Here is a 111163-nt window from a genome sequence, read left to right as displayed (position 1 = left end):
GATCTTCCCGGAAAACGCCTTGGGCGCAGAAACCACGGCCAGCGTGTTTGGGCGCGAGCTGCATTCGTATGTGATTACCGATGCCATTCGTGACGAAAAGGTGCTGAAGTTCAAGGTGGATTACAACGATGTGCGCCCGCAGTTCAAGGCCATCGAAACCGAACAAGACGAGAAGAAGCTGAGCGCGGCAGAAAACAAGCAAGCCCTGCTGCACCCCGACCGCATCCGCGAGATCACCCAATACATCCTGAACAACTTCCGGCAGAAAACCCACCGCCTGCACGCGGGCAACAAGGGCTTCAACGCGATGTTTGCAGTCAGCAGCGTGGATGCTGCCAAGTTGTATTACGAGTCTTTTAAGGCATTGCAGAAGGACAGCGACAAGCCCCTGAAAGTGGCCACCATTTTCTCGTTTGCTGCCAACGAGGAGCAGGATGCCATCGGCGATATTCAGGACGAAAGTTTTGATGTGTCTGCCATGAACAGCAGCGCCAAGGAGTTCTTGAGCGCGGCCATTGCGGATTACAACGCGCTGTTCAAAACCAATTTCAGCGTGGACAGCAATGGCTTTCAGAACTACTACCGTGATCTGGCCAAGCAGGTCAAAGCCCAGCACATCGACCTGCTGATCGTGGTGGGCATGTTTCTGACGGGCTTTGATGCGCCCACGCTGAACACGCTGTTTGTGGACAAGAACCTGCGCTACCACGGTCTGATGCAGGCCTACTCGCGCACCAACCGCATTTTTGACGCCACCAAAACCTTCGGCAACATCGTCACCTTCCGCGATCTGGAGCAGGCAACCATAGCCGCCATCACTCTGTTCGGTGACAAGAACACCAAGAATGTGGTGCTGGAGAAAAGCTACAAGGAGTACATGGAAGGCTTTACCGATGCGGCCACCGGTGAGGCGCGGCGGGGTTTTGTGGAGGTGGTGAAGGAACTGGAAGCACGCTTCCCTAACCCCGCCGCCATTGAAAAGGAGGCAGACAAAAAGGCCTTTGCCAAACTGTTTGGCGAGTATTTGCGCATCGAGAACGTGCTGCAAAACTATGACGAGTTCGCCAGCCTGAAAGAATTGCAAGGCGTGGACGTGAACGACCCGGCGGCGATGGATGCTTTCAAGGCCAAGCACTATCTGACCGATGAGGACGTGACCGCACTGCAAGCCATCACGCTCCCCGCGGAGCGAAAAATCCAGGATTACCGCTCCACCTACAACGATGTGCGCGACTGGCTGCGCCAGGAAAAATCATCCGCCCAGAAGGACAAGTCCACCATCGACTGGGACGACGTGGTGTTTGAGGTGGATCTGCTCAAGTCACAGGAAATCAATCTGGATTACATCCTGGAGCTGCTCTTCGAGCGCCACAGGAAGATCAAGAGCAAGTCAGACCTTGTGAATGAGGTGCGCCGCGTGATTCGCGCCAGCCTGGGCAACCGCGCCAAAGAGAGCTTGCTGGTGGACTTCATCCATCAGACCGATCTGGACCCGCTGGGCGACAAGGCCAGTGTGATCGAGGCCTTTTTTACCTTTGCCCAGGCAGAACAACAGCGCGAAGCGCAAGCGTTGATCACCGCCGAGAACCTGAATGCAGAGGCCGCCAGGCGCTACATCAGCACCTCGCTCAAGCGGGAATTTGCCAGTGACAGTGGCACCGAGCTCAATGCCGTTCTGCCCAAGATGAGTCCGCTGCATCCGCAATACCTGACCAAAAAGCAAAGCGTGTTCCAGAAAATCGCGGCTTTTGTGGAGAAGTTCAAAGGTGTGGGCGGGCAGGTTTGAGAGGCTTGAACCCAGCCTATCTCCTACTCGCCGCCCGCTCAATGCCCGCCCAGCGCCCCGCTGCGCAGCGCCTCCAGGTCGAGCACGCGCACGCCGCCGTATTCGACGCGGATCACGCCCTGCGCCTGCAGCGTGGCGAGCGCCTCGTTGACGCGCTGGCGCGACAGGCCGACGAGGTAGGCGAGCTCCTGCTGCGTGGTGCGCAGCACCTCGCCCACGCCGGGGTAGAGCACGGGGTTGAACAAAATGGCGAGGCTGCGCGCCAGGCGCAGTTCGGGGTTGCTGATGCGGTCGATCTCGCGCGCGGCGATGAACTGGCCCAGGCGCTCGTTGAGCTGGTTCATGACGAAGCGGTTGAAGCCTATCGAATGGTCGAGCAGCCAGTGGAAGGTATCGACCGGCAGGCCCGCGACCAGGCTGGTGCGCAGCGCCTGCACGTTGTAGCGGTAGGGCTCGCGCTTGATCGCCGTGCCCTCGCCGAACCAGCCGCCCGGCGGCAGGCCGGTGAAGGTCATGGTCTGGCCCTGCGGCGTGTCGCTGCTCATCTTGAGCAGGCCCGAGAGCACGCCGAACCAGTAGGTCGCAGGCCGGCCGACGCGGCACACGTGGTCGCCCGCGCGCGCCTGCACCACGCGCAGCGCCGCGGCGGCACGCGCGCGCTCGCCGGGCTCGATCCGGGCGAGCCAGGGGATGGTGTGCAGCTCCGCCTCGGTGAGCGGGCGGCGGCGCTGGTGCAGGGAAGGATCGGGGGGCATGGTGGACTGAAACGGGTTTTCCAGGAGCTCCAGGAGCGCTAGCAGCCTGTCGGACTTTGGAATCGTCGGCTGCGAATGCGCCGCAGCGGCCCATTTTTTACCGTCTTCTTGCCCCATAGCACCACTATGGGGCGGCGAATCCGGCAAAAACTGGCCTCGCTGGGGCCCATTCTCGCTATCGACGCCCAAAGTCCGACAGGCTGCTAGGGCGCGCAAAGCAGCGCCCCTCTCAGTGATTTCCCTTAGATTGTCGTCACAAAGACAATATGACGTCAAAGCTTGCCCTAGCATGCGCACACCGTTACAAGGCGGGTCTGCCATGCGCCGGCCCGACTTCTGGAATTTTCAGGAAGCTGCATGCTCACCACCTTTCCCCAACTGCTGCTGCGCCACGCGGCCGAGCGCCCCCAGGCCGCGGCCATGCGCGAGAAGGAATACGGCATCTGGCAGACCACCAGCTGGGCCGAGTTCGCGCAGCAGGTCGAACACCTCGCCGCAGGGCTGCACCAGGCCGGGCTGCAGCGCCACGAGCATCTGGTCGTGATCGGCGACAACCGCCCGCGCCTGTATGCGGCGATGCTCGCGGCGCAGGCGCTGGGGGCGATTCCGGTGCCGCTGTACCAGGACGCGGTCGCGGCCGAATGCGTGTTTCCGCTCAACAACGCCGAAGTGCGCTTTTGCGTGCTCGAAAACCAGGAGCAAGTGGACAAGCTGCTCGAAATCCGCGCGCAGTGCCCCACGATCGCGCAGCTTTACTACGACGACCCGCGCGGCCTGCGCAACTACGATGCGCTGGGCCTGCAGCCGCTTGCCGCCCTGATGGCCGCGGGCCAGGCGTTCGTAGCGCAGCAGCCCGAGTGGTTTCGCACCGTGGTGGCGCAAGGCCGGCCCGAGGACGTGGCGGCGATGTTCTTCACCTCGGGCACCACGGGCAACCCCAAAGGCGTGGTGCACACCTACGCCGCGCTGCTCGACCGCGCGCGGGCCGGCGCCGAATTCGACCGCCTGGGCAACGCCGAAGAGGTGCTGGCCTACCTGCCGCCGGCCTGGATCGGGCAAAACATCTTCAGCTACGCGCAGTGGCTCGCGTGCGGCTACGTGGTGAACTGCCCGGAGTCGGCCAGCACCGTGTCCATAGACCTCAAGGAAGTCGGGCCTACGTACTACTTCGCGCCGCCGCGCGTCTTCGAGGGCATGCTCACCAGCGTGATGATCCGCATGGAAGACGCCAGTGCCCTCAAGCGCAAGATGTTCGACGCCTGCATGAACGTGGCGCGCCGCGTGGGCCCCGCGCTCATGGACGGGCAGCCCGTGGGGCTGCTCGCGCGGCTGCAGTACGCGCTCGGCAACCTGCTGGTTTATGGGCCGCTGCGCAACAACCTGGGCTTTTCGCGCGTGCGCGTGGCCTACACCGCGGGCGAGGCCATCGGGCCCGACCTGTTCAACTTTTACCGCGCCATAGGCATCAACCTCAAGCAGCTCTACGGCTCGACCGAAACCGCGGTGTTCGTGTGTCTGCAGCCCGACCACGAAGCGCGCGCCGACACCGTGGGCGTGCCCGTGCACGGCGTGCAGATCCGCGTGGCCGACGATGGCGAAGTCCTCGTCCAGTCGCCCGGCCTGCTCAAGGAATACTACAAAAACCCGCAGGCCACGGCCGAGGTGCTCACACCCGACGGCTGGTATCACACGAGCGACGCGGGCTTCATCGACGCGCACGGCCACCTCAAGATCATCGACCGCGTGAAGGACGTGGGGCGCCTGCGCGGCGGCGCGCACGACGGCGCCATGTTTGCGCCCAAGTACGTGGAGAACAAGCTCAAGTTCTTCCCCTACATCAAGGAGGCCGTGGCGCTGGGCGACGGGCGCGACAAGGTCTGCGCCATGATCAACATCGACTTCGACGCCGTGGGCAACTGGGCCGAGCGCCGCAACCTGCCCTACGCGGGCTACACCGACCTCGCGCAAAAGCCCGAGGTGTATGCGCTGATCCAGGACTGCGTGGAAAAGGTCAACGCCGACCTCGCTGAAGACCAGCTGCTCGCGGGCAGCCAGATCAGCCGCTTTCTGGTGCTGCACAAGGAGCTCGACGCCGACGACGGCGAGCTCACGCGCACGAACAAGGTGCGCCGCGGCTTCATCGCCGACAAATACCGCGTGCTCGTCGATGCGCTGTACGGCGGCCGGGCCGAGCAATTCATCGAGACGCAGGTCAAGTTCGAGGACGGCCGCACGGGCAGCGTCAGCGCCACGCTCAAGATTGTGGACGCCAAGACCTTCGCCCCCGTGCAGGCCGCGGCCTGAGCTTGCCCACATGCCCTGCCCAAGTCCAGGAAGCCCCATGAGCAAAAAGAAGATCGGCGAAGTCATCCTCGACGTGCGCAACATCAGCCTGCGCTTTGGCGGCGTGAACGCGCTCACCGACATCAGTTTCAACGTGCGCGAGCACGAAATCCGCGCCATCATCGGCCCCAACGGCGCGGGCAAGTCGTCGATGCTCAACTGCATCAACGGCGTCTATACGCCCTCCGAAGGCTCGATCACCTTCCGCGGCCAGACTTTCAGCCACATGAACAGCCGCCAGGTGGCCGAGATGGGCGTGGCGCGCACCTTTCAGAACCTGGCGCTGTTCAAGGGCATGAGCGTGATCGACAACCTCATGGCCGGGCGCAACCTCAAAATCAAGAGCAACCTGTTCCTGCAGGCTTTGCGCATAGGCCCGGCGGCGCGCGAAGAAGTGCAGCACCGCGCATTCGTCGAGCGCATCATCGACTTCCTCGAAATCCAGGCGCACCGCAAGACGCCCGTGGGCCAGCTGCCCTACGGCCTGCAAAAGCGCGTGGATTTGGGGCGCGCGCTTGCCATGGAGCCGCAGGTGCTGCTGCTCGACGAGCCCATGGCCGGCATGAACGTCGAGGAAAAGCAGGACATGTGCCGCTTCATCCTCGACGTGAACGACGAATTCGGCACCACCATCGTGCTCATCGAGCACGACATGGGCGTGGTGATGGACATCTCCGACCGCGTGGTGGTGCTCGACTACGGCAAAAAGATCGGCGACGGCACGCCCGACGAGGTGCGCCAGAGCGAAGAAGTGATACGTGCCTACCTTGGCACCGGGCACTGATGGGAGACCAATCACATGGGATTTTTTCTTGAAACCCTGTTCGGCGGCCTCATGGCCGGCATGCTGTATTCGCTCGTGGCGCTGGGCTTCGTGCTGATCTTCAAGGCCAGCGGCGTGTTCAACTTCGCGCAGGGCGCGATGGTGCTGTTCGCCGCGCTCGCGATGGCGCGCTTTTCCGAGTGGGTGCCGCACTGGCTCGGGCTGCAAAGCAAGCTCCTCGCCAACGCCATCGCCTTCGCGCTGGCCGCGGCCTGCATGTTCGTGCTCGCCTGGGCGGTGGAGCGCCTGGTGCTGCGCCACCTCGTGAACCAGGAGGGCGTGACGCTGCTCATGGCCACGCTGGGCATCACCTACTTTCTCGACGGCCTGGGGCAGACGCTGTTTGGCAGCGACATCTACCCAATCGACGTGGGCATGCCCAAAGACCCGCTGCTGCTGTTCGAAAACACCTTCCCTGGCGGCATCATGGTGAACCAGGAAGACCTGATCGCCACCGTGGTCGCGGCACTGCTGGTGTCGCTGCTGTCGCTGTTTTTCCAGAAGACCAGCACCGGCCGCGCGCTGCGCGCCGTGGCCGACGACCACCAGGCCGCGCAGTCGATTGGCATTCCGCTCGCGCGCATCTGGGTCATCGTCTGGTGCGTCGCGGGCATCACGGCGCTGGTGGCCGGGGTGATCTGGGGCAGCAAGCTGGGCGTGCAGTTTTCGCTCGCCACCGTGGCGCTGCGCGCGCTGCCGGTGATCATCCTCGGCGGCCTGACCTCGGTGCCCGGCGCGATCATCGGCGGGCTCATCATCGGCGTGGGCGAAAAGCTCTCCGAGGTCTATCTCGGCCCCTTCGTCGGCGGCGGCATCGAAATCTGGTTTGCCTACGTGCTCGCGCTGGTGTATCTGCTGTTCCGCCCGCAGGGGTTGTTTGGGGAAAAAATCATCGATCGCGTCTGATTTCTCGCTCGCGCCCGATGAACTTCAAATTCAATAGCTGCCAGCGCTTGATACACCTGCACAAACGGCCATTTTGACTCTTATTTCCAAAGGCTGACCCATGTTTTACCGCGAGAACGGCCAGTTCAAGACCAGCTACCAGGCCGACCAGCAGATCCTCCCCGTGGCGCAAGACCGCTGGGCCATCGTGGCGTTGCTGGCGTTTGCCTTCGTGGGCGTGCCGCTGCTGGCCGACGAGTACCTGCTGCGCGCGATCCTGATCCCTTTCCTGATCCTCGCGCTCGCGGCGCTCGGGGTGAACATCCTCGTGGGCTACTGCGGGCAGATTTCCATGGGCTCGGGCGCCTTCATGGCCGTGGGCGCGTACATGGCCTACAACTGCTTCGTGCGCATCGACGGCATGCCGCTGCTCGTGGCGCTGCTCGCGGGCGGTTTTTTTGCCACGCTCGTGGGCATGGTGTTCGGCGTGCCCAGCCTGCGCGTCAAGGGCCTGTACCTGGCCGTGGCGACGCTCGCGGCGCAGTTTTTCTGCGACTGGGCTTTTTTGCGCATCCCATGGTTCACCGGCAACAGCCCCTCGGGCTCGGTGTCGGTGGCCAACCTGCAAATCTTCGGCTGGCCCATCGCCACGCCGCTGCAAAAGTACCTTTTCTGCCTGGCCCTGCTCGCGCTGTTCGCGCTGCTCGCAAAAAACCTGGTGCGCGGCGCGATCGGGCGCGAGTGGATGGCCATCCGCGACATGGATGTGGCCGCTGCGGTGATCGGCATCCGCCCCATGTACGCCAAGCTCAGCGCCTTTGCCGTGAGCAGCTTCATCATCGGCGTGGCGGGTGCGCTCTGGGCCTTCGTGCACCTGGGCTCGTGGGAGCCCGCGGCCTTTTCCGTCGAGCGCTCGTTCCAGCTGCTGTTCATGGTCATCATCGGCGGCCTGGGCTCTATCATGGGGAGCTTCTTCGGCGCGGCCTTCATCGTCGTGCTGCCCATCTTTCTGAGCCGCTTTCTGCCCGTGCTCGGCGCGCTGTTTGGCGCCGAGGTATCGACGGCGCTGCTGGCCCACACCGAATCCATGGTGTTCGGCGTGCTCATCGTGTGGTTCCTGATCGTGGAGCCGCACGGCCTGGCCAAGCTTTGGAGCATTGGCCGGCAAAAAATGCGCCTGTGGCCCTTCCCGCACTGACTTTTACAAACCCTCGTTCGTGCTGACGAATTTTTGCTGACCGATTTTTACCAAGGAGACCTCGTGATGAAGCTGCGCAACCTCGTCCTTTCCGCGTCCGCCCTCGGCGCGGCCCTTTCCGCGGCCCTGCTGGCACCGGCCGCCCTGGCCCAGCAGGCCAAGGAGCAATACCTGCCCGCGCTGGTCTATCGCACCGGCCCCTACGCGCCCAACGGCATCCCCTGGGCCAACGGCTATGCCGACTACATGAAACTGACCAACGCACGCGGCGGCATCAACGGCGTGAAGGTGCTGGTCGAAGAGTGTGAAACCGCCTACGCCACCGACCGCGGCGTGGAGTGCTACGAGCGGCTCAAGGGCAAAAACGGCGGCGCCACGATGATCCAGCCGCTGGCCACGGGCATCACCTTCGCGCTCACCGAAAAGGCCCCCATCGACAAAATCCCGCTGCTCACCGTGGGCTACGGCCGCAGCGAGTCGCAGGACGGCGGCGTGTTCAAGTGGAACTTCCCCATCGGCGGCACCTACTGGGTCGCGGCCGACGTGCTGCTGCAGCAGATCGGCAAGAAGGAAGGCGGCCTCGACAAGCTCAAAGGCAAAAAGATCACGCTCGTCTATCTCGACAGCCCCTACGGCAAGGAGCCCATCCCGCTGCTGACCGAGCGCGCCGCGATGCTGGGCTTTCAGTTCAACGCGCTGCCCGTCACGGCGCCCGGCGTGGAGCAAAAATCCACCTGGCTGCAGATCCGCCAGCAGCGCCCCGACTACGTGCTGCTGTGGGGCTACGGCATCATGAATTCCACCTCGCTCAAAGAGGCGCAGGCCACGGGCTACCCGCGCGAAAAAATGTACGGCGCCTGGTGGTCGGGCGCCGAGCCCGACGTGAAGGACGTAGGCATGGGCGCCAAGGGCTACAACGCCGCTGCAATGCAGCATGGCGCCGAGCCCGGCTCCGCCGTGGTCAAAGAAATCCTCGACAAGGTCCACGCCAAGGGCCAGGGCACGGGGCCCAAGGAAGAAGTCGGGCAGGTGATGTACATGCGCGGCGTGGTCAGCGCCATGTACGCCGTCGAGGCCGTGCGCGCCGCGCAGGAGCGCTTCGGCAAGGGCAAGGTCATCAGCTCCGAGCAGGCACGCTGGGGCCTCGAAAACCTCAACCTCACGCAGGCCAAGCTCGACGCGCTGGGCTTCAAGGGCGTGCTCAAGCCCGTCTCCACGAGCTGCCAGGATCACATGGGCGGCAACTGGGCGCGCATCCACACCTGGGACGGCAGCAAGTGGCAGTTCTCGAGCGACTGGCTGCAGGCCGACGAGCAAATCCTCAAGCCGCTGGTCAAGAGCGTGGCCGACAAGTACGCGGCCGAGAAAAAGATCACGCGCCGCACCGCTGCCGATTGCCAATCCTGACAAGCCCGCGCCAGGGCTGCACAACGCAGCCCTGGCGCCGGGAACCCCTCAAGAGCACACCATGGATCCTCAAAACATCGTCCTCAACGTCAACGGCATCGAGGTCATCTACAACCACGTGATCCTCGTGCTCAAGGGCGTGTCGCTCAGCGTGCCCGAAGGCGGCATCGTCGCGCTGCTGGGTGGCAACGGCGCGGGCAAGACCACCACGCTGCGCGCGATCTCCAACCTGCTGCAGGGCGAGCGCGGCGAGGTCACCAAAGGCGCGATTACGCTGCGCGGCGAGCGCATCGAAAACCTCTCGCCCGCCGAACTCGTGCAGCGCGGCGTGGTGCAGGTCATGGAGGGCCGGCACTGCTTCGCGCACCTCACGATCGAGGAGAACCTGCTCACCGGCGCCTACACGCGCAAAGACAAGGGCGAGATCGCGGCCAACCTCGAAAAGGTCTACACCTACTTCCCGCGCCTCAGGACGCGCCGCCACTCGCAGGCCGCCTACACCTCGGGCGGCGAGCAGCAGATGTGCGCGATCGGCCGAGCCCTCATGACCCAGCCCAGCGTGATGCTGCTCGACGAGCCCTCGATGGGCCTCGCGCCGCAGATCGTCGAAGAGGTGTTCCACATCGTCAAAGATCTCAACGAGAAAGAAAAAGTCACCTTCCTGCTGGCCGAGCAAAACACCCACATGGCGCTGCAGTACGCCGATTACGGCTACATCATGGAGAGCGGGCGCGTGGTCATGGACGGCCCCGCCAGCGACTTGGCGAATAATGAGGACGTCAAGGAGTTCTACCTTGGCATGGGCGGCAGCGAGCGCAAGAGCTTCAAGGACGTCAAGAGCTACCGACGGCGCAAGCGCTGGCTCGCCTGAAGCCTCGTTCAATTCAGAGCATCTTTGGCCACTAGCGCTTGCTGGATCGGCGCAAGCAGCTTTCTTTTAAATAGCAAAAGCCATGACCGAATTCTTCGACGCCCTCGAAACCCGCGACCCCGCCGCACGCGAGGCAGCCCTGCTCGCCGCGCTGCCCGCGCAGATCGCACACGCACGCGCCGCCGCGCCGGCCTTCGCCGATTTCCTCGCGCACGTCGATCCGGCCCAGGTCACCAGCCGCGCCGCACTCGCCAAGCTGCCCGTCACGCGCAAGCACGAGCTGCTCGAACGCCAAAAAGCGCAGCGAGTTCTAGACCCGTTTGGCGGCTTCAGCGCGCTGCGCTTCGGCCCGGACATGCCGCGCGTATTCGCAAGCCCCGGCCCCATCTACGAGTCCGAAGGCACGGCGCGCGACCAGTGGCGCACCGCGCGTGCGCTCTACGCCGCGGGCTTTCGCGCCGGGGAGCTGATCCACAACTGCTTCAGCTACCACTTCGTACCCGCCGGCGCCATGATGGAAAGCGGCGCGCACGCGCTCGGCTGCACCGTGTTCGCGGGCGGCACGGGCCAGACCGAACAGCAGGTGCAGGCCATGGCCGAACTGCGCCCCGCAGGCTACGTAGGCACGCCGAGCTTTCTCAAAATCATCCTCGAAAAAGCCGCCGAAATGCGGGTGCCGCTGCCCAGCATGCGCAAGGCGCTGGTCTCGGGCGAGGCCTTCCCGCCCTCGCTGCGCGACTGGCTCACGGCGCGCGGTATCGCGGCCTACCAGTGTTACGCCACGGCCGACCTGGGCCTGATCGCCTACGAAACCAGCGCCCGCGAGGGGCTGGTGCTCGACGAAGGCGTGCTCGTCGAAATCGTGCGCCCCGGCACGGGCGAGCCGCTGCCCGAGGGCGAAGTCGGCGAGCTCGTGGTCACCACCTTCAACCCCGCGTACCCGCTGATCCGCTTCGGCACCGGCGACCTTTCCGCCATCCTGCCCGGCACCTGTCCCACGGGCCGCACCAACACGCGCATCCGCGGCTGGCTCGGGCGCGCCGATCAGACCACCAAGGTGCGCGGCATGTTCGTGCACCCCGGCCAGGTGGCCGACGTGGTGCGCCGCTTCCCGCAAGTGCTGCGCGCGCGCCTCGTGGTCAGCGGCGAAATGGGCAACGACCAGATGGTGCTCAAGGTGGAAACGCGCGAAACCGCCGCCGGCCTCGCGCAGCTGCTCAGCGAAACCATGCGCGAAGTGACCAAGCTGCGCTGCGAAGTCGAAATGCTGCCGCCGGGCTCGCTGCCCAACGACGGCATCGTCATCGAAGATGCACGCAGTTACCGCTAAATGCATCGCAGAAAACGCTACTTTTCATAGCTGCCTACGCTCTACCCATGGGCGCAAAAGCCCATTTTGATGGAGGAATCATGCGCAAACTGCTGCAACACACCCTGCCGGCCCTCGCCCTCGCGGCTGCCCTCGTCCCCGCTGGCGCACATGCCGAAGACTTCCCGGCCAAGAACAAGACCATCACCATCGTCGTGCCCTACGCCGCCGGCGGCCCCACGGACCGCGTCGCGCGCGACCTCGCCGAAGCCCTGCGCAAACCCCTGGGCGACGTGAGCGTGGTGGTGGACAACACCGCGGGCGCCGGCAGCACCATAGGCACGGCGCGCGTGGCACGCGCCGCGCCCGATGGCTACACCCTGCTGCTCAACCACATCAGCATGGCCACCATGCCGAGCATGTACCGCAAGCTGCCGTTCAGCGTGCCCAGCGATTTCGAGTTCCTCGGCCTGGTCAACGACGTGCCCATGACTCTGATCGGCCGCCCCTCGCTGCCGCCGAACAACTACAAAGAGCTCACCACCTGGATCGCGCAGAACAAAGGCAATATCAACCTCGGCCACGCCGGCCTGGGCTCGGCCTCGCACCTGTGCGGCCTGCTGTACCAGTCCACGATCAAGGTCGAAATGACCCCCGTGCCCTACAAAGGCACGGCCCCGGCCATGACCGACCTGATCGGCGGCCAGATCGACCTGCTGTGCGACCAGACCACCAACACCACGGGCCAGATCGAGGCGAAAAAGGTCAAGGCCTATGCCGTCACCACCCTCAAGCGCCTGCAGACCCCGGCGCTCAAAGACCTGCCGACGCTCGACGAATCGGGCCTGAAAAACTTCCAGGTCACGATCTGGCACGGCCTGTACGCGCCCAAGGGCACGCCCGCAGGCGTGCAGAAAAAGCTCAACGACGCGCTCAAACAGGCGCTCAAAGACCCGGAATTCGTGAAAAAACAGGAAGGCCTGGGCGCCGTCATCGTGACCGACGGCCGCGTCGATCCAGCCGGGCACAAGAAGTTCGTGCTCGCCGAAATCGACAAGTGGGGCGCCATCATCAAGGCCGCGGGCAGCTACGCAGACTGAGAGGATGAGAAGGTAGAAGGCGCGTGAACGCCGGCCGCAGAGCGCGTCGGTCTCAGCGCGCGCTCTTGCCCGCGGCAGACTTGCGCGCTGGCGCCGACGCCTTTTTGCTGGCAGTGCGGCGCGCCGGTGCTGCAGCCGGAGCCGATGCGGCAGCCTTGCGCGCCGCACCCTTCGCTGTCGCGGACTTGCGGCTTGCGGCCGCATTTTCGCCCGCAGCAGGAGGCGACTTTTGCCCCGCTGCGGCCTGCGCCATTTTTTGCGCGGCTTCCTGCATGCCCTGCCAACTTTGCGCCGCCATTTGACCCACCTGGCTCGCAGCACCCGCGGCAGATTGGAGCGCCTCCTGAACTGCGGCCGGCGCTCCTTGGGCTGCGGGCGCGGCCATCTCTTGCAGCGCCTGCGTCGCGATGTGCTGAAACTGCTGGGTCAGCGCCCCCCACCACTGCATGGGGTCGAGCATGCTGGCCGCCTGCGCCGTCTGTGCCTCAGCCCTCGGCGCATCTTGCTTGTCCGCTCCCGACACCGCTTTGGTCGCCTTCGCAGGCTCAGGCTCTTTGGCCGGCGTGGCGGGCGCGCTGGCAGGGGCAGACTTTGTCGGCTGAAAGTTTTGCACCATGTCCGCAAAACCCACGTTCATGCCCTGCAGCGCGCTCAGGGTCATTTTTTGCACCTCGAGCGCCTGGACTGTGGCCGCCAGCGCGCGCCCGTTCTGCTCGAGCCAGAACTGCACCGCCTTGAGATCGTCTATGCGCTTTTGCAACTCCTGCACATCGATGGTCGGCGCCACCCAACTCGCCAGGTGCGGCATTTGCCCCATACCACCCGACGCGCCCTTCACCAGGTTCTGCAAAAAATCGAAACCCGGCACCATGGCGCTGAAGCTCCACTGAGGTGCATTGTTCATGTTCGCTCCTCCATCCGAAGATTGTGCATTGCCGGGCCACAGGCCCTCTCCACGCGCCACTGCGCCGGCCAAACGCCGCGCCTGAAAACCTCCGCGCAAATGTTCCGCGTTCAGTGGCGCATCTTGGCAGCCGGCGGCTGGTCGGTCACAGGCACTTGCAACTGCAGCTCACTCTGCACGCCCTTGGGGTCCTGGAACACCAGGGTCAAGGGAACATTCGTGCCTTTTTCCAGCGGCGCTTTCAAGTCCATCAACATCACATGGTAACTGCCAGGCTTAAGCTCCACAGGCTTGCCCGCAGGAACATCCAGCGCCGGGATGGCACGCATGCGCATCACATTGCCATCCATGGCCATCTCGTGCACTTCGGTCACGCCCGCCACGGGCGAATCAGCGCGCACCAGCCGCTGATCGGTCTTGGCCGTGATGCGCATGAACGCACCGGTCGCTTTTTGCCCCGCCACCGGAGCACGCACCCAGGCGTTTTCCACGCTCACCGGCGCCGCGGCAGTTTGCGCCATGGCCGGTGCGACAAGAAAAGTGCCAGCCAAGGCGAAAGATGCGGCAATACCATGAAATTTCATGAAGGACTCTCCTTTGCGATAACGACCAAATGGTCTGGACTTGACGAGAGATCATTCTAACCAGCGGCTCTGCCCTCCAAACGCCATCAGAAGCAGGGCAAGCCGTTCTGCAAAACGCAAGGACTCCTCCAGGAGTCCAATCCTTGACTTTGGTCAACAGCAAACGAAGACAGAAAGCGCAAGATAGTTGTCAGAATTACATTGCATGTTCTTTTTCAGGAGCCCCCATGGACAGCACCCAAGCCGCCCCTTTCAGGGAAAAATTACTGCAAATGCAGTCCGAATTGTTGGACAGCATCGCCCTTCAACGCGGAGGTTTCGTCAGTCGCGCCGAAGCCACCGCAGAACACTTCGCGCAACTCGAAGATCCCCAGTCCGAGGTCGCTTCCGAGAAAGCAGACGAACTCTCATGGGACGAACATGAAGTCGCGCGCCTTGCCGACATTGCCGCTGCGCTCGAGCGCTTGGCCTCCGGCACTTACGGCCTTTGCATGGATTGCGGCATAGACATTCCGCTCGCACGCCTGCAGGCGGCTCCTGAGGCCCTGCGCTGCATCGCGTGCCAGGAGACCTTCGAAAAGCATCACCCACGCGCCTGACAGTTGTTGCGGCGCAAAGATCTCACCAAAAACACACACATTCTCAAACTGAAAAAAGGAAACTCCATGGCTACATTTCACTCCGTCGTCTGGCTGGACCACTCTGAAGCCCATGTGCTGATGTTCGACCGCGAACATCTCGAAGCACAGCGCGTCAAATCGCGCAGCCACCATAAACCACAGAACAAGGCCGGCGATACCGCCCCATTTTTCGACGACATCGCCAAGGCACTCGAGGGCAGCCATGAGGTACTGCTCACCGGACCGGGTCTGGCGCGCAATCAGTTTCGGGAATGGTGCCAAGCACATCGCCCCAAGACCGCAGCCCTCGTCGTGGATTCCATTTCCACAGACCATCCTACCGATGCACAACTGGTGGCTTTGGCAAAACAATATTTCAAAAAGTACGACCGGCTGGCAGCAGACCCCTCTCAGGTATGAATGGCCGAGCACCGTAGGGCCCAAATCTGCTTGACACACCGTAAGCCGCCAGGAGCAGACAGCGCCTGGGGCGGCGCGTAAACCCGTGTTTTCATTTGCCGAGCAGTGGTAGCCGGCGATTCGAAAGCCCTGCTGGGTGCTAGTGTAGTGTTTGATGCTTGATGCGACAAATAAACCGATGGATTTTTGGTCTGGGCAAGGCGAAAACCGCAGCGATACCGGGTGGTATCGCGAGGATTTGCAACGCAGCCCGGGCCGAAAAGACGCGGTTTGATGTCGCAGATAGCGTCGAACACTACCACTGGTACTTGTGCCCGTCGAAAGCATACAGCGCTGGCTTGGCGACCTCGTGGTGGCCGCCTTTGAGCGGCTGAGGGGCTTGATTCTGGTCGCGATCGCGGTAGAAATGCTTATCCGGGGCTGCAGCGACTCATGCACCAGATGTAGCCGCCTTTGCAGCACCTGCACGCAAAAAAGCCCGGCATGAACCGGGCTTTTCCAATTTTGGTTGCGCGAGAAGGATTTGAACCTCCGACCTTTGGGTTATGAGCCCAACGAGCTACCAGACTGCTCCATCGCGCGGCAAGCTAAAGATTATACACCATTATTCGGCAGATTGGGAAGAAATTTCTTCCTCAGCGCGATCCACGAGCTCCACGTAGGCCATAGGCGCATTGTCACCGACGCGAAAGCCCATTTTCAGAATGCGCGTATAGCCACCGGGACGCGCCTTGAAGCGCGGCCCCAAGTCGTTGAACAGCTTGGTGACGCTGTCACGATTGCGCAGGCGATTGAAAGCCAGGCGCCGATTGGCAACGCTATCTTCCTTGGCCAAAGTGATCATGGGTTCGATCACGCGGCGCAACTCCTTGGCTTTGGGCAGCGTGGTTTTGATGGCCTCATGCTCAATGAGCGAGTTCATCATGTTCTGCAGCATCGCAAGACGGTGCGAGCTGGTGCGATTGAGTTTGCGGAGTCCATGTCCGTGGCGCATAGTGCTTTCCTTCTAGATCAATTATTTAATCAGGCAGCCGGATCAGGTACTGCCTGAGGCACTCTTCCCTTGAATAAAGGGAAAAAAATTACCGTTTCTCAAGACCTGCGGGAGGCCAGTTCTCCAGCCTCATTCCCAAGGTCAAGCCACGGGACGCAAGAACTTCCTTAATCTCATTGAGCGACTTGCGACCGAGGTTGGGGGTCTTGAGCAGTTCGTTCTCAGTGCGCTGAATCAGGTCACCGATGTAGTAGATATTTTCCGCCTTGAGGCAGTTGGCGGAGCGAACAGTGAGTTCCAATTCGTCCACAGGGCGCAGCAGAATCGGATCGAACGCAGCAGCCCCGCGGGCCTCGCCACCGGCGGCACCAAAAGTAGGGACTTCACCACCTTCCAGTTGGGCAAAAACAGCCAGCTGTTCGACCAATATCTTCGCCGACGTGCGCACAGCATCCTCAGCGGCGATCACGCCATTGGTCTCGATTTCGAGCACCAACTTGTCCAAGTCCGTGCGCTGCTCAACGCGAGCGCTTTCCACCGTGTAACTCACGCGCTTGACGGGCGAAAACGAGGCATCCAGAACAATCCGGCCAATCGCCTTGCTCGGCTCATCGCCATAGCGGCGCACCGTACCAGGCACGTATCCACGCCCCTTCTCGATCTTGATCTGCATGTCCAATTTGCCACCCTGTGACAAATGCGCAATCGTATGGCCTGGATTGATTATTTCCACATCGTGCGGCGTTTGGATATCACCCGCCGTCACCGCACCCTCACCCTCTTTGCGCAAGCTCAGAGTTACTTCGTCGCGATTGTGCAGCTTAAACACCACACCCTTGAGATTCAGCAAGAGATTCACCACATCTTCCTGAACACCGTCGATCGAAGAATATTCGTGAAGCACTCCTGCAATGGTCACTTCAGTCGCTGCATACCCCACCATCGACGACAACAAAACGCGTCGCAAAGCATTGCCCAGCGTATGGCCATAGCCCCGCTCGAAAGGCTCGAGCACCACACGGGCACGGTTATTTCCCAATTGCTCCACGGCAATCGTCTTGGGTTTCAGCAAATTGGTTTGCATGCAAACTTCCTCTCAATGCCCCCAGCTCGTTACACCGGTAAGGCTGATAACGCCCCCGCACCACGATATAGCGCGGTGCGAAAGGTTTATGAACTGAACCGTCGCTTCATCAACGCGAATAAAGCTCGACGATCAAGGATTCGTTGATGTCAGCACCGAATTCATCACGATCCGGAGTTTTCTTGAATACGCCCTCGGCCTTATCGGCATTCACCTCGACCCATCCAGGCATCCCCACCTGTGCTGCCAACTGCAAGGCTTCGATCACACGGTTTTGTTTCTTGGATTTTTCGCGCACGGCAACCACGTCGCCGGGCTTGACCAGGTACGAAGGAATATTCACCGACTGGCCATTCACCGTGATGGCCTTGTGCGACACCAACTGACGCGCCTCGGCACGCGTAGAGCCAAACCCCATCCGATAAACCACGTTGTCGAGACGCGACTCAAGCAAGAAAAGCAGGTTCGCGCCGGTATTCCCCTTGCGACTTTCCGCGGCTTCGAAATAACGACGGAATTGCTTCTCGAGCACACCATACATGCGCTTGACTTTCTGCTTCTCACGCAGCTGCAGGCCATAGTCGGACGTGCGCGCGCCGGAGGTGCGTCCATGCTGCCCCGGCTTGGAGTCGAACTTCGCTTTGTCTGCAATAGAGCGGCGTGCGCTCTTGAGAAACAAATCCGTGCCTTCACGGCGTGAGAGTTTGGCCTTGGGGCCGAGATAACGTGCCACTTGAATTTCCTTTATTTCATCTGCCGCAAGTCAATGCGGGAGCCACCTGCGTCGCAAAACGTACACAGGCGGCGGTGGTCTTGAAAGAGTCAGATACGACGGCGCTTTTGGGGGCGGCATCCATTGTGCGGGACAGGGGTCACGTCAGAGATAGACGTGATTCGAATCCCCAACGCACCCAATGCACGCACCGAAGACTCACGGCCCGGCCCGGGGCCCTTGATCTCCACATCGAGATTCTTGATCCCCTGCTCTATGGCCGCACGCCCCGCAACCTCGGAGGCAACCTGCGCAGCAAAAGGCGTGGACTTGCGAGAGCCCTTGAAGCCTTGGCCACCGGACGATGCCCAAGACAACGCATTGCCCTGACGGTCCGTGATCGTGATGATGGTGTTATTGAATGAAGCATGCACATGTGCAATGCCATCTGAAACGTTCTTGCGAACCTTCTTGCGTACTCGCTGAGCTGCGCTATTGGAAGGAGATTTGGCCATACAAGTCTTTCAATTACTTCTTCAATGCCGCTGCGCCCTTGCGCGGACCCTTGCGGGTACGCGCATTGGTACGTGTCCGCTGCCCCCGTACAGGCAAACCACGGCGATGCCGGAAGCCGCGATAGCAGCCAATGTCCATCAGGCGCTTGATGTTCATCGTGGTTTCACGACGCAAATCACCTTCAAGAGTGTATTGTGCAATTTGATCCCGAATTTTTTCGAGATCTGCGTCCGTGAGTTCTTTGATCTTTTTGGAATAAGCAATTCCGCAAGCGTCGCAAATCTGACGTGCGCGCGTACGGCCAATTCCATAGATAGCCGTCAGTCCGACCTCAGCATGTTTATGCGGAGGAATATTGATACCAGCGATACGTGCCATGTGCGTCCTCTATTACTCTTTATCAACCTTGACGCTGCTTATGACGCAGGTCAGTGCAGATCACACGCACCACCCCTTTGCGGCGGATGATCTTGCAGTTGCGGCAGATTTTTTTGACCGAAGCCGAAACTTTCATTTCACTCTCCTAAAACTTGTCCACCCATCCCCTGACACTGCATGTCGAGTACGATGGAATCCGAAAAAACCTCATTGGGCTTTGAAACTAGCCTTCTTGAGCAGGGACTCATATTGCTGCGACATGAGATAGTTCTGCACTTGCGCCATGAAGTCCATCGTCACAACCACGATGATCAGCAATGATGTGCCCCCGAAATAAAAAGGGACGTTGTATTTGATAATCAAGAATTCTGGCAACAGACACACAAAGGTGATGTAAGCGGCACCCGCAAGCGTCAATCGCACCAGAATCTTGTCAATATATCTTGCCGTTTGCTCGCCCGGGCGAATACCCGGGATGAATGCGCCACTTTTCTTCAAATTATCCGCAGTTTCACGACTATTGAAAACCAAGGCCGTGTAGAAAAAGCAAAAGAAAATAATGGCCGCCGCGTACAACAATGTATAAATCGGCTGTCCAGGCGTCAAGGTGCCCGCCATATCGCGCAACCAGCGCATCGAATCGCCGGCACCAAACCAGTTCATGATCGTAGCAGGAAGCAAAATGATGGACGAAGCGAATATTGGCGGGATCACGCCAGCCATATTCAGCTTCAACGGCAAATGCGATGACTGCCCGCCGTACACTTTGTTTCCCACCTGACGCCGCGCATAGTTCACGAGAATCTTACGCTGGCCACGCTCAATGAACACGACGAAGTAAGTGACCACACCTACCACCAGCACAATGAATATGGCCGACAGTATGCTCATAGCGCCAGTACGCACCAACTCGAGCAAACCACCTATGGAACCCGGGAGGCCTGCGGCAATACCGCCAAAAATCAAGATGGAAATCCCGTTGCCCAAACCGCGTTCCGTGATCTGTTCACCGAGCCACATCAAAAACATCGTCCCGGCGGACAGACTCACAACGGCGGTCATGCGAAAAGCAAAGCCAGGACTCAATACCAAACCAGGAGAGCTTTCCAAGGCGACTGCGATTCCCATTGATTGAAACAAGGCCAGAGCCAAAGCACCATACCGCGTATATTGCGTGATCTTGCGGCGCCCGGCCTCTCCTTCCTTTTTCAACTGCTCGAAAGTGGGTACGACGTAAGTCATCAATTGCATGATGATAGACGCCGAAATATACGGCATTATCCCAAGTGCAAAGACCGTAAAGCGCGACAACGCTCCACCCGAGAACATGTTGAACAAGTTCAAAATCCCGCCCTGCTGCCCGCTGAACAATTTCTGCAGCTGCACTGGGTCAATCCCGGGCACGGGAATATGTGCCCCGATGCGATAAACCACCAGCGCCAGCAACAAAAATACCAAGCGGCGGCGCAAATCACCGAACTTACCACTTTTCGCAAGCGAAGCAGCATTAGTAGCCACAGGTGCCTTCTTTCAGCTTAGGGCAGAAGATCACTTCACGCGACGGAACCGCCGACAGCCTCGATAGCCGCCTTGGCGCCAGCCGAAGCCCGAACGCCATTGAGTTTGACCGCTTTCGTGATGTTTCCGGTCTGGATTACCTTGACCGCCTTGATCATTTCACCAACCAGCCCGGCCTGCTTGAGCGCCAGCAAATCAACTTCGCCCAGACCTAGTTGCTCCAGATCCGTCAGAGTCACCTCTGCATTGAATCTCAACTGCTGCGACTTGAAGCCACGCTTGGGCAAACGACGCTGCAGCGGCATCTGCCCGCCCTCGAAGCCCACCTTGTGGTAGCCGCCAGCGCGCGATTTTTGGCCCTTGTGGCCACGCCCCGCAGTTTTCCCGAGTCCAGAGCCAATACCACGGCCAACGCGGCGCTTGGCATGTTTGGCACCATCTGCAGGCTTGATGCTATTGAGTTGCATGATCTATCTCTCAGAGGACTTTGACCAGGTAACTGATCTTGTTAATCATGCCGCGCACTTCAGGGGTATCCTTCAGTTCACGAACACTGTTGAGCTTGCGCAGGCCCAGGCCACGTACCGTGGCGCGATGCGATTCTTTGGTTCCAATCGGGCTGCGCACCAATTGAACCTTGACGGTTTGTTGGGTTGTCATAGCAGACTCCTGTTCAGGCAAAGATGTCTTCCACGGCCTTGCCACGTTTGGCGGCTACTTCCGCCGGTGTGGTGGACTTATTCAGCGCATCGAAAGTGGCGCGTACCATGTTGTACGGATTGGACGACCCGTGGCTTTTGGCAACGATGTCGGTAATGCCCATCACCTCAAACACGGCGCGCATGGGGCCACCAGCGATAATGCCCGTGCCTTTGGGTGCGGGCATCATCATCACAACAGCAGCGCCATGAACACCCATCACGTTGTGGTGAATGGTGCCGTTTTTCAGCGACACCTTCACCATATTGCGACGCGCTTCTTCCATGGCTTTTTGCACTGCAGCGGGGACTTCTTTCGACTTCCCTTTGCCCATGCCCACGCGACCATCTCCATCGCCGACCACCGTCAGGGCTGCGAAACCGAGAATACGGCCGCCCTTAACGACTTTGGTCACGCGGTTCACCGCGATCATTTTCTCGCGCAAACCGTCGTCACGACCTTCGTCTTGTACCTTGGGTTGAAATTTTGCCATTTTGTATCTCGCTTCGCTTAGAACTGCAGACCAGCTTCGCGCGCCGCCTCGGCCAGAGCCTTGACGCGACCGTGGTAGGCAAAACCTGAACGATCAAATGCCACCCTCTCTATCCCCGCAGCTTTAGCCTTTTCGGCAATTCGCTTGCCAATCAATTGGGCCGCGGCTGCATTGCCACCTTTTCCCGCCCCACCGAGCGACTGGCGCACTTCGGCTTCCAGGGTAGAGGCACTGGCGAGCACTTTGCTGCCGTCGCCGGAGATGACACTGGCGTAAATATGAAGATTCGTGCGATTCACGGTCAGGCGCGCAACCCCTTGCTGGGCAATACGAATACGGGTCTGGCGTGCACGACGAAGACGCTGCTCTTTTTTGTTCAGCATGGTGCAGCTCCTTATTTCTTCTTGGTCTCTTTGATCGTGATCTTTTCGTCCGCATAGCGAATACCCTTGCCTTTGTAAGGCTCGGGAGGACGAACGGCACGAATCTCAGCGGCTATTTGACCTACTCGTTGGCGGTCTGCGCCTTTGATGACGACTTCCGTTGGAGAGGGCGTGGCCACGGTAATCCCTGCGGGCATTTCAATATCCACAGGATGCGAAAAACCCACACTCAGGTTCAGCTTTGAACCGCTGGCTTGCGCTTTATAACCCACACCAACGAGACTCAGCTTCTTCTCAAAGCCCTTGCTGACGCCAACCACCATGTTGTTGACCAACTGACGCAAAGTTCCGCTCATGGCATTGGCCTCGCGGGATTCATTGGCCGGCTCGAAGTTTAGTTTGTCATTATTGTGGAGCACCTTGACCAAGATGTTTTGCCCCAGCGACAAGGTGCCGCCGGCGCCTTTCACGCTGATTTGGTCTTCTTTAATGGACACATCCACGCCTGCGGGGATGACCACAGGCAATTTTCCTACGCGGGACATTCAGTTTCTCCTCAATGCCACGTTAAGCCACATAGCAAAGCACTTCGCCGCCGACACCGACAGCACGCGCCTTGCGATCGGTCATCACGCCCTTGGGAGTGGTGACGATGGCGACACCCAAACCATTCATGACCTGCGGAATGGCATCACGCCCCTTGTAGACGCGAAGGCCAGGACGGCTAACACGCTCAATACGCTCAATCACAGGACGACCGGCGTAGTATTTCAGGGCAATTTCAAGTTCAGACTTGCCAGCTTCGGACTTCACCTGGAAGCCGTCGATATACCCCTCATCCTTCAGCACCTGGGCGATGGCCACCTTCACCTTGGAGGCAGGCACCTTCACCGTGGCCTTGGAGACCATTTGGGCATTGCGAATGCGGGTCAGCAAGTCAGCGATAGGATCACTCATGCTCATGTTGAATCTCTCCTGCCTGCTTACCAGCTGGCCTTGGTGATGCCAGGAATTTCACCCGCAAAAGCCATTTCGCGGATCTTTGCACGGCCCAACCCGAATTGACGGAAAGTGCCACGCGGACGGCCCGTGATTTCGCAGCGATTGCGCTGACGCGTCGGATTTGCGTTGCGCGGCAACTTTTGCAGAGCGAGACGCGCCACTTCGCGCTCTTCGTCGCTGCGCTTGGCGTCGCCGGCAATGGCCTTCAGTTCCGCATATTTGCCTGCGTACTTGGCCGCCAATTTTGCGCGCTTTTGCTCGCGCTGAATCAAAGCTACTTTAGCCATGCGCCACCTCAGTTTTTGAAGGGAAAACGGAAACCTGAGAGCAGCGCCTTGGCTTCTGCGTCGGTTTTGGCCGTCGTGGTGATGCTGATATTGAGGCCGCGCAAGGCATCGACCTTGTCGTATTCGATCTCAGGGAAAATGATCTGCTCTTTGACGCCGACGTTGTAATTCCCACGTCCATCAAAAGCGCGTCCGGATATACCACGGAAGTCGCGCACACGCGGCAATGCAACCGTCACGAAACGATCGAGAAACTCATACATCTGGACGCCGCGCAGCGTCACCATACAACCTATGGGCTGGCCTTCGCGGATTTTGAACCCGGCAATGGCCTTTCTGGCCTTGGTCACTATGGGTTTTTGCCCGGCAATTTTGGTCAAGTCAGCCACGGCGTTGTCCATGACCTTTTTATCGGCCACAGCCTCACCCACGCCCATGTTGAGCGTGATTTTGAGCAGTCGAGGAACCTCCATGGGCGAGGTATACCCGAATTGCTTCATCAATTCGGGAGCGATTTGTTCGCGGTAAATTTGCTGGAGTCGTGCCATTTTTTTTCCTTAGGCCGCCTTGATTTCCGCACCGCTGGACTTGTACACGCGAACGCGCACCCCATCGGCCTGCACCTTGATGCCAACGCGATCTGCCTTGCCTGTGACCGGATTAAAAATGGCCACATTGGATTGATGGATAGGCATCGACTTCTCCACGATCCCGCCAGCGTCACCCTTCAGGGGATTCGGCTTGACGTGCTTCTTCACCACATTGATGCCATCGACAACGAGGTGGAATTCATCTTTGCGCAACGCCACGGTGCCACGCTTGCCTTTATCCCGCCCCGTCAACACGATGACTTCATCGCCTTTGCGAATTTTGTTCATGGCGCAACCTCAAAGAACTTCAGGAGCCAAGGAGACGATCTTCATGAAGCGCTCGGTACGCAACTCGCGCGTAACAGGCCCGAAGATGCGCGTGCCAATTGGCTCCAGCTTGCTATTGAGCAACACCGCAGCGTTGCCGTCGAATTTCACAAGAGAGCCATCGCCGCGACGGATACCTTTGGCCGTGCGCACCACCACCGCGTTGTAGATCTCGCCTTTTTTGACGCGACCACGCGGAGCAGCCTCCTTGACACTCACTTTGATGATGTCACCGACACTTGCATAGCGACGCTTAGACCCGCCCAGCACCTTGATGCAAAGAACGGACTTGGCGCCGGTGTTGTCGGCAACCTCTAACCGAGATTCTGTTTGGATCATTGCAATATTCCCAACTTGTACCAGCACACCTCACAACCCCGAACCCGGAGCTGCAAGTCAACCAGTCAGTCTTGGGCCCGCCGTCCGTACCGCAAACCACTTGCAGCACTTCCTGTTGGGCAAGAAACTCGCGCCTAACAACGCGAAGCCTCGTATTATGGCACAAAAAAAATGGCTGTCAACAAGCAGTCTTATCCAACGAGGAATGAGCCTGAAGACAGGTTCGGAAAGAGCAGCGCAAGCGGCTGACAGGCAGCCCTCCGGCCAAACGGGTCGATCATCACACCATGGCGACCGACATGAACGAAACGCAAGTGCGCACCCTCGAACAGGTGCGCCAAGTACTCGAAGGCACCCAGGCGCTACTGCTGAACGCCCGGCAGCCCGAAGAACGCTACGCCTGGATCGCACAAGTGCTGCAGCGCCTTGCCTACCGACGCCTTGGGCGCAACAACCGAGGTGCAGTGCTGGCGTATGTGCAGCGCTTCAGCGGCTACAGCCGCGCCCAAGTCACCAGACTGATTGCGCGCCGGAAGTCCGCCAGCCCTGGGTAAAAAACTACCGTCCCTCGAACACGCCTTTGCGCGCCGCTACAGCAGCGCTGACACAGCGCTGCTGGCGCAAGTAGACCGGACCATGGATACCCTCTCGGAGCCGGCCACCGCACGCGACGCGTCACAATCACCAAACTCTATGGGGTCAAAGCCCCTTCCATAGGCGTGCGCCGCGCGCCCGCGCCCCAGGGGCGCGCGGTCTTCATTCGCATTGACAGCGCGCACCAGGACGGCCAGGACGGCCAGGACGGCACCAAGGGTGCTGTACCACATCACCGCGGTGGACTGTGTCACACAGTGGCAGGTGGTGACCAGAGTGCAAACCATCTGCGAGGTGCACCTGCTGTGGGTGATCGAGCAGATGATGGCGCAGTTTCCCTTCGAGATTCTGGGCTTTCACTCGGACAACGGCAGCGAGTACGTCAATCATCGCATGGCGCAGCTGCTGCAGAAGCTGCACATCGAGTTCACGCGCAGCCGCCCGCGCAGCAGCAACGACAACGCGTTGGTCTAAACCAAGAACGGCGGGGGGCCGCGCACAGAGGGCGCCAACGCATGGGGAGGGCCCGGCAGGGCTGCTGGACACGTGGACGGTGCGCGGGCGCGCCCCGCGGACAGCGCAGGCGTGCCCACCGCCCGCAACGGCGCTGCAATCAGCTTCGACCACCTGATCCAGCTCCATCAAACTGTTGTTGCCGCAAACGCAGATGATGGCGCACTTGGGGTCACCACGAATCCGGCTGTTGTTGGCGCTCTGGCCCGCCTGGAGGCGACCACGGGGCAGTACTTTGGGCGGGGCTTCGGATCGCCGGAAAGCGAGTCCTACGCGCCCGCAAGCGCCGCGCTTGGCGCAACACCGGGAGGAGATTCCGGTTTTTCTGCGCTGGGCTTCAAGCTGCTGGCAACGAACAGCATCCCTTCCGACGGCGTCAAGGGCTCCGGCCTGAGTTCAGTCGTTTTCGGCAACTGGTCAGCCCCGCCCATCGGCGAGTGGGGTGTGCTTGAGCCTGTGCCAAACCCCTACTCGAACCCCTACTATGAGCAAGGCGCTATCCAGCTACGTGCGCTGCAGACCGGCCTTGCGCCGGTTTTTTGTGGGGAAAGGCCTGGCCGCCGTGGGGAATGGCAACCAAGTAAGCGCCAATTGGTGTTGAAATGGCAACCAAAGCCGCGTTTCGCGCGAGAAAAGAAAAAGGGCTTACGCAATATCTCACGTAAGCCCTTGATTTTATTGGTCGGCGTGGCGGGATTCGAACTCGCGACCCCTTGCACCCCATGCAAGTGCGCTACCAGGCTGCGCTACACGCCGAGAAGATCTCCATTGTATACCAAACTGGGCGCCTTCTCACACCTTGTCAACGCAAAGTAGAAATGTCCCCTTTCTACGCCAAATACAAATGTCCCCTGGAACACGGAGCAGGGTCAAGGGCAGACGAAGTCTGGCGCAGCGCACCCTTGACGCTGCGCAGGGGGCCATATGCTGAAACATGGTTGGAAGTGCGGCATGGCCGGGCTTCCAACCATGTGTGCAAGGCACTCTGGTCAGGTCACCTCTTCCTCCAAAAGGGGACATTTCTACTTTGCGTTGACATCGGTGACTCCAATACCGAGCGCCGTGTCATTCTGCGCTGGGCAACCTCTGCCCGGCAGAGTTTGAACGGCGCTGGCAGGTCCAGTCCCACCCTCCGGGGCAAGGCATCGCCGCCAAAGAGCGCCGCGTTACCCACCGACGGCCGGCTCCCGGTTCGTCGCAAGCGACCGAACCGGCCGTCGGTGGGTAACGCTAACGCTCAGCGCGATTCGTGGCGTCCACTGGATGGGGGCCAGTTCAGCCATGCCGCCATCTCCGACCGGCTTTTTATAATCTGCCGCTATTTGTTGCGGCCACCATCTTGACCTCTCCCATCATTTCCGCTCTGCCCTCCCCGCTCGCACTCATTGCCGAAGACATGCATGAAGTGGACCGGGTGATTGCAAGGCGTCTCACCTCTAGCGTGCCCTTGGTGGCACAAATTGCGCACTACATCATTGCCGCCGGTGGCAAGCGCCTGCGTCCTGCGCTCTTGCTGCTCGTCTGCGGCGCGCTAGGGTACCGTGGGCAACACCGCTTCAACCTCGCGGCCGTGGTAGAACTCATCCACACGGCCACGCTACTGCATGATGACGTGGTGGATGCCTCCACCTTGCGCCGAGGCCGCGCCACCGCCAACGAGGTGTTCGGCAATCCTGCGAGCGTTCTGGTAGGAGATTTTCTACACACCCGATCGTTCCAGATGATGGTGGAAACCGGGAACATGCACATTCTGGAAGTCTTGGCCGAGGCAACCAACATCATCGCCGAAGGCGAGGTTCTGCAACTCATGAACATGCACGACGCCTCACTCGACGAAGCCGGTTATCTGCAGGTCATTCGCTCCAAGACCGCCAAGCTGTTCGAGGCCAGCGCACGCCTGGGAGCCATCCTGGCCCAAAGCCCCAGCGCCGTCGAACAAGCCTGCGCAACCTATGGGCAGGCGCTGGGCACCGCATTCCAGATCATCGACGACGTGCTGGACTATGACGGCGACGCGACGGAAATGGGAAAAAACCTCGGCGACGATCTGCGCGAAGGAAAATCCACGCTGCCGCTGATTGCCGCCATGCAGCGTGGCGCGCCAGAGCAGGCCGCTCTGGTGCGCCACGCCATCGAGCAAGGCTCCACCGACCGGTTGGACGACATCGTACATATCGTGCGCAGCACTGGCGCCTTGCACGTGGCGCGCGACGCTGCTCACGCTGAAGCCAGGCGCGCCATCGCTACGCTGGCGCAACTGCCGGAAAATCCCTACACCTCAGGTTTGCTACAATTGGCGGCTCAGCTTCTCGAGCGGCGCGCCTGATGAGACATTTATCCCGCCACATTTTCGAGAGGCATAGCGGGGTGTAGCTTAGCCTGGTAGAGCGCTACGTTCGGGACGTAGAGGCCGGAGGTTCGAATCCTCTCACCCCGACCAGAGTTCCTTTCTTGTCCGCGCCACGGAACATCCGTTCCACGATCCCCTTCGGGGATTTGTTTCACGCGGCTTACATTCAAGCGTGGCCCATGATGATAGGATGGAATCCTTTCCATACCTAACACACCGCTGCTTACATGGCTGCCGTTGATCCTCTGCAAAAAGAAGCATCTTCCATCGCTCTGCCAGGGCTGGTGCGGGCATTGATTGCTGCAGAAAAGCTCTCCCAAAAAACAGCGGAAGAGATTTACAAAAAGTCGCAATCGGGTCGCACCAGTTTCATTGCTGAGCTGACCGGTTCGGGCGCAGTTTCAGCCACGGATCTGGCCCATACCGTTTCGCATGTTTTTGGCACGCCCTTGCTGGACATCAGCGCCATTGATCCGATTCGGCTACCCAAAGGCTTGCTGGATCCGAAAATATGCAGCACCTACCGTGTCGTTCCACTTGCAAAGCGTGGAAGTCGCCTCATCGTCGCCACCGCAGACCCGACGGATCAGGAGGCCAGCGAAAAAATCAAATTCACGACCCAATTGGGCGTGGACTGGGTCATTGCGGAGTATGACAAGCTCAATCGCTTTCTAGATGCCAGTGCCAAAGCGTCGAGTGGCTCCACGGATTATTCGATTCCTGATGGGGCGGACTTCGATTTTGACTTCGGCCTGGAAGAAGTCGCTCCGGAAACCCCGGATGAAAGTGCGGCCGCTGCAAACTCTGACGTTGAAGATGCGCCCATTGTCAAGTTCTTGCACAAGATGCTGCTTGATGCCTTCCACATGCGCGCGTCCGACCTGCACTTCGAACCCTACGAGCATCAATACCGCGTGCGCTTTCGTATCGATGGGGAGTTGCGTGAGATTGCCTCGCCCCCGATTGCCATCAAGGACAAGCTGGCTTCGCGCATCAAGGTGATTTCCCGCCTGGATATTTCGGAAAAAAGGGTGCCCCAGGATGGTCGGATGAAGCTGAAAATCGGGCCGGATCGGGTCATCGATTTTCGTGTCAGCACGCTGCCCACTTTGTTCGGCGAAAAGATCGTCATCCGTATTCTCGACCCGAGCTCGGCAAAGATGGGCATAGAAGCCTTGGGTTACGAACAAGAAGAAAAAGAACGCCTGCTGCAGGCAATCAACCGCCCCTACGGCATGATTCTCGTCACCGGTCCCACGGGCTCCGGGAAGACGGTTTCGCTCTATACCTGTTTGAACCTCCTGAACAAGCCCGGGGTCAACATTGCCACGGCCGAAGACCCCTCTGAAATCAACCTGCCCGGCGTGAATCAGGTCAACGTGAACGAAAAGGCCGGGCTGACCTTTGCCGTCGCCCTGCGGGCGTTTTTGCGCCAGGATCCCGACATCATCATGGTGGGCGAAATCCGCGACCTGGAAACGGCGGACATTGCCGTCAAAGCGGCGCAGACCGGGCACCTCGTGCTTTCCACGCTGCACACCAACGACGCGCCAACGACCCTGACGCGCCTGCGCAACATGGGGGTAGCGCCTTTCAATATTGCTTCCAGCGTCATCCTGATCACGGCACAGCGCCTGGCCCGCAGACTTTGCCCGAGCTGCAAGCAGCCCGCCGACATTCCCATGGAGGCGCTGCTGGATGCCGGCTTCCAGGAACACGAACTCGATGGCTCCTGGATGCCCTATCATGCCGTAGGTTGTTCTGCCTGCAACAACGGCTACAAGGGCCGCGTCGGCATTTACCAGGTGATGCCCATTTCGGAAGAAATTCAGCGCATCATTTTGCGTGATGGAAGTGCACTGGAAATTGCCGAACAATCCCGCCTGGAAGGTGTGCGTTCATTGCGCGAATCCGGCCTGCACAAGGTCAAAATGGGCCTGACCTCGCTCGAGGAAGTGCTGGCCGTCACCAACGATTAAACATACGAGGAAGCAGCATGGCGACCGCAGTATCGAAAAGAGACGTCAAAGACTTCGTCTTTGAGTGGGAAGGCAAAGACCGCAACGGCAAGATAGTCCGTGGGGAAACACGCGCCGTCGGTGAAAACCAGGTGCAAGCCTCCCTGCGCCGTCAGGGCGTGCTGCCCACGAAAATCAAAAAACGCCGCATGCTCACGGGCAGAAAAATCAAGCCCAAGGACATTGCTCTGTTCACGCGCCAGTTGGCCACGATGATGAAGGCGGGCGTGCCGCTGCTGCAAGCCTTCGATATCGTCGGGCGCGGCAACACCAACCCCAGTGTGGGCAAACTGCTCAACGATATCCGCATGGACGTGGAAACGGGCACGGCCTTGAGCAGTGCTTTTCGCAAATATCCCATGTATTTCGACAGCCTGTATTGCAACTTGGTGGAGGCCGGTGAGGCTGCGGGTATTCTGGATTCGTTGCTCGATCGGCTTGCAACCTACATGGAGAAAACCGAGGCCATCAAGTCCAAGATCAAATCGGCCCTGATGTACCCGGTGTCGGTGATCATCGTGGCCTTCGTGGTGGTCACGATCATCATGATTTTCGTGATTCCGGCATTCAAGGAAGTTTTTACCTCTTTCGGCGCCGACCTCCCTGCACCCACGCTGTTCGTCATTAGCATGAGTGACACTTTCGTGCGCTGGTGGTGGCTGATTTTCGGTGTTATTGGGGGCGGCATTTATTTTTTCATGCAGGCCTGGCGACGCAATGAAAAAATGCAGATGTTCATGGATCGCCTGATGCTGCGTTTGCCGATTTTTGGTCCGCTCGTCGACAAGTCCTGCGTCGCCCGCTGGACGCGCACCCTATCGACCATGTTCGCCGCTGGCGTGCCCTTGGTCGAGGCACTGGACTCCGTGGGTGGTGCCGCAGGGAATTCGGTTTACGAAATAGCAACCAAGAAAATTCAGCAGGAGGTTTCCGTAGGCACCAGCCTGACTGCCGCCATGACCGATGCCAATATTTTTCCCTCGATGGTGCTGCAAATGTGCGCGATTGGCGAAGAATCCGGCTCCATAGACCACATGCTGGGCAAGGCCGCTGATTTTTACGAAGCCGAGGTCGATGACATGGTGGCGGGCCTCTCGAGCCTGATGGAGCCCATCATCATCGTGTTTCTGGGGGTCATCATCGGCGGCATCGTGGTGTCGATGTACCTGCCCATCTTCAAGCTCGGACAGGTCGTTTGATGGGCCTGGAGCTTTGGCCGCCGGCGGTGCAAGTCGCGCTGGCAGGTGTTTTGGGTCTGCTGCTCGGCAGTTTTCTCAACGTTGTCATCTACCGCCTGCCCAAGATGATGGAACGGCAGTGGGCGGCGGAATGCGCCGAGTTTGCCGCACAGCAGCAATCCGATGCCGCAAAGCCCACGGCGCATGCCGCGACGATGGCGCCGGCTGCGCCCGCGCAAACCTTCAACCTCTGGACGCCACGCTCACGCTGCCCCGCGTGCGGGCATGGCGTGCGCTGGTGGGAAAACATCCCCGTGCTGAGCTTTGTGTATCTGCGCGGGCGCTGTTCAGCCTGCGGTGCGCGCATAGGCTGGCGCTATCCGCTCGTTGAACTGGCGACCGCTGGCCTCTTTGCCTGGTGCATCGCCCGCTGGGGTTGGACGCCTGCGGGACTTTGCTGGTGCGGCTTTGCGGCGGCCTTGCTCGCGCTGGCCTGCATAGACTGGGACACCACGCTGCTGCCCGACGACATCACCCAGCCTTTGCTGTGGGCGGGCTTGCTGGCTTCTGTGCTGGGCTGGATCGGCGTGCCGCTCACCCAGGCCGTGGTCGGCGCGGCGGCAGGATATTTGTCGCTGTGGCTGGTGTATTGGGGCTTCAAGCTCGCCACGGGCAAGGAGGGTATGGGCTTTGGCGACTTCAAGTTGTTTGCTGCCTTGGGTGCCTGGTTTGGCTGGCAGGCTCTGGTGCCCATCATCCTGCTCGCTTCGGTGATCGGCGCGCTGGTGGGCATCGCCATGAAAGTATTCCACACGCTGCGCCCGGGCGGCTACGTGCCTTTTGGGCCCTTTTTGGCCGGTGCGGGCATAGTCGCCATGGTGTTCGGGCCTGGCGCCATCTTGCAGGCTGTCTGGACGCTGCTGGGATGAAACACATGCAAAAAACCTTGCGCCTCGGTGTGACGGGTGGCATAGGCAGCGGCAAGAGCACGGTCGCGCAGATGTTCCTTGCGCACGGCGCCGCCTTGATCGATGCCGACCAGATCGCACGCGCCGTGACGGGGCCTGGCGGCGCGGCCATGGCGGCGATCGCCGAGGCCTTTGGGTCTGAATATGTCGCGCCCGACGGTGCCATGGACCGCGAGCGCATGCGCCGCCTCGCCTTTTCCGACCCGACGGCGCGCGTCCGGCTCGAAGCCATCGTGCACCCCTGTGTCGCGCAGGAAAACGAGCGGCGCACACGCGAGGCCATCGCGCAAGGCAGCGCCTTGGTCTTGTTTGACGTGCCCCTGCTCGTGGAATCCGGCCACTGGGAACGCCGGCTCGACGCCGTGCTGGTGGTGGACTGCAAGGTCGAAACGCAGGTCCAGCGCGTGATGGCGCGCAACGGCCTGGAGCGCGCCGCCGTGGAGGCCATCATCGCCGCACAGGCAACGCGCGCGGCGCGCCGCGGCGCGGCCGACGTGGTGATCTACAACGACGACGGTGTAAGTTTGGCCGACTTGCAGCAGCAGGTGGCGCAAACGCTGCAATGCTTGGGGCTATGATCCCGCACGGCGCCGATGACGGTGTGCTGCCTGCTTTTGCGCAGCCACCGGCAACGGCCGCGACACCCCGAGCCCCGAGGAAGCCCTCAGCGTGATCCTGTACGAGTACCCCTTCAACGAGCGCGTGCGCACTTATCTGCGGCTGGAGCAACTGCTGCTGCGGCTGGGCGAGCTGATCCCGCGCGCGCAGGCGCTGGACCACCACTTCGCGCTCGCCACCCTGTTCGAGCTCATGGACGTGGCCGCGCGCTCCGACCTCAAGGCCGACCTGTTCAAAGACATCGAGAAGCACAAGCAGCAGCTCGAGAGCTACCGCGGCAACCCTTCGATCTCGGAGCAGGCACTCGACGCCGTGCTGGAGCAGCTCGACCACTGCCATGCCGCGCTCAACGCAGAGCCCGGCAAGATCGGCCAAAGCCTGACCGAAAACGAGTGGCTCATGGGCATACGCAACCGCATCGGCATCCCCGGTGGCACCTGCAGCTTCGACTTGCCCGCCTACTACGCCTGGCAACACCAGAGCCCCGAGGCGCGCCAGCAGGACTTGCAGCACTGGGCGGGAACGCTGGCGCCGCTCGCCGAAACCGTGTATCTGCTGCTCAAATTGCTGCGCAATGCCGGCATACCGCAAAAGGTTGCGGTCGTCGGAGGCCAGTTTCAGCAGAACCTGCCGCAGGGCCGCACCTTCCAGCTTTTGCGCCTGCGCATAGACCCAGCACTCGGTCTGATTCCCGAGATCAGCGGCAACCGCCTGCTCGTTTCGGTGCGGCTTTTGCGCCAGCAGGCCGACGGTCGCTTGCTCGCCAGCGGCGAGGATGCCGCATTCGAAATCGCCTTGTGCGCGTGACGCCATGCCCCACACTCCCGCGCTGCAGCCACCCGCGCCCGAGCGGCACGTCATCTGCCCGGCCTGCGGCGGCGACAGCATCTACGGCCCCAGCAACCCTTATCGGCCGTTTTGCTGCGAGCGCTGCAAGCAGATCGACCTGGGCGCCTGGGCCAGCGAGTCTTTTCGCGTGCCCACCGAGGCGCCGCCCGACGATGCCCCGCATGGCGACCCGCGCCTCGATAAAGCATGAAAATGGCTGCAAGTGCTTATATATAAAGCATAAGCAGCTATTTTTTATGTAGTATTTTCAGACCTCTGGCCCGACCCTCTGTCTGACCCATGAGCCCCGCGCCCGTGCACACCTTGCCTTTTTGGCAACAAGCGCCCGAGGCGCTTTATGCCCAGTTGCAGTGCAGTGCTGCAGGGCTCAGCGCGAGCGAGGCGCAGGCGCGGCTTGCGCGCTACGGGCCCAACAGCGACGCAGCGCCGCCCAGCCGTGGCTTGCTGCGCGCCATGGGGCGGCGCCTTTTGGAGCCGCTGTCGCTGATCCTGCTGGGCGCGGGCGCCATCTCGGCCGCTACGGGCGACAACGTGGGCGGCGGCATCATCGTGGCCATTTTGGGCCTCTCGATCGGCCTGGACACGCTGCAGGAAGGCCGCGCGACGCGCGCCGCCGAGATGCTGCGCCAGTCCGTGGCGCTGCGTGCCGAAGTGCTGCGCGACGGCGTTTTTCGCCAGGTGCCGGTGCAGGACATCGTGCCCGGCGACGTGATCCGCGTGCGCGCGGGCGACATCATCCCCGCCGACGCGCTGGTGCTGCAATCCGACGCCTTCACCGCAGGCGAAGCCGCGCTCACGGGCGAGCCCTACCCCGTCGAAAAGCACCCCGGCGTGGTCAATGCCACCAGCCCGGCCGAGGCGCGCAACGCGCTCTTTCGCGGCGCCGTGGCGCAGACGGGCGAGGCGCTGGCGCTGGTCGTGGGCACGGGGCGCAATACGGTGTTCGGCGCTGCCGCGCTGGTGCTCAGCGAGGCGCAGCAGCCCTCACCGTTCGAGCGCGACATGCACGCCTTCGGCCTCATGACGGCACGCCTGACGCTCGCGCTCGTGCTGCTGGTGCTCACCGCGCACATGCTGTTCGGCCGGCCGGTGCTCGAGTCGTTGCTGTTTGCCGTGGCGCTGGCCGTGGGGCTCACGCCCGAATTGCTGCCCATGATCACCACCGTGACGCTCTCGCGCGGGGCGCTGCGCATGGCGGCGCGCAAGGTCATCGTCAAGCGCCTCGCGAGCATCCACGACCTGGGCGCGATGACGGTGCTGTGCACCGACAAGACCGGCACGCTGACGCGCGCCGAGATCGCGCTCGACCGCAGCCTGGGCGCAGACGGCAACCCCGACCCGCGCGCTGCGCAGCTCGCCGCCATCGCGGCCGATCTGGGCGGCGACCGCGGCGCGCTCGACGCGGCGCTGCAGGCCGCGCACCCCGAGGCAGCGCAGGGCTGGACGCTGCTGCGCCGCCAGGCGTTCGACTTCAGCCGGCGCCTGGGGAGCGTGCTGGCTGAATGCCAACCGGCACGCAACGCGAATAACGAAGAGCATGGGGAGCTATCACAAATAGAGCGTCTGCTGATCGTCAAAGGCGCGCCCGAGGCCGTGCTGCCGCTGTGCACGCAGCGGCGCGCGGGCGACCAGCTGCTGCCGCAGGGCGAAGCCGAGCGCGCGCAGGACGCCGCGCGCCTGCGCCAGCTCGCGCAGCAAGGCCTGCGCGTGCTCGCCGTGGCCTCGCGGCGCTGGGCGCTGCAGGACGCGGTGCCGCAGGAACTCGAGGCGTCGGGGCTCGTCTTCGAGGGCTTGTGCGCCTTTGCCGATCCGCCCAAGCCGAGCGCGCCCGCGGCGATCGCGCGGCTTGCCGCGGCCGGGGTGCGGCTCAAGATTCTTTCGGGCGACGACCCCGTCGTGGTGCAGCGGCTGGCGCAGCAGATGGGGTTGCAGGCCGAGCAGGTGCTCACAGGCGCCGACATCGCGCAGCTCGGCAACGAGGCGCTCGCGGTGCAGGTGCAGGCGGTGGACGTCTATGGCCGCCTCACGCCCGACCAGAAGGCGCGCATCGTGCATGCGCTGCAGGCCCGCGGCACGGTCACGGGCTTTCTGGGCGACGGCATCAACGACGCACCCGCGCTCAAGGTGGCCGACGTCGGCCTGTCGGTCGAGGGCGCGAGCGGCGTGGCGCAGGCCGCAGCGGACATGATCCTGCTGGCCTCGGACCTCGAAGTCGTGGCCGACGGCGTCGAGGAAGGGCGGCGCACCTTCGTCAACATCCTCAAGTACGTGCGCATGGGGGCAAGCTCCAATTTCGGCAACATGCTGTCCATGGCCGCAGCCTCGCTGCTGCTGCCCTTCTTGCCCATGCTGCCCACGCAGGTGCTGCTCAACAACCTGCTGTACGACTTTTCCGAGGTCGGCATCCCCTTCGACACCGTGCGCCCCGAAGCCCTGGCGCGCCCGCAGGTGTGGGACATGCACGGCCTGCTGCGCTTCGCGGGCATCATGGGGCCGCTGTCTTCACTGTTCGACCTGGCGACGTTCGCGGGCCTGCTGTGGCTGTACCGCGCGACGCCCGAGGCCTTTCACACGCTCTGGTTCATGGAATCCATGGCCACGCAGATTCTGGTGATCTTCATCATCCGCACGCGCGCCCTGCCCTGGCAGGACAGGCCGCACCCCGCGCTCACGGCCTCGTCCCTGGCGGCGCTCGCCGTGGCCCTGGTGCTGCCGTTCACGCCGCTCGCCGGCTGGTTCGGCTTCGTGCAGCCGGGCTGGGACATGCTCGGCGGAATGGCGCTGCTGGTGCTTGTCTATCTGCTGTGCGCGCAATGGCTCAAGGGCTTTGCCTTGACCGGGAAATTTGGATAAAAAAAGCGCTTTTCCCAAGGTATATCAAGCGCTTATAGCTATCGTTTCTTATATTCACCCGCAGACTTTGGGGGCGTGAAGCCCAGCGCTTCCAGGTCTTCTGCCGAAAGGTGCAACTCCTCGACCTCGGGCTGGCGCCTTTCGATGCTGCGCCGCCGCTCGTGGCGCGTGGGTGGGCCTTGCTCCTGCTGGCGTCTATCCGTGGCTGTTCTTTTGTCACCCGTCGCTGGCGCGTTGGCTGGGGGTGTCGCGGGTTGATCTTTGCCCATGGAAAGTCCTTTTGCCAGGCTCACTTGCCCCAGCTGTCCTTGAGCCCCACGGCCAGGTTGAACACGGGGTGCTGCGGCGTGTGCTCGACGCGGTCGGCGACGAAGTAGCCGTGGCGCTCGAACTGGAACTTGTCGTCAGGGCGTGCCGTGGCGAGCGAGGGCTCGACGATGGCCTGCACCACGCGCAGGCTCTGCGGGTTGAGCAGCTGCAAAAAGTCCTTGCCGCCCGCGTCGGGCTGCGCGTCGGTAAACAGGCGGTCGTAAAGGCGCACTTCGGCGCTGATGCCGTCGGCCACGCCCACCCAGGTGATGGCCGCCTTGACCTTGACGCTGTCCGCGCCGGGCGTGCCGCTCTTGGTGTCCGGCAGCACGCTGGCGTGCACCTCGGTGACCTGGCCGTTCGCGTCCTTCACGCAGCCTGTGCATTCGATCACGAAGCCGCCTTTGAGGCGCACGCGGTTGCTCGGGAACAGGCGCTTATAGCCCTTGGGCGGCAATTCGGTGAAGTCGTCGCGCTCTATCCAGACCTCTTTGCCCAGCGTGAAGCGGCGCGGCGGCGGCGCGGGCTGGTCTTGCGGCGCATGCGGCAGGGCCGGCAGCTCGCAGGGTTCGAGGTGGCCCGCGCCGAACAGATCGTCCCAGTTCGTGAGCACGAGCTTGAGCGGCTCGAGCACGGCCATCGCGCGCGGCGCCTTGTGCTCGAGGTCGTCGCGCAGCGCGCCTTCGAGGGCGCTGTATTCGATCCAACTGTAATCTTTGGTGACGCCGATGCGCTCGCAAAAAAGCTGGATCGCCTCGGGCGTGTAGCCGCGGCGGCGCAGGCCGACGATGGTGGGCATGCGCGGATCGTCCCAGCCTTGCACGATGCCGGTATCGACCAGGTGCTTGAGCTTGCGCTTGCTCGTGACCACATAGGTCAGATTCAAGCGTGCGAACTCGTACTGGCGCGGCTGCGGCGTGGCAATCAACCCGCCCGCGGCGAGGTGGTCGAGCAGCCAGTCGTAGAACGGGCGCTGGTCTTCGAATTCGAGCGTGCAGATGCTGTGCGTGATGCGCTCGAGCGCGTCCTCGATCGGGTGCGCAAAGGTGTACATCGGGTAGATGCACCAGCGCATGCCGGTGGCGTGGTGCGCGGCATGCTTGATGCGGTAGAGCGCCGGATCGCGCAGGTTGATGTTGGGCGAGGCCATGTCGATCCTGGCACGCAGCACCGCGGCGCCGTCGGGCAGCTCGCCCTCCTTCATCTGGCGAAAGCGCGCGAGGTTCTCGGCCACGCTGCGCGTGCGGTAGGGGCTGTCCACCCCCGGCGTGGCAAAGTCGCCGCGGCGCGCGCGCATCTCTTCGGGCGTTTGCTCATCGACGTAGGCCAAGCCCTGCTCGATCAGGTACTCGGCCGCGCGGTACATGAAGTCGAAATAGCTGCTCGCGTAGTAGAGGTGCTCGGTGCCGAAGGCGTGCCAGTCGAAGCCGAGCCAGCGCACCGCGTCGATGATGCCGTCCACGTACTCCTGGTCTTCTTTTTCGGGATTGGTGTCGTCGAAGCGCAGATGGCACACGCCGCCGTAGTCGCGCGCCAGGCCGAAATTCAGGCAGATGCTCTTGGCGTGGCCGATGTGCAAATAGCCGTTGGGCTCGGGCGGAAAGCGCGTGCGGATGCGCGCCGGGTCGAGCGGCCCTGTGGCATGGTGCGCCGCGTCGCCCGGGCTGCCGCCCCAGCGTGCCTGGGCGAATTTGCCCTCGGCGAGGTCATGCTCGATGATCTGGCGCAGAAAATTGCTGGGCGGGGGCGACGGCGGGCGCGGTGCAGCGGCGTCTTGAGCGCTACCGGGGGCGTTGGCGGGGGAATGCGACGAACTCATGGCGGCGATTGTAGGCACGCTCCACGCGCGACACCGAGGCGCCGCTACACCTCCCGCACCCTGCGCCACGGCGTATCGCGTTTACGTGCAGAAACAAGCTTCACGCTGGCGTGTGACATCCTGGGGCGCAATTGCTGCGTTATATCCACAAGTCCGGCAGCCTTTGCAAGGCCCGGACAGCAAGACTAAAACGGTCTCGAAGGAGATTTCCATGAAAAAAGCTCGTTTTTCTTCCCGCTTTGCCATCGCCAGCCTGGGCTTGGGTGCAGCGTTGTTGTTGGGCGCTGGCGCCGCGCAGGCACGTGACTCGGTGTATTGGTCGGTCGGCGTGGCATCGCCGGGCGTGGCCGTAGGCGTGGGCAATGCCTACCCGGCCGTGGTAGCCCCAGTGATCGCGCCGGCACCGGTTTACTATGCGCCAGCACCCGTGGTTTACGCCCCGCGGCCCGTCTATTACGCTCCGCGCCCCGTCTATTACGGCGCGCCTGTGGTCGTGGCACCGCGCGGCTGGCACCACGGCGGTCACCATCATCGTCATGGGCACGGGTGGGAAGGCCATAGGCGCTGACTTTGCCTCTGCCAGTTGCCAATGCTTCGTTGCCCATGGTTTCTCTGGGCTGCCGCCGCAGCCCTGCCCTGAGCGGCCCGGACGCTTTTCCGCGCACCGCATAATCGGCTCCCATCTTCCTTGCCGCCGCTGCCAGCGGTGGCATCGTCCGGAGCCGATTCCCCGTGAAAACCGTTTTCGTCCTCAATGGCCCCAACCTGAACCTGCTGGGCACGCGCGAGCCCGCCATCTACGGCGCGCAGACCCTGGCCGACGTAGAACAGCTGTGCGCCGCGGCCTGCGCACGCCATGGTTTTGCGCTGCGCTTTCACCAAAGCAACCACGAAGGCGCGCTCGTGGACTGGCTGCACGAGGCCGGGCGCCTGCACGCCACGGGCGCACTCGCGGGCGTGGTGCTCAACGCCGGCGCCTACACGCACACCAGCATCGCGCTGCTCGACGCCATCAAGGGCACGGGCGTGCCGCTCGTCGAGCTGCACATCAGCAACGTGCATGCGCGCGAGCCGTTTCGCCACCATTCCTACATCGCCGCCGCGGCCAAGGCGCAGCTGTGCGGCTTTGGCGTGCAAGGCTATGCCCTCGCTATTGACGGCATCGCAAGTTGGTGATGGTCATGGAACAAGATTTCTCCCTTCCCGAAGAAGCACGCGCCCTCGAAGCGCTGGCCACGCGCCACACCACGCCCTGCGGCACGGGCGCGCTGGTCTGGCATGTCTGGGGCCAGGCGCGGCCCGGCGCGGCGCCGCTCGTGTTGTTTCATGGCGGCGCCGGTAGCTGGACGCACTGGCTGCGCAACATCGAAGTGCTCGTGGCTGCGGGGCACCAGGTCTGGGCGCCCGATCTGCCCGGCTTTGGCGACTCGGCGAGCTCGCCGTTCGGTGGCGACGCCGACGGCGCGGTCGAGCCGCTGCGCGCGGGGCTCGCGCAATTGCTGGACGGGCAGCCCTGCGATCTGGTCGGCTTTTCGTTCGGCGGGCTCACCGCGGGCCTGCTGCTGGCCGCGCACCCGCAGCTCGCGCGCCGCCTCGTGCTCGTGGGCGCGCCCGCGATGGGCGTGGTGCCCAAGCGCCAGTTCGAGCTCAAGGCCTGGCGCCATCTGTCCACGCTTGAGGAGCAGCTTGACATTCACCGCTACAACCTCGGCGCGCTGATGCTCTGGGACAAGGCGTGCATCGACGACTTCGCGCTGCGGCTGCACGTGGCCAACGTGCTGCGTGACCGCGCGCCGCACCGGCGGCTGTCGCACACCGACATCCTCGCGCGCTCGCTGCCGCGCGTGCCCTGCCCCGTGTACGCCATCTACGGCCAGTACGACGCGCTCTACAAGGACTGGATCCACCAGCTCGAAGACGCCTACGCCGCGGCCGCGCCCGACTTCCGCGGCCTGACGCTGATCCCGGACGCGGGCCACTGGGTGCAGTTCGAGCGCGCGCAGGCGTTCGACGCCGCGCTGCTCGCGGCATTGGCCTGAGCGTCTGCTCGGATGGAGCGCTCGCAGGAAAGGGCTCGCTAGAATCTTTGTCTTTCCTGCCTATCAACCCGACGGCATCCGCATGGGGTGCCGTTTTCACGTGCGACCGATGAGCGACACCCCCCAACAGCCCGGCCTGGCCAACCTGTCCAAATCCTTCGACCCCGCCCCGCTCGAGGCCTTCTGGGGCCCCGAGTGGGAGCGCCGCGGCTACGGCGCCGCGGGTTACCGCGGCACGGGCCGCCCGACGGAAGACGCGCCGCCGTTTTGCATCCAGCTGCCGCCGCCCAACGTCACGGGCACGCTACACATGGGGCATGCGTTCAACCAGACCATCATGGACAGCCTCACGCGCTACCACCGCATGCGTGGCTACAACACGGTGTGGGTGCCGGGCACCGACCACGCGGGCATCGCCACGCAGATCGTGGTCGAGCGCCAGTTGCAGGAGCAGGGCCTCTCGCGCCACGACCTCGGCGCCACGCCCGAGGAGGCGCGCCGCAACTTCGTCGCCAAAGTGTGGGAGTGGAAGGAGCGCAGCGGCAGCACCATCACGCAGCAGATGCGCCGCCTGGGCGACAGCGTGGACTGGAGCCGCGAATACTTCACCATGGACGCACGCCTGTCGCAGGTGGTCACCGAAACCTTCGTGCGCCTGCATGAACAGGGCCTGATCTACCGCGGCAAGCGGCTCGTCAACTGGGACCCGAAGCTGCAATCGGCGGTCTCTGACCTCGAGGTCGAAAATGAAGAGCGCGACGGCTTCCTCTGGCACATCGCGTACCCGCTCGCCGACGGCAGCGGCAGCCTCACGGTGGCGACGACGCGGCCCGAAACCATGCTCGGCGACGTGGCCGTGATGGTGCACCCCGAGGACGAGCGCTACCGCCATCTTGTCGGCACGCGCGTGATCCTGCCGCTCGTGGGGCGCGAGATTCCGGTGATCGCCGACAGCTACGTGGACAAGGAATTCGGCACCGGCGTGGTCAAGGTCACGCCCGCGCACGACGCCAACGACTACGCCGTGGGCCAGCGCCACGGCCTGCCGCTTTTGTGCGTGCTCACGCTGCAGGCCACGATCAACGACAACGCGCCCGAAAAATACCGCGGCCTGGACCGCTTCGTGGCGCGCAAGCGCATCGTCGAAGACCTGCAGGCCGCGGGCGCGCTGGTCGAAACCAAAAAACACAAGCTCATGGTGCCGGTCTGCACGCGCACCGGCGAGGTGGTCGAGCCCATGCTGACCGACCAGTGGTTCGTGGCCCTCGAAAAAGTGAGCGAGCAAGACCCCACGGGCAAGAGCATCGCGCAGAAGGCGCGCGACGCGGTGGCGTCGGGCGCGGTGCGCTTCGTGCCCGAGCAATGGGTCAACACCTACAACCAATGGATGCACAACATCCAGGACTGGTGCATCAGCCGCCAGCTCTGGTGGGGGCACCAGATTCCGGCCTGGTACGCCGAAGATGGTACGGTTTTCGTAGCGCGTAACGCAGACGAGGCGGCCGCTAAAGCGCAAAAAGCTGGTTACACCGGCGCGCTGCGGCGTGACCCCGACGTGCTCGACACCTGGTATTCATCGGCGCTCGTGCCCTTCAGCACCATGGGCTGGCCGCACCAGACCGACGCGCCCACCGACGACTACAACCTCTACCTGCCCAGCAGCGTGCTCGTCACGGGCTACGACATCATCTTCTTCTGGGTGGCGCGCATGATCATGATGACCACCCACTTCACGGGGCGCGTGCCGTTTCGCGATGTGTATATCCACGGCCTGGTGCTGGACGCGCACGGCAAGAAGATGAGCAAGAGCGAGGGCAACGTGCTCGACCCGGTGGACTTGATCGACGGCATCGCGCTCGAGCCGCTGATCGCCAAGCGCACCACGGGCCTGCGCCGCCCCGAGACGGCGCCCAAGGTGCGCGAGGCAACGATCAAGGAATTCCCGCAGGGCATCCCGGCTTACGGCGCCGATGCGCTGCGCTTTACCTTTGCGGCGCTCGCGAGCCTGGGGCGCAGCATCAACTTCGACAGCAAGCGCTGCGAGGGCTACCGCAACTTCTGCAACAAGCTCTGGAACGCGAGCCGCTTCGTGCTCATGCACTGCGAGGGGCAGGACTGCGGGCTCGATGTGCACAGCGCTGCGGGCTGTAAAGGCGGCTATCTGGATTTCAGCCAGCCCGACCGCTGGATCGTCTCGCGCCTGCAGCGCACCGAGGCCGAAGTCGCGCAGGGCTTTGCCGAGTACCGCCTGGACCATGTCGCGCACGCGCTCTACGACTTCGTCTGGAACGAGTTCTGCGACTGGTACCTCGAGATCGCCAAGGTGCAGATCCAGTGCGGCAACGTAGCGCAGCAGCGCGCCACGCGGCGCACGCTGATCCGCACGCTCGAGACCGTGTTGCGCCTGGCGCACCCCTTGATTCCGTTCATCACCGAGGCGCTGTGGCAGGCCGTCGCGCCCGTGGCGGGCCGCGCGGGCCCGTCGGTGGGCATCGCCGAATACCCGCAGGCGCAGCCCGAGCGCATCGATACCGCGGCCGAGGCGCACATGGAGCAGCTCAAGGCGCTGGTCGATGCCTGCCGCACGCTGCGTGGCGAGATGAACGTCTCGCCCGCGCAGCGCCTGCCGCTGTACGCCGTGGGCCAGGCGGACTTCGTGCGCGGCGTGGCGCCGCTGTTGCAGGCGCTGGCCAAGCTCAGCGAGGTACAGGTGTTCGACGACGAGGCCGCCTGGGCGCAGGCTGCGCAGGCCGCCCCCGTGGCCGTGGTCAGCGAAGCGCGCCTGTGCCTGCACATGGAGATCGACGTCGCCGCCGAAAAAGCCCGCCTAGGTAAAGAGGTGGCGCGGCTCGAAGCCGAGATCGCCAAGGCCCAGGGCAAGCTGGGCAACGCCGCTTTCGTCGCCAAGGCTCCGCCCGCGGTGATCGCGCAGGAGCAAAAGCGCGTGGCCGACTTCGGCGCCACGCTCGCGCGCCTGCGCGACCAGCTCGCGCGGCTCGGCTGAGCGGGCCCGATCGTCTGTCAACTCCCGAATCTGCAGCACTCTCTGAAAGGCCCACCATGCCCCAAAGTTCCCGCGTCCAAAAAGCCGTGTTTCCCGTCGCCGGCCTGGGCACACGCTTTCTGCCCGCCACCAAGGCATCGCCCAAGGAGATGCTGCCCATCGTGGACAAACCGCTGATCCAGTACGCCGTCGAAGAAGCCTACGCCGCGGGCATACGGCACATGATCTTCGTCACCGGGCGCAGCAAGCGCGCGATCGAGGACCACTTCGACACCGCCTACGAGCTCGAGGCGGAGCTCGAAGCTGCGGGCAAAGACGAACTGCTTGCGCTCGTGCGCTCGGTGCAGCCCAGCGACATGGACTGCGCCTTCGTGCGCCAGCCGCGCTCGCTGGGCCTGGGCCATGCGGTGCTGTGTGCCGAGCCGCTCGTGGGCCGCGAACCCTTCGCCGTGCTGCTCGCCGACGACCTCATGGTCGGCCCGCCGGGTGGCGCGCCCGTGCTCGCGCAGATGATGAGCGCGTTCCGCCAGCAGGGCCGCTCGGTCATCGCCGTGCAGGAGGTGCCCGCCGACCAGGTGCACCGCTACGGCATCGTCGCGGGCGAGAGCGCCGGCGGCCCGCTGATCCGCATTGAGCGCATCGTCGAAAAACCCAAGGCCGCCGACGCGCCCTCGCGCATGGGCGTGGCGGGCCGCTACATCCTCACGCCCGGCGTGTTCGAGGAAATCCGCCAGCAGCCGCGCGGCGTGGGCGGCGAGATCCAGCTCACCGACGGCATCGCCAGACTCCTCGGAAAAGAGGCCGTTTACGCTTACCAATACAGCGGAAAGCGCTACGATTGCGGGAGCAAAGAGGGTTTTTTGGAAGCGACCGTGGAGCTGGCCTTGCAGCATCCGCAAGTGGGCGCATCGTTCCGCGAGTACCTGCGCGGCCTCGAACTCTGAGAATCCGCACGACGGGCGCGGGATGCGCGAGAATCGCTTTTGCTCCCCGGGCCGTTTTTCGCCCCCTTTCCGCTCCTTTCCGCTCTCATTGCGACTTCGAAGGTTGAAACATCCATGCGCTACGAAACCCGCTACTGCACCCACTGCGGCACGCCGCTGATGCTGCTGGCCGTCGCCGAAGACGACGGCATCCACAAAGAACGCCTGCGCTGCCCGGCCTGCGGCTGGACGCATTGGAACAACCCCACGCCCGTGCTCGCCGCGGTGATCGAGCTCGAAGGGCGCGTGCTGCTCGCGCGCAACGCGGCCTGGCCCAACAAGCAGGCTTTTGGGCTCATCACGGGTTTCATGGAGGCGGGCGAGTCGCCGCAGGAAGGGCTGGTGCGCGAGGTCAAGGAAGAAACCAACCTCGACGTGAGCGCGCTCTCGCTGATCGGCGCCTACGACTTCCAGCGCATGAACCAGGTCATCATCGCCTACCACGCCGTCGCGCAGGGCGAGGTGCAGCTCTCGCCCGAGCTCGTCGAATACCGCCTCGAAGCGCCTGAAGAGGTGCGCTGCTGGCGCGCGGGCACGGGCTTTGCACTCGCCGACTGGCTGCGCGCACGCGGGCACGAGCCAGAGTTCGTCGATTTCGCCACGCGCCGCCCCGCCTGAAAAGGTGTGAGAGGCCGAGCGCCCCCGCACCGCACCACCTGGAACACGCCATGCACATCGACAAAGAAATCGACACCCGCGGCCTCAACTGCCCGCTGCCCATCCTCAAGGCCAAAAAAGCCCTGGCCGACATGGCCAGCGGCCAGCTGCTCAAGGTGGTGGCCACCGACGGCGGTTCGCTGCGCGACTTCCAGGCCTTCGCCAAACAAACCGGCAACGAACTGGTCGAGCAGCAAACCGTGGGCGAGGAATACATCCACGTGCTGCGCCGGCGCTGAGCGGCGCGCCGCTCCCAAAAAAAGAGCTACTAGCGCTTGATGGACGAGCACCGTGGCCCATTTTTATGCTTATTTTCTAGTGTAGTGTTTGATGCTTGATGCGACAAATAAAGCCGATGGATTTTTGGTCTGGGCAAGGCGCAAACCGCAGCGATACCGGGTGGTATCGCGAGGATTTGCAACGCGGCCCGGGCCGAAAAGACGCGGTTTTATGTCGCATATAGCGTCGAACACTACACTAGATCAAAGTCCCGGCCCCAGGGCAGACGCGCCGGCATGGCCTGGCGCGTCGAGCGCATCCACCGCGACGTAAAGCTGGCGCCAGGCCTCGAAGGGCAGCGTGTCCGCCGCTTCGATGGCCTTTTGCTCGGCGAGCGTCGCCTGCGCCATGGCGAGGTAGCGCGCCTGTTGCGCGTCCGACCACGGCAGCGCGAGCAAGGCGTCGCGCGCGACCATCGACTGGTGCAGCGCAAAAGCAGGGTAGCTGTTGCCGTGCGCCTGGGCCATGCGTGCGAGCACGCGCGCCGAGGGCGTCTGCTCGGGCGCCCGCACACGTGCCAACGCCTGCTGCAAGGCATCGCTGTAATCGCTGCCGCCCTGCACGGCATCGAGCGCGGCGGCCAGCGGCACGCAGGCGTCGAGCACTTCCTGCGCCCAGGCAGCGAGCGGCACGCTCTGGCCCTGGCGCTGCAGACACAGGCCGGGCTCGCGCCCACGCTCGGCGGTGAGCTGCTGGTTGCGCTGCAGCTCGGCGATTTCTTCAGGCGTGTCGGGCGGGCTGTCGCTGAGCAGGCAGTGCAGCAAAAACACGTCGAGCACGCGCATGGTGGCCGCGCTGATGCCCACGGGCTCGAACGGGTCTATGTCCATCAGGCGCACCTCGACGTATTCGACGCCGCGCTCGTTCAGCGCGTGCAAGGGGCGCTCGCCGCTGCGCGTGGTGCGCTTGGGGCGAATGGTGCTGTAGAACTCGTTTTCGATCTGCAGCAAGCTGGTGGCAAGCTGGTTGTAGTCGCCGCCCGGATTGCGCACGCCCACGGCCTCGTAGGGTGGATAGGGGCGCGTGAGCGCTCCGTGCAGCGAGGCGGCGTAGCCCTCGAGGCTGTTGTAGCTCACCGCAAGGCTGGCTTGCGCGTCGCTCTGGTAGCCGAGGCGCCCCATGCGCAGCGAGGTCGCGTAGGGAAGATACAGCGCGTCCGGCCCCAGCGGCTGCAAACTGTGCGGGCGCCCCCGCACAAAGCACGGGCACAGGGCAGGCGAAGCACCGAACAGGTACAGCAGCACGAACGCATGGCGGCGGAAGTTGCGGATCAGCGCAAAGTAGCCCGCGCTGTCCACGCCCGGCAGCGACCAGTTGTAGTGCACACCCGAAATGGTCTGCATGCGCCGCCCGTAGCGGTGCCCCAGGCCCATGCGGTAAATGCTCTTGGCGCGGCCCACGTTGGACGCGCCAAAGCGCGCGAGCGGAATGGTCTCGTCGGTGGGCAGCGTGCCGGGCATGCTCGCATTCCACAGCAGCTCACCCTGCGCATGCAGCGTGCGCGCGACGTATTGGTGGATTTCGCTGAGCTCGTCCACGCACGCGCCGACACCCGCGCGCGCGCCCGTGACGAGTTCAAGTTGCGATTCGCTGTAGTCGGTGGTGATGTGCGGGTGCGTGAGCGCCGCGCCCAGCGCAAGCGGATGCGGCGTGAGCGCCAGGCCACCACCCGGCAGCACGCGCAGGCCCTCTTTTTCGATGCCGCGGCGCATGCCGGCGATGACCTGGGGCGCGAGGGCTTGGATTTTTTCTTGCAAGGTGCTCATTGTCGGGATCGCATTGAAATTCGGCCCGGAACTTACCACGGCACCCATGACTGTGCTGAACGGGGGATGAAACGCTGCCCCGCAGCGGCGCGAAACCCCGAAAACTCACGCGCCGCGCAACGCACCCACGCCACCCCCGTACAGCCAGGGCTGGTCGAGCAATTGCGCGCCCAGCCAACGCAGCGCCCCGTCGCGCGCCCAGCGCACGGGCCCGCGCGCGTGGAAGATCTGGCCGTTGCGCACCGCGCGCTCCTGTACGCGCGCTGCGCGCTGCCAGCGGTTGAGCGCGTAGCGGCGCAGGCGCAAGGGCACTTCCAGCGCGTCCATGGCCAGTGCGCGCTCGAGTTCGGCCGCGTCCTCGATGGCCATGCCCGCGCCTTGCGCGAGATAGGGGCGCATGGGATGGGCCGCGTCGCCCAGCAGCGCGACCAGCCCGCGCGCCATCTCCTGCGGCCCGCGCAGCGGCGGACGGTCGCACAGCGGCCACAAGCGCCAGCCGCAACCCGCCGCGGCCACGCCGTGCACGACATGCTGCAGCGCGCTGCAGCAGCCGTGCAGCGCGGCGACGAGGCCTGCGGCATTCGCCGCGTGATCCCAGGATTCGAGGTCTTGCGGCGCCGGCCCCTCGACGAGCACCACGAGGTTGTGCAGCTCGCCGCGGCGCACCGGGTAGTGCACCGCGTGTAGGCGCGGGCCGAGCCAGAGCGTGACTTGGTTGACATAGTCGCGCCCTGCAAGGCCCGGCAAGTCCGCCAGCGCCTCGCGCGGCACGAGCGCGCGGTACGCGAGGTGGCCCGAGACGCGCGGCGGCACGTCGCCGAGCAGCTGCGCGCGCGTGCGGCTCCACAGGCCGTCGGCGCCGAGCAGCGCGTCGCCTTCGATCGGCTTGCCGGCGCTGCCGCACCCGGTGACGGTGGCGGTGACGGCGCTGCCGTCGTCGCTGAAACGCTCCAGGCTCTGGCCCAGGTGCAAATCGACGCCTGAATGCGCGCGCGCCGCGCCGAGCAACAGGCCGTGCAGATCGGCGCGGTGGATGGTCACATACGGCGCGCCGTAGCGCTGCTGCATGGTGGCGCCGAGCGGCAGCACTGCGAGTTCGCGCCCCGAGAGCGCGCAGCGCACCTGGATGCGCTGCGGCAGCGCCGCCACGGCCTGCAGCGCCTGCGCAAGCCCCCAGTCGTGCAGGATGCGCACCACGTTCGGGCCGAGCTGCACGCCCGCGCCGACCTCGCTGAAGGCCGCGGCGCGCTCATAGAGGCGCACCTGCCAGCCCGCACGCGCCGCGGCGAGCGCGCCCGCCAGGCCGCCGATGCCGCCGCCCGCGATCAACAATTGTTTTTGCATGCTAAAACCTGTTCACGGTCTTTTTCTGAGGTGCGCTGCCCCGCAAAGGCAGCGTCTGCGGCGTTGCCTCTCCGCTGCTCAGGCGGCCAGCAACTGGCGCAACACGAAGGGCAGGATGCCACCCGCGCGGTAGTAGTCCACCTCGATCGGCGTGTCTATGCGCAGCGTCACGCGCACCTGCTCGCGCGTGCCGTCGGGGCGGTGGATGACCAGGCTGGCGTCGCTTTGCGGCGTGAGCGCAGGGTCGGGCAGCACGTCGATGACCTCGCGCCCCGTGAGCCCCAGCGACTGCCACGAATCGGCCCCTTGAAACTGCAGCGGCAGCACGCCCATGCCGACAAGGTTGGAGCGGTGGATGCGCTCGAAACTGCGCGCCACCACGGCCTTGATGCCCAAGAGCTGCGTGCCCTTGGCCGCCCAGTCGCGGCTCGAGCCCGTGCCATATTCCTCGCCCGCGAACACCACCGTGGGCGTGTGCTCGGCCTGGTAGCGCATGGCGGCGTCGAAGATGAACATTTTTTCGCCCTGCTGCGCGCCGGGGTTTTGGTAGAGCGTGAAGCCGCCCTCCTCGCGCGCGCCGTCGGGCAGCGGCGGCAGCATGAGGTTCTTGATGCGCACGTTCGCAAAAGTGCCGCGCACCATGACCTCGTGGTTGCCGCGGCGCGCGCCGTAGCTGTTGAAGTCCTCTTTTTGGACGCCGTGCGCAAGCAACCATTGCCCTGCGGGCGAATGGACGGGGATCGAGCCCGCGGGCGAGATGTGGTCGGTGGTGATCGAGTCGCCGAACAAGGCCATGATGCGCGCACCGCGCACGGCGATGGAATCTGCATCATTTTGGCCTTTAGCGCCCGTCCCACCTGCGCTGGCAGCTCCTTTATCGAGAGTGAACTGGGCAAAAAACGGCGGCTCGGCGATGTAGGTGCTGGGCGGCCAGGTGTAGGTCGTGCCTTGCACGCCCTGGATGGCTTGCCACAGCGCGCCGGGGTCGGACTGTACCTTGGCGTAATTGGTGCGAAACGCCTCGCCATGGAGCGCAAAGCGCAGCAGCGCGTGGATTTCCTCGCTGCTCGGCCAGATGTCGCGCAGATAGACGGGGCGCCCGTCCTTGCCCTGGCCGAGCGGCTCGCGCGTCAAATCGCGCAGGAGCGATCCGGCGATCGCATAGGCCACGACCAGCGGCGGGCTGGCAAGGTAATTGGCCTTGAGGTTGGGATGGATGCGCGCCTCGAAGTTGCGGTTGCCCGAGAGCACCGCCGCGCACACGAGGTCATTGGCCGTGATGGCCTCGTTGATTTCGGGCGCGAGGTCACCCGCGTTGCCTATGCAGGTGGTGCAGCCGTAGCCCGCGAGCGCAAAGCCGAGCTGCTCCAGGAATGGCAGCAGGCCCGTCTGCGTGAGGTATTCGGTCACCACGCGCGAGCCCGGCGCGAGCGAGGTCTTGATGTGCGGCTGCACCGTGAGCCCGGCCTCCACGGCCTTCTTGGCGAGCAGGCCCGCCGCGAGCATCACGCTCGGGTTGGAGGTGTTGGTGCAGCTCGTGATCGCGGCGATCAGCACGTCGCCATTGCCAAGCGTCACGTCGGCATCGCGCTGCGTCGGAAGTGCCTGCGCGCCCACGTGCACCGGGTAGCGCTCGCGCAACTGCTCGGGCGGGCGGTTGAAGCCGTTTTCGGCCGCGGGTTTGCTGAACAGCTCGGTGAACTGCGCCGCCACCTGGCCGAGCTCGACGCGGTCCTGCGGGCGCTTGGGGCCGGCCAGGCTGGGCGCGATGCTGCCCAGGTCGAGCCGCAGCACCTGCGAGTATTCGACCTCGCCCGCGCGAGGCACGCCGAACAGCCCCTGCGCCTTGAAGTAGGCTTCGAAGGCCTCGATCTCGTCGGCGCTGCGGCCCGTGCCGCGGAAATATTCGATGGTCTTTTCATCGACCGGAAAAAATCCCATGGTCGCGCCGTATTCGGGCGCCATGTTGCCCAGCGTGGCGCGGTCGGGCACCGAGAGAGTGCGCGCGCCCTCGCCAAAGAATTCGACGAACTTGCCCACCACCTTGTGGCGGCGCAGCAGCTCGGTCACGGTGAGCACCAGGTCGGTCGCCGTGACGCCCTCGCGCAGCTGGCCCGTGAGCTCCAGCCCCACCACGTCGGGCGTGAGGAAATACACGGGCTGCCCGAGCATCGCGGCCTCGGCCTCGATGCCGCCCACGCCCCAGCCGACCACGCCGATGCCGTTGATCATGGTCGTGTGGCTGTCCGTGCCCACGAGCGTGTCGGGGTACACCACGCCGTCCGCCCCCTGGTGCACGCCGCGCGCAAGGTATTCGAGGTTGACCTGGTGCACGATGCCAAAGCCGGGCGGCACCACGCCAAAGGTCTTGAAGGCCTGCATGCCCCATTTCATGAACTGGTAGCGCTCGCGGTTGCGCTGGAATTCGAGCTTCATGTTCAGGTCGAGCGCATTGCGTGTGCCGTAGTGGTCCACCATGACCGAGTGGTCCACCACCAGATCGACGGGCACGAGCGGCTCGATTTTTTGTGGCGCCTGGCCCATCCGCGAAGCCGCGCTGCGCATCGCCGCCAGATCGGCGAGCAGCGGCACGCCCGTGAAGTCCTGCAGCACCACGCGCGCGACGACGAACGGAATCTCATCCTTGCGCTCGGCCTGCGGCGCCCAGTTCGCGAGCTGCTGCACATGCTCGGGCAGCACCTTGCGCCCGTCGCAATGGCGCAGCACCGCCTCGAGCACGATGCGCAGCGACACCGGCAGGCGCGCAATACGCGGAAATTGGCGCGCCAGCGCGGGCAGCGAATAAAAGCGCCCGGGCTTGCCTGATGCGGTGCGAAATTCCTCAAGCACCGCCGAATACGGATGTACGAACGTGCGATCAGAAGCAGCCATCACCCATTCTCCCGCCGAAGTCCATGAATCGCGCTATTTTGGCAAACCGGCATTGCGCGCAAGCGCAAGAGCCCACAAAACACCAACCCCGACTCGGGCATGGGGTATCGCGGCAACGCCGGCGGGCTGATTTTGTCACGCACGCGCCGGTGGGTCCTGCCGCATTAAACCCAAATTGTTCATTGGGCGGAATGCCCGGTATGCGCGATGTATGCCCCGTCATTGCGAGGGCCGTCAGGCCCGCGGCAATCCATGCGGCCTTCGATGCAGCGCCTGCGTCCCTTGCAAGGCCGGGGCTGGATTGCCGCGCCCCTGCGGGGCTCGCAATGACGGGTTTCCTTGCCGCGACCAAACTGCCGCGCCACCCGCCTCGCCATCATCCCGCGCTCTAATGAAAAATCTGGGTTAAACCCAGATTGCCAATTAGGCGGTGCTTCGCACCTACGCGGGCGTTGGCGGACGTCTGCCGGTCATTTTGGCCGCGGCTTCGGCGTCCATGGCACCGGCCATGGACTTCTCACCCGCGACCAAACTGCCACGCCAGCCGCCTCGCCATCGTCCCACGTCCTAATGAACAATCTGGGTTAAAGGCAAAAACAGCGAGAATCCACGCAAACACAATGAACGCACCGCCCGCGCGCGCAACCCCATGCAGACAAAAAGCCAGACGCATGGATGCGCCTGGCTTTTACTGCGGAACCAAAATCACAACGGATTCAAGGATTTAGATCAGAAACTGCTCGCGGTTTTCTTTGGGCATCCAGTTTGGCGGCTTGCCACGCCCTGTCCAGGTTTTGCCCGTGGCGGGATCACGGTATTTGGGCGGCACCTTGGAACCCGCCACGGCACCGCGGCCACGCGTGGAAGCACGCCCGGAGGGGAAGACTTCCTGCACCGTCAAACCGAATTCGGCCACCAAAGACCGCGCCTGCGCCAGGGCATCCGCCACTTCACGCTGCCGCGCTTCGTTGATTTGCTGCTCCAGGGCTTCGCGTTGCTTCAAAAGTTCTTTGTAGCTGATCATGGTATCGAATGAAGAGAAATGTGGAAGGAGCGGTCATTATAAACACAGATTTTGCGCATGACCGAAAATTCCCCCTTCTCTGCAGAGAGAAGCCGGGATTATCTCCGGTGTCTGCAGGTCTTGCCAGACTTTGCCTTTCGAATGAATCGCCGCGGTTTTCAAGCCAGAAGCCGTGCCATGGCGTGGGCGCGGCAAAGCATGCGTCAAGATTGCAACAAATAGCGCAAAGGCGCGTTACCCACATCTATCTCCCGCACGGCGGCAATGCGTTGCACGAAGCGATCCGGTTGCGACAAAAAACCATCCTCATACGCAACGATATGCAAACCCGCACAGACTTGCAGCAATTCGCCCGGCTGCAATAAAAACTCCGGCCGCGCTGGGCGCCCCACGGTTTCATTGCCTTGCGCAAAGGTTTCGTAAATCAACACCCCGCCGGGCGCCAGGCTTTGCACGAGGGTAGGAAACAAAGGCCGCCACAGATAATTCGTGACGAGCACCGCACCGAAACTGCGCCCGGCAAAAGGCCAGGGGCCGTTTTCGAGGTCGGCGCACACCAATTCGCCCAGTCCCGCGCAGGCAGACAGGGCCTGCGGCGACGCATCCACGCCGACCACCGCGTACCCCTGGGCGCGCAGCCAGCGCACATGCCGCCCCGCGCCGCACGCCACGTCGAGCACCGTGCTGCCGGGCGGCACCAGATGCGTCCAACGGCGTACCCACTCCGACGGAAGTTGCGTACCATGCACCTGCAATTACTCCTGAAAGATGAGCTGCTTGCGGTGATCCCGTCTTGGCTTGAGGTCAAAATGACCCCAACACCTCAGAAACACCCCCACAACTGGTTCGCGAGCAGCAGCATGAAGTCGGGGTCGGTGTACCCGGCAAACGCCGCGAGCAACGCCAGGCACACAAGGCCCCAAACCAGCCAGCGCCACCGGGAACACCGGCAAAAGCGCCGCCGGTTTTCCACGTCGTCGCGCTGTGACCTTGCCGCGTTCATGGCCGCGCTTCCCCCTCAAACCGGCTGGACCGCCCTGCGGTACGGCGCTTCTCTGACAGGGAGGTTGACCAGGCCCGCAAACACGCCCAGCGCGATCGCAATGACCCACACCAGGTCGTAGCTGCCGGTGCGGTCGTACAAATAGCCGCCGAGCCAGACACCGAAAAAGCTGCCGATCTGGTGGCTGAAAAACACCAGCCCGCCGAGCATCGAAAGATGCTGCACGCCAAAAATCTGCGCCACCGTGGCGTTGGTCAGCGGCACGGTGGAAAGCCACAGCAGCCCGATCACGGCAGAAAACACATACACCGAAAGCGGACTCAGCGGCAGCAGCAGGAACACGCCGATCGCCACGGCGCGGGCCAAGTAAATGGCCGCCAGGATGAAGCGCTTGGGCATGCGCTGCCCCAGCACGCCGGCCGCATAACTGCCCAGCACGTTGAACAGGCCGATCAGCGCGAGCGCCTGGCTGCCCACCTGCGGCGACAAGCCATGGTCCTTGAGGTAGCTGGGCATGTGCACGCCGATGAACACCACCTGGAAGCCGCACACGAAGTACCCGGCCATCAGCAACAGGTAGCTTGGGTAGGCCAGCGCCTCGCGCAGCGCCTGCCCCGCGCTTTGCGCGCGTGGCGCGTGCGCGGCGCTCTGAAACCCCGGCTCGCGCAAGCCCCAGGCCAGCGGCACGATCAAGAGCGCCAGCAGGCCCAGGGCGAGCAGCGCCTGCTGCCAACCCAAGTGCAAAAGCAAGCCGCCTTCCACCGGCACCATGAGAAACTGCCCGAACGAACCCGCCGCCGCCGTCACGCCCATGGCCCAGGAGCGCTTATGCGGCGCAATCTGCCGCCCCAGCACGCCATAGACCACGGCATACGTGGTGCCCGCCTGCGCAGCGCCGATGAGCACGCCCGCGCTCAGGGCAAACAGTGCCGGCGTGCGCGCCCAGGCCATGCCCGCGAGCCCGAGCGCGTACAGCAGCGCCCCGCCGACGAGCACGCGAAAGGCGCCGAAGCGGTCGGCCAGCATGCCCGCGAGCACGCCCAGCAGGCCCCAGGCCAGGTTCTGGATCGCGATCGCGAGCGCAAAGCTCTGGCGCGTCCAGCCCAGGTCCTGCGTGATCGGCTGCAGCCACAGCCCGAAGCCGTGGCGTATGCCCATGGACAGAGTGACGATGGCCGCACCGCAGGCGAGCACCTGGAGCATGGGCAAGCTGCCCGCGAAGGAGGAATGGTTTGCTTGCGTCATGGGAAAAAGCCTTGCATCCACCCGCCCTCACGCCGTGCCCGTGGAGCCATAGCCGCCCGTGCCGCGCGCGCTCGGCGCTGCGAAGTCGGACACCACGTTGAACTCGGCCTGCAGCACCGGCACGATGACGAGTTGCGCAATGCGCTCCAGGGGTTGCAGCGTGTACGCCTGCGCGCTGCGGTTCCAGGCGCTGACCATCAGCTGGCCCTGGTAGTCGCTGTCGATCAAGCCCACGAGATTGCCGAGCACGACGCCGTGCTTGTGCCCCAGCCCCGAGCGCGGCAGGATCAAGGCGGCGTAGCCCGGGTCTTGCAAATGGATCGCGATGCCCGTGGGCACGAGCGCGCAGGCGCCCGCTTCCAGCGTGAGCGGCGCATCCAGGCAGGCGCGCAAGTCCAGGCCCGCACTGCCGGGCGTGGCATACGCGGGCAGCTGCTGCGCCATGCGCGCATCCAAAATCTTCACATCGACCTTCACGGCATCCTCTCGCACGAAGTAAAAAATGGGACGCGCTGCGCCCTGAACAAAGCGACGCACTCTGCGCGCAGCGTCAATGGCGCGGCAGGCGCGCGGCGATTTCGGCGACGAGCTGCTGCGCGAGCACACGCTTGGACGCGCGCGGCAACTCGCGGTGGCCATTGGCATCGACGAGCAGCAAGGCGTTGTCGTCCTGCCCGAAGGTCGCCGGGCCGATGTTGCCCACGAGCAGCGGCACGCCCTTGCGCACGCGCTTGGCGCTGGCCTGGGCGAGCAAGTCCTCGCTCTCGGCGGCGAAACCCACGCAATACAGCGCGCCGCTACGGGCCTGCGGCAGTTGCGCCACGGTTGCCAAAATGTCGGGGTTTTCCACGAAGCGCAGCAGCGGCGGCTCGCCCGTGCCGTCTTTCTTGATCTTGTGCGCGGCCTGCGTGGCCGGGCGCCAGTCGGCCACGGCCGCGGTGGCGATGAAGACCGAGGCGCCCGGCACCTGCTGCAGCACGGCGTCGAGCATTTGCTGCGCCGACTGCACGTTGATGCGCCGCACGCCACGCGGCGTGGGCAGGTGCACCGGCCCGGCGACCAGCGTGACCTCGGCCCCGGCCGCGCGCGCCGCGCGCGCGATGGCAAAGCCCATCTTGCCGCTCGAATGGTTGGTGATGCCGCGCACCGGGTCTATGGCCTCGAAGGTCGGCCCCGCCGTGATGAGCAGCTTGCGCCCGGCGAGCAGCTTGGAGGAGAAGAAAGCCGTCAGCTCCTCGACCAGCTCGTGCGGCTCGAGCATGCGGCCGTCGCCGGTCTCGCCGCAGGCCTGGTCGCCGCAGCCCACGCCCAGCACCGTGGCGCCGTCCTGCGCCACCTGCGCGAGGTTGCGCTGCGTCGCGGGGTGGGCCCACATCTCGCGGTTCATGGCCGGCGCGAGCAGCAGCGGCACACGCTCGCGCGGGCGCGCGAGGCACAGCAGGCTCAGCAACTCGTCGGCGCGGCCCTGCGCGAGGCGCGCGATGAAGTCGGCGCTCGCAGGCGCGATCAGTACCGCGTCGGCATTGCGGCTCAGGTTGATGTGCGGCATGTTGTTGGGCTCGCGCGCATCCCACTGTGAGCCATAGACGGGCCGCCCCGACAGCGCCTGCATGGTCACGGGTGTGATGAACTGCTCCGCCGCCTCGGTCATCACCACCTGCACCGTGGCGCCCGCGCGCTGTAGCTGGCGGCACAGCTCCGCGGCCTTGTAGCAGGCCACGCCGCCGCTCAGGCCCAGCACGATGTGTTTCCCCGCAAGTTCCTCGTCATTCATGGCGGCGAATGTAGCAGAGCAAACTTTGGGCGTCGAAAGCGTAGATGCGCCCCCACCGAGGCAGCGAGACCCGTTTTACCGGCCCTCTTGCACACCGTGAGCAGCACCACCTTGCTATCGGCGAAACCCTTACTCCTGCCAAGCCTGGGCGACCCAGGTGGCCGGCTCGATATGGGCGAAGCGCTTGTTGCGCTTGCCGGCCAGTGCGTCGGGCGGGTTGACTTCGCCATGGAAGATGACGATGCGCGCCCCTTCGGGGATGAAGGGCGCGCGCCAGTGGTTGCTGGGCCAGGGCGGGATGCAGTGGTACTTGAAGCTTGGGCACCATTCGGCAGGCCAGTACGAAAGCTTGCCCTGGCGGTACAGAAAGTCGGAGAGGTAATCCTGCTCGTTGCGAAAGCGCGCCATCACCTCGTCCATGTGCGCGCGAAAATACGCCAGCACGTCGGCATGCGCGCCAAGTTCGAAGCGATAGACCGACGAATTGCCCGTGACGCGCGCGCCAAAGCGCCAAAAGCGCTGGTAGTCGCGGATGATGAGGAACTCGCCCGGTTGCGTGAAAAAGTCGTCGAGGCTGTCGACAACGACCACGTCCAAGTCCAAAAACAGCGCCGTACCGTGGAGGCCATACAGGTCGGCCTCGAAGGTGGTGAGCTTTTTCCAGGCGCCGTCGCGCTGGCCCGGGGCCAGGTGCAGGTTCAGCGGCGGGATCGAAAAGCACTGCACCTCGGGCCGGATGCCGCGCGCGTCGTCGGTCAGACAATTGAACTGAAATTCGCCCGAAAGATGGCGGCGCACCATGCCGTAGAGGCGATTGACGTACTCGGGGCCGTACTTGGTGCCCCATTTCATGCACAGGATGTGGCGCTGCATGGCCGAAGGCACTCAATCTTGCTGCTTTTTGATCGACGTGGGCTTGCGCTTTTTTGCGCGCTTGATCTTGCCGCCCGGAGTCAGGCGCTGGTTGCCCAGCACGCGCAGGCGCTGCACCTCGGGCTTTTGGCCACCGCGCTGGCTGAATTTGAGCACCTTGACTTCGCGCGGGCCGGGCATGCGCTTTTCGTCGCTCTGGCGCTCCTTGGGCGGCACGGGGCGCCACAGCACGAGCAATTTGCCGATATGCTGCACGGGCGCAGCGCTGAGCTCGTCGGCGAGCTGCTGGTATATCAGCTCGCGCGCGCCGCGGTCGTCTTGAAAGACGCGCACCTTGATCAAACCATGGGCCGTCAGCGCGGCATCGATTTCCTTTTTGACGGCGGCAGTGAGGCCGTCGGCACCGACCATGACCACCGGCTCCAGATGGTGGGCCAGTGCGCGTTGTTCCCGGCGCTCGGCCGGAGTCAGTTGAATTTGCGGCATGGGCCGTATTATCGAGGCAGGCACGCAAGCCCCCACGCAAACCGCATGAAAGTCAAAACCCAAAGCAAGAAGGTCAACAAGGCCTGGCTCAACGACCACGTCAATGACCCCTACGTCAAACGCGCGCAGAAAGAGGGCTACCGCGCGCGCGCCGCGTACAAGCTGCAAGAGATCGACGCGCAGTTCGACCTGATCCACCCCGGCCAGACGGTGGTGGACCTGGGCGCCGCACCCGGTGCCTGGAGCCAGTACCTGCGCCGCCGCCTCACGCCAGGCGGCGCAGGGGGTGCACTGGCTGGCTGCATCATCGCGCTAGACATCCTGCCCATGGAGCCGATCGAGGGCGTGACCTTCCTGCAGGGTGACTTTCGCGAGCCCGAGGTCCTGCAGCGGCTGGAGCAGACGCTCGCGGGACGCAAGGTTGACGTGGTGGTCTCGGACATGGCGCCCAACCTCTCGGGCATTGCCGCGGCCGACGCGGCGCGCATCACGCACCTCATCGAACTCGCGCTCGACTTTGCGCGCGCGCACCTGCGGCCCGAGGGCACGCTCGTGGTCAAGCTCTTTCATGGCAGCGGCTACGCCGAACTGGTGCAACAGTTCCGGCAGACCTTCAAAGTCGTCAAGCCCCTCAAACCCAAGGCCTCACGCGACCGCTCGGCCGAAACCTTCCTGATCGGCCGCGGCCTCAAAAATGCGTGAAACTTCACGCCGCCTGCGATACGCTACCGCCTCCTCCCTTTGCCCCTACGAATCCGCAAGCCATGGGTAACCCGCTTCCCGCCATTCCTGCCAAACGCTATTTCACCATTGGCGAGGTTGCCGATCTGTGCGGCGTGAAGCCCCACGTGCTGCGCTATTGGGAGCAAGAATTTACCCAATTGCGCCCCATGAAGCGCCGCGGCAACCGGCGCTACTACCAGCACCACGAAGTGCTCATGATCCGCCGCATCCGCGAGCTGCTGTATGAGCAGGGCTTCACCATCCAGGGGGCGCGCAACCGCCTGCAGGAGCTCGCGCAGCAGGGCCGCGACGCCCTCCAGGCGCGGGGCTCCACAGACTCCGAGGATATGGCCGATGCCATGCTCTTGTCGGGCCAAGCCCAGCCAGTGTGCGCAGACGGCGCTGGATGCGACGTATTCGACGCGCACGCCGTGCGCGCAGAGTTGCTCGCCATTCGCGCCCTGCTCTCGTGAGCGCGGTCATGTGCAAACCCTTTAGCCAAGTCGAAAAGGTGCCTGCGCAATACAGCGCTCAACTACCACAATCCAGGCTCGGCTCAACCAGGGGCTGAAAGTCTGGGCAGGCAAGCCCTGAGAAATCTTTGACGTTGCGCGTGAGCAGCACCAGGTCGTGTTTCAGCGTAGTGGCGGCAAGGAGGTTGTCAAAGTTATCGTAGCGCTCGCCGACTTTCACATGCTCCGCAGCGGTTCGGCCACAAAAGTCGCACTTTTTGCGGGTGCGACTCATTTTCACGATACAGTCCAAGCTTTCTTTTACATTTCGCTTGCACTCGCATCGCAGCTTCCCCCAACCTATTCCCTCTCAGGAGTCCCCATGAAGATCGCTTCGCTGACCCTCATCGCCGCTACTACCGCCATGCTGCTTTCCGGTTGCGAGACGACCGATATGAAGATGGGCAATGCCGATGCCAAGACGGTCGCCACGGGTGCCGCGGCGGGGGGCTCCAGCACCAACACCAACAGCGCGCTGGAAAAATGCGCTACGCCGCTGGGCACGGTGTCTTTGATCGAAAACCAGTCCGCCGGCTGGTACACGATCCTGACGGGCGAATACAAGCTGCCGCCGACGTCCAACCTTTTGCGCTTGCTGATCCAGCAATCGAACTGCTTCATCGTCGTGGAACGCAGTGCCGCGGGCATGAACGCCATGAACCGAGAACGTGCGCTGCAGCAGTCGGGCGAGATTCGCAAGGGCAGCAATTTTGGCAAAGGCCAGGTCGTTTCGTCGGACTACGGTCTGTCGCCTGAAATCGTGTTCAGCCAGAACGATGCGGGCGGCATGGCTGCTGGCGTCGGTGGCTTGTTCGGCAGCGGCGGGCGCGCCCTGGCGGGCCTTGCCGGCAACACCAAAACGCGCGAGGCCAGCGCCATGCTGACCTTGATCGACAACCGCTCGGGCGTGCAGGTTGCAGCCTCCGAAGGCAGTGCCTCCAAGACCGACTGGGGTGGTTTTGGCGCCCTGTTTGGCAGCTCCGCAGGGGGCGGGATAGGCGGCTACAGCAACACGGCCCAAGGCAAGGTGGTTGCCGCAGCCTTCATGGATGCCTACAACCAGATGGTCGTCGCATTGCGCAACTACAAGGCGCAAACCGTGCAGGGCCAGGGCCTCGGGGGCGGCGGGCGCCTGGGGGTCGATGGTGGGGTGGCTCCTTCGCAAACTTCGGCGCCATCTTCTGCCACGAGCAGCAAGAAAAAGAAAAAGCAGCAATAAGCGCGCTCTACTATGCGACAGCGGCCCTGCGTGGGCCGTAATGCCGGGTCGCTGCCAACTTGTCGGATGTGCCACGCCATGGTGAAGCCCTAGGGCAAGGAGTTGGTTTCATCGAACCTTCGCGCCACCGCTCTATCATCAGTGCAGCCATGGCGCGAACGCACCCCTCTTAAGGGGCGTCATTGAATCTGCTCCATGCCTGCGGCACCCGGAATCCGACGGGCGCCGCCATTTTTTTGACGAAAGGATTTTTCATGAGCATCCAAACCATAGGCATCATCGGCGCCGGCACCATGGGCAACGGCATTGCGCAGGCTTGCGCCGTGGCGGGGCTGCGCGCCGTCATGGTCGATATTTCCGAGGCGGCGGTGCAAAAGGGTCTGGCAACCATCGCGGGCAGTCTGGAGCGCCTGGTCAAGAAGGAAAAACTTAGCGCCGCCGACAAGGACGCCGCGCTGGCGCGCGTCCAGACTTCGACGCAGTATGAGGCGCTGCAGCAGGCGCAGCTCGTGGTCGAGGCAGCAACCGAAAACTACGACATCAAGGTCAAAATCCTGCAGCAGGTGGACAAGCTGGTCGGCCCCGAGGTCATCCTGGCGTCGAACACGTCTTCGATTTCGATCACTCAGCTTGCCGCCGTCACGGGCCGCCCCGACAAATTCATCGGCATGCACTTTTTCAACCCCGTGCCCGTGATGGCGCTGGTGGAGATCATCCGCGGGGTGCAGACCAGCGACGCCACGCACGACGCCGTGCAGGCGCTCGCGCGCCAGCTCGGCAAGTCGCCGATCACGGTGAAGAACGCGCCGGGCTTCGTGGTGAACCGCATCCTCGTGCCCATGATCAACGAAGCCTTTTTCGTGCTCGCCGAAGGCCTGGCGACGCCCGAGGACATAGACGCCGGCATGCGCCTGGGCTGCAACCACCCGATCGGGCCGCTCGCACTGGCCGACATGATCGGGCTCGATGTGTGCCTCGCGGTGATGGAAGTTTTTTTGAAAGAGTTTGGCGACAGCAAATACCGCCCCTGCCCGCTGCTCAAGGAACTGGTCGCCGCCGGACACCTGGGCCGCAAGACGGGCCGCGGCGTTTATCACTATTGACCGGAGCGAACTGGACTGCATCGCGCCCGGGCTCCCGGTGCGATGCAGCCATGCGCTACGGCCCACTACTCGCTCAATACCCTATCGTCATACCGGGCACGTCCACGCGCACGATGGGCCGGCCGAGCAAAGCGCAGGTCGCGCGCGCGAAGTTCGTGGCCCATTCGCGGTGCTCGGGTTTGGAGAAGTAGTCTTCCCCCGCAGCCTGGGCCACCGTGAGCACCTTGTCCACGCTCAAGACCTTGCCCACGGAGCGGATGATTTCGCAGTCGAAGGCCTTGAACTGCGCATCGAACCAGGCCCGCGCGTCTTCTATGTCCATGGGCTGCGCGTCGCGCAGCTCGAAACGGTATTTGGCGGCTTCGCCCCAGCTCACATCAACTTCGTTGTGCATTTTTGCTCCTCGTAAATAAATAAAAAATAGAAATGGCGCTGCTTAGCTGATGACGGGTTAGCTGATGGCCGGTTTGTCGGCGCCGATGATGCTGCTGCGCAGCTCGCGCTTGAGCACCTTGCCCGTGGCCGTGCGCGGCAGCGCAGGCACCAGCAGCATCTGCTTGGGGATTTTGAAGTGCGCCAGCTTGCCTTCACAAAAAGCGCGCACTTCTTCGAGCGTGAGCTGCGTGCCTTCGTGCAAGGCCACCACGAGCATGGGCACCTCGCCCCATTTTTCGTCGGGCACGCCGATGACCGCGGCCTCGCGCACGGCGGGGTGGCGGTAGATGACCTGCTCGACCTCGGTCGGATAGACGTTTTCGCCGCCCGAGATCAGCATGTCCTTGATGCGATCGACGATGTAGTAAAAGCCTTCTTCATCCTGGCGCGCGAGGTCGCCGCTGTGGAACCAGCCGTTGCGAAAGGCCTCTGCCGTGGCCTCGGGGCGGTTCCAGTAGCCCACGAAAATGTTCGGCCCGCGCAGCACCAACTCACCCGCCTCGCCCTGGCGCACGTCCTGGTCGCTGGCATCGACGAGGCGCATCTGCATGTGCGTGAGCGGCTTGCCAACCGAGCCGTTTTTGCGCAGGGTGTCGCGGTTGCCAAGGAAGCAGGCGTTGGGCGCGGTTTCGGTCATGCCAAAGCCTTCGAGGAAGCACAGGCCGCGCTTTTGGAAAAACTCGATCACCGTGATCGGGCAAGGCGCCCCGCCCGACATGAGCACGCGCAGCGACGAGAGGTCGTACTGGTCGATGTCGGGCATCTGGCTGATCGCAAGCCACATCGCGGGCACGAGGAACAGCATGGAAACGCGCTCGCGCTGCACCAGGCTCAGCGTTTCGGCGGGGGTGAACTGCGGGTGCACGACCACCTTCGCGCCTTTGTAGATCGCGGGCAGGGTGTGGATGTTGAGCCCGCCAATGTGAAACATCGGCGCCACGGTGAGCACGATGTCGTCACTGCTCAGCCCCGCTTCGCTGAGCAGCAGGTTGAAGGCGTTCCAGGTCGTGTTGCCGTGGCTCAGCAGCGCGCCTTTGGGCCGCCCCGTCGTGCCCGAGGTGTACATCATGAGGTGCGGATCGCTTTGCACGATGGATGTGCGCTGCGCAGGCGGCTGGGCCGCGGCCAGGGCCTGTTCGTAATCCGCGTCGCCGGGCATGGGCGCGCCCGAGCCTGGCACGTAAAAGGCGCAGGCGAGCGGCGTGTTGGGCCGGATGGGCGCCACCAGCGGCGTGAACTGGCAGTGGTACACCAGTACCTGGGCGCCGCAGTCGCCCAAGATGAACTCCACCTCTGCCGGACTCAGGCGAAAGTTGATGGGCACAGCGATGGCGCCCAGGCGTGCGCAGGCAAACAGGGTTTCGAGGAACTCGCTGCCGTTGAGCAGCAGCAGCGCGACGCGGTCGCCCTTGCGCACCCCGCGCCCAGCCAGCACGCCCGCCATGTGCGTTGCGCGGTGGAGTAGCTGTGCGTAGCTGAGCCGCAGCGCGCCCACGACCAACGCCTCCTGGTCGGCGTGGTGCAGCGCGTGGTAGTCGAGCCAGTCGCCGATGCCGCCGACGCGGTGGACTTCGTCGCTGGATGTATCAGCCCCAAGGTTTGTCACAGTCGTCTCCTTTGATGATTTTTTGCATTGAAGAAAATTCGGCACTCCACGCAACAGGCATTCAGTCGCTGCGCCCGGCGAGCAGGCGCGTGGCGGTATAGCTCATGACCTGCGTGCCATGCTGGTTGAACACGTCGATGCGCGAAGTCACCACGGCGCGGCCGCTGCGTGAGGTTGGGCGGATGCCCGTAACCTCGACCACGGCTTCGATGCTGTCGCCCACGCAGACCGGCGCGAGGATTTTTTGCTGCATTTCGAGCAGCGCGAGCCCCGTGCCCTGGATCATGGTCTGCGCGAGAAAACCCTCGATCAACACATAGGTGAGCGCCGCGGGCACGGGCCGGCCCGATATGGCGCCGCCTTCGTAGGTGGTGTCGATGAAGATGACTTCGAGCATGCCGCTGGTGCTGATGAAGTTCACCAGATCGGTTTCGGTGACGGTGCGGCGGAAGGTGCGCAGGCGCTGGCCGACCTGCAGGTCTTGCCAGAAAAAGCCGCGCCCGAGTTGCGGCAGCGCGCGGTCAGGACCGGTGGGCGCGGGGGCTGGGGTTGCTGGGGTTGCTGGGGTTGCTGGGGCTGGGTTCATCATGTCTCCTTTTGCTTTTTTTACATGGAAGCCTGCAGCATAGCGCGGTAGTCGTCGGCGGTGGCAAGGCGCGGGTTGGTCTGGTGGCAGTGGTCGGCGAGCGCGCCGCGGATCACGGCGTCGAACTGCGCGGGCTTCACGCCCAGGGCCGCGAGCCCGGTGGGCAGCCCAAGGCGCGCATTCATGTCACGCAGCGCGGCGGGGATGTCACCCGCGCTCGCCAGGCCCATGGCCTGCGCCATGCGCTCCATGCGCCGCTCCTGCTGCACGCTGGGGCTCGCGGCGTTGAATGCGAGCACGGCGGGCAGGAACAGCGCATTCAGCGTGCCGTGGTGCAGGTGCGGGCTCAGGCCGCCGAGGCTGTGGCTCAGCGAATGCACGCAGCCCAGGCCCTTTTGGAAAGCGAGCGCGCCTTGCATGCTCGCGCTCATCATTTGCAAGCGCGCGGTGCGGTTCTGGCCATCACGTGTGGCGGTTTCGATGTGCGCCCAGCCGCGCGCGAGGCCGTCGAGCGCGATGCCGTCGGCGGGCGGGTTGAAGGCCGCCGACATGAAGGTTTCCATGCAATGCGCGATCGCGTCCATGCCCGTGGCCGCCGTGAGGCCCGGCGGCAGGCCCAGCGTGAGCTCGGGGTCGCAGATCGCCGCACGCGGCACCAGGTGCCACGAGTGGAAACCGAGCTTGCGCTGGTCTTCGACGATGAGGATGGCGCCGCGCGCCACCTCGCTGCCCGTGCCGCTCGTGGTGGGCACGGCGATCACGGGTGCCACCTGGTCGGTGATGCGCGGCGAGCCGCCCTCGATGGTGGCGTAGTGCACCAGCGGCCCCGGGTGCGTGGCGGCGATGGCGATGCCCTTGGCGCAGTCGATCGCCGAGCCGCCGCCCACGGCGATCAGGCCGTCGCACTGGTGCGCGTGGTACAGCTGCACGGCCACGCGCACGGCGGCCTCGGTGGGGTTGGAGGGCGTCTGGTCGAACACCGTGACGGGCAGGCCGCCCTGCGGAGCCTGCAGCGCCGCCAGGGCCTTGTCCAGCACGCCGGCGGCGCGCACGCCAGCGTCCGTGACCACGAGCGGGCGCGTGATGCCCACGCGCGCGCACTCCTGCGGCAGCAGCCGCACGGCGCCGAAGTCGAATTGAATCTGGGTGACGTAGTGGATGAAAGCCATGGTGCCAAGTGCAAAATGCCGATGAACGAAAGTGCGCGCCGGATTGCATCGGCCCGCACGGCTTTTTTTATTCACTTTACAACCAGGAGACACCCATGCGTACCCGACAAACCCTCATTGCCCTCGCCTTGGCCGTCGCCTGCGCGACAGGTGCGCAGGCCGAATGCCTGAGCGACGCGCAGGTGGCAGAGCTCACGGCCCACTACCTCGCCAAGACGCCTGCGCCCAACCCCGAAAAGCTGTCCGAAGCCGATGCCGCCTGCACGCGCGCCAAGTTCAATGCGCAACTCGAAAAGCACCTGGGCAAGGTGATCGGCTACAAAGCCGCCCTCACGAACCCCGCGGTGCAGCAGCGCTTTGGCACCCGGCAGCCGGTCTGGGGCAAGCTCTACGAAGGCATGGTGCTGCCCAACGGTGCTACGGTGGAAACCACCTTCGGCGCGCGGCCGCTGTTCGAGGCCGACATGCTGGTGCGCGTGCGCAGCAGCGCCGTGAACCAGGCCAAAACGCCCATGGAAGTGCTGCAAGCCATAGACCAGGTGATTCCGTTCATCGAGCTGCCGGATCTGCTCGTGCAAGCGCCGCCCCGGCTCGACGGCGCGGGCGTGGCGGCGATCAACGCCGGCGCGCGCATGGGCGTGGCCGGCACAGCTCTGCCCGTGCCCGCCTACCGCGCCGAGCGCTACGCGCTGCTCGACGCCCTGCGCGATATGAAAGTGATAGTGGCTGACGCAGATGGAAAGAGCATTGGCGGCGGAAAAGGCAGTGACATTCTGGGCCATCCGCTGAATGCCGTGGTGTGGCTGGCGCAGGCGCTCGCGCAGGAAGGGCTGGCGCTGCAGCCGGGCGACCTGGTCAGCCTCGGCTCGTTCTCGGCGCTGCAGCCGCCCAAGTCAGGGCTGGCCGTGACGGTGCGCTACGAGGGCCTCAGCGGCGCCGGCCCCGTGCGCGTGCAGTTCAAAGCGCCCCAATAGCCCAAATAGCCAAACTACGACCAGCCTCCACGCCGTCCCGTGAGGCCAAGTCCATGCCAGCCAGCGCCCCCAACACCATGCCCCACCCCGACGCGCACGCCGCCTACCACCTGCACCGCGCGCAACTCACGCCGCAGATGCGCGGCGTGCTCGAGCGCATGGCGCGCGCCGGGCGGCCCGCGCTGCACAGCCTCTCGCCGCAGGCGGCCCGCGCCGCTTACGCTGCCGGCGCCGAGGTGCTCGAAGTGCCGCGCGCACCCCTGCCGCGCGTGCAAGACCTGCACATCCCCGCGCGCGACGGCTGCGCGCTGCCCGCGCGGCTTTATGCGCCCGGCACCCGCGCAGAGGCTCCAGCACTACCGCTGCTGCTGTACCTGCACGGCGGCGGCTTCACCATAGGCAGCATCGCCACGCACGACATCCTGTGCCGCGAGCTGGCGCGGCGCACGCCCTGCATGGTGGTGTCGCTGGACTACCGCCTCGCGCCCGAGCACCCCTTTCCCACCGCCACGCACGACGCCTGGGACGCGCTGGCCTGGCTCGCGCAGCATGCGCACACACTCGGCGCCGACCCCGCGCGCCTGGCCGTGGGCGGCGACAGCGCGGGCGGCACGCTCGCGGCCGTGAACGCCATCCTCGCGCGTGACGCGGGTCTGCCGCTTGCGCTGCAATTGCTGATCTACCCCGGCTGCACGGCGCACCAGGACACGCCCTCGCACCGCCGCTACGCGCAGGGGCTGGTGCTCGAGGCGCCGGCGATCGAATGGTTCTTCGCCCACTACGTGCGCAGCCCCGAGCAGCGCACGGACTGGCGCTTTGCGCCCCTGCTCGCGCCCGACGTGGAGGGCGTGGCGCCGGCCTGGATCGGCCTGGCCGAGTGCGACCCGCTCGTCGATGAAGGCATAGACTACGCGGACAAGCTGCGTGCCGCGGGCGTGCCCGTGGAGCTCGAAATCTACCGCGGCGTGACGCACGAATTCATCAAAATGGGCCGCGTGCTGCCCGAGGCGCGCCAGGCCCACGCGGATGCGGCGCGCGCCCTGCACCGCGCCTTCGAGGGGAACTGAGCATGCACTGCAAAGACTTCCGCTGCCTGCTGCGCCTGCGCGTGCGCTGGGCCGAGGTGGACATGCAAAAAATCGTCTTCAACGGCCACTACCTGACCTACATCGACACGGCCATGTCCGAATACTGGCGCGCCGTCGCGCTGCCCTATGAGGCCGCCATGCGGGTGCTGGGCGGCGAAATGGTGGTGAAAAAAGCCACGCTCGAATACCACGCCCCGGCGCGCGTGGACGATGCGCTGCAAGTCGGCATGCGCTGCGCGCACCTGGGCAATTCCTCGTGCCGCTTCATCGCCGCCATCTTCCGCGACGGCAAGCTGCTGATCTCGGGCGAGATCGTGTACGTGTTTTCGGACCTCCAGACGCAGACTTCGCGCCCCATCCCCACTGCGCTGCGCGACATTTTTGCCGACTACGAGGCCGGCGCCGAAATGGTGGAGGTGCGCACCGGCGACTGGAACACGCTGGGGCGCGACGCCACGCAGCTGCGCATGGCCGTGTTCGTGCGCGAGCAGGGCATCCCTGCCGAGGAAGACGCCGACGCCTTCGACCCCACGGCCTTGCACGCGGTCGCCTACAACCGGCTCGGCATGCCCGTGGCCACGGGCCGGCTCACGCAAGAGTCGCCCGGCGTGGCGCGCATAGGCCGCATGGCCGTGGAGCACTCGGTGCGCGGCCAGCAATGGGGACGCAGGATTCTCGAGGCGCTGCTGGCCGCGGCACGCGCCCGCGGCGACCGCCTGGCGCAGCTGCACGCGCAGTGCAGCGCCGAGGGCTTTTACCGCCGCGCGGGTTTCGAGCCCGTAGGCGCGCCGTATGAAGAAGCAGGCATCGCGCACGTGACCATGCAGCGCGCCTTGTGAATCACACTTCTTCGAGTAACGGGTACGGCAAAGGCAGCAAAGTCAGCGGCATGGGCTGCCCTTCAGGCTGTGGCACGTGCAGCGGCTGCTCGGCCGCAGCGGTTTGCAGGCACACGATCGCGTCCACGCCGCCGCCCGGCGCGGCCGCCACCTGCACCACGGTGCCGCAGGGCTGCTCGGGGTCGGATGCAGCAAAAATTTCTGCGGCAACGGCGATGGGCGCGTCAGCGTGCGCGAGGTAGGCGCGACGCTTGAGCGTGCCGCGGTACTGGCTGCGTGCCACCACCTCCTGGCCCGGGTAGCAGCCTTTGTGGAAGTTCACGCCGCCCACAGATTCGTAGTTGAGCATCTGCGGCACGAACAGATCGACCACGGGCGCGCTCAGCGTGGCAACGCCGCTGCGCACCTCGCTCCATAGCCACAGGCCCGCGTCCAAGGCCGGCCCGGCAGGCGCGGGCGCATCCGCGGGCCCGACCCAGAGCGCGCGCGGCTGCCCCAGCGCGGGGTACAAATGCACCACGCTTTCAGAGCCAAAATCGGCCTTAGCCCAGGCGGGACCTACGCTACCAGCTATGGTTTCCACAGCGCTGCCGGCGAGGCCGTAGAGCGCAAACTCCGCCGTCGCATCGCTCAGGCGCACCTTGGCGCGCAGCACGAACATGGACAGTCGCTTGAGCGTGGGCGCGAGCAGGTCGCGGCTGCACAGCAGCAGCACCTCGGTGGCGCTGCGCTGGAGGCCGATGAAGCTCGCCTGCATGCGCCCCTTGGCGGAGAGGAAGGCCGCCAGGCGCGCGTGCTGCGCATCGAGCTGCACGAAATCCTGCGTGAGCTGGGCATGCAGGAAGGCGGCAGCATCTTCGCCCTGCGCGCGCAACACGCCCAGGTGCGCGATCGGCGCCACGCCGTGCAGCAGCTGGGAGGGATCGGGGGGAGTGGAGTCGGTAGGCATGGCTCCATTATCATCCCCGCTCTTTTTCCTTGCGCAAAGACACACACGATGCTGCGACGCCTGCTGACCCGGCTGTTTGCCGGCGCCTTGCTGGTGCTGCTCGCCTTGGGCGCGGCCAGCGTCTGGTGGCTGCAGCAGCCGCTGAACCCCGGCCCCGAGACGCTCGAGCTCGCGATAGAGCCTGGCACCACGCCGCGCGAGATCGCGCGCCTTGCCGTGGCCGCAGGGGCGCGCAGCGATGCGCGGCTGCTCTATGCCTGGTTTCGCCTCTCGGGGCAGGACCGGCGCATCAAGGCCGGCAACTACGAAGTCCCGCCCGGTACCACGCCGCGCAGCCTGCTACAAAAACTGGTGCGCGGAGAGGAGACGCTGCTTGCCTTTACGCTCGTCGAAGGCTGGAACTTCCGGCAGGTGCGCGCAGCGCTCGCGCGGGCCGAGCAGCTCAAACCCGATGCGGCCCGCCTGGCGGACGAGGCGCTGATGGCGCACCTGGGGCGCCCCGGCGTCGCGCCCGAGGGGCGCTTTTTCCCCGACACCTACACCTACGCCAAAGGCAGCAGCGACCTCGCCATCCTGCGCCGCGCGCTGCACGCCATGGACCGGCAACTGGCCGCGGCCTGGGCGCTGCGCGCGCCCGATCTGCCGTTACGTAGCCCTGACGAGGCCCTGATTCTGGCGAGCCTGGTCGAAAAAGAAACCGGCATCGCCGCCGACCGCGCACGCATCGCGGGCGTGTTCGTCAACCGCCTGCGCGCGGGCATGCTGCTGCAGACCGACCCGAGCGTGATCTACGGCCTGGGCACGGCCTTCGACGGCAACCTGCGCCGGCGCGACCTGCTCGCCGACACCCCCTGGAACACCTACACGCGCCCCGGCCTGCCGCCCACGCCCATCGCCATGCCGGGCAAGGCCGCGCTGCTCGCCGCGGTGCAGCCCGAACGCACGCGCGCGCTGTATTTCGTCGCGCGCGGCGACGGCAGCAGCGAGTTCAGCGAGTCGCTCGACGCGCACGCGCGCGCCGTGCGCCGCTTCCAGCGCGGGCAGTGAACGCGGCAAGGCTGCGGGATTTTGGGATGATCGCGCCCTCCACCCTTCTTCCATGACAAGGATTCCCATGGCACGCCCCGGCTTGTTCATCAGCTTCGAAGGCATAGACGGCGCGGGCAAGTCCTCGCACATCGAGGCGCTTGCGCAGGCCTTGCGCGCGCAGGGGCGCGAGGTGGTGTGCACGCGCGAGCCCGGCGGCACGCCGCTCGCGGAAAAACTGCGCGCCCTGCTGCTCGCCGAGCCCATGGACGCGCTGACCGAGGCGCTGCTGGCCTTTGCCGCGCGCCGCGACCACCTCGTGCAGGTCATAGGCCCGGCGCTCGCGCGCGATGCCGTGGTGCTGTGCGACCGCTTCACCGACGCGACCTTCGCCTACCAGGGCGCGGGGCGTGGCCTCGACCTCGAAATGCTCGCGCAATTGGAGCTGATGGTGCAGACGGGCATTGCACAAATGCCTGGTTTGATGCTGGAACCCGACTTGACGCTCTGGTTCGACCTGCCCCCCGAAACCGCGGCGCAGCGCCTCGCCGGTGTGCGCCTGCCGGACCGCTTCGAAGCGCAGCCCGTGGAGTTTTTCCGCCGCGTGGCGCAGGGCTACGCCGCGCGCGCGACCGCCGCAACGCAACGTTTTGTGCGCCTGGACGCCGCGCAGGAGCGCGCGCAGGTGTGGCAGCAAATCTGCGCGGTGCTCGCCGAGCGCGGCTGGCTGCCCGCGCCGGCGGCCGGATCGCCTGCCACCGGCCCAACCCACATGCCCTCGAACGCCGCATGAGTGCCGTCACCACCGCCCCTGCCGTCCCGCCCTGGATCGCCGCGCAGCGCGCGCAGCTGCTGGCCCAGCGCGGCCACGCCTGGCTGCTGCACGGCCCCTCGGGCCTGGGGCAGTTGGCGCTCGCGCTCGAGCTGGTGCGCACCTGGCTCTGCGACGCGCCGGGCGCGCAAGGCGCGTGCGGCACCTGCGCGAGCTGCCATGCCATCGATGTGCACACGCATGCCGACCTGTGCGTGCTCATGCCCGAAACCACGCTGCTCGCGCTGGGCTGGCCTCTGCCCGAAAAGGCGCAGGCCGACATCGACGAAAAAAAGCGCAAGCCCAGCCGCGAAATCCGCGTCGAAGCCATGCGCGACACGGTCGAATTCAGCCAGCGCACGGCCGCACGTTCGCGCGGCAAGGCCGTGCTCGTCTATCCGGCCGAGCAGATGAACACCGTCACGGCCAACGCCCTGCTCAAGACGCTCGAAGAGCCGCCGGGCGACACGCGCTTCGTGCTCGCGAGCGAGGCCGCGCACCAGCTGCTGCCCACCATCCGCAGCCGCTGCCTGGGCCACGCCATGGCCTGGCCGCAAACGGCCGACGCGCTGCAATGGCTACAGGCGCAAGGCGTGCCCGCCGACACCGCGCAGTCCCTGCTGCGCGCCGCGGGCGAGCGCCCCGAAGATGCGCTGGCGCTCGCGCACGCAGGCCTCAAGCCGCAGGACTGGGCCGCGCTGCCGCGCGCGCTCGCACGCGGCGAGGCCGGTGTGCTCGCGGGCCTGCCCCCCGCGCAGGCCGTCGGCAGCCTGCAAAAGCTCTGCCACGACCTGCTGGCCGTGCGCGTGGGCGCCGCGCCGCGCTACTTCGCGCCGGCCGACCTGCCCCAGCCCGCGCAGGCACCGCCGCTCGCCACGCTCACGCGCTGGGCGCGCACCTTGGCGCAGGAGGCGCGCACGGCAGAACACCCCTTCAACGCCGGGCTCATGCTCGAAGCGCTTGTGGCCGGGGCGCAGGCCGTCCTACACTCACGGCGCTGATTTTTTCAACGTCCCCGCACGTCCCACCATGACCACCTCCACCCCGCGCCCCAGCGTCATGCAGCTGGCCATCAAGGAAAAGGCCGCGCTCTACGCCGCCTACATCCCTTATTTCAAGGAGGGCGGCATCTTCGTGCCCACCGAGCGCGAATACCGCCTGGGCGACGACGTGTACGTGCTGCTCACGCTGCCCGAAGGCACGCAGCGCTACCCCATCGCGGGGCGCGTGGCCTGGATCAACCCGCCCAACGCCAGCGGCAGCCGCAAGCCCGGCGTGGGCATACAGTTCCCCGCGGACGAAAAGTCGCGCCAGCTCAAGTTCAAGATCGAGGAAATCCTCGGCGCGGCACTGAATTCCGACCGCCCCACGCAAACGATTTGAGTGCGGCCGGCGCCTGCCACTGCCCTCTTTGCCTATCCTTTCGCCCGCTCTTTCCCCCGCGCCCTTACCGGCCAGCCGTTTTGCATGTTCACCGATTCCCACTGCCACCTCACTTTCCCCGAACTCGCAAGCCAGCTGCCCGCGATCCGCTCCGCCATGGCCGCCGCGCAGGTCACGCGCGCGCTGTGCATATGCACCACCATCGAGGAATTCGCCGAGGTGCACGCACTCGCCCTGGCCTACGACAACTTCTGGTGCACCGTGGGCGTACACCCCGACAACGAGGGCGTGTACGAGCCCTCGCAGCAGGACTTGCAGCAGCGCGCCACGCTGCCGCGCGTGCTCGCGATTGGCGAGACGGGGCTGGACTACTACGGCATGCAAGAGCGCAAGGGCGGGCGCAGCATCGCCGACCTGGAATGGCAGCGCGCGCGCTTTCGCACCCACATCCGCGCCGCGCGCGCCTGCGGCAAGCCGCTCGTGGTGCACACGCGCAGCGCCGCGGACGACACCCTGGCCATCCTGCGCGAGGAAGGCGAAGGCAACCCAAGCCAGAGCACCGGCCCGGGCGCGGGCGGCGTGTTCCACTGCTTCACCGAGTCGCTGCAGGTGGCGCGCGCCGTGCTCGATATGGGCTACTACCTGTCTTTTTCGGGCATCGTGACCTTCAAGAACGCGCAGGACCTGCGCGACGTGGTGGCCTACGTGCCGCTCGAGAGCATGCTGATCGAAACCGACAGCCCCTATCTCGCGCCCGCGCCGCACCGCGGCAAGACCAACACCCCGGCCTACGTGCCGCTGGTGGCGCAAACCATCGCGCAGGTCAAGGGCCTGGCGATCGAAGCCGTGGCCGAGGCCACGGGCCGCAATTTCGACACGCTGTTTCGCCCCGGCGCGGCTTGAGACGCACCGCCATGAACGCCCGCTTACAAACCATTTTGCGCCGTTTGTCGGCTCTGGTCGTTCCGTTGGCGCTATTTTTTTCGATGCAAACAGGGGCGCAGGCTGGCTCGTACGATGACTTCTTCACGGCCATCATTCGCGACAACGCCACCACCATCAGCGACTTGCTGCGCCGCGGCTTCGACCCCAACACGCCCAACGCGCACGGCGACAAGGGCCTGCTGCTGGCGCTGCAGCTCGAATCCGACCGGGTCTTTTTCGCGCTGCTGCAGTCGCCCCAGGTGGACGTGAATGCGCACAACGCGCGCGGTGAAACGCCGCTCATGCTCGCGGCCATCAAGGGCAACTTGCCGGCCGTGCAGGCCCTGCTCGCACGCGGCGCCGACGTGAACCAGCCCGGCTGGGCGCCGCTGCATTACGCGGTCTCGGGCGGCACACCGCAACACGCGCAGATCGTCGCGCTGCTGCTCGAACACTCCGCCTACATCGATGCCGCCTCGCCCAACGGCAGCACGCCGCTGATGCTGGCCGCACGCTACGGCAGCGACGCGATCGTGCAACTGCTGCTGCAAGAGGGCGCAGACCCCACGCTGAAAAACCAGCAGAGTCTCACGGCGCGCGACTTCGCACTCGGCGCCGAGCGCGAACACACCGCGGCCCTGATAGCCGCCGCCCTGCGTCCACGCCCGCCCGGCCAGACCGCGGCAGAGCGCCGGGGCTGGTGACGATCAAAGAATCCTGCCGTAAGGCCCGTCGTCACCCAGCTGCACCAGGTTGTCGGCCGTGGCGAGGTGCTTGGGGTGGCGCTGCGCCTTTCCCTGGGCCACGCAGTCGGCATAAAAGCGCACGTGGCCGTGGGCGTCGATCTCTTCGACCAGGCCGTGGATGTCGGTCTCGAAGCCAGGGCACAACTTGGCAAATTCGCGCGCAAACTTGAGGTAATCGACGATCTTGCGGTTGAACACCTCGCCCGGGATCAACAGCGGAATGCCCGGCGGATACGGCGTGAGCAGGCCCACGGTGATGCGCCCTTCGAGGTGGTCGATCTCCACGCGCTCGGTCTTGCGCTGCGCGATATGCGCGTAGGCATCGGCCGGGTTCATGGCCGGCTGCAGGTCCGACAGGTACATCTCGGTCGTGAGGCGTGCGATGTCGTATTTGGCGTACATCTCGTGCACGTGCTGGCACAAGTCGCGCAGGCCCATGCGCTCGTAGCGCCGGTGCTGCTGGCAGAACTCGGGCAGGATGCGCCACATGGGCTGGTTTTTCTCGTAGTCGTCCTTGAACTGCTGCAGCGCCGTGAGCAAGGTGTTCCAGCGGCCCTTGGTGATGCCGATGGTGAACATGATGAAAAAGCTGTAGAGCCCGGTTTTTTCGACCACCACGCCATGCTCGGCCAGGTATTTGGTGACGATGGACGCGGGGATGCCCGTGGGGTCGAACTTGCCGTCCAGGTTCAGGCCCGGCGTGACGATGGTGGACTTGATCGGATCGAGCATGTTGAAGCCGTCGGCCAGTTCGCCGAAGCCATGCCATTCGTCATCACCCTCGCCAGCGCTGCGGCCATCGCGGCGAAAGATCCAGTCCTCGGCGCGGCCTATGCCTTCTTCGACGAGCATTTCCGGCCCCCAGACCTTGAACCACCAGTCGTTCTCCCCGAACTCGGCCTCGACCTTGCGCATCGCGCGGCGAAAGTCCAGCGCCTCGAGGATGCTCTCCTCGACCAGCGCCGTGCCGCCGGGCGGCTCCATCATCGCCGCGGCCACGTCGCAGCTCGCGATGATGCTGTATTGCGGGCTGGTGCTGGTGTGCATCAGGTAGGCTTCGTTGAACAGGTGCCGATCGAGCTGGATGGTTTGCGAGTCCTGCACGAGCACATGGCTCGCCTGGCTGATGCCGGCCAGCAGCTTGTGGATCGACTGCGTCGAATACACCACCGAATGCCTGGGGCGCGCGCGCTTTTTACCCATGGCGTGGTAGCTGCCGTAAAACGGGTGAAAGGCCGCGTGCGGCAGCCAGGCCTCGTCGAAGTGCAGGTTGTCCACGTAGCCGTCCACCATGGACTTGATGGTTTCGGTGTTGTAGAGCACGCCGTCGTAGGTGGACTGCGTGAGCGTGAGCACGCGCGGGCGCACTTTTTTCACGTCCACCCCTTGCAGCAGCGGGTTCGCGCGCATCTTGGCCTCTATGGTCGCGGGCTCGAATTCGCTTTGCGGGATCGGCCCGATGATGCCGAAGTGGTTGCGCGTGGGCTTGAGGAACACGGGGATCGCGCCCGTCATGATGATGCTGTGCAGCACCGACTTGTGGCAGTTGCGATCGACCACCACCACGTCGCCCGGCGCCACCGTGTGGTGCCAGACGATCTTGTTCGAGGTGCTGGTGCCGTTGGTCACGAAAAAGCAGTGGTCGGCGTTGAAGATGCGCGCCGCGTTGCGCTCGCTCTCGCCGATGGCGCCGTTGTGATCGAGCAGCTGGCCCAGCTCCTCCACCGCGTTGCACACGTCGGCGCGCAGCATGTTTTCGCCGTAGAACTGGTGGTACATCTGGCCGATAGGGCTTTTGAGGAAGGCCACGCCGCCCGAATGCCCGGGGCAGTGCCACGAATACGAACCGTCCTCGGCGTAGTCGAGCAGCGCCTTGAAAAACGGCGGCTGAATGCCCTCGAGATAACTCCTGGCCTCGCGCACGATGTGCTTGGCGACGAACTCGGGCGTGTCCTCGAACATGTGTATGAAGCCGTGCAGCTCGCGCAGGATGTCGTTGGGCAGGTGGCGGCTGGTCTTGGTCTCGCCGTGCAGATAGATGGGCACGTCGGCGTTCTTGCGCCGCACTTGCTCGATGAAACTGCGCAGGTTCAGCACCGCAGGGTCCAAATCCGGCCCGGGCGTGAACTCCTCATCGTCGATCGACAGGATGAAGGCGCTGGCGCGGCTTTGCTGCTGCGCAAACTGCGACAGGTCGCCATAGCTGGTCACGCCCAGCACCTCGAAGCCTTCGGCCTCTATGGCCTGCGCCAGCGCGCGAATGCCCAGCCCCGAGGTGTTTTCGGAACGGTAGTCTTCGTCGATGATGACGATGGGAAAACGAAACTTCATGCACAGCCTCCGTACCTTGCACCGCCGCGACGCCCGCAGCTGAAGAAAGGCGCGAAGTGTACGGAATCTGCATGACTGCGTCGTGCGCCCTTCGTGAACCCTCGTTACGTCATTGCGCGCCACGGGCAACCCATCCCGCACAATAGCGGCACCTTCATTGCTGAACACCCCATCCCATGGAAACCCCCACCCTCTGGTGGCTGATGGCCGGCGTGGCCGTGCTGGCCGAGTTGCTCACCGGCACTTTTTACCTGCTGATGCTGGCGCTGGGCCTGGCTGCGGGCGCGCTTGCGGCGCACGCGGGCCTGGGCACGCTGGCGCAAACCCTCTGCGCCGCCGCGGTGGGCATGGGCGCAGTGCTGGCCTGCTACCTCGCGCGCAAAAAGCCCGCGGGCGCGCCCTCGGCACGCGCCGACCGCAGCGTGAACCTCGACGTGGGCGAGATCGTCACCATCAGCCAATGGAACCCCGACGGCACCGCCACCGTGCGCTACCGCGGCACGCTCTGGACGGCCCTGCACCGCCCAGGCAGCACCCCGCGCCCCGGAGCGCACCGCGTGGCCGAGCTCGTGGGCAGCCGGCTGCTGGTAGAGCCCCTCGATGCAGCCCATCCTGCCGACCCTGCTGATCCCGCCTGACGGCCTTGCAAGCCCCCTCCTTCGATCTGTTCCTTCACCACCCCGCCACGAGGCCCGCCATGCAAATCGCCATCGTCGTCTTCATCATCGCCGTCATCTTCATCGCGCGCTCGGTACAGGTCGTGCCGCAGCAGCACGCCTGGGTCAAGGAACGCCTGGGCAAGTACGCTGGCACGCTCGCGCCGGGGCTCAACTTCATCGTGCCCTTCATCGACCAAATCGCCTACAAGCACAGCTTGAAGGAAATCCCGCTCGACGTGCCCGAACAGGTCTGCATCACCAAGGACAACACGCAGCTCAAGGTCGACGGCATCCTCTACTTCCAGGTCACCGACCCCATGCGCGCGAGCTACGGCGCCTCGAACTACGTGGTCGCGATCACGCAGCTCGCGCAGACCACGCTGCGCAGCGTGATCGGCAGGCTCGAGCTCGACAAAACCTTCGAAGAGCGCGAGATGATCAACGCCCAGGTGGTCAACGCCATCGACGAGGCCGCGCTCAACTGGGGCGTGAAGGTGCTGCGCTACGAGATCAAAGACCTCACGCCGCCCGCCGAAATCCTGCGCTCCATGCAGGCGCAGATTACCGCCGAGCGCGAAAAGCGCGCGCTGATCGCGGCCTCCGAAGGCAAGCGGCAAGAGCAGATCAACCTCGCCACGGGCGAGCGCGAGGCCTTCATCGCGCGCTCCGAAGGCGAAAAACAGGCCGCGATCAATCGGGCCCAGGGCGAGGCGGCGTCCATCCTCGCCGTGGCCGAAGCCACCGCCGAGGCCCTGACGCGCGTGGCCGCGGCCATCCGCCAGCCCGGCGGCGAGCAGGCGGTGCAGCTCAAGGTCGCCGAAAAAGCCGTGGATGCCTACAGCAAGGTCGCCGCCGACGCGAACACCACGCTGATCGTGCCCAGCAACATGAGCGAAGTCGCCACCCTGCTGGGCTCGGCCATGAAAATGCTGCAGACGCCGGCCGCGGGGCGCTGAGCGCGCTCTGCTTTTGGTCATTCCCCCATCGCTCCTTTTTGATCTTTTGTGCTGCAAACGACTTCCCTTTCCCCGCCAACGCCTTACAGCCCCTGGCGCCTGAGCGTCGCGCCCATGCTCGATTGGACCGACCGCCATTGCCGCTACCTGCACCGCCTGCTGAGCCGCCACGCGCGGCTCTACACCGAAATGGTGACCACGGGCGCGCTATTGCACGGGGACGTGGCGCGGCATCTGCTTTTTTCTACCGAGGAGCACCCCATCGCGCTGCAGCTGGGCGGCAGCGAACCCGCCGATCTCGCTCAGTGCGCGCGCCTGGCGCAGCGCTGGGGCTACGACGAAGTCAACCTCAATTGCGGCTGCCCGAGCGAGCGCGTACAGCGCGGCGCGTTCGGCGCCTGCCTGATGCACGAGCCGCGGCTCGTGGCCGACTGCGTCAAGGCCATGGCCGACGCGGCGTCGGTGCCCATCACCGTCAAGCACCGCATAGGCATAGGCCGCGACGAGCGCTACGCCTTCGTGCGCGACTTCGTCGGCACCGTGGCCGAGGCCGGCTGCCGGGTGTTCATCGTGCATGCACGCAACGCCTGGCTCGAGGGCCTCTCGCCCAAGGAAAACCGCGAGATTCCGCCGCTGCGCTACGACGTCGCGCGCGCTCTCAAGGCGGACTTTCCCGCGCTCACGATCGTCGTGAACGGCGGCCTCGACACCGACGCGGCCGTGCAGGCGCAGCTCGATGCGGGACTGGACGGCGCCATGGTGGGCCGCGCCGCCTACCACAACCCCTGGTGGCTCGCGAGCTGGGACGCGCGCTACTTCGGCGCCGCGCCCTCCACGCTGACGCACGAGGCTGTCGAAGAAGCCATGGTGCGCTACATGGAGCGCGAAGCCGCCGCGCACGGCACACCGTGGTACTCCATCGCCCGCCACATGCTGGGTCTGCGCCACGGTCTGCCCGGCGCACGCCGCTGGCGCCAGGTCTGGAGCGACCACCGCCTCAAGCACCTGCCCGCAGCCGAAGTGATGGCGCTCGCGCGTGCCGGGCGCGCCGAAACCATCGCTCTGTGAGCCGCTACAAAACGGGCATGGGCGGACACCTCTGCGCGCTGCACATTCCGACGTCCATTGCGCATAATCGCACCCCATGAACTCCACCCTTACCCTCTTCCCGCTCGGCTGGCAGCACTACCTGCTCGGCGGACTTTGCATTGGCGCCGGCGTGGCGCTGCTGTTCGTGTGCACAGGCCTGATCGGCGGCATGAGCACGGTGTTTTCCTCAAGCTGGTCGTACGTGCTGCGGCGGCCGTTCTTCCAACAAGAGCGCTTCACCAGCTCGCGCGCGTGGCGGCTCGTGTATGCGCTGGGCCTGATCCTGGGCGCGTGCGTGTGGTGGCTGGGCTTTGCGCACGGTACGGCGCAAAGCACCAGCGTGCCTGTCTGGCAACTGCTCGTGGGCGGCTTTTTCGTGGGCTATGGTGCGCGGCTGGGCAACGGCTGCACCTCTGGCCACGGCATCTGCGGGCTGGGCTCGCTGCAGTGGCCTTCGCTACTGGCCGTGCTGACCTTCATGGCCACGGCTTTTGTCACCGCCAACCTGGTCGCGAGGTGGCTGGCATGAGCGACACTTCCCAGACCCCTGCACGCCTGCTCGCCACGCTGCTTGCGGGCGCGCTGTTCGGCTTTGGCCTCGCGCTGTCCACCATGATCCGGCCCGAGGTGGTGCTGAGTTTTCTGCGCCTGCAAGACTTTGGCCTGGCGCTCGTGATGGGCGGTGGCGTGCTCGTGACGCTGCTGGCTTACAAACTCGCGCCGCGCCTGCTCACGCGCCCGCTGCTGGGCGGGCAGTTTCACACGCACCCGAGCGCCTGGAACCGCGACACCGCCGTGGGCGCGGCGCTGTTTGGCATAGGCTGGGGGCTTTGCGGCGTGTGCCCTGGGCCGGCGATCGCGGGCCTGGGCGCGGGCAACTGGAGCCTGCTGTGGGCGCTCGCGGGCATCGCTTTCGGCGCGCTGGTGCAAGGGCTGCGGGCGCGGCAATAGCTATATATTTAATAGCTTATAGCGATTGATTATCCTGCCTTAGAGGCCATTTTCATGCTTGAAACTGGGCGCACCAAAATCGCCGTCATGGGCGCGGGCGCGGTGGGCTGCTACTACGGCGGCATGCTCGCGCGCGCCAGGCACGAAGTGGTGCTGATCGGCCGCCCCGCGCATGTGCAGGCCATCCAAGCGCAGGGTCTGCTGCTGCAGACGCAGTCGTTCACCGAGCGCGTCGCGGTGGCGGCGAGCACCGAGCCGAGCGCCGTGCAAGGCGCGCGATGGGTGCTTTTTTGCGTCAAATCGACCGACACCGAAAGCGCCGCGCGCGCGATGGCTGCGCACCTTGGCCCCGGCGCCATCGTGCTGAGCCTGCAAAACGGCGTGGACAACGCCGAGCGCCTGCAGGCGCTGCTGCCGCAGCACCTCGTGCTGCCCGCCGTGGTCTATGTCGCCGCCGAAATGGCCGGGCCCGGTCATGTGCTGCACCGCGGCCGCGGCGAATTGGTGCTCGCGCCCTCGCCTGCCAGCGCAAAGATCGCCGCCACCATGCAAGCCGCGGGCATCCCCACGCAGGTGTCCGACGACGTGGCGCGCGCGCTCTGGAGCAAGCTGGTGCTCAACTGCGCCTACAACCCCTTGTCGGCGCTCACGCAGCTCAGTTACGGCGAGATCATGCAAAGCCCCAACTTGCCCGTCGCGCAGGTCATGGACGACATCGTGCGCGAATGCCTGGCCGTGGCGCGCGCAAGCGGCGTCGAGCTGCCCGAGAGTCTCTACGACAGCGTGCGCCAGCTCGCCGCGAGCATGCCCACGCAGACCTCTTCGACGGCGCAAGACCTCGCTCGCGGGCGGCGCAGTGAGATCGACCACCTCAACGGCTTCATCGTGCGCCGCGGCGCCGCGCTGGGCGTGGACACGCCCGTGAACCGGCTGCTGCACACGCTCGTGCGCCTGCTCGAAAAGCGTGTGGTGAAAAACGGGTAGAGGCGCGCAGCGAAAAGAGGCGCAAAAACAAGAAAATTGGGTTCTGGCTCCCATTTCTCAGGACGGGTGATGGGGCCCAGGGAGGATGCCGGGAGTTGCGCCCGGCGGCGCACCTACTTTTCTTGTCTCGCCAAGAAAAGTAGGCAAAAGAAGGCGCCCCTACTGTCTGCGTCCCTGCCCGCCTCACGGCGGTCAGGGCAACCTGCGGTGCTCGCTCCCGGCGGGGTCGCGCGAAACTCGCTGCGCTGCGCTTCGCTCAAACAATCGCGCGCCCTTTATCCGCCGGGCGCTGCGCTCCTCGGCGCATACAGAAGGGCAGGGATACCACACGGGCCTTCACTGCGCTCGGCCCATTTTTCGACGGTCCCGGCACAAACGAGCTCCAAACATCCGCGTCGGACTCTAGGAGCCTGTCGGGCTTTGGAGTCGTCGGCTGCGAATGCGCCGCAGCGGCCCATTTTTTACCGTCTTCTTGTCCCATAGTCCCGCTATGGGGCGGCGAATCCGGCAAAAACTGGTCTCGCTGGGGCACCTTCTCGCTTTCGACGCCCAAAGTCCGACAGGCTCCTAGTGTAGTGTTTGATGCTTGATGCGACAAATAAAACCGATGGATTTTTGGTCTGGGCAAGGCGCAAACCGCAGCGATACTGGGTGGTATCGCGAGAATTTGCAACGCGGCCCGGGCCGAAAAGACGCGGTTTTATGTCGCAGATAGCGTCGAACACTACACTAGCGGTGAAGGTTCACCGCCGCCCCGCAGATTCGAACGCCGCGTTGCGCAAAAAGCCCGCCGGCATTTGCAAGGCCGGCGTGTAGCCGTACTGCTGGTGCGCGGCGAGCAGTTCGTCGAGCCGCGGGTCGCGCAGCATGGGTTGCTGTGCACCGTTGGGATCGGCCACCGCCACCAGCGGCGCCGCGGGCTGGCTGGCTGCCAGTTGCACGGCACTGCCCCCTTCCTCGTGCACCGCGCCGAACACGCCCCAGCCGACCACGGCCACCGTGGCCACGGATGCCAGGCCCACCACCCACTTCCAGCGGAACTGCGCTGCATTTGCGGCTTCAGTGCGCGCCGGTGCTGCGGCGGCCCGCATTTCTGCCATCTCCTCCGCCGCGGTTTGCAATCGCAGCTCTTGCTGCGCAAGTTGCGCGCACACCCTTTCGGCAAGTGCATTGCGGCCATACGCCGCAAGCTCGGGCGCGCGCAGCACGTCGCCCACGAGTTGATAAACCTGCCAGGTCTGCTGCGCCTCGGTGTGCGCGGCCAAGTCCAGGGCCTGCGCCAGTTCCTCGCCCGCCAGTACGCCGTCGGCCAGGGCCGAGAGCAGTTCCGCTTGTCTCACTGCATTGTTCGATTCATCCGCCATAGCTGCACCTTTTTGTTCCTCTGCGCTGCACCACCGGCCACCGCTCACCAACGCTTGCCCGACTGGTTTTCGAGCAGCGGGCGTACGCGCGCCGACACCGCCTCACGCGCGCGGAAAATCCGCGAACGCACCGTGCCTATGGGCGTGCCCATGGCCGCGGCGATCTCCTCGTAGCTCAGGCCCTCGATCTCGCGCAGCAGCAAGGCCTCGCGCAGGTCTTCGGGCAGCGCGGCCACGGCGGCCTGCACGGCCACGGCCACCTCACGCGCCGCGAGTTCGGCTTCCGGGGTCTCGGTGCTCGTTGGTTCTTGCTCGGGGCGGAAAGTTTCATCCTCCTCGGCAGCCGGAGACATGGCGTTCTCATACACCACGGGGTCGCGCTTCAATTCGAGCAACGCCTTCTTCGCGGTGTTCACCGCGATACGGTACAGCCAGGTGTAGAACTGCGCGTCACCGCGGAACTGGTGCAGGGCGCGGTAGGCGCGCAGGAACGTCTCCTGCGCAATGTCTTGCACCAGGTCGGTGTCGCGCACCATGCGCGCGATCAGGCGCTCGATGCGCCGCTGGTATTTGTGTACGAGCAGCGCAAACGCGTGCTGGTCGCCCGCGCGCGCGCGCTCGACGAGCGGCAGGTCGCTGTCGAGCGCTGCAGGATGGGGGGAGGACTGAGGTGCGCTCATGCGGATCGTGCCGCATCTGGGGATGCGGCCTGGGCATTTTCTGCGCTGGCTGCGTCGGCTGCCACATCCGGGACGCGCGCATGCACGGCGCGGCGCAAGTCCGCCCAGCGTGCCGCGTCGGTAACGCGCGTGAGCCACAGCCATCTGCTGTGCCCCTGCGCGCTGCGCCAGCGCAGCGCCAGATGGTTTTGCAAGTCCAGCAGCACTTCAGGAACGCCCTCGGCAGACAGGCCGCCCGGCCCGCGGCCCTCGCTGCGATTTTCGAAGTGCCAGCGCTGGCCATCCCAGTGCAGCACGCCTTGCGGCAGGCGGCGCCAAAAGTGCCATGCGCAGCCGTTGCATGCCAGACACAGCGCAGCGGCCATCGCGATGCGCCGGGGTGAGGTTCCTGCCCCTTGCGCCACCCACAAGGCAAGCACCACCGCACCCGCCGCGGCGAGCGCCAGCAAAGCAGCCCCAAGCAGCCGCGTGCGCCCAGCGGGGTAATGCACAGGAGGGGGTGTTTGCAGGGATGCCAAGCGCATCAGCCCATGCTGGAAAGGCGGCCTGGCATCCGACGATACACCAGCGCGCAATTCAGACGCGCTGGAAAATCAAGGTGCCGTTCGTGCCGCCGAAGCCGAAATTGTTTTTCATCGCGACTTCGATTTTTGCGTCGCGCGCGACGTTGGCGCAGTAGTCGAGGTCGCACTCGGGGTCTTGCGCCAACAGGTTGATCGTGGGCGGGATTTTTTGCTCGTGCAGCGCGAGCACCGTGAACACGCTCTCCACGCCGCCGGCACCGCCAAGCAAATGCCCCGTCATCGACTTGGTCGAACTGACCACGACGTTCTGCGCATGCGCGCCCAGGGCGGCCTTGATCGCCTTGGTTTCGTTGACGTCGCCCAGCGGTGTCGAAGTGCCGTGTGCGTTGAGGTAATCGATCGCCTCGGGCGCCACGCCCGCATTGCGCAGCGCGTTGAGCATGGCGCGGCGCGGGCCGTCCATGCTCGGCGCCGTGATGTGGCCGGCGTCGGCGCTCATGCCGAAGCCCGTCAGCTCGGCATAGATTTTTGCGCCGCGTGCCTTGGCATGCTCGTAGGATTCGAGCACCATGACGCCCGCGCCCTCGCCGAGCACGAAGCCGTCGCGGTCTTTGTCCCAGGGGCGCGAGGCGGTTTGCGGATCGTCGTTGCGCGTGGAGAGTGCGCGCATCGCGGCAAAGCCGCCCACCCCGAGCGGCGACACCGTGGCCTCGGTACCGCCCGCGATCACCACGTCGGCATCGCCGTATTCGATCATGCGCCCGGCCTCGCCAATGCAGTGCAGGCCCGTGGTACAGGCCGTGACCACCGAAAGATTCGGCCCCTTGAAGCCAAAGCGCATGGACACATGCCCCGCCACCATGTTGATGATGGACGCGGGCACGAAAAACGGCGTGATGCGCCGCGGCCCGCGCGCCACCAGCTCGGCGTGGGTGTTTTCTATCATCGGCAGGCCGCCGATCCCTGAGCCCATCACGCAGCCTATGCGCGCCGCGGTTTCTTCATCGAGGGCCTCGCCCGTGGGCAGGCCGGCGTCGCGCACGGCCTGCTCGGCAGCGGCGATGCCGTAGTGGATGAAGGTGTCCATGCTGCGCGCATCCTTGGCGCTCATGTAGGACTCGACGTCGAAGCCTTTGACTTCCCCGGCAATCCTGCACGAGAAATTCGACGCATCGAACTTGGTGATGGGGCCGATGCCGGAGCGGCCGGCAAGAATGTTGGCCCAGGCCTCAGCAACCGTGTTGCCCACGGGGCTGATGCAACCCAGACCGGTCACGACGACGCGACGACGGCTCATGCGAAAAAACCTTCTGCGGAGCGCTCAAAGGCGGGGATGGAGTGCCCGAAAGTCGCCGCATGGCGATGGGGCTTGCGCAAACGGGGGCAGGCCGATGTTGCCACGGAGGAACGCCTTGCGGGCGCCCGATTTGCGTCCATCATGAAAGGAATGTCAGCCCTTTTGGTGGGCGACGGCGTAATCGATGGCGTTTTGCACCGTGGTGATCTTCTCGGCGTCTTCGTCCGGGATTTCGATGCCGAACTCGTCTTCGAGGGCCATCACCAGTTCCACGGTGTCCAGGGAATCGGCACCGAGATCGGCCACGAAGGCTTTTTCATTGGTGACCTGGGACTCTTCGACGCCGAGTTGTTCGGCAATGATCTTTTTGACACGTGCTTCAATATCGCTCATGGTTTCCCTCTGGGGGTTGTGAATGAATCCGCGATTCTAGCTGCACGAAACACACTGTTTGCGCGCGGCCTGCCGTACGGACGATGCGGCGGAAAGTTGGCTTGCCCTGGCGCCTGGCCAGACTTGCATATGCCAAGCTTACATATACATGCCGCCGTTGACGTGCAGCTCCTGCCCCGTCACGTAGCCCGCACCCGCAGACGCGAGGTAGGCCACGGCGTGCGCGATGTCGGCGGGTTTGCCCAGGTGCCCGACGGCGATCTGCGTCTGCAGCGCCTTGCGCTGCTCTTCGGGCAGGTGCGCGGTCATGTCGGTCTCGATGAAGCCCGGCGCGACGCAGTTCACCGTGATGCCGCGGCTGCCGAGCTCGCGTGCGAGCGAGCGCGTCATGCCTGCGACGCCGGCCTTGGCGGCGGCGTAATTGGCCTGGCCCGGGTTGCCAGAGGCTCCAACCACGCTGGTGATGTTGATGATGCGCCCGAAGCGCTGCTTCATCATGGGGCGGATCGCGGCCCGGGCGAGACGAAACACGGCCTTGAGGTTGGTGTCCATGACGGCGTCCCAGTCCTCGTCCTTCATGCGCATGGCCAGGGTGTCGCGCGTGATGCCGGCGTTGTTCACGAGCACGTGCAGCCCGCCGTGCTGCTTGACGATGCCATCGACGAGCGCCTCGACGCCGGCGGCATCGTTGACGTTGCACGCCACGCCACGACAGTCCGCATAGGCCGACAGCGCCTGGCCGATGCGCGCCGCGCCCTCGTCGGTCGTGGCCGTGCCTATCACCTGATAGCCGCGCGCGGCAAGTTCGAGCGCAATCGCCGCACCTATGCCGCGCGAGGCGCCCGTGACCAGCGCCACCTGCGCGGCGGGGGATGTTTCAAGGGTCGTCATGCCAGCAACTCCCGCACTTCGGCCAAGGTGGCCGGATCGTACAAAGCCGCGCCGACCAATTCAGGGTCTATGCGCTTGGTCAGGCCCGCGAGCACCTTGCCCGGGCCGCATTCGATGACGTGCGTCACGCCGCGCACCTTGAGCGTCTGCACGCACTCGACCCAGCGCACGGGGCGGAAAGCCTGGCGGTAAAGCGCGTCACGGATCGCGTCAGGGTCTTGCTGCACGGCCACATCGACGTTGTTCACAACAGGAATCTGCGGCGCGGCCAGCGGCACCTGCGCCAGCGCAGCACGCAGCTTTTCGGCGGCGGGCTTCATGAGACTGGAATGGAACGGCGCCGATACGGGCAGCGGCAGCGCGCGCTTGGCGCCTGCGGCCTTGAGCAGTTCGCAGGCCTTGTCCACCGCGGCCTTGGTGCCGGCGATCACGGTTTGAATCGGGTCGTTGAAGTTCACCGCTTCGACCACTTCGGTGCTGCCCGCGTCGAACGTGGCCGCGGCCTGCGCGCTGCCTGCCACCACCTTGTCGGCGGGCAGGCCGAGGATCGCAGCCATCGCGCCCGCGCCCACGGGCACGGCCTCCTGCATCGCGGCGGCGCGCAGGCGCACGAGCGGCGCGGCCTGCGCGAGCGTGAGCACGCCCGCCGCGACCAGCGCCGAGTATTCACCGAGCGAATGTCCGGCCACGGCCGCCGGCAGTGCGCCGCCTTCGGCACGCCAGACACGCCAGGCCGCGACGCCCGCGACGAGCATCACGGGCTGCGTGTTGGTCGTGAGCGCGAGCGCTTCCTTGGGGCCTTCTTTGATCAGGCGGCCCATGTCTTCGCCCAGCGCGGCGCTCGCCTCCTGCAGGGTTTGCACCACGGCAGGATGATCACCCCAGCCGTCGAGCATGCCCACGGCTTGCGAGCCCTGGCCGGGGAATACGAAGGCAAAAGATTTCATGGCAAAAGTTTGAGTGAAAAACGGCTTTTATGCAGACGAATCAGGCGCAAGCAGCTACAACTTCAGGAGAACCGCGCCCCAGGTGAAGCCGCCGCCCACCCCTTCGAGCAGCAGCGTCTGGCCTTTTTGCACCTGCCCCGTGCGCACGCTGTGGTCGAGCGCGAGCGGAATCGAGGCGGCAGAGGTGTTGCCATGCTGGTCCACCGTGACCACCACCTTGTCCATAGGCAGCTTGAGCTTCCTGGCCGTGGCCTGCATGATGCGGATGTTGGCCTGGTGCGGGATCATCCAGTCGATGTCGGCCTCGTGCAGGCCGGCCTTGCCGAGCGTGGCGTGCGCGGCTTTTTCGAGCAGGCCCACGGCGAGCTTGAACACCGCCTGCCCGTCCATCTTGAGCAGCGGGTCGCCGATCACCTGCCCGCCCGACACATGCCCCGGCACGCAGAGGATGTCCACGTATTTGCCGTCGGCGTGCAAATCGCTCGCGAGGATGCCCGGCGTTTCCGAGGCTTCGAGCACCACCGCGCCCGCGCCATCACCAAACAGCACGCAGGTGCCGCGGTCGTTGAAGTCGAGGATGCGGCTGAACACCTCGGCACCAACCACCAGAGCGCGCCGCGTGCTGCCGGCGCGGATCATGGCGTCGGCCACGGTGAGCGCGTAGATGAAGCCCGTGCACACGGCCTGTACGTCGAAGGCCGGGCAACCGTTGGCGCCGAGCTTGTTTTGCAAAATGCAGGCCGTCGACGGGAAGACCATGTCGGGCGTCGAAGTCGCGACGATGATCAGGTCTATGTCCTGCGGCTGCAGGCCGGCGGCCTGCAAGGCGCGGCGCGCGGCCTCCACGCCCAGTTCGCTGCTCGTGACATCGGGCGCAGCGAAATGGCGCGCGCGGATGCCGGTGCGCTCGACGATCCATGCGTCGGAGCTTTCGATGCCACGCTGCGCCAGGTCGGCCACGAGATCGGCGTTGGTGAGACGACGCGGCGGCAAATAGCTGCCGGTGCCAGTGATGCGGGAATACAGGGTCATGATCGGGTCATCGCCGCCGCGCCGGATGCCAGAGGCTCCACGGGCAGCAACAAGGGCGCTGCATGGGCGATCTGCGCCTGGACGCGGTCGAGCAGTTTGTTTCGGGCCGCATCATACGCGCGGTTGAGCGCCTGCTCGAAAGCCAGCGCGTCGGCCGAGCCGTGGCTCTTGAACACCAGCCCGCGCAGCCCGAGCAGCGCGGCGCCGTTGTAACGCCGATAATCCATGCGTTTCATGAGCGCCCTCAGAACAGGATAGGCGACGATCGCGGCAATTTTGGTGAAGATGTTGCGTGCAAACTCTTGTTTGAGGCCATTGACGATCATTGCCGCCACGCCTTCGCTGGCCTTGAGCGCGACATTGCCCACGAAACCGTCACACACGACGATATCGACCGTGCCCTTGAAAATGTCATTGCCCTCGACGTTGCCCTGAAAGCGCAGATCACCCGAATTGGCCGCAGATCGCAGAAGTTCACCGGCTTTTTTGATCGTATCGCCACCTTTGATGGCTTCTTCGCCGATGTTGAGCAAGCCCACCGTGGGCTCGCCGCCCTGCAACACCGACACCAGGGCCGAACCCATCACGGCGAACTGCAACAAATGCTCGGCCGTGCAATCGACGTTCGCACCCAAGTCCAGCACCGTGGTTGCAGCGCCTTTGGCATTGGGCAATTGCGTCGCGATGGCGGGCCGGTCTATGCCTTCGAGCGTCTTGAGCAGGTAGCGCGCGATCGCCATCAGCGCGCCCGTATTGCCCGCCGAAACAGCCGCCGCGGCCGCGCCGTCCTTGACCTGCTGGATGGCCACGCGCATGGACGAATCCTTTTTTTTGCGCAGCGCGACTTCGATGGGGTCGTCCATGGTGACGACCTCGGTCGCGGGAACCACCTCGGCACGCTCGTGCGCGAACGCGCGCAAGCTGTCGGGCAGACCCACCAGCAACAGGCGCGCGTCCGCATGGCGCTCGAGAAACTTCCGGCACGCCGCAAGCGTGACGGGCGGACCATGGTCGCCGCCCATGCAGTCAACAGCCAGTGTGATCATGAAGGCCCACTCCAACCCTCGCACAGGCCAGAAAAGGAAAGGTTCACAAAAAAGCCCGCGCTACGTCAAAAGTAGCAACGGGCCTTGCGCCGAAAACGGAAATCAGAGTTCGGACTTGTTCTTGAGCACCTGACGCCCACGGTAGAAACCGTTGGGGCTGATGTGGTGGCGCAGATGGGTCTCGCCCGTGGTGGGCTCAACGGCGATGCCCGGCACGCTCAGGGCGTTGTGCGAGCGGTGCATGCCACGCTTGGAAGGGGACTTTTTGTTTTGCTGAACGGCCATGATGGCTCCTGATCTGGAACAGGGTTGGTAAAAATGCGGTCAGCCGATCTGTTCCTCATCGGGTTCCTGATGCAGCCGGACATCCGCAAAGCGCGCGAAATCCACAGTTTCAAGGCCACTGCGCACAAGCGCCAGCGACCTCGTCCGCTTGCATTCCATGGTCAAAAGCCAAGGGCAATTCGCGCGAAGCCCGCCATTATAGCCGCGCAGCTTTGTTTTTCATCACTTTTGCATTTTCCGTCACTTTTCGCCGTGGTCTTTGCGCAAACCCGCCAGCGCGGCAAAAGGATGGGGCTTGTCGGCACCCGCGGCGTCGAAGTCCGGGTCGGTGCTGACCATGGGCACGACCTCCGGGCAGTGATCGTGCAGCGGCACAAGCGGCAGCGCGAGGATCAGCTCGTCCTCGATCAGGGCACGCAGGTCGAAACGGTGACTCAGCACCAGCAGGTCTTCCTCGCAGCCCTCGTCGAGCGCGTCGGCCGTGGCCTCGTCGGCGACGAAGCGAAATGCGCGCTCCACGACCAGCGGCACATCGACGGGCGCGAGGCAGCGCTGGCACTGCAGGGGCACCGTGGCGTGCACGCGCAGCTGCAGCCAGACCTGCGCCACACCGCCCGGCGCCTTGCGCACGCTGCCTTCGGCCTGCCAGTCCACGAACAAATCGGCACGTGGCGCTTGCGTATCCAGCACGAGTCGCTCATATTTCAGGAGTTGATCGCGCCCCGCAAGTTGCCCGCCGGCCTGTGCAAAGGCCCATACGTCCAGGTGATCGGCAGAGAACGCCTTGCCGGCTTCCTTGTCCATTGGCTTGCGCATTGGCTTTTCCATCGCGGCAGTGTAAGAGAATCGCGCCCCATGCCCATCCCCCTTGCCACAGAACGCCCATTGGTTTTGGGCTCCACCTCGCGCTACCGGCGCGAATTGCTCGCGCGGCTGCGCGTGCCCTTCACCGTATCCGCCCCCGAAGTCGATGAAACGCCGCTGCCTGATGAGGCGCCGCGCGCGCTGGCGCTGCGCCTGGCACTCGCCAAGGCGCAGGCCGTGGCCGCACAACACCCGCAGGCGCTGGTCATAGGCTCGGACCAGGTCGCCGACCTGGCCGGGCAGCCGCTGGGCAAGCCCGGCACGCACGAGCGCGCCGTGGCGCAGCTGCGCCAGATGCGCGGGCGCACGGTGCTGTTCCAGACCGCCGTGGCCGTGGTCTGCGCCGCGACGGGCTTTGCGCAGACCGAACTCGCGACCGTGGAGGTGCGCTTTCGCATGCTTTCGGACGATGAAATCGAGCGCTACCTGCGCGCCGAGCAGCCCTACGACTGTGCGGGCAGCGCCAAGAGCGAAGGCCTGGGCATCGCGCTGCTCGACGCCATCGTGAGCGACGACCCCACGGCGCTCGTGGGCCTGCCGCTGATCCACACCTGCCGCCTGCTGCGCGCCGCCGGGCTCACGCTGCCATGAGCGCCCCCAGCAGCCGCGCGCCCACCTCTGGCACCCCTGCCGGCTCTCCAGCTTTTGCGCGCGCAGCGTCGGGCACGCTGTACCTCGTGCCCGCGCCGCTCGACTTCGGCTGCGCGCGCCAGGTGCCGCTCGACAGCGTGCTGCCCGCAGGCACGCTGCAGGTGGCCGCGCGCCTCACGCACTGGGTGTGCGAAAACGCCAAGAGCACGCGCGCCTACCTTGCGCGCGTCGCTGCGCTCCACCCCTTGGCGGCGCCGCTGCAGCAGCAGCACATCACCGAGCTGCCGCGCGCCGTGCACAAAAAAGGCGACCACGGCGCCCAGGGCATGGCCGCCTTCGATGCGCGCGCGCTGCTCGCGCCTGCCCTCGCCGGGCACGACATGGGCCTGGTCAGCGAAGCCGGCATGCCCGCCGTGGCCGACCCCGGCAGTTCGGTGGTGCGCGCCGCGCATGCGCTGGGCGTGCCGGTGTGCCCGCTGGTGGGCCCCGTCTCGCTCCTGCTCGCGCTCGCGGCCAGCGGCCTGAACGGGCAGAACTTCGCCTTCACGGGCTACCTGCCGCAGGACGCGAGCGCGCGCGCCCAGCGCATCCGCGCCCTCGAAGCCACGGCCTTGCAAAGCGGGCAGACCCAGCTTTTCATCGAAACGCCGTACCGCAACGCCGCGCTCTGGCAGGCGCTCTTGCAAACCCTGCAGCCGCGCACGCGCGTGGCGCTCGCAAGCGGGCTGACACTGCCCGAGGCGCGCATCGCCTGCAAAACCGTGGCCGAGTGGCGCCGCGACCCGAGCCCACCCGAGCCGCGCACCCCCACGGTTTTTGGCATCGGCGCCTGAGCTCGCAAGCGTGCGTGCGCGCTGCAACGCCCCTTTTGCTACGCTTTACCACACCCGACTCCTTCATCCCTTCACGAGGAAATTCCCATGCCCGACGTCCTCTTCGAAGCCGCCGCACCGATCGCCACGATCACGCTGCATCGCCCCGACAAACGCAACGCCGTGCACCGACCGATGGCGCAGGCCTTGCGCGCGGCGTGCGAGCGTTTCGAGGCAGACGACGACTTGCGCGTGGCCGTGCTGCATGGAGCAGGCGGGCATTTTTGCGCCGGCGCCGATCTGGCCGCGATGGGCGACGCGCAGCTGCGCAACGAGGTCACGCCCGACGGCAGCGGCAGCGGGCCCATGGGGCCGTCGCGCATGGCGTTGCGCAAACCGCTGATCGCGGCGATCAACGGCTACGCAGTGGCTGGCGGGCTCGAACTCGCGCTGCTGGCCGACCTCCGCGTGGCCGACGAGGACGCGACGCTGGGCGTGTTCTGCCGGCGCTGGGGCGTGCCGCTGATCGACGGCGGCACGGTGCGCCTGCCGCGCATCGTGGGCATGGGGCGCGCGCTCGACCTGATCCTCACGGGGCGCGCCGTGTCGGCGCAAGAGGCCCTGGCGATGGGGCTGGTCAACCGCGTCACACCCGTGGGCGGGGCACTGGCCGCGGCGCAGGAGCTCGCGCGGCAGATCGCCGCGTTTCCGCAGCAGTGCATGCTGATCGATCGCGCCTCTGCGTATGCGCAGTGGAGCCTGCCGCTTGAGGAGGCGCTGCGCGCCGAGGGCGTGCGCGGTGCGCCCGTGGTTTTGGCCGAAGGCGTGGCCGGCGCTGCGCGTTTTGCTGCGGGCTCTGGCCGCCACGGCAGATTTTGAAGTCGTCGGGCTTTTTTCGACGCGGGAACCTTGGCTCCGAGGTCTATCGATCCGGGGATGCAACTACCGCTTCCTCGAGCGCGTCGATGAAGCGCCGCGCCACGTCGTAGCCGGTCTGGGCGTGGATTTCCTGGAAGCAGGTCGGACTGGTGACGTTGATCTCGGTAATGCAGTCACCGATCACGTCCACGCCCACCAGCAGCAGGCCGCGGGCATGGAGGATGGGGGCGAGCGTGCGCGCGATGTCCCAATCGCGCTCGGACAGCGGCTGGGCCACGCCCTTGCCGCCCGCCGCGAGGTTGCCGCGCACCTCGCTGCCCTGCGGGATGCGCGCAAGGCAATAGGGCACGGGCTCGCCGCCGATGAGCAGCACGCGCTTGTCGCCCTGCACGATTTCGGGCAGAAACTTTTGCACCATCACGGTCTGCGCGCCGTGGCGGTTCAGCGTTTCGGTGATGCTGCCCAGGTTCAGGCCGTCGGGGCCGACGCGGAAAATGCCCATTCCGCCCATGCCGTCGAGCGGCTTGAGGATGATGTCCTGGTGCTCGGCGTGGAAGGCGCGGATTGCCTGCGCGTCGCGCGTGACCAGCGTGGGCGCGCTGAACTGCGCAAACTCCATGATCGCGAGCTTTTCGGGGTGGTCGCGCAGCGCGCGGGGCTTGTTGAAGACGCGCGCGCCTTCGCGCTCGGCCTGTTCGAGCAGGTGCGTGGCGTAGAAGTATTCGCTGTCGAAAGGCGGGTCCTTGCGCATGAGCACGGCGTCGAAGTCGGCCAGCGCGGCCTGGCGCAGCGGCCCGGCCGTGTACCAGTCGTCGGTGCGGCCTGTGAGCTCGACGTCGCGCACCTGCGCGTGCACGCGCCCGCCGCTGCGCCACGCAAGATGGCTGGGCTCGCACACGGCCAGCGTGTGGCCGCGGCGCTGCGCCTCGCGCATCATCGCGAACGTGGTGTCTTTGGTGATCTTGAAGGTTTCAAGCGGGTCGGCGATGAACAGCAGTTGCATGGTGAGAAGGAAAAAGGGAATGAATCGAAGGTCAGAAGGTCAGCCGCGTGCCGCACGGCCGCTTCGCAAGCCTTGCACGAGCAGCGCGAGGCTGCCCGCGGTCACGCCCCAGAAGGCCGAGCCCACGCCGGCCAGGGCCACGCCGCTCAAGGTGACGAGGAAAGTGATGAGTGCGGCCTCGCGGTGCGCCTCTTCGCGCAGCGCCACGACCAGGCCATTGCCAATGGTGCCCAGCAGCGCCAGGCCCGCAATCGCCGCGACCAGCTCTTTCGGGAAGGCCATGAGCAGGCTCGTGATGATGGCACCGAACAGGCCGACGAGGACGTAAAACAAGCCGCACGCGACGGCGGCGGTGTAGCGCTTGGCGCGGTCTTCATGCGCCTCGGGGCCCATGCAGATCGCGGCGGTGATGGCGCTCAGGTTGAGCGCGTGCGCGCCGAACGGCGCGAGCACCACGGTGGCAAGGCCCGTGAGCGTGATGAGGCGCGAGACCTGGATTTTGTAGCCCGTCGCACGGATCACAGCCACGCCGGGCAGGTTCTGCGAAGCCATGGTGACGATGAACAGCGGCACCGCGAGGCTGATGGCGGCCGCAAGGCTGAACACGGGCGCGGTGAACACCGGGCGCGCGAGCTCCAGGTGCACGCTGGCCCAGGCCAGCTCGCCGCGCAGCAGCACCCAGGCAACGCCCACCGCCAGCGTCACGACCACCGCGTAGCGCGGCACGAAGCGGCGCGCGAGCAGGTAGCCGCCGAGCATCAAGAGCACCAGCGGCAGCGCCGTCTGTGCCGCGGTGAAGGCCTGCAGGCCGAAGCGCGCAAGCACGCCTGCGAGCAGCGCCGAGGCGATTTCCATGGGAATGCGGTTCATCACGCGCTCGAACCAGCCGGTCGCGCCCGCGAGCGTCATGAGCGCGGCGCAGACCAGAAACGCGCCCACGGCGTGCGCCATGTCGAAGCCGCCCTCGAGGCCTGCCGTGGCGATCACGGCGAGCCCCGGCGTGGACCAGGCCACCATCACCGGCATGCGCACGAGCAGCGAGGGCAGCAAGGTGCACAGCCCCGCGCCCAGACCCAGCGCCCAGACCCACGAGGTGATTTGCGCCGGCGTGGCGTGCAGCGCCTGCGCGGCCTGGAAGATGATGGCCACCGAACTCGTGAACCCCACGAGCATGGCCACGAAGCCAGCGGTCACGGCCGAGAGGCTGAGGTCTTTGAAAAACTGCATGGCCGCGATTCTGGCATTGGCGCCGCGGGCGTGCATGGCAGGGGCATCCGGGCGCACCGCAGCACGTGCCGAGCGCTTGCCCAGCACGTTTAGAGCGCCGCTCAGCGCCCGCGAAAGCTACGTTATTTGTAGCATCTTACGCTTGATAGTTCTGAGCAAAAAGCCTAAAAGACTTGGAATCAAATCTCGATCTTGGAGCCGAGTTCGACGACGGCGTTGTTCGGCAGGTGCAGAAAATCGGCCGCACCACTGGCGTTGTGGTGCATCTGGGCAAAGAGTTTTTCGCGCCAGGAAGCCATGCCAGCACCCATGGTGGGAATGATGATGTCACGCGAAAGGAAGTAACTGGTGTTCATGGGGTCGACATCGCAGCCGTGCCCGCGCAGCTGTGCGAGCGCGCTGGGCAGGTCCGGGTCATTCTTGAATCCGTAGTGCACGATCACCTGCCAGCAGTCGTGGCCCAGCGGCTCGACTTCCAGGCGCTTGTCCAGGCCTATCCATGGCACCTCGTGGTTGCGCACGGTGACGAACAGGTTCTGCCGGTGCAGTACCTTGTTGTGTTTGAGATTGTGCAAAAGCGCGTTGGGCACGATGCCGGGCTCTGCCGTGAGGAACACAGCCGTACCATCGACCCGCGTCGGCGGGCTCAGGAACACCGAATCGAGAAAGTCCTGCAGTTTGAGCGCATCCTGGCGCAAACTGGCGTTGAGCAAGGCCCGCCCTTCTTTCCAGGTGGACATGATCACGTACAGCACGGCCGCCATGGCCAGCGGGAACCACCCCCCCTGCACGATCTTGAGCGAATTCGAAGCAAAAAACAGCAGGTCCATGACCAGGAAAAAACCCGTCGCCGCAATGCACAGCAGCAGGGGATAGCCCCAGCCGTAGCGAAGCACGAAAAAAGTCATGAGGGTCGTGATCACCATCACCAGGCTGACAGAAATACCATACGCCGCCGCCAGCGCCGTGGACGAGCCAAAAAATGTCACCGCCATGACTACGCCCGCAAGCAAGGCCCAGTTGACCGCCGGGATGTAGATTTGCCCCGTGTCGTGAATGGAGGTGTGCAAAATGGACAGACGCGGCAGAAAACCGAGCTGAATGGTCTGCTTGGTCGCGGAAAACGCCCCCGATATCAAAGCCTGGGAGGCGATCACCGTGGCAGCCGTGGCCAGCGCCACCAAAGGCAGCTGGGCCCAGTCGGGCGCCAGCATGAAAAACGGATTGGCGACGGTCTCGGGCTCTGCCAGTACCAGCGCACCCTGGCCAAAATAGTTCAACACCAGGCAGGGCATGACCAGCCCGAACCAGGCGATGCGGATAGGCTCCTTGCCGAAATGCCCCATGTCGGCGTACAAGGCTTCGGCACCGGTCAGACACAGAAAGACCGCCCCCAGCGTGATGAAGGCCAGCCCCGGGTGCGCCATGGCAAAGCGCAAGGCATGCCAGGGGAACACGGCCGCCAAGACAGAAGGATTGCCGGCCACCTGCACCGCGCCCAGCACACCAATGCCGAGAAACCACAACACCATCACCGGGCCAAAGAATTTGCCGATGTCCCCGGTGCCGCGCCGCTGGAACACGAACAGCAGGAACAGCACCACGAGCGACAAGGGGACGACCACGCGCTTGGCCGCCGGCGTCACCACCTCGAGCCCCTCGACGGCAGAGAGCACGGAAATCGCGGGCGTGATCACGCCGTCGCCAAAAAACAGCGCCACACCGAAAACGCCGACCACGAGCAGGACGCTGCGCAGACGCGGGTTGTCGTGGATGGACAGCGAAGCCAGCGCGAGCAAGGCCATGAGTCCGCCTTCGCCATGGTTGTCCGCGCGCATGATGAGCGCCACATATTTGAGCGAGACGATCAATGTCAGCGCCCAGAAGAACATGGAAAGCACGCCCAGGATGTTGTCGTGCGTGAGCGGCACATGACCGCTGACGAACACCTCCTTGAAGGCATAGAGCACGCTCGTGCCAATGTCGCCATAAACGACGCCGAGGGCACCCAAGGTAAGCGCCGTGAGGGAAGATTTCGAGCTTTGCACAGATAAATCCCCGCGGCCGCAGGCTCAGCAGGGTTTCGTTACATCGAAGACACTGATTGTGCCCTCAGCCCCGGCGTGCGGCATGGTCTGAGCGGCCCTGTTGCACTGCGGCAACTTTCCCCGGCAGGCCATGCGGCGTCCTCCTGGGCCTTCAGTCGTACACCTCGGCGTTCGGGTCGGTGGCTTCGAGCTCGTAGCTCGCCGCGAGCATGGCCAGGCGCGCGACCACGCCGTACATGTAAAAGCGATTCGGCGCGCTGGTGCCCGGGCGCACGCCGGGCTGGGGCATCTGCGTGCCGTGCGTGAACGCCAGCGGCACGAAGCTCGCGCCCGGCGCGTTGAGGTTTTCGTTCGTGCCGCGCTCGGGGTGCACGCGGTAAACGCCGCCGATCACGTAGCGGTCCATCGTGTAGACCACGGGCTCGGCCGCGGACTCGTGCACGCGCTCCTGCGTGGGCACGCCCTCCTGGATCAGCACGGCCTGCACGGGCATGCCGTCCTTGGTGACGGCCATCTTGCTGCGCGCCTTGCGGTTCAGCGCTTCGAGCTCCTTGGCGTCGTGCACGGGCATCGCTCCCATGCTGTAGGCGCCCTGATCGGCCTTGAGGATCACGAAAGGCTTTTCGTGGATGCCGTATTCCTTGTATTTGCGCCGCACCTTGGTGAGTAGCGCATCGACTTCGGTCTGCAGGCGCTCCATCCCCGCCCCCTGGACAAAGTCCACGTCTTCGCAGGGCGCGGAAATTGGGTGGATCAGCCAGGGGTCTATGCCCAACATCTTGCCAAAGCGTTTGCCCACTTCCTCGTAGCACCTGAAATGCTTGCTCTTGCACCGCACCGTCGCGCCTGCATGCAGCGGCGGCAGCAGGTATTGCCCGTACAGGTCTTCGAGGATGCCGGGCGTACCCGTGGCCAGCTCGTTGTTGAGCAAGATGGTGCAGGGGTCGAAGTGCTTGAGCCCGAGCCGCCCACCCGTGCGCATCACGGGCTCGAGCACCACGGTGTCGCCATTGGGCAGCTCGATGCGCGTGGCCTTTTTGACGCCGGGGTCGATAGAGCCCACGCGCACGTTCAGCCCCGCGCGCTGGAAGATGCGCTGCAACTGCACCAGGTTGGCAAGGTAAGACAGGTTGCGCGTGTGGTTTTCGGGAATGATGAGCAGATTGCGCGCCTCGGGGCAGATCTTTTCGATGGCGGCGATCGCTGCCTGCACGGCCAGCGGCAGCATGTCTTCCGAGAGAAAATTCCACCCGCGCGGAAACAGGTTGGTGTTCACGGGCGCGAGCTTGAAGCCAGCGTTGCGCAAATGGGCCGAGGTGTAAAACGGCGGCGTGTGCTCCATCCACTCGAGGCGAAACCAGCGCTCTATGGCCGGCATGGCGTCGAGCATGCGTTGCTCGAGTTCGTTGATAGGCCCCGTGAGGGCCGTGATGAGGTGCGGGACCATGGATGCTCTTCGTCAGTCGGGACGCCGGGCATTGTAGGGGTCGCGCCTGCGCTCTGGCCCAGGGTACGAGTCCACAAGGTGACCCGCTTGGGGATTCATGGTATTCAGCGCACCATAGGGACCGGCGAGGAGGCCAAACGCCCTGGTTCCTCAGCCCACGTCTGGACCGCACCGCGAAGGCTGATGGGTTGGCGTAGGAACGGCATCATTTATTGTGGATACAATAAAATCAATGCCCCTGACCTATGACCCAACCAAGAGTGAGCGTAACGAGCGGGAGCGCGGCATGCCTTTTGGGCTTGCCGCTGACTTTGACTGGAGCAGTGCACTGATTGTTGAGGATACAAGACAGGCGTATCCAGAGCGGCGCTACCAGGCGCTGGGCTTCATAGGCGAGCACTTGTGCATGTTGGTGTTCACGCCGCGAGACGGGGCGGTTCACGTAATCAGCCTGCGCAGAGCCAACCAACGCGAAAGGACACGTTATGCCGCGCAAACCTAACCCAGAACGAATTGATGCTGACGCACCAGAAGCCACGGAAGAATGGTTCGCTCAGGCTCGGCCTGCTGCGGATGTGCTGGCCGAGATCATGGGTGTCACTGTGGCAAAGGAGATGCTCAAACCCAAGCGCGGGCGCCCCTCTTCCGCCAAACCCAAAGAGCATGTGAACATCCGACTGGACGCTGACGTACTTGGAGCGTTCAAAGAAGGGGGTGCTGGCTGGCAAACTCGCATCAACCGTGCACTGCGTGATTGGCTGAAAACTCACCCTGACACAGGCAAGGCCTGACGCCGAAGTGAACCCATATCGGGGGCTAGCAGCCTGTCGGACTTAAGCAGCCCAGCTGGGATAATCTGGGCATTGTCACCCAACCCTACCGACAGATGAGCCGCTTCCAAAGTGTTGACCGCCAGACTGGGTACCTGCTGCCACCCTCGCTGGATGAATGGCTCCCGCAAGACCACCTGGCCAGATTCATCGTCGAAGTGGTCGACCGCCTGGATGTGAGCGCGCTGGAAAAGGCTTATGCCGGGCGAGGCAGTGCAGCCTATCACCCCTGCATGCTGCTGTCCCTGCTGGTCTATGGTTATGCCACCGGCGTGTTTTCGAGCCGCAAGATTGAGCGAGCCACCTATGACTCGGTGGCGTTTCGTTTCATTGCGGCTGGCGCCCACCCAGACCACGACACCCTGGCGAACTTTCGCCGGCGCTTTCTTGGCGAGTTGGCGGGCCTCTTCGTGCAAGTGCTGGAGCTGGCGCAAGAGATGAAACTGCTCAATCTGGGCACGATCAGCCTGGACGGCACCAAGATCAAAGCCAACGCCTCGCGCCACAGCGCCCTATCCCTGGGGCACATTGAACAGCTGGAAATCCAACTCAGGGCAGAAGTCGACTCGCTGCTGCAAATGGCCGAGCAAGCCGATCAATCTGCGCTCCCCGATGGCATGGGCCTGCCAGAGGAAATCGCCCGACGCCAGGATCGGCGCGAGGCCATGGAAGCGGCAAAAGCCAAGATCCAAGAGCGCGCCAAGAAGCGCTTGGACAAAGAACAGACCGAATACCAAGCCAAGCTGGCGCAGCGTGAACAAAAGGCCAAGGAAACCGGCAAGAAACCCCGGGGCAAACTGCCCAAGGCACCCCGTGCTGAGCCCCAGGCCCAAGACCAGATCAACCTCACCGATGAGCAATCGCGCATCATGCCGGTGGCCGGCGGCGGATTCGAGCAAGCCTACAACGCCCAGGCTGGCGTCGATGCCGCCAGCATGCTCATCGTCGCACCCAGCGTCACGCAGGCCTGCAACGACAAAGAGCAAGTACAGCCCATGCTCGAGCGCATCGCAGCGCTGGCGCCAGTGCTCGGTCAGGCCAAGCAACTGCTGGCCGATACGGGCTACTACAGCGCCAAGAACGTGCAAGCCTGCCAAGCGAAAAACATCGACCCCTTCATTGCCGTCAAACGGGACGAACACCACCCAACGCCGCTGGCGCGTTTTACCGAGCCCGCAGCCCTGCCCGAGGACGCAACGCCCGCGCAGGTGATGGCGCACAAGCTCAAGACAAAAGCAGGTCGGGCGCTGTACGCGCTGCGCAAGCAAACCGTTGAGCCGGTGTTTGGCATCATCAAGTCGGTGCTGGGCTTTCGCCAGTTCTCACTGCGCGGTTTGGAGCAAGTCGCGGGTGAGTGGACGCTGGTTTGCCTGGCGTGGAATTTGAAGCGCCTGGCCGTATTGCGTCTTGCGTAGGGGAAAACAGGGGGAAAAGTGCGTTTTTCGCTCAAAAACAGCAATTTCAGCCAATTTCAGCTCGAATTCGCCCCGTTCGTCGGCTCAAGTCCGACAGGCTGCTAGAAGCTAGCTTAAAAGTAGTATCACCGCACGAAAGTACCGCATGGCCCATCCTTTCGACAGCAACAACAAAGAGCTTTCCCGCCTCTGGGCGCAATGGCAGCCGCCGCAGTGGTCGCCTTTGATCAATGGCAAGAACGGCAAAGCCGGCAAGGCGTTGCCGCAGGTGGAACTGGAGGCGTTCGACCCCGCGGCCGAGCCGTTTTCGCTGGGCGAAAAAGCGCAGGACAAGGCCGTGGTCGAGTCCTTGGCCGTGGAGCTCGACGTGCTGCAGGACCTTTTCTATGCCGACCGGCGCTTCAAGCTGCTTGTGGTGCTGCAGGGCACCGATGCGGCGGGCAAGGACGGCACCATACGCACCGTGTTCGGCCGCATGAGCGCGCTGGGCGTGCACGCCGTCGGCTGGCAGGCGCCCACGGGCGCCGAGTGCCAGCATGACTACCTCTGGCGCATCCACCAGCGCGTGCCGGGGGCCGGCGAGTTCACGGTGTTCAACCGCAGCCACTATGAAGACGTGCTGGTGCCCGTGGTCAGCGGCGCCATCGACGCCGAGCAGCACCGCCAGCGGCTTTTGCACATCAACGACTTCGAGCGCATGCTGAGCGAAACCGGCACCGTGGTGCTCAAGTTCATGCTGCACATCAGCGCCGAGGAGCAGCGCCGGCGCCTGCAGGAGCGCATCGACGACCCGACCAAGCGCTGGAAGTTCAAGATGGACGACGTGAACGCGCGCAAGCACTGGGCCGATTACCAGCAAGCCTACGCGCAATTGCTCGCCGCCACGCACACGCCCTGGGCGCCCTGGACCATCGTGCCGGCCGACTCCAAGACGCACCGCAACCTCATGGTCGCTACCGTGCTGCGCGAGGTGCTGCGCAACCTCGACCTGCAGTACCCGCCCGACGACCCGGCGCTCGCGCATTTCAAGGTGAAATGACCCGTCTTTGGCACGGCCCGCATACCCCCAGAAGTATCTACGGGCAAGCAACTTGCGCTAAGCTTTTGCAAGCGCGAAATCCAGTGCCCGTTCTTCGGATAGTTTCAACCTTGAGGAGAAAACCATGGCCAAAGCCACCAGCAAAACCCAGGCACCCTCCATCCAGATCGGCATCAGCGACAAAGACCGCGCCGCCATTGCAGAAGGGCTGTCGCGCCTGCTCGCCGACACCTACACCTTGTACCTGACCACGCACAACTTCCACTGGAACGTCACGGGCCCCATGTTCAATACGCTGCACACCATGTTCATGCAGCAATACACCGAACTGTGGAACGCCGTCGATCCGATCGCCGAGCGCATCCGCTCGCTGGGTCATGTGGCGCCCGGCTCCTATGCCGATTTTGGCCGCCTCGCGAGCGTGCCCGACGCGCCGGCCAAGCCGCCCAAGGCGCTTGAGATGGTGCGCATCCTCGTCGAGGGCCATGAGGCCGTGGCGCGCACTGCACGCAGCCTGTTCCCGATTGCCGACAAAGCCGGCGACGAACCCACGGCCGACCTGCTCACGCAGCGCCTCACGGTGCACGAGCAGACGGCGTGGATGCTGCGCTCTTTGCTCGAAGAATAAGAGCGCTTCGGCACAAGCCCGGCAGCCTCGCATGGCCACCGAACCACACGCGGCGACAGGGCAGGAAGTCGAGCTCAAGCTCGCCCTGCCCGGCGGCGACGCGACGCAATGGGCACGCGAACTCGCGCGCGTGCCGGCCCTGGCGCGGCACAAGGCGCAGCGGCGCCAGCTGCTGAGCGTCTATTACGACACGCCCGACCTGCGTTTGTGCGCCCAACGCGCTGCCCTGCGCCTGCGCCACGTGGCCAACGTGGAAGCCAGTGCAGAGGCCGCCGATGCCGCCACCCGCGCTGCCACCGACGCTGCTGCGCCCGAGCGTGGGCAATGGCTGCAGGCGCTCAAGACCGACGGCGGCGAGTCGGCGCTGAGCCAGCGCGGCGAGTGGGAGTGCGCCGTACCCGGCCCGGACCTGGATGTTGCGGCGCTGCAGGCCTTGCCCGCGTGGCAGCCGCTGGACCCGGACGGCAACATCGCCGCGGTGCTGCAGCCCTGCTTTTGCACCACCTGCGAGCGCACCACCTGGACGCTGCGCCGGCGCGGCGGCGCCACCATCGAAGTGGCGCTGGACATAGGGCAGATCGAAGCCGGCGAGCGCACGGCGCCGATCGCCGAAATCGAACTCGAACTGCTGACCGGCGCGCCCTCCGACCTGTTCGATCTGGCGCGGCAGATCGCGGCGCACGTGGCGGTGCTGCCGCTCGCTGCAAGCAAGGCCGAGCGCGGCTTCGCGCTGGCGCGGGGCAAGCTCCACGCGCCGCGGCGCGCGCGTCCGCCCGCGTTGACGCCACGGCAGCCGCTGCCCGTGCTGGCATTCGCCATGCTGTCAGAGATGTGGGGCCAGTTCAGCGCCAACCTGTACGCACTGTGCCAGGCCGACGACCCCGAGTTGGTGCACCAGGTGCGCGTGGGCTGGCGGCGCCTGCGCAGCGCCCAGCGGCTGTTGCGCCCGGCGCTTGCGCAGCCCGATTCGCCGGGGCGTGCGCAGCTCGCCCCCATGTTCGAGCGCCTCGGCGCGTTGCGCGACCTGGACGTGGCCGCTACGCAGGTGCTGCCGGCCTTGCGCGCAGCCTATCTGGCCGACGATGCGGCGAGCGTGCCAGTGGGGGTTGTGGTTGCGGTCGAGGACGTGCCGGCTGCCGCGCCGGGTGGCGCCCCGGACGGCCTGCCAGCAGAATCTGGCGCAGCTTTGCCGCCCGATCTGCAGCGCGCCCAGGATTGGCTGGTGGCCGAGCAAGCCTTCGCGCAGGCGGCGGACCGGGCGCGTGCCGCCTTGCGTGCGGCGTTGCAGCAGCCGCAGACGGGTTTGGCCTTGCTTGACTTGCTGCATTGGCTCCATTCGTTGACCGAGCCCGCGGCCTGGGCGCTGGAGGGCGCCGCCGCGTCCCAAGCGCAGAGCAATGCGCCACGCCGCTGGCTGCGCCGCCGCATCGAGCGGCTCCATGCCAACTGGCAGCGCGCGTGTGCCCAGGCCGAGCACAGTGACCAGGTCGCCGACCTGCACCGTGCGCGCATCCTCGCCAAGCGCCTGCGCTACAACCTCGAGGTGCTGCGCCCTTTGCTGCCGCCGCGCATGCAACGCTGGTGGCAAGATGCCACGCGCCTGCAGCAAGGTGTGGGTGTGCAGCGCGACTTCGTGCAGGCCGCCGTGCTCGCGCAAAGGCTGGCGCAGCAGGGCGCGCTCGAGCGCGGCATCGCCGAATTTCTGCGCGGCGTGGCCGTGGGGCGCGCCATGGAGGCGCAGCAAGGGGCGCAACGGTCGGAGCAGTCCGCGCAGCGGCGGTAACATCACGCCCGGTTCGGCACCTGGCGCTTGCCTGCGCCGCGCCTGCGCCCTTGCGGCGCTGCAGCGGGTTTTTGCGGCGGCGCGGCAATGCGAGCTCGAGGCCACCCCAAGATCGCCATGAACCGCTCCCGAATCGATGCCCATGCCGACGATACCCATGCAACCATCTTCCCCTGAGCCCGTGGCACCGCGCAGCCGCTGGGCGCTGTACCTCGACCTGATCCGCTGGGACCGGCCTGCGGGCTGGCTCGTGCTGCTGTGGCCCACGCTCAGCGGCCTGTGGGTGGCGGCGGGGGGCTTTCCGGGCTGGCACCTGCTGGCAGTGTTCGTGCTCGGCACGGTGCTCATGCGCAGCGCCGGCTGCTGCGTCAACGACGTGGCCGACCGCGCCTTCGACCGCCACGTCAAGCGCACGGCGCAGCGGCCTGTGACCACCGGGGCGGTGTCGGTGCGCGAGGCGCTGCTCGTCGCCGCCGTGCTGGCGCTGCTGGCCTTTGCGCTCGTGCTTACCACCAGCACCGCCGCCGTGCTGTGCTCGGTGCCGGCGCTGCTCGTGACGATTTTTTACCCCTACACCAAGCGCTTTTTCGCGATGCCGCAGGCCGTGCTGGGCGTGGCTTTCAGCTTCGGCATCGTGATGGCCTTTGCCGCCGCGCAAGGGCAGGTGCCGGCCACCGCCTGGCTGCTGTGGTTCGGCAACTTGTTCTGGGTCTTGGCCTACGACACCGAGTACGCCATGGTCGACCGCGACGACGATCTGCGCATAGGCATGAAGACCTCGGCCATCACGCTCGGGCGCTTCGACGTGGCGGCGATCACGGCGTTCTATCTGATTTTTCTGGCCATTTGGGCCTGGGTGCTTGCGCCGTATGCGCTAGGCACTCCGTTTTACGTAGCGCTCGGGCTTGCGCTCGCGCAGGTCGTGTGGCACTGGAGCCTGATCCGCACGCGCAGCCGCGCAGGCTGCTTCAAGGCCTTCCGCGAAAACCACTGGCTGGGCTGCACGCTGTTTGCGGGCATTGTGCTTGGTTACGCCCTCAAGGGCTAATGTTTTGATAGCTGCTTGTGCAGGATGCACCTGCGCAAAACGGCGATTTTGCCCATCAAGCAGCTCAGGCCCCGAATTCATCCCCGAGCTCACGCGCCCGCTCGCGTGCGGCCTCCATGGCGCGCATGAAGTGCTCGGCCACGTGGTTTTGCTCCAGGCACTGCAGCGCCGCGTAGGTCGTGCCGCCCTTGGAAGTGACGCGCTCGCGCAGTACGGCGGGCGGCTCGTCCGAGCGCTGCGCGAGCTGCGCCGCGCCGACGAAGGTGCCCACGGCGAGCTGGTGCGCCTGCGCGGTCGAGAGGCCCATCGATGTGCCCGCACGCACCATGGTTTCGAGGAAATAAAACACATACGCCGGCCCCGAGCCCGAGAGCGCGGTCACGGCGTCGAGCTGCGCTTCGCCCTCCACCCACAGGAATTCGCCCGTAGGCGCCATGATGGTCTCCACGCGCGTGCGTTCGGTCGCGCCCACGGCGGGGCGGGCGTAGAGCGCGCTCATGCCCAGGCCGATGAGCGCTGGCGTGTTGGGCATGCAGCGCACGATGCGCTCGCTGCCCAGCCAGCGCGCGATGCTGTCCGAGCGTATGCCCGCAGCCACGCTCAGGTGCAGCGCCTTGGCGGTATGCGGGCCGGCCTGCGCGGCGGCGTCGCGAAAGGTCTGCGGCTTCACGGCCCAGACCACGGTGTCGGCCTGCGCCAGCGCCGGGCCGGCTTCGGCCAGTGCCGCAATACCATGCACGCGCAGCAAGGCGGCGCGCGCCTCGGCCCAGGGTTCGACGACCAGAATGCGCTCGCGTGCATGCCCCTGGCGCAGCAGGCCGCCGATCAGGGCGCTGGCCATGTTGCCGCCGCCGATGAAGGCGATCAGGGGGGCGTCGTGGGAGGCGGTGGGGCTCAATGGCATGGTGGTCGCTTCAAAAAGTGGTGGGGTGGAGGGAAAAGCTCGGGGCTATTTCTGAGCATCTGAGCCGGTTCTCAGAACACTTGCGCCGACGCCTGCATGGTGAGCCAGCCTTCATGGTCGCTGCTCCACAGGCGCGCGCTGCGGCCGCCGTCGGCGGGCGCGCCGTGCACGCGAAACGGGTGCAGGTCGAAGGTGGGGCGCAGCGCCTTGAACTCGAAGCGCTGCACGCGCGCGGCCGGCAGGTGGCGGCGCAGCAAGTCGAGCAGCAGCGTCGCGAGCAGTGGCCCGTGCACGACCAGACCGGGGTAGCACTCGACTTCGGTCGCGTACTGGCGGTCGTAGTGGATGCGGTGGCCGTTGAAGGTCAGCGCCGAGTAGCGAAACAGCAGCACCGGGTCGGGCGCCAGCGCGCGCTGCCAGGGCGCGTCCTGCGCTGCTTGCGTGGGCGCAGGCGCCGGGTCGCCGGGCTGCGCGGCGGGGCGATACACGATGTCCTGCTCCTCGGTCAGCGCCAGGCCACGCTCGTTGAAAATTTCATGCCGCACGAGCACGAACACTAGGTCGCCGCTGCGGCCCGCTTTGTGCGTGACCGACTCGATGCGTGAGATACGCCGCAACGTGTCGCCCTGCGTGAGCGGGTTGTCGGCCTCCCATTGCAGGCGCCCCCCCGCCCACATGCGCCGCGGCAGCGGCACGGGCGGCAGAAAGCCGCCGCGGCGCGGATGCCCGTCGGGGCCGATGCCGCTTTGGCGCACCTGCGGCAAGAAGTAAAGCCAATGCCACAGCGGCGGCAGCGGGGAGCCCGGCAGCGGGGCTTCGTCGTCGCGGTCGAGCGTGGCCGAAAGCCCGCGCATGGGCGCGGCGGCGATGCTGTCGTGCAAGGTCTCGGTTCGGCCCTGCCAGGCTTGGAGTTGCGCCAGCAACTGAGCGTCGATGCTGCGGTCGGCGTCAGTCACGTGCGCCTCCCATTTTTTCGAGCTGCGCACGCCGGACGCATGGCAACCCCGTGACGGCTGTAGGAAAAGAGCATGCGCCGGCCCAGGGGCGCGCGAAGGCACAAAGCAGAGACATCATGAAGACTCCAAGGGGAAGAGCTGCGGGCCCTATGTTAGCCCCGGTGGCCCCGGGGTAGCCCCGCGCAATGTCTGCAACCCCCAGGAGGGCGCGTTGGCGACCCCGCAGCCGGGTACTACGTGGCCCATCCGTGGCACTTGCCCATCCTGACGCATCCTGTTATATTCACGGGCTTTTCGGAATTTCCGAAGGGTTTCACGTTTTCGTTTTCACGTTCAGGGACGTATTTCATGCCAACCATCAACCAACTCGTGCGTCACGGGCGCGAGGTCGAGCAGACCAAGTCCAAGAGCCCCGCGATGCAAAACTGCCCGCAGCGCCGCGGCGTCTGCACGCGCGTCTATACCACGACGCCCAAAAAGCCCAACTCCGCCTTGCGCAAGGTCGCCAAGGTGCGCCTGACGAACGGCTTCGAGGTCATTTCCTACATCGGCGGCGAAGGCCACAACCTGCAAGAGCACTCGGTGGTGCTGGTGCGCGGCGGTCGTGTCAAGGACTTGCCGGGTGTGCGCTACCACATCGTGCGTGGCTCGCTCGACCTGCAAGGCGTGAAAGACCGCAAGCAGTCGCGCTCCAAGTACGGTGCCAAGAAGCCCAAGGCCAAATAATCCGGCCCGGGGTTTTCATTGTTCCAAGTCATCGGTGCTGTTTCCCGCGTGGCGCGGTGAGGCAGCGTAGTGGCCCGAAATGCAGAGCGTTTTTGCATGGGCCGAGTAAGTGAGAGTCCCAAAATGGCTCTCGCGGTACCTGAAAAGGTGCCAGCTGAAGCAAATCAAGAGGTAAAAAATGCCACGTCGTCGCGAAGTCCCCAAACGTGAAATCCTGCCGGATCCCAAATTCGGCAATGTCGAGCTGTCCAAATTCATGAACGTGATCATGGAAGGTGGCAAAAAGGCGGTCGCCGAGCGCATCATTTATGGTGCCCTGGACCTGATCGAGAAGAAGACCCCGGGCAAAGACCCGCTGGAAATCTTCACGACCGCCATCAACAACGTGAAGCCTATGGTCGAGGTCAAGTCCCGCCGCGTGGGCGGTGCGAACTACCAGGTGCCCGTGGAAGTGCGTCCCGTGCGCCGCCTGGCCCTGTCCATGCGCTGGATCAAGGAGGCCGCGCGCAAGCGTGGCGAGAAATCCATGGCCCAGCGACTGGCCAACGAACTGCTCGAGGCGACCGAAGGTCGCGGCGGTGCCATGAAGAAGCGCGATGAAGTGCACCGCATGGCCGAGGCCAACAAGGCATTCAGCCACTTCCGCTTCTGAGTCCGCGCGTCGTTCGCTCGCCTGTCACGGGCCGCCGGCACCATTGCCTGCGGCCTTGTGTCGATTCAGGTGGCAAGAATTTTTGAACTGCCTGCGCTCGGCGTCTGCTCCCGCTGGAGCATCTGACACGACACAACTGTCACCATCCTCACCGCATTACGATCAACAAGGACCCCAACATGGCCCGCAAGACCCCCATCGAGCGCTACCGCAACATCGGTATTTCTGCGCACATCGACGCTGGCAAAACCACCACCACCGAGCGTATCCTGTACTACACCGGCGTCAACCACAAGATCGGTGAGGTGCACGACGGCGCTGCCACCATGGACTGGATGGAGCAGGAGCAGGAGCGCGGCATCACCATCACATCCGCTGCCACCACCTGTTTCTGGAAGGGTATGGATCTGTCCTACCCGGAGCACCGCTTCAACATCATCGACACCCCCGGCCACGTGGACTTCACCATCGAGGTGGAGCGCTCCATGCGCGTGCTCGACGGCGCCTGCATGGTGTATTGCGCCGTGGGCGGCGTGCAGCCCCAGTCTGAAACCGTGTGGCGCCAGGCCAACAAGTACAAGGTGCCGCGCCTGGCCTTCGTCAACAAGATGGACCGCACGGGCGCCAATTTCTTCAAGGTCTATGACCAGATGAAAGTGCGCCTGAAGGCCAACCCCGTGCCCATCGTGATTCCGATCGGTGCCGAGGACAACTTCAAGGGCGTGGTCGATCTGCTCAAGATGAAGGCCATCATTTGGGATGAGGCCTCGCAGGGCATGAAGTTTGCCTACGAGGACATTCCGGCCGATCTCGCGGACAGTGCCCAGGAATGGCGCGAGAAGATGGTCGAGGCCGCCGCCGAAGCGAACGAAGAGCTGATGAACAAATACCTCGAGGAGGGTGACCTTTCCGAGGACGAGATCAAGAAGGGCCTGCGCCTGCGCACCATCGCCACGGAAATCCAGCCCATGCTGTGCGGCACGGCCTTCAAGAACAAGGGCGTGCAGCGCATGCTCGACGCCGTGATCGACTTCCTGCCCTCGCCGGTGGACATCCCCCCCGTGGCCGGTCTCGACGAGGATGAACAGCCGGCTTCGCGCAAGGCTGACGACAACGAAAAGTTCTCCGCACTGGCGTTCAAGCTCATGACCGACCCCTTCGTCGGGCAGTTGACCTTCGTGCGCGTGTATTCGGGCGTGCTCAGCAAGGGCGACACCGTGTACAACCCCGTCAAGGGCAAAAAGGAGCGCATCGGCCGTATCGTGCAGATGCACGCGAACAATCGTCAAGAAATTGAAGAGATCCGTGCCGGCGACATCGCCGCCTGCGTGGGCTTGAAGGAAGTGACGACGGGTGAAACCCTGTGTGACCCCGATGCCATCATCACGCTGGAACGCATGGTCTTCCCCGAACCTGTGATTTCGCAGGCCGTCGAACCGAAAACCAAGGCCGACCAGGAAAAAATGGGCATTGCCCTGCAGCGGCTGGCGGCGGAAGACCCGTCGTTCCGCGTGCGCACCGACGAAGAGTCTGGCCAGACCATCATTTCGGGCATGGGCGAGTTGCACCTCGAAATTCTTGTCGACCGCATGAAGCGCGAATTCGGCGTCGAGGCAAACGTCGGCAAGCCGCAGGTGGCCTACCGCGAAACCATTCGCAAGACCGTCTCCGACGTGGAAGGCAAGTTCGTGCGCCAGTCGGGCGGCAAGGGCCAGTATGGCCACGTGGTGTTCCGTGTGGAGCCCAACGAGGCCGGCAAGGGTTTCGAGTTCCTCGACGAAATCAAGGGCGGTGTGGTGCCGCGCGAATACATTCCCGCAGTGCAAAAGGGTGTCGAAGAGGCCTTGCAGGCGGGCGTGCTGGCCGGCTATCCAGTCGTTGACACCAAGGTGGCGCTGACCTTTGGTTCGTACCACGACGTGGACTCGTCCGAACAGGCGTTCAAGATGGCCGCCATCTTCGGTTTCAAGGAAGCCTGCCGGCGCGCCACCCCCGTCATCCTCGAGCCCATGATGGCCGTGGAAGTCGAGACGCCCGAAGACTATGCGGGCAACGTCATGGGCGACCTGTCTTCACGGCGCGGCATGGTGCAGGGCATGGACGACATGCCCGGCGGCGGCAAGGTCATCAAGGCCGAAGTACCGCTGTCGGAAATGTTCGGCTACTCGACCACGCTGCGCTCCATGTCGCAAGGCCGTGCCACCTACACGATGGAATTCAAACACTACGCCGAAGCGCCGAAGAACGTCGCCGAAGCCATCGTCGCGGCGAGGGCTAAATAACCCTTAGCGTGCCAGACCAAAATCGCGCAGCGATTTTGCTCTGGCACCTCTAACTAGAAAAGTGTGCCGGACCAAAATCGCGCAGCGAATTTGCTCTGGCACCTCAAGCTAGAAAAGTGTACCGGACCCAATTCGCGCAGCGATTTTGCTCGGGCACCTCTGACCAGGACAGCGTCCCAGACCAAATTCCCCCATCGAATTTGCTCTGGCACCTGCCTCCGGTGAATCCCCCGGTCTGCGATCCAGTGCCGCCCTGTCCCCGTGCGGGGCGATCCAGCAACTGGGTGCAGACCTTAAACCGACACACGGGGTTTGCTCTTTGGAGATTTGAGAAATGGCAAAAGGAAAATTCGAACGCACGAAGCCGCACGTCAACGTGGGCACGATTGGTCACGTGGACCATGGCAAGACCACGCTGACGGCGGCCATCGCCACAGTGCTGTCGGCCAAGTTTGGCGGTGAAGCCAAGAAATACGACGAAATCGACGCAGCGCCCGAAGAAAAGGCACGCGGCATCACCATCAACACCGCGCACGTCGAATACGAAACCGCCAACCGCCACTATGCCCACGTGGACTGCCCCGGCCACGCCGACTATGTGAAAAACATGATCACCGGCGCGGCGCAGATGGACGGTGCGATCCTGGTGTGCTCGGCCGCAGACGGCCCCATGCCCCAGACCCGTGAGCACATCCTGCTGGCCCGCCAGGTTGGCGTGCCCTACATCATCGTCTTCCTCAAC

General features: G+C 64.7%; 119 protein-coding genes, 3 tRNA genes and 1 pseudogene (1 of these 123 cut by a window edge). 63 read left to right on the top strand and 60 right to left on the bottom strand.

Annotation, left to right across the window (positions count from 1 at the left end):
* Nucleotides 1–1786 carry the 3' portion of an HsdR family type I site-specific deoxyribonuclease gene (locus PYV55_RS04665; RefSeq protein WP_275849527.1) on the top strand. Its footprint begins 1313 nt before the window's first position, so only the last 1786 of its 3099 coding nucleotides appear in the window; its start codon lies off the left edge, out of view; its stop codon occupies nt 1784–1786.
* 38 nt (nt 1787–1824) lie between these two features.
* Here PYV55_RS04665 and PYV55_RS04660 read toward each other — a convergent pair whose 3' ends face one another.
* Complete coding sequence (locus tag PYV55_RS04660; RefSeq protein WP_275849871.1) at nt 1825–2541, bottom strand: Crp/Fnr family transcriptional regulator; 717 nt, start codon at nt 2539–2541, stop codon at nt 1825–1827.
* A gap of 357 nt (nt 2542–2898) precedes the next feature.
* Here PYV55_RS04660 and PYV55_RS04655 point away from each other — a divergent pair, with 357 nt between their 5' ends.
* From PYV55_RS04655 to PYV55_RS04620, 8 genes are all read left to right on the top strand, one after another.
* Entirely contained in the window at nt 2899–4845 is a 1947-nt protein-coding gene (locus tag PYV55_RS04655) for an AMP-dependent synthetase/ligase (RefSeq protein ID WP_275849526.1), read from the top strand.
* Nucleotides 4846–4882: 37 nt separating this feature from the next.
* Nucleotides 4883–5668, top strand: a complete 786-nt coding sequence (locus PYV55_RS04650) for an ABC transporter ATP-binding protein (RefSeq protein ID WP_275849525.1) — start codon at nt 4883–4885, stop codon at nt 5666–5668.
* 15 nt (nt 5669–5683) lie between these two features.
* Nucleotides 5684–6613: a branched-chain amino acid ABC transporter permease gene (locus PYV55_RS04645; protein ID WP_275849524.1), complete on the top strand. Its 930-nt coding sequence runs from the start codon at nt 5684–5686 to the stop codon at nt 6611–6613.
* A 100-nt stretch (nt 6614–6713) separates the two neighbouring features.
* A complete protein-coding gene (locus PYV55_RS04640; RefSeq protein WP_275849523.1) occupies nt 6714–7790 on the top strand; it encodes a branched-chain amino acid ABC transporter permease in 1077 nt (358 codons plus the stop codon).
* Between the two features lie 66 nt (nt 7791–7856).
* Entirely contained in the window at nt 7857–9197 is a 1341-nt protein-coding gene (locus tag PYV55_RS04635; protein ID WP_275849522.1) for an ABC transporter substrate-binding protein, read from the top strand.
* A gap of 61 nt (nt 9198–9258) precedes the next feature.
* Nucleotides 9259–10068 (top strand): ABC transporter ATP-binding protein, encoded by an 810-nt coding sequence (locus PYV55_RS04630; RefSeq protein WP_275849521.1) that lies wholly within the window; start codon nt 9259–9261, stop codon nt 10066–10068.
* 82 nt (nt 10069–10150) lie between these two features.
* Complete coding sequence (locus tag PYV55_RS04625) at nt 10151–11398, top strand: phenylacetate--CoA ligase family protein (protein WP_275849520.1); 1248 nt, start codon at nt 10151–10153, stop codon at nt 11396–11398.
* Nucleotides 11399–11478: 80 nt separating this feature from the next.
* Nucleotides 11479–12477, top strand: a complete 999-nt coding sequence (locus PYV55_RS04620; RefSeq protein WP_275849519.1) for a tripartite tricarboxylate transporter substrate-binding protein — start codon at nt 11479–11481, stop codon at nt 12475–12477.
* Between the two features lie 52 nt (nt 12478–12529).
* Here the strand turns inward: PYV55_RS04620 and PYV55_RS04615 are convergent, their stop codons facing one another.
* Both PYV55_RS04615 and PYV55_RS04610 read right to left on the bottom strand, forming a co-directional pair.
* On the bottom strand, nt 12530–13381 hold the full coding sequence (locus PYV55_RS04615; RefSeq protein WP_275849518.1) for a PhaM family polyhydroxyalkanoate granule multifunctional regulatory protein: 852 nt from the start codon (nt 13379–13381) through the stop codon (nt 12530–12532).
* Between the two features lie 110 nt (nt 13382–13491).
* Complete coding sequence (locus tag PYV55_RS04610; protein WP_275849517.1) at nt 13492–13965, bottom strand: copper chaperone PCu(A)C; 474 nt, start codon at nt 13963–13965, stop codon at nt 13492–13494.
* 143 nt (nt 13966–14108) lie between these two features.
* On the opposite strand from PYV55_RS04610, the gene PYV55_RS04605 reads away from it, so the two are divergent.
* The 3 genes and pseudogenes from PYV55_RS04605 to PYV55_RS04595 all read left to right on the top strand — a co-directional run.
* Nucleotides 14109–14564, top strand: coding sequence for a TraR/DksA family transcriptional regulator (locus PYV55_RS04605; RefSeq protein ID WP_275849516.1), 456 nt, complete (start codon nt 14109–14111; stop codon nt 14562–14564).
* A gap of 66 nt (nt 14565–14630) precedes the next feature.
* Nucleotides 14631–15005: a hypothetical protein gene (locus tag PYV55_RS04600; RefSeq protein ID WP_275849515.1), complete on the top strand. Its 375-nt coding sequence runs from the start codon at nt 14631–14633 to the stop codon at nt 15003–15005.
* A 301-nt stretch (nt 15006–15306) separates the two neighbouring features.
* Nucleotides 15307–15492: pseudogene (locus PYV55_RS04595) on the top strand (MarC family protein); the annotation flags it as partial.
* Between the two features lie 18 nt (nt 15493–15510).
* Here the strand turns inward: PYV55_RS04595 and PYV55_RS04590 are convergent.
* From PYV55_RS04590 to rplN, 18 genes are all read right to left on the bottom strand, one after another.
* A tRNA-Met gene (locus tag PYV55_RS04590) sits at nt 15511–15587 on the bottom strand.
* A 22-nt stretch (nt 15588–15609) separates the two neighbouring features.
* Complete coding sequence (gene rplQ, locus PYV55_RS04585) at nt 15610–15999, bottom strand: 50S ribosomal protein L17 (protein ID WP_275849514.1); 390 nt, start codon at nt 15997–15999, stop codon at nt 15610–15612.
* 88 nt (nt 16000–16087) lie between these two features.
* Complete coding sequence (locus tag PYV55_RS04580) at nt 16088–17083, bottom strand: DNA-directed RNA polymerase subunit alpha (protein WP_275849513.1); 996 nt, start codon at nt 17081–17083, stop codon at nt 16088–16090.
* A 109-nt stretch (nt 17084–17192) separates the two neighbouring features.
* Nucleotides 17193–17816 carry a 30S ribosomal protein S4 gene (gene rpsD / locus PYV55_RS04575; protein ID WP_275849512.1) on the bottom strand — a complete coding sequence of 208 codons (624 nt, stop codon included), beginning with the start codon at nt 17814–17816 and terminating at the stop codon, nt 17193–17195.
* Between the two features lie 89 nt (nt 17817–17905).
* Nucleotides 17906–18310, bottom strand: a complete 405-nt coding sequence (gene rpsK, locus PYV55_RS04570) for a 30S ribosomal protein S11 (RefSeq protein WP_144728698.1) — start codon at nt 18308–18310, stop codon at nt 17906–17908.
* 13 nt (nt 18311–18323) lie between these two features.
* Complete coding sequence (gene rpsM, locus PYV55_RS04565; protein ID WP_275849511.1) at nt 18324–18689, bottom strand: 30S ribosomal protein S13; 366 nt, start codon at nt 18687–18689, stop codon at nt 18324–18326.
* A gap of 22 nt (nt 18690–18711) precedes the next feature.
* Entirely contained in the window at nt 18712–18825 is a 114-nt protein-coding gene (gene rpmJ, locus PYV55_RS04560) for a 50S ribosomal protein L36 (protein WP_114482899.1), read from the bottom strand.
* 71 nt (nt 18826–18896) lie between these two features.
* On the bottom strand, nt 18897–20207 hold the full coding sequence (gene secY, locus PYV55_RS04555; protein ID WP_275849510.1) for a preprotein translocase subunit SecY: 1311 nt from the start codon (nt 20205–20207) through the stop codon (nt 18897–18899).
* 35 nt (nt 20208–20242) lie between these two features.
* The gene (rplO, locus tag PYV55_RS04550) at nt 20243–20674 is read right to left on the bottom strand and encodes a 50S ribosomal protein L15 (protein WP_275849509.1); all 432 of its coding nucleotides are present in this window, start codon (nt 20672–20674) and stop codon (nt 20243–20245) included.
* Nucleotides 20675–20684: 10 nt separating this feature from the next.
* Complete coding sequence (gene rpmD, locus PYV55_RS04545; protein WP_144728690.1) at nt 20685–20867, bottom strand: 50S ribosomal protein L30; 183 nt, start codon at nt 20865–20867, stop codon at nt 20685–20687.
* A gap of 13 nt (nt 20868–20880) precedes the next feature.
* Entirely contained in the window at nt 20881–21399 is a 519-nt protein-coding gene (rpsE, locus tag PYV55_RS04540; protein ID WP_275849508.1) for a 30S ribosomal protein S5, read from the bottom strand.
* Between the two features lie 17 nt (nt 21400–21416).
* A complete protein-coding gene (rplR, locus tag PYV55_RS04535; RefSeq protein ID WP_275849507.1) occupies nt 21417–21782 on the bottom strand; it encodes a 50S ribosomal protein L18 in 366 nt (121 codons plus the stop codon).
* Nucleotides 21783–21793: 11 nt separating this feature from the next.
* On the bottom strand, nt 21794–22327 hold the full coding sequence (gene rplF / locus PYV55_RS04530; protein WP_275849506.1) for a 50S ribosomal protein L6: 534 nt from the start codon (nt 22325–22327) through the stop codon (nt 21794–21796).
* A gap of 22 nt (nt 22328–22349) precedes the next feature.
* Entirely contained in the window at nt 22350–22745 is a 396-nt protein-coding gene (rpsH, locus tag PYV55_RS04525) for a 30S ribosomal protein S8 (protein WP_144728681.1), read from the bottom strand.
* 20 nt (nt 22746–22765) lie between these two features.
* A complete protein-coding gene (gene rpsN / locus PYV55_RS04520; RefSeq protein WP_275849505.1) occupies nt 22766–23071 on the bottom strand; it encodes a 30S ribosomal protein S14 in 306 nt (101 codons plus the stop codon).
* An 8-nt stretch (nt 23072–23079) separates the two neighbouring features.
* On the bottom strand, nt 23080–23619 hold the full coding sequence (gene rplE / locus PYV55_RS04515; protein WP_275849504.1) for a 50S ribosomal protein L5: 540 nt from the start codon (nt 23617–23619) through the stop codon (nt 23080–23082).
* Between the two features lie 9 nt (nt 23620–23628).
* Nucleotides 23629–23949 (bottom strand): 50S ribosomal protein L24, encoded by a 321-nt coding sequence (gene rplX, locus PYV55_RS04510; RefSeq protein WP_275849503.1) that lies wholly within the window; start codon nt 23947–23949, stop codon nt 23629–23631.
* 9 nt (nt 23950–23958) lie between these two features.
* Nucleotides 23959–24327, bottom strand: coding sequence for a 50S ribosomal protein L14 (rplN, locus tag PYV55_RS04505; RefSeq protein WP_144728672.1), 369 nt, complete (start codon nt 24325–24327; stop codon nt 23959–23961).
* Nucleotides 24328–24626: 299 nt separating this feature from the next.
* Here rplN and PYV55_RS04500 point away from each other — a divergent pair, with 299 nt between their 5' ends.
* Nucleotides 24627–24881 (top strand): hypothetical protein, encoded by a 255-nt coding sequence (locus PYV55_RS04500; RefSeq protein WP_275849502.1) that lies wholly within the window; start codon nt 24627–24629, stop codon nt 24879–24881.
* Nucleotides 24882–25140: 259 nt separating this feature from the next.
* A complete protein-coding gene (locus PYV55_RS04495) occupies nt 25141–25395 on the top strand; it encodes an integrase catalytic domain-containing protein (RefSeq protein ID WP_275849501.1) in 255 nt (84 codons plus the stop codon).
* Between the two features lie 718 nt (nt 25396–26113).
* Here PYV55_RS04495 and PYV55_RS04490 read toward each other — a convergent pair.
* A tRNA-Pro gene (locus tag PYV55_RS04490) sits at nt 26114–26190 on the bottom strand.
* 640 nt (nt 26191–26830) lie between these two features.
* On the opposite strand from PYV55_RS04490, the gene PYV55_RS04485 reads away from it, so the two are divergent.
* From PYV55_RS04485 to mgtA, 9 genes are all read left to right on the top strand, one after another.
* Nucleotides 26831–27760, top strand: a complete 930-nt coding sequence (locus tag PYV55_RS04485; protein ID WP_407066775.1) for a polyprenyl synthetase family protein — start codon at nt 26831–26833, stop codon at nt 27758–27760.
* A 37-nt stretch (nt 27761–27797) separates the two neighbouring features.
* Nucleotides 27798–27874, top strand: a tRNA-Pro gene (locus PYV55_RS04480).
* A 137-nt stretch (nt 27875–28011) separates the two neighbouring features.
* A complete protein-coding gene (gene pilB / locus PYV55_RS04475) occupies nt 28012–29763 on the top strand; it encodes a type IV-A pilus assembly ATPase PilB (RefSeq protein WP_275849500.1) in 1752 nt (583 codons plus the stop codon).
* 17 nt (nt 29764–29780) lie between these two features.
* Nucleotides 29781–31001: a type II secretion system F family protein gene (locus PYV55_RS04470; RefSeq protein WP_275849499.1), complete on the top strand. Its 1221-nt coding sequence runs from the start codon at nt 29781–29783 to the stop codon at nt 30999–31001.
* A complete protein-coding gene (locus tag PYV55_RS04465; protein ID WP_275849498.1) occupies nt 31001–31909 on the top strand; it encodes a prepilin peptidase in 909 nt (302 codons plus the stop codon). Before PYV55_RS04470 ends, PYV55_RS04465 begins: the two co-directional genes overlap by 1 nt.
* Nucleotides 31906–32526 carry a dephospho-CoA kinase gene (coaE, locus tag PYV55_RS04460; protein WP_407066765.1) on the top strand — a complete coding sequence of 207 codons (621 nt, stop codon included), beginning with the start codon at nt 31906–31908 and terminating at the stop codon, nt 32524–32526. The genes PYV55_RS04465 and coaE overlap by 4 nt, the downstream gene beginning before the upstream one ends.
* Before the next feature lie 91 nt (nt 32527–32617).
* Nucleotides 32618–33373: a cell division protein ZapD gene (zapD, locus tag PYV55_RS04455; RefSeq protein ID WP_275849496.1), complete on the top strand. Its 756-nt coding sequence runs from the start codon at nt 32618–32620 to the stop codon at nt 33371–33373.
* A gap of 4 nt (nt 33374–33377) precedes the next feature.
* Nucleotides 33378–33605, top strand: coding sequence for a DNA gyrase inhibitor YacG (locus PYV55_RS04450; RefSeq protein WP_275849495.1), 228 nt, complete (start codon nt 33378–33380; stop codon nt 33603–33605).
* A gap of 89 nt (nt 33606–33694) precedes the next feature.
* Nucleotides 33695–36268 (top strand): magnesium-translocating P-type ATPase, encoded by a 2574-nt coding sequence (gene mgtA, locus PYV55_RS04445; RefSeq protein WP_275849494.1) that lies wholly within the window; start codon nt 33695–33697, stop codon nt 36266–36268.
* Between the two features lie 38 nt (nt 36269–36306).
* Here the strand turns inward: mgtA and PYV55_RS04440 are convergent, their stop codons facing one another.
* Both PYV55_RS04440 and PYV55_RS04435 read right to left on the bottom strand, forming a co-directional pair.
* A complete protein-coding gene (locus PYV55_RS04440) occupies nt 36307–36537 on the bottom strand; it encodes a hypothetical protein (RefSeq protein WP_275849493.1) in 231 nt (76 codons plus the stop codon).
* Between the two features lie 20 nt (nt 36538–36557).
* Entirely contained in the window at nt 36558–38396 is a 1839-nt protein-coding gene (locus PYV55_RS04435; RefSeq protein WP_275849492.1) for a glutamine--tRNA ligase/YqeY domain fusion protein, read from the bottom strand.
* Nucleotides 38397–38607: 211 nt separating this feature from the next.
* Between PYV55_RS04435 and PYV55_RS04430 the strand changes: the two genes are divergently transcribed.
* From PYV55_RS04430 to PYV55_RS04400, 7 genes are all read left to right on the top strand, one after another.
* On the top strand, nt 38608–38964 hold the full coding sequence (locus PYV55_RS04430) for a hypothetical protein (RefSeq protein ID WP_144728738.1): 357 nt from the start codon (nt 38608–38610) through the stop codon (nt 38962–38964).
* Between the two features lie 164 nt (nt 38965–39128).
* Nucleotides 39129–39572, top strand: a complete 444-nt coding sequence (gene aroQ / locus PYV55_RS04425; protein ID WP_275849491.1) for a type II 3-dehydroquinate dehydratase — start codon at nt 39129–39131, stop codon at nt 39570–39572.
* Nucleotides 39572–40435, top strand: a complete 864-nt coding sequence (locus tag PYV55_RS04420; protein ID WP_407066764.1) for an alpha/beta fold hydrolase — start codon at nt 39572–39574, stop codon at nt 40433–40435. The genes aroQ and PYV55_RS04420 overlap by 1 nt, the downstream gene beginning before the upstream one ends.
* A 109-nt stretch (nt 40436–40544) precedes the next feature.
* Nucleotides 40545–43439, top strand: coding sequence for a valine--tRNA ligase (locus PYV55_RS04415; protein WP_275849489.1), 2895 nt, complete (start codon nt 40545–40547; stop codon nt 43437–43439).
* Nucleotides 43440–43495: 56 nt separating this feature from the next.
* Nucleotides 43496–44383: a UTP--glucose-1-phosphate uridylyltransferase GalU gene (galU, locus tag PYV55_RS04410; RefSeq protein WP_144728730.1), complete on the top strand. Its 888-nt coding sequence runs from the start codon at nt 43496–43498 to the stop codon at nt 44381–44383.
* Nucleotides 44384–44497: 114 nt separating this feature from the next.
* Entirely contained in the window at nt 44498–45040 is a 543-nt protein-coding gene (locus PYV55_RS04405; RefSeq protein WP_144728728.1) for an NUDIX hydrolase, read from the top strand.
* A 50-nt stretch (nt 45041–45090) separates the two neighbouring features.
* Nucleotides 45091–45318 carry a sulfurtransferase TusA family protein gene (locus PYV55_RS04400; RefSeq protein WP_275849488.1) on the top strand — a complete coding sequence of 76 codons (228 nt, stop codon included), beginning with the start codon at nt 45091–45093 and terminating at the stop codon, nt 45316–45318.
* A gap of 243 nt (nt 45319–45561) precedes the next feature.
* On the opposite strand, the gene gshA (PYV55_RS04395) is transcribed toward PYV55_RS04400, so the two are convergent.
* The 11 genes from gshA (PYV55_RS04395) to PYV55_RS04345 form a co-directional block, all read right to left on the bottom strand.
* The gene (gene gshA, locus PYV55_RS04395) at nt 45562–47124 is read right to left on the bottom strand and encodes a glutamate--cysteine ligase (protein WP_275849487.1); all 1563 of its coding nucleotides are present in this window, start codon (nt 47122–47124) and stop codon (nt 45562–45564) included.
* 105 nt (nt 47125–47229) lie between these two features.
* Nucleotides 47230–48468, bottom strand: a complete 1239-nt coding sequence (locus PYV55_RS04390) for an FAD-dependent monooxygenase (protein WP_275849486.1) — start codon at nt 48466–48468, stop codon at nt 47230–47232.
* 78 nt (nt 48469–48546) lie between these two features.
* Entirely contained in the window at nt 48547–51360 is a 2814-nt protein-coding gene (gene acnA, locus PYV55_RS04385) for an aconitate hydratase AcnA (RefSeq protein ID WP_275849485.1), read from the bottom strand.
* A 724-nt stretch (nt 51361–52084) separates the two neighbouring features.
* Nucleotides 52085–52384 (bottom strand): H-NS histone family protein, encoded by a 300-nt coding sequence (locus tag PYV55_RS04380; RefSeq protein WP_275849484.1) that lies wholly within the window; start codon nt 52382–52384, stop codon nt 52085–52087.
* 203 nt (nt 52385–52587) lie between these two features.
* Complete coding sequence (locus PYV55_RS04375) at nt 52588–53133, bottom strand: class I SAM-dependent methyltransferase (RefSeq protein ID WP_275849483.1); 546 nt, start codon at nt 53131–53133, stop codon at nt 52588–52590.
* 74 nt (nt 53134–53207) lie between these two features.
* Entirely contained in the window at nt 53208–53387 is a 180-nt protein-coding gene (locus PYV55_RS04370) for a hypothetical protein (protein ID WP_275849895.1), read from the bottom strand.
* A gap of 15 nt (nt 53388–53402) precedes the next feature.
* Entirely contained in the window at nt 53403–54632 is a 1230-nt protein-coding gene (locus PYV55_RS04365) for an MFS transporter (RefSeq protein ID WP_275849482.1), read from the bottom strand.
* A gap of 27 nt (nt 54633–54659) precedes the next feature.
* The gene (gene dut, locus PYV55_RS04360) at nt 54660–55109 is read right to left on the bottom strand and encodes a dUTP diphosphatase (RefSeq protein WP_144729384.1); all 450 of its coding nucleotides are present in this window, start codon (nt 55107–55109) and stop codon (nt 54660–54662) included.
* Between the two features lie 73 nt (nt 55110–55182).
* Nucleotides 55183–56406, bottom strand: a complete 1224-nt coding sequence (coaBC, locus tag PYV55_RS04355) for a bifunctional phosphopantothenoylcysteine decarboxylase/phosphopantothenate--cysteine ligase CoaBC (RefSeq protein ID WP_275849481.1) — start codon at nt 56404–56406, stop codon at nt 55183–55185.
* Between the two features lie 129 nt (nt 56407–56535).
* On the bottom strand, nt 56536–57279 hold the full coding sequence (locus PYV55_RS04350; protein ID WP_275849480.1) for a glycosyltransferase: 744 nt from the start codon (nt 57277–57279) through the stop codon (nt 56536–56538).
* Nucleotides 57280–57291: 12 nt separating this feature from the next.
* Nucleotides 57292–57765 (bottom strand): YhbY family RNA-binding protein, encoded by a 474-nt coding sequence (locus tag PYV55_RS04345; RefSeq protein WP_275849479.1) that lies wholly within the window; start codon nt 57763–57765, stop codon nt 57292–57294.
* A gap of 45 nt (nt 57766–57810) precedes the next feature.
* Between PYV55_RS04345 and PYV55_RS04340 the strand changes: the two genes are divergently transcribed.
* Complete coding sequence (locus PYV55_RS04340) at nt 57811–58467, top strand: RlmE family RNA methyltransferase (RefSeq protein WP_275849478.1); 657 nt, start codon at nt 57811–57813, stop codon at nt 58465–58467.
* A gap of 62 nt (nt 58468–58529) precedes the next feature.
* Nucleotides 58530–58961, top strand: a complete 432-nt coding sequence (locus PYV55_RS04335; RefSeq protein ID WP_275849477.1) for a MerR family transcriptional regulator — start codon at nt 58530–58532, stop codon at nt 58959–58961.
* A 58-nt stretch (nt 58962–59019) separates the two neighbouring features.
* Here the strand turns inward: PYV55_RS04335 and PYV55_RS04330 are convergent, their stop codons facing one another.
* Entirely contained in the window at nt 59020–59241 is a 222-nt protein-coding gene (locus PYV55_RS04330) for a PIN domain-containing protein (RefSeq protein WP_275849476.1), read from the bottom strand.
* Nucleotides 59242–59322: 81 nt separating this feature from the next.
* On the opposite strand from PYV55_RS04330, the gene PYV55_RS04325 reads away from it, so the two are divergent.
* Both PYV55_RS04325 and PYV55_RS04320 read left to right on the top strand, forming a co-directional pair.
* The gene (locus PYV55_RS04325; protein ID WP_275849475.1) at nt 59323–60219 is read left to right on the top strand and encodes a CsgG/HfaB family protein; all 897 of its coding nucleotides are present in this window, start codon (nt 59323–59325) and stop codon (nt 60217–60219) included.
* Nucleotides 60220–60473: 254 nt separating this feature from the next.
* Nucleotides 60474–61322: a 3-hydroxybutyryl-CoA dehydrogenase gene (locus PYV55_RS04320; RefSeq protein WP_275849474.1), complete on the top strand. Its 849-nt coding sequence runs from the start codon at nt 60474–60476 to the stop codon at nt 61320–61322.
* Nucleotides 61323–61395: 73 nt separating this feature from the next.
* Here the strand turns inward: PYV55_RS04320 and PYV55_RS04315 are convergent, their stop codons facing one another.
* From PYV55_RS04315 to PYV55_RS04300, 4 genes are all read right to left on the bottom strand, one after another.
* Nucleotides 61396–61716, bottom strand: a complete 321-nt coding sequence (locus PYV55_RS04315) for a hypothetical protein (protein WP_275849473.1) — start codon at nt 61714–61716, stop codon at nt 61396–61398.
* 57 nt (nt 61717–61773) lie between these two features.
* The gene (locus PYV55_RS04310) at nt 61774–63363 is read right to left on the bottom strand and encodes an acyl-CoA synthetase (protein ID WP_275849472.1); all 1590 of its coding nucleotides are present in this window, start codon (nt 63361–63363) and stop codon (nt 61774–61776) included.
* A 61-nt stretch (nt 63364–63424) separates the two neighbouring features.
* The gene (locus PYV55_RS04305) at nt 63425–63949 is read right to left on the bottom strand and encodes a MaoC family dehydratase (protein WP_275849471.1); all 525 of its coding nucleotides are present in this window, start codon (nt 63947–63949) and stop codon (nt 63425–63427) included.
* A gap of 20 nt (nt 63950–63969) precedes the next feature.
* Nucleotides 63970–65118 carry an iron-containing alcohol dehydrogenase gene (locus PYV55_RS04300; protein ID WP_275849470.1) on the bottom strand — a complete coding sequence of 383 codons (1149 nt, stop codon included), beginning with the start codon at nt 65116–65118 and terminating at the stop codon, nt 63970–63972.
* A 95-nt stretch (nt 65119–65213) separates the two neighbouring features.
* Here PYV55_RS04300 and PYV55_RS04295 point away from each other — a divergent pair, with 95 nt between their 5' ends.
* The 3 genes from PYV55_RS04295 (at nt 65214) to PYV55_RS04285 (ending at nt 68019) form a co-directional block, all read left to right on the top strand.
* Nucleotides 65214–66092: a 2-keto-4-pentenoate hydratase gene (locus PYV55_RS04295; protein ID WP_275849469.1), complete on the top strand. Its 879-nt coding sequence runs from the start codon at nt 65214–65216 to the stop codon at nt 66090–66092.
* 77 nt (nt 66093–66169) lie between these two features.
* Entirely contained in the window at nt 66170–67159 is a 990-nt protein-coding gene (locus PYV55_RS04290; protein WP_407066774.1) for an alpha/beta hydrolase, read from the top strand.
* Nucleotides 67160–67161: 2 nt separating this feature from the next.
* Nucleotides 67162–68019: a YbgC/FadM family acyl-CoA thioesterase gene (locus PYV55_RS04285; protein ID WP_275849468.1), complete on the top strand. Its 858-nt coding sequence runs from the start codon at nt 67162–67164 to the stop codon at nt 68017–68019.
* Nucleotide 68020: 1 nt separating this feature from the next.
* On the opposite strand, the gene ygfZ is transcribed toward PYV55_RS04285, so the two are convergent.
* Nucleotides 68021–68968: a CAF17-like 4Fe-4S cluster assembly/insertion protein YgfZ gene (ygfZ, locus tag PYV55_RS04280; protein ID WP_275849467.1), complete on the bottom strand. Its 948-nt coding sequence runs from the start codon at nt 68966–68968 to the stop codon at nt 68021–68023.
* 48 nt (nt 68969–69016) lie between these two features.
* Here ygfZ and mltG point away from each other — a divergent pair, with 48 nt between their 5' ends.
* From mltG to PYV55_RS04250, 6 genes are all read left to right on the top strand, one after another.
* Nucleotides 69017–70015 (top strand): endolytic transglycosylase MltG, encoded by a 999-nt coding sequence (gene mltG, locus PYV55_RS04275; protein ID WP_275849466.1) that lies wholly within the window; start codon nt 69017–69019, stop codon nt 70013–70015.
* Between the two features lie 67 nt (nt 70016–70082).
* On the top strand, nt 70083–70787 hold the full coding sequence (gene tmk, locus PYV55_RS04270) for a dTMP kinase (RefSeq protein WP_275849465.1): 705 nt from the start codon (nt 70083–70085) through the stop codon (nt 70785–70787).
* Nucleotides 70784–71806: a DNA polymerase III subunit delta' gene (locus PYV55_RS04265; RefSeq protein ID WP_275849464.1), complete on the top strand. Its 1023-nt coding sequence runs from the start codon at nt 70784–70786 to the stop codon at nt 71804–71806. Before tmk ends, PYV55_RS04265 begins: the two co-directional genes overlap by 4 nt.
* A 28-nt stretch (nt 71807–71834) precedes the next feature.
* Entirely contained in the window at nt 71835–72188 is a 354-nt protein-coding gene (locus PYV55_RS04260; RefSeq protein ID WP_275849463.1) for a PilZ domain-containing protein, read from the top strand.
* An 84-nt stretch (nt 72189–72272) separates the two neighbouring features.
* Nucleotides 72273–73091 carry a TatD family hydrolase gene (locus tag PYV55_RS04255; protein ID WP_275849462.1) on the top strand — a complete coding sequence of 273 codons (819 nt, stop codon included), beginning with the start codon at nt 72273–72275 and terminating at the stop codon, nt 73089–73091.
* A gap of 11 nt (nt 73092–73102) precedes the next feature.
* Entirely contained in the window at nt 73103–73816 is a 714-nt protein-coding gene (locus PYV55_RS04250) for an ankyrin repeat domain-containing protein (protein WP_275849461.1), read from the top strand.
* Between the two features lie 3 nt (nt 73817–73819).
* On the opposite strand, the gene PYV55_RS04245 is transcribed toward PYV55_RS04250, so the two are convergent.
* Entirely contained in the window at nt 73820–76189 is a 2370-nt protein-coding gene (locus tag PYV55_RS04245) for an arginine/lysine/ornithine decarboxylase (protein ID WP_275849460.1), read from the bottom strand.
* Nucleotides 76190–76365: 176 nt separating this feature from the next.
* Between PYV55_RS04245 and PYV55_RS04240 the strand changes: the two genes are divergently transcribed.
* From PYV55_RS04240 to PYV55_RS04215, 6 genes are all read left to right on the top strand, one after another.
* Nucleotides 76366–76827 (top strand): NfeD family protein, encoded by a 462-nt coding sequence (locus tag PYV55_RS04240; protein WP_275849459.1) that lies wholly within the window; start codon nt 76366–76368, stop codon nt 76825–76827.
* Between the two features lie 59 nt (nt 76828–76886).
* Nucleotides 76887–77804 carry an SPFH domain-containing protein gene (locus tag PYV55_RS04235; RefSeq protein WP_275849458.1) on the top strand — a complete coding sequence of 306 codons (918 nt, stop codon included), beginning with the start codon at nt 76887–76889 and terminating at the stop codon, nt 77802–77804.
* 51 nt (nt 77805–77855) lie between these two features.
* Complete coding sequence (gene dusA / locus PYV55_RS04230) at nt 77856–78872, top strand: tRNA dihydrouridine(20/20a) synthase DusA (RefSeq protein WP_275849868.1); 1017 nt, start codon at nt 77856–77858, stop codon at nt 78870–78872.
* A gap of 76 nt (nt 78873–78948) precedes the next feature.
* Nucleotides 78949–79422: a YeeE/YedE family protein gene (locus tag PYV55_RS04225; protein WP_275849457.1), complete on the top strand. Its 474-nt coding sequence runs from the start codon at nt 78949–78951 to the stop codon at nt 79420–79422.
* Complete coding sequence (locus tag PYV55_RS04220; protein WP_275849456.1) at nt 79419–79844, top strand: DUF6691 family protein; 426 nt, start codon at nt 79419–79421, stop codon at nt 79842–79844. The genes PYV55_RS04225 and PYV55_RS04220 overlap by 4 nt, the downstream gene beginning before the upstream one ends.
* A gap of 54 nt (nt 79845–79898) precedes the next feature.
* Nucleotides 79899–80828: a 2-dehydropantoate 2-reductase gene (locus PYV55_RS04215; RefSeq protein ID WP_275849455.1), complete on the top strand. Its 930-nt coding sequence runs from the start codon at nt 79899–79901 to the stop codon at nt 80826–80828.
* A gap of 256 nt (nt 80829–81084) precedes the next feature.
* On the opposite strand, the gene PYV55_RS04210 is transcribed toward PYV55_RS04215, so the two are convergent.
* The 12 genes from PYV55_RS04210 to PYV55_RS04155 form a co-directional block, all read right to left on the bottom strand.
* Nucleotides 81085–81381: a hypothetical protein gene (locus PYV55_RS04210; protein ID WP_275849454.1), complete on the bottom strand. Its 297-nt coding sequence runs from the start codon at nt 81379–81381 to the stop codon at nt 81085–81087.
* A 190-nt stretch (nt 81382–81571) separates the two neighbouring features.
* On the bottom strand, nt 81572–82168 hold the full coding sequence (locus PYV55_RS04205) for a sigma-E factor negative regulatory protein (protein WP_275849453.1): 597 nt from the start codon (nt 82166–82168) through the stop codon (nt 81572–81574).
* Nucleotides 82169–82236: 68 nt separating this feature from the next.
* Nucleotides 82237–82872 carry an RNA polymerase sigma factor RpoE gene (gene rpoE / locus PYV55_RS04200; RefSeq protein ID WP_275849452.1) on the bottom strand — a complete coding sequence of 212 codons (636 nt, stop codon included), beginning with the start codon at nt 82870–82872 and terminating at the stop codon, nt 82237–82239.
* Complete coding sequence (locus PYV55_RS04195) at nt 82869–83396, bottom strand: hypothetical protein (RefSeq protein WP_275849451.1); 528 nt, start codon at nt 83394–83396, stop codon at nt 82869–82871. Before PYV55_RS04195 ends, rpoE begins: the two co-directional genes overlap by 4 nt.
* Nucleotides 83397–83448: 52 nt before the next feature.
* Nucleotides 83449–84693, bottom strand: coding sequence for a beta-ketoacyl-ACP synthase II (fabF, locus tag PYV55_RS04190; protein ID WP_275849450.1), 1245 nt, complete (start codon nt 84691–84693; stop codon nt 83449–83451).
* Nucleotides 84694–84846: 153 nt separating this feature from the next.
* Nucleotides 84847–85086, bottom strand: coding sequence for an acyl carrier protein (acpP, locus tag PYV55_RS04185; RefSeq protein ID WP_144728968.1), 240 nt, complete (start codon nt 85084–85086; stop codon nt 84847–84849).
* 138 nt (nt 85087–85224) lie between these two features.
* On the bottom strand, nt 85225–85977 hold the full coding sequence (gene fabG, locus PYV55_RS04180; protein WP_275849449.1) for a 3-oxoacyl-ACP reductase FabG: 753 nt from the start codon (nt 85975–85977) through the stop codon (nt 85225–85227).
* Complete coding sequence (gene fabD / locus PYV55_RS04175) at nt 85974–86924, bottom strand: ACP S-malonyltransferase (protein WP_275849448.1); 951 nt, start codon at nt 86922–86924, stop codon at nt 85974–85976. The genes fabG and fabD overlap by 4 nt, the downstream gene beginning before the upstream one ends.
* 54 nt (nt 86925–86978) lie before the next feature.
* Nucleotides 86979–87956, bottom strand: coding sequence for a beta-ketoacyl-ACP synthase III (locus PYV55_RS04170; protein WP_275849447.1), 978 nt, complete (start codon nt 87954–87956; stop codon nt 86979–86981).
* Nucleotides 87953–89002 carry a phosphate acyltransferase PlsX gene (plsX, locus tag PYV55_RS04165; RefSeq protein ID WP_275849446.1) on the bottom strand — a complete coding sequence of 350 codons (1050 nt, stop codon included), beginning with the start codon at nt 89000–89002 and terminating at the stop codon, nt 87953–87955. The genes PYV55_RS04170 and plsX overlap by 4 nt, the downstream gene beginning before the upstream one ends.
* A gap of 102 nt (nt 89003–89104) precedes the next feature.
* Nucleotides 89105–89287: a 50S ribosomal protein L32 gene (gene rpmF / locus PYV55_RS04160; RefSeq protein WP_114482959.1), complete on the bottom strand. Its 183-nt coding sequence runs from the start codon at nt 89285–89287 to the stop codon at nt 89105–89107.
* Between the two features lie 240 nt (nt 89288–89527).
* On the bottom strand, nt 89528–90103 hold the full coding sequence (locus tag PYV55_RS04155; protein ID WP_275849445.1) for a YceD family protein: 576 nt from the start codon (nt 90101–90103) through the stop codon (nt 89528–89530).
* Nucleotides 90104–90142: 39 nt separating this feature from the next.
* On the opposite strand from PYV55_RS04155, the gene PYV55_RS04150 reads away from it, so the two are divergent.
* From PYV55_RS04150 to PYV55_RS04140, 3 genes are all read left to right on the top strand, one after another.
* On the top strand, nt 90143–90742 hold the full coding sequence (locus PYV55_RS04150) for a Maf family nucleotide pyrophosphatase (protein WP_275849444.1): 600 nt from the start codon (nt 90143–90145) through the stop codon (nt 90740–90742).
* Nucleotides 90739–91575, top strand: a complete 837-nt coding sequence (locus PYV55_RS04145; RefSeq protein ID WP_275849443.1) for an SAM-dependent methyltransferase — start codon at nt 90739–90741, stop codon at nt 91573–91575. Before PYV55_RS04150 ends, PYV55_RS04145 begins: the two co-directional genes overlap by 4 nt.
* A gap of 87 nt (nt 91576–91662) precedes the next feature.
* Nucleotides 91663–92433: a crotonase/enoyl-CoA hydratase family protein gene (locus PYV55_RS04140; RefSeq protein WP_275849442.1), complete on the top strand. Its 771-nt coding sequence runs from the start codon at nt 91663–91665 to the stop codon at nt 92431–92433.
* A gap of 43 nt (nt 92434–92476) precedes the next feature.
* Here the strand turns inward: PYV55_RS04140 and gshB are convergent, their stop codons facing one another.
* From gshB to gshA (PYV55_RS04120), 4 genes are all read right to left on the bottom strand, one after another.
* Complete coding sequence (gene gshB, locus PYV55_RS04135; RefSeq protein ID WP_275849441.1) at nt 92477–93436, bottom strand: glutathione synthase; 960 nt, start codon at nt 93434–93436, stop codon at nt 92477–92479.
* Nucleotides 93437–93475: 39 nt separating this feature from the next.
* Complete coding sequence (locus tag PYV55_RS04130; RefSeq protein WP_275849440.1) at nt 93476–94663, bottom strand: benzoate/H(+) symporter BenE family transporter; 1188 nt, start codon at nt 94661–94663, stop codon at nt 93476–93478.
* Between the two features lie 179 nt (nt 94664–94842).
* Nucleotides 94843–96711 (bottom strand): potassium transporter Kup, encoded by a 1869-nt coding sequence (locus PYV55_RS04125; RefSeq protein ID WP_275849439.1) that lies wholly within the window; start codon nt 96709–96711, stop codon nt 94843–94845.
* Between the two features lie 151 nt (nt 96712–96862).
* Complete coding sequence (gshA, locus tag PYV55_RS04120; RefSeq protein ID WP_144728992.1) at nt 96863–98158, bottom strand: glutamate--cysteine ligase; 1296 nt, start codon at nt 98156–98158, stop codon at nt 96863–96865.
* Between the two features lie 232 nt (nt 98159–98390).
* Here gshA (PYV55_RS04120) and PYV55_RS04115 point away from each other — a divergent pair, with 232 nt between their 5' ends.
* The 7 genes from PYV55_RS04115 to ubiA all read left to right on the top strand — a co-directional run bounded on the left by PYV55_RS04115 (nt 98391) and on the right by ubiA (nt 104901).
* Entirely contained in the window at nt 98391–98660 is a 270-nt protein-coding gene (locus PYV55_RS04115) for a BrnT family toxin (protein WP_275849438.1), read from the top strand.
* Nucleotides 98644–98949 carry a BrnA antitoxin family protein gene (locus tag PYV55_RS04110; protein WP_275849437.1) on the top strand — a complete coding sequence of 102 codons (306 nt, stop codon included), beginning with the start codon at nt 98644–98646 and terminating at the stop codon, nt 98947–98949. Before PYV55_RS04115 ends, PYV55_RS04110 begins: the two co-directional genes overlap by 17 nt.
* A gap of 95 nt (nt 98950–99044) precedes the next feature.
* Nucleotides 99045–100403, top strand: coding sequence for an IS1182 family transposase (locus PYV55_RS04105; protein ID WP_275849436.1), 1359 nt, complete (start codon nt 99045–99047; stop codon nt 100401–100403).
* Nucleotides 100404–100548: 145 nt separating this feature from the next.
* Nucleotides 100549–101442: a PPK2 family polyphosphate kinase gene (locus tag PYV55_RS04100; RefSeq protein WP_275849435.1), complete on the top strand. Its 894-nt coding sequence runs from the start codon at nt 100549–100551 to the stop codon at nt 101440–101442.
* A 124-nt stretch (nt 101443–101566) separates the two neighbouring features.
* Nucleotides 101567–102070 (top strand): Dps family protein, encoded by a 504-nt coding sequence (locus PYV55_RS04095; RefSeq protein ID WP_275849434.1) that lies wholly within the window; start codon nt 101567–101569, stop codon nt 102068–102070.
* Between the two features lie 31 nt (nt 102071–102101).
* Nucleotides 102102–103853 carry a CYTH and CHAD domain-containing protein gene (locus tag PYV55_RS04090; RefSeq protein ID WP_275849433.1) on the top strand — a complete coding sequence of 584 codons (1752 nt, stop codon included), beginning with the start codon at nt 102102–102104 and terminating at the stop codon, nt 103851–103853.
* Nucleotides 103854–104010: 157 nt separating this feature from the next.
* Nucleotides 104011–104901, top strand: a complete 891-nt coding sequence (gene ubiA, locus PYV55_RS04085) for a 4-hydroxybenzoate octaprenyltransferase (protein WP_275849432.1) — start codon at nt 104011–104013, stop codon at nt 104899–104901.
* A gap of 64 nt (nt 104902–104965) precedes the next feature.
* Here ubiA and proC read toward each other — a convergent pair whose 3' ends face one another.
* Together proC and PYV55_RS04075 are read right to left on the bottom strand one after the other, a co-directional pair.
* Nucleotides 104966–105805 carry a pyrroline-5-carboxylate reductase gene (proC, locus tag PYV55_RS04080; protein WP_275849431.1) on the bottom strand — a complete coding sequence of 280 codons (840 nt, stop codon included), beginning with the start codon at nt 105803–105805 and terminating at the stop codon, nt 104966–104968.
* Nucleotides 105806–105876: 71 nt separating this feature from the next.
* Nucleotides 105877–106761, bottom strand: coding sequence for an HTD2 family dehydratase (locus PYV55_RS04075; RefSeq protein ID WP_275849430.1), 885 nt, complete (start codon nt 106759–106761; stop codon nt 105877–105879).
* Between the two features lie 348 nt (nt 106762–107109).
* On the opposite strand from PYV55_RS04075, the gene rpsL reads away from it, so the two are divergent.
* The 4 genes from rpsL to PYV55_RS04055 form a co-directional block, all read left to right on the top strand.
* Complete coding sequence (gene rpsL / locus PYV55_RS04070) at nt 107110–107487, top strand: 30S ribosomal protein S12 (RefSeq protein ID WP_144728620.1); 378 nt, start codon at nt 107110–107112, stop codon at nt 107485–107487.
* Between the two features lie 178 nt (nt 107488–107665).
* Entirely contained in the window at nt 107666–108139 is a 474-nt protein-coding gene (gene rpsG / locus PYV55_RS04065; RefSeq protein ID WP_144728622.1) for a 30S ribosomal protein S7, read from the top strand.
* Nucleotides 108140–108318: 179 nt separating this feature from the next.
* A complete protein-coding gene (fusA, locus tag PYV55_RS04060) occupies nt 108319–110421 on the top strand; it encodes an elongation factor G (RefSeq protein WP_275849429.1) in 2103 nt (700 codons plus the stop codon).
* 334 nt (nt 110422–110755) lie between these two features.
* Nucleotides 110756–111163 (top strand): GTP-binding protein (locus PYV55_RS04055; protein WP_275849428.1); only part of this gene is annotated, 408 nt, incomplete at its 3' end.

This window comes from Extensimonas soli, assembly GCF_029211265.1.
GTDB classification, from domain to species: domain Bacteria; phylum Pseudomonadota; class Gammaproteobacteria; order Burkholderiales; family Burkholderiaceae_C; genus Extensimonas; species Extensimonas soli.
This window is presented reverse-complemented; position numbering and strand designations above follow the sequence as displayed.

Coding starts and splice junctions, on each gene's coding strand:
- PYV55_RS04295 (WP_275849469.1), top strand. CDS start 65,214: ATGCGTACCCGACAAACCCTCATTGCCCTCGCCTTGGCCGTCGCCTGC.
- rplO (WP_275849509.1), bottom strand. CDS start 20,674: ATGCAACTCAATAGCATCAAGCCTGCAGATGGTGCCAAACATGCCAAG.
- PYV55_RS04145 (WP_275849443.1), top strand. CDS start 90,739: ATGAGCGCCCCCAGCAGCCGCGCGCCCACCTCTGGCACCCCTGCCGGC.
- fusA (WP_275849429.1), top strand. CDS start 108,319: ATGGCCCGCAAGACCCCCATCGAGCGCTACCGCAACATCGGTATTTCT.
- PYV55_RS04300 (WP_275849470.1), bottom strand. CDS start 65,118: ATGGCTTTCATCCACTACGTCACCCAGATTCAATTCGACTTCGGCGCC.
- rpsE (WP_275849508.1), bottom strand. CDS start 21,399: ATGGCAAAATTTCAACCCAAGGTACAAGACGAAGGTCGTGACGACGGT.
- mgtA (WP_275849494.1), top strand. CDS start 33,695: ATGAGCCCCGCGCCCGTGCACACCTTGCCTTTTTGGCAACAAGCGCCC.
- proC (WP_275849431.1), bottom strand. CDS start 105,805: ATGCCATTGAGCCCCACCGCCTCCCACGACGCCCCCCTGATCGCCTTC.
- rplR (WP_275849507.1), bottom strand. CDS start 21,782: ATGCTGAACAAAAAAGAGCAGCGTCTTCGTCGTGCACGCCAGACCCGT.
- PYV55_RS04635 (WP_275849522.1), top strand. CDS start 7,857: ATGAAGCTGCGCAACCTCGTCCTTTCCGCGTCCGCCCTCGGCGCGGCC.
- fabG (WP_275849449.1), bottom strand. CDS start 85,977: ATGACGACCCTTGAAACATCCCCCGCCGCGCAGGTGGCGCTGGTCACG.
- PYV55_RS04430 (WP_144728738.1), top strand. CDS start 38,608: ATGAAAAAAGCTCGTTTTTCTTCCCGCTTTGCCATCGCCAGCCTGGGC.
- PYV55_RS04285 (WP_275849468.1), top strand. CDS start 67,162: ATGCACTGCAAAGACTTCCGCTGCCTGCTGCGCCTGCGCGTGCGCTGG.
- rpoE (WP_275849452.1), bottom strand. CDS start 82,872: ATGAGCGCACCTCAGTCCTCCCCCCATCCTGCAGCGCTCGACAGCGAC.
- ubiA (WP_275849432.1), top strand. CDS start 104,011: ATGCAACCATCTTCCCCTGAGCCCGTGGCACCGCGCAGCCGCTGGGCG.
- PYV55_RS04260 (WP_275849463.1), top strand. CDS start 71,835: ATGACCACCTCCACCCCGCGCCCCAGCGTCATGCAGCTGGCCATCAAG.
- plsX (WP_275849446.1), bottom strand. CDS start 89,002: ATGATCACACTGGCTGTTGACTGCATGGGCGGCGACCATGGTCCGCCC.
- PYV55_RS04195 (WP_275849451.1), bottom strand. CDS start 83,396: ATGCGCTTGGCATCCCTGCAAACACCCCCTCCTGTGCATTACCCCGCT.
- acpP (WP_144728968.1), bottom strand. CDS start 85,086: ATGAGCGATATTGAAGCACGTGTCAAAAAGATCATTGCCGAACAACTC.
- rpsK (WP_144728698.1), bottom strand. CDS start 18,310: ATGGCCAAATCTCCTTCCAATAGCGCAGCTCAGCGAGTACGCAAGAAG.
- PYV55_RS04220 (WP_275849456.1), top strand. CDS start 79,419: ATGAGCGACACTTCCCAGACCCCTGCACGCCTGCTCGCCACGCTGCTT.
- PYV55_RS04110 (WP_275849437.1), top strand. CDS start 98,644: ATGCCGCGCAAACCTAACCCAGAACGAATTGATGCTGACGCACCAGAA.
- PYV55_RS04450 (WP_275849495.1), top strand. CDS start 33,378: ATGCCCCACACTCCCGCGCTGCAGCCACCCGCGCCCGAGCGGCACGTC.
- rplN (WP_144728672.1), bottom strand. CDS start 24,327: ATGATCCAAACAGAATCTCGGTTAGAGGTTGCCGACAACACCGGCGCC.
- PYV55_RS04105 (WP_275849436.1), top strand. CDS start 99,045: ATGAGCCGCTTCCAAAGTGTTGACCGCCAGACTGGGTACCTGCTGCCA.
- rpsN (WP_275849505.1), bottom strand. CDS start 23,071: ATGGCTAAAGTAGCTTTGATTCAGCGCGAGCAAAAGCGCGCAAAATTG.
- PYV55_RS04615 (WP_275849518.1), bottom strand. CDS start 13,381: ATGAACAATGCACCTCAGTGGAGCTTCAGCGCCATGGTGCCGGGTTTC.
- galU (WP_144728730.1), top strand. CDS start 43,496: ATGCCCCAAAGTTCCCGCGTCCAAAAAGCCGTGTTTCCCGTCGCCGGC.
- rplE (WP_275849504.1), bottom strand. CDS start 23,619: ATGGCACGACTCCAGCAAATTTACCGCGAACAAATCGCTCCCGAATTG.
- pilB (WP_275849500.1), top strand. CDS start 28,012: ATGGCTGCCGTTGATCCTCTGCAAAAAGAAGCATCTTCCATCGCTCTG.
- PYV55_RS04465 (WP_275849498.1), top strand. CDS start 31,001: ATGGGCCTGGAGCTTTGGCCGCCGGCGGTGCAAGTCGCGCTGGCAGGT.
- PYV55_RS04380 (WP_275849484.1), bottom strand. CDS start 52,384: ATGATCAGCTACAAAGAACTTTTGAAGCAACGCGAAGCCCTGGAGCAG.
- PYV55_RS04345 (WP_275849479.1), bottom strand. CDS start 57,765: ATGCCGCAAATTCAACTGACTCCGGCCGAGCGCCGGGAACAACGCGCA.
- PYV55_RS04325 (WP_275849475.1), top strand. CDS start 59,323: ATGAAGATCGCTTCGCTGACCCTCATCGCCGCTACTACCGCCATGCTG.
- PYV55_RS04630 (WP_275849521.1), top strand. CDS start 9,259: ATGGATCCTCAAAACATCGTCCTCAACGTCAACGGCATCGAGGTCATC.
- PYV55_RS04485 (WP_407066775.1), top strand. CDS start 26,831: ATGCATGAAGTGGACCGGGTGATTGCAAGGCGTCTCACCTCTAGCGTG.
- PYV55_RS04255 (WP_275849462.1), top strand. CDS start 72,273: ATGTTCACCGATTCCCACTGCCACCTCACTTTCCCCGAACTCGCAAGC.
- PYV55_RS04400 (WP_275849488.1), top strand. CDS start 45,091: ATGCACATCGACAAAGAAATCGACACCCGCGGCCTCAACTGCCCGCTG.
- ygfZ (WP_275849467.1), bottom strand. CDS start 68,968: ATGCCTACCGACTCCACTCCCCCCGATCCCTCCCAGCTGCTGCACGGC.
- PYV55_RS04150 (WP_275849444.1), top strand. CDS start 90,143: ATGCCCATCCCCCTTGCCACAGAACGCCCATTGGTTTTGGGCTCCACC.
- PYV55_RS04600 (WP_275849515.1), top strand. CDS start 14,631: ATGGCTACATTTCACTCCGTCGTCTGGCTGGACCACTCTGAAGCCCAT.
- fabF (WP_275849450.1), bottom strand. CDS start 84,693: ATGAGCCGTCGTCGCGTCGTCGTGACCGGTCTGGGTTGCATCAGCCCC.
- PYV55_RS04115 (WP_275849438.1), top strand. CDS start 98,391: ATGCCCCTGACCTATGACCCAACCAAGAGTGAGCGTAACGAGCGGGAG.
- PYV55_RS04265 (WP_275849464.1), top strand. CDS start 70,784: ATGAGTGCCGTCACCACCGCCCCTGCCGTCCCGCCCTGGATCGCCGCG.
- PYV55_RS04100 (WP_275849435.1), top strand. CDS start 100,549: ATGGCCCATCCTTTCGACAGCAACAACAAAGAGCTTTCCCGCCTCTGG.
- rplF (WP_275849506.1), bottom strand. CDS start 22,327: ATGTCCCGCGTAGGAAAATTGCCTGTGGTCATCCCCGCAGGCGTGGAT.
- PYV55_RS04645 (WP_275849524.1), top strand. CDS start 5,684: ATGGGATTTTTTCTTGAAACCCTGTTCGGCGGCCTCATGGCCGGCATG.
- coaE (WP_407066765.1), top strand. CDS start 31,906: ATGAAACACATGCAAAAAACCTTGCGCCTCGGTGTGACGGGTGGCATA.
- PYV55_RS04240 (WP_275849459.1), top strand. CDS start 76,366: ATGGAAACCCCCACCCTCTGGTGGCTGATGGCCGGCGTGGCCGTGCTG.
- PYV55_RS04390 (WP_275849486.1), bottom strand. CDS start 48,468: ATGCAAAAACAATTGTTGATCGCGGGCGGCGGCATCGGCGGCCTGGCG.
- PYV55_RS04290 (WP_407066774.1), top strand. CDS start 66,170: ATGCCCCACCCCGACGCGCACGCCGCCTACCACCTGCACCGCGCGCAA.
- PYV55_RS04405 (WP_144728728.1), top strand. CDS start 44,498: ATGCGCTACGAAACCCGCTACTGCACCCACTGCGGCACGCCGCTGATG.
- PYV55_RS04320 (WP_275849474.1), top strand. CDS start 60,474: ATGAGCATCCAAACCATAGGCATCATCGGCGCCGGCACCATGGGCAAC.
- rpmJ (WP_114482899.1), bottom strand. CDS start 18,825: ATGAAAGTTTCGGCTTCGGTCAAAAAAATCTGCCGCAACTGCAAGATC.
- PYV55_RS04440 (WP_275849493.1), bottom strand. CDS start 36,537: ATGGGCAAAGATCAACCCGCGACACCCCCAGCCAACGCGCCAGCGACG.
- PYV55_RS04435 (WP_275849492.1), bottom strand. CDS start 38,396: ATGAGTTCGTCGCATTCCCCCGCCAACGCCCCCGGTAGCGCTCAAGAC.
- tmk (WP_275849465.1), top strand. CDS start 70,083: ATGGCACGCCCCGGCTTGTTCATCAGCTTCGAAGGCATAGACGGCGCG.
- PYV55_RS04315 (WP_275849473.1), bottom strand. CDS start 61,716: ATGCACAACGAAGTTGATGTGAGCTGGGGCGAAGCCGCCAAATACCGT.
- PYV55_RS04245 (WP_275849460.1), bottom strand. CDS start 76,189: ATGAAGTTTCGTTTTCCCATCGTCATCATCGACGAAGACTACCGTTCC.
- coaBC (WP_275849481.1), bottom strand. CDS start 56,406: ATGAATGACGAGGAACTTGCGGGGAAACACATCGTGCTGGGCCTGAGC.
- PYV55_RS04215 (WP_275849455.1), top strand. CDS start 79,899: ATGCTTGAAACTGGGCGCACCAAAATCGCCGTCATGGGCGCGGGCGCG.
- mltG (WP_275849466.1), top strand. CDS start 69,017: ATGCTGCGACGCCTGCTGACCCGGCTGTTTGCCGGCGCCTTGCTGGTG.
- PYV55_RS04620 (WP_275849519.1), top strand. CDS start 11,479: ATGCGCAAACTGCTGCAACACACCCTGCCGGCCCTCGCCCTCGCGGCT.
- fabD (WP_275849448.1), bottom strand. CDS start 86,924: ATGAAATCTTTTGCCTTCGTATTCCCCGGCCAGGGCTCGCAAGCCGTG.
- PYV55_RS04420 (WP_407066764.1), top strand. CDS start 39,572: ATGGTCATGGAACAAGATTTCTCCCTTCCCGAAGAAGCACGCGCCCTC.
- PYV55_RS04580 (WP_275849513.1), bottom strand. CDS start 17,083: ATGCAAACCAATTTGCTGAAACCCAAGACGATTGCCGTGGAGCAATTG.
- PYV55_RS04415 (WP_275849489.1), top strand. CDS start 40,545: ATGAGCGACACCCCCCAACAGCCCGGCCTGGCCAACCTGTCCAAATCC.
- rpsH (WP_144728681.1), bottom strand. CDS start 22,745: ATGAGCATGAGTGATCCTATCGCTGACTTGCTGACCCGCATTCGCAAT.
- rplX (WP_275849503.1), bottom strand. CDS start 23,949: ATGAACAAAATTCGCAAAGGCGATGAAGTCATCGTGTTGACGGGGCGG.
- PYV55_RS04500 (WP_275849502.1), top strand. CDS start 24,627: ATGAACGAAACGCAAGTGCGCACCCTCGAACAGGTGCGCCAAGTACTC.
- gshA (WP_275849487.1), bottom strand. CDS start 47,124: ATGAGCACCTTGCAAGAAAAAATCCAAGCCCTCGCGCCCCAGGTCATC.
- PYV55_RS04250 (WP_275849461.1), top strand. CDS start 73,103: ATGAACGCCCGCTTACAAACCATTTTGCGCCGTTTGTCGGCTCTGGTC.
- PYV55_RS04305 (WP_275849471.1), bottom strand. CDS start 63,949: ATGAACCCAGCCCCAGCAACCCCAGCAACCCCAGCAACCCCAGCCCCC.
- PYV55_RS04130 (WP_275849440.1), bottom strand. CDS start 94,663: ATGCAGTTTTTCAAAGACCTCAGCCTCTCGGCCGTGACCGCTGGCTTC.
- PYV55_RS04335 (WP_275849477.1), top strand. CDS start 58,530: ATGGGTAACCCGCTTCCCGCCATTCCTGCCAAACGCTATTTCACCATT.
- PYV55_RS04625 (WP_275849520.1), top strand. CDS start 10,151: ATGACCGAATTCTTCGACGCCCTCGAAACCCGCGACCCCGCCGCACGC.
- PYV55_RS04170 (WP_275849447.1), bottom strand. CDS start 87,956: ATGACCCTGTATTCCCGCATCACTGGCACCGGCAGCTATTTGCCGCCG.
- PYV55_RS04655 (WP_275849526.1), top strand. CDS start 2,899: ATGCTCACCACCTTTCCCCAACTGCTGCTGCGCCACGCGGCCGAGCGC.
- PYV55_RS04235 (WP_275849458.1), top strand. CDS start 76,887: ATGCAAATCGCCATCGTCGTCTTCATCATCGCCGTCATCTTCATCGCG.
- PYV55_RS04225 (WP_275849457.1), top strand. CDS start 78,949: ATGAACTCCACCCTTACCCTCTTCCCGCTCGGCTGGCAGCACTACCTG.
- PYV55_RS04660 (WP_275849871.1), bottom strand. CDS start 2,541: ATGCCCCCCGATCCTTCCCTGCACCAGCGCCGCCGCCCGCTCACCGAG.
- rpmD (WP_144728690.1), bottom strand. CDS start 20,867: ATGACAACCCAACAAACCGTCAAGGTTCAATTGGTGCGCAGCCCGATT.
- rpsG (WP_144728622.1), top strand. CDS start 107,666: ATGCCACGTCGTCGCGAAGTCCCCAAACGTGAAATCCTGCCGGATCCC.
- PYV55_RS04140 (WP_275849442.1), top strand. CDS start 91,663: ATGCCCGACGTCCTCTTCGAAGCCGCCGCACCGATCGCCACGATCACG.
- PYV55_RS04650 (WP_275849525.1), top strand. CDS start 4,883: ATGAGCAAAAAGAAGATCGGCGAAGTCATCCTCGACGTGCGCAACATC.
- PYV55_RS04095 (WP_275849434.1), top strand. CDS start 101,567: ATGGCCAAAGCCACCAGCAAAACCCAGGCACCCTCCATCCAGATCGGC.
- PYV55_RS04640 (WP_275849523.1), top strand. CDS start 6,714: ATGTTTTACCGCGAGAACGGCCAGTTCAAGACCAGCTACCAGGCCGAC.
- rpsM (WP_275849511.1), bottom strand. CDS start 18,689: ATGGCACGTATCGCTGGTATCAATATTCCTCCGCATAAACATGCTGAG.
- gshA (WP_144728992.1), bottom strand. CDS start 98,158: ATGGTCCCGCACCTCATCACGGCCCTCACGGGGCCTATCAACGAACTC.
- PYV55_RS04155 (WP_275849445.1), bottom strand. CDS start 90,103: ATGCGCAAGCCAATGGACAAGGAAGCCGGCAAGGCGTTCTCTGCCGAT.
- PYV55_RS04365 (WP_275849482.1), bottom strand. CDS start 54,632: ATGACGCAAGCAAACCATTCCTCCTTCGCGGGCAGCTTGCCCATGCTC.
- PYV55_RS04470 (WP_275849499.1), top strand. CDS start 29,781: ATGGCGACCGCAGTATCGAAAAGAGACGTCAAAGACTTCGTCTTTGAG.
- acnA (WP_275849485.1), bottom strand. CDS start 51,360: ATGGCTGCTTCTGATCGCACGTTCGTACATCCGTATTCGGCGGTGCTT.
- rpmF (WP_114482959.1), bottom strand. CDS start 89,287: ATGGCCGTTCAGCAAAACAAAAAGTCCCCTTCCAAGCGTGGCATGCAC.
- gshB (WP_275849441.1), bottom strand. CDS start 93,436: ATGCAACTGCTGTTCATCGCCGACCCGCTTGAAACCTTCAAGATCACC.
- PYV55_RS04350 (WP_275849480.1), bottom strand. CDS start 57,279: ATGCAGCGCCACATCCTGTGCATGAAATGGGGCACCAAGTACGGCCCC.
- PYV55_RS04610 (WP_275849517.1), bottom strand. CDS start 13,965: ATGAAATTTCATGGTATTGCCGCATCTTTCGCCTTGGCTGGCACTTTT.
- rplQ (WP_275849514.1), bottom strand. CDS start 15,999: ATGCGCCACGGACATGGACTCCGCAAACTCAATCGCACCAGCTCGCAC.
- PYV55_RS04340 (WP_275849478.1), top strand. CDS start 57,811: ATGAAAGTCAAAACCCAAAGCAAGAAGGTCAACAAGGCCTGGCTCAAC.
- PYV55_RS04090 (WP_275849433.1), top strand. CDS start 102,102: ATGGCCACCGAACCACACGCGGCGACAGGGCAGGAAGTCGAGCTCAAG.
- PYV55_RS04370 (WP_275849895.1), bottom strand. CDS start 53,387: ATGAACGCGGCAAGGTCACAGCGCGACGACGTGGAAAACCGGCGGCGC.
- rpsL (WP_144728620.1), top strand. CDS start 107,110: ATGCCAACCATCAACCAACTCGTGCGTCACGGGCGCGAGGTCGAGCAG.